106 protein-coding genes and 1 tRNA gene (2 of these 107 cut by a window edge) are annotated in these 112,203 nt (G+C 66.0%); 53 read left to right on the forward strand and 54 right to left on the reverse strand.

The window, feature by feature from the left end; all coding sequences use genetic code 11:
• On the forward strand, positions 1-1,617 hold the 3' portion of the coding sequence (fhuB, locus tag AC1DDA_RS18885) for a Fe(3+)-hydroxamate ABC transporter permease FhuB (protein ID WP_476796912.1). The gene continues 360 nt to the left of window position 1, outside the view; only the last 1,617 of its 1,977 coding nucleotides appear in the window; its start codon lies beyond the left edge, outside the window; the stop codon is at positions 1,615-1,617.
• 42 nt (positions 1,618-1,659) lie between these two features.
• Here the strand turns inward: fhuB and minE are convergent, their stop codons facing one another.
• The 4 genes from minE to AC1DDA_RS18905 form a co-directional block, all read right to left on the reverse strand.
• Positions 1,660-1,923 (reverse strand): cell division topological specificity factor MinE, encoded by a 264-nt coding sequence (gene minE / locus AC1DDA_RS18890; protein ID WP_441511763.1) that lies wholly within the window; start codon positions 1,921-1,923, stop codon positions 1,660-1,662.
• Positions 1,920-2,735 (reverse strand): septum site-determining protein MinD, encoded by an 816-nt coding sequence (minD, locus tag AC1DDA_RS18895; RefSeq protein WP_441511762.1) that lies wholly within the window; start codon positions 2,733-2,735, stop codon positions 1,920-1,922. Before minD ends, minE begins: the two co-directional genes overlap by 4 nt.
• 35 nt (positions 2,736-2,770) lie before the next feature.
• Positions 2,771-3,505: a septum site-determining protein MinC gene (gene minC, locus AC1DDA_RS18900; RefSeq protein WP_476796913.1), complete on the reverse strand. Its 735-nt coding sequence runs from the start codon at positions 3,503-3,505 to the stop codon at positions 2,771-2,773.
• A 202-nt stretch (positions 3,506-3,707) separates the two neighbouring features.
• Positions 3,708-4,904 (reverse strand): MFS transporter, encoded by a 1,197-nt coding sequence (locus AC1DDA_RS18905; protein ID WP_476796914.1) that lies wholly within the window; start codon positions 4,902-4,904, stop codon positions 3,708-3,710.
• 95 nt (positions 4,905-4,999) lie between these two features.
• On the opposite strand from AC1DDA_RS18905, the gene AC1DDA_RS18910 reads away from it, so the two are divergent.
• Entirely contained in the window at positions 5,000-5,758 is a 759-nt protein-coding gene (locus AC1DDA_RS18910; RefSeq protein WP_476796915.1) for an AraC family ligand binding domain-containing protein, read from the forward strand.
• Between the two features lie 225 nt (positions 5,759-5,983).
• Here AC1DDA_RS18910 and AC1DDA_RS18915 read toward each other — a convergent pair whose 3' ends face one another.
• Entirely contained in the window at positions 5,984-12,160 is a 6,177-nt protein-coding gene (locus AC1DDA_RS18915; protein WP_476796916.1) for an ExeM/NucH family extracellular endonuclease, read from the reverse strand.
• A gap of 895 nt (positions 12,161-13,055) precedes the next feature.
• Here AC1DDA_RS18915 and AC1DDA_RS18920 point away from each other — a divergent pair.
• Complete coding sequence (locus tag AC1DDA_RS18920) at positions 13,056-14,300, forward strand: Zn-dependent hydrolase (RefSeq protein WP_476796917.1); 1,245 nt, start codon at positions 13,056-13,058, stop codon at positions 14,298-14,300.
• Here AC1DDA_RS18920 and AC1DDA_RS18925 read toward each other — a convergent pair.
• A complete protein-coding gene (locus AC1DDA_RS18925) occupies positions 14,269-15,255 on the reverse strand; it encodes a LysR family transcriptional regulator (RefSeq protein WP_476796918.1) in 987 nt (328 codons plus the stop codon). The two genes, AC1DDA_RS18920 and AC1DDA_RS18925, sit on opposite strands and share 32 nt — an antisense overlap.
• Positions 15,256-15,296: 41 nt before the next feature.
• Between AC1DDA_RS18925 and AC1DDA_RS18930 the strand changes: the two genes are divergently transcribed.
• Complete coding sequence (locus tag AC1DDA_RS18930) at positions 15,297-15,464, forward strand: hypothetical protein (protein ID WP_476796919.1); 168 nt, start codon at positions 15,297-15,299, stop codon at positions 15,462-15,464.
• Between the two features lie 33 nt (positions 15,465-15,497).
• Here the strand turns inward: AC1DDA_RS18930 and AC1DDA_RS18935 are convergent, their stop codons facing one another.
• Positions 15,498-16,970: a DUF2252 domain-containing protein gene (locus tag AC1DDA_RS18935; RefSeq protein WP_476796920.1), complete on the reverse strand. Its 1,473-nt coding sequence runs from the start codon at positions 16,968-16,970 to the stop codon at positions 15,498-15,500.
• Between the two features lie 315 nt (positions 16,971-17,285).
• On the opposite strand from AC1DDA_RS18935, the gene AC1DDA_RS18940 reads away from it, so the two are divergent.
• Together AC1DDA_RS18940 and mctP are read left to right on the forward strand one after the other, a co-directional pair.
• Positions 17,286-17,492, forward strand: coding sequence for a DUF3311 domain-containing protein (locus AC1DDA_RS18940; RefSeq protein ID WP_476796921.1), 207 nt, complete (start codon positions 17,286-17,288; stop codon positions 17,490-17,492).
• 54 nt (positions 17,493-17,546) lie between these two features.
• The gene (gene mctP, locus AC1DDA_RS18945) at positions 17,547-19,094 is read left to right on the forward strand and encodes a monocarboxylate uptake permease MctP (RefSeq protein ID WP_476796922.1); all 1,548 of its coding nucleotides are present in this window, start codon (positions 17,547-17,549) and stop codon (positions 19,092-19,094) included.
• Positions 19,095-19,142: 48 nt separating this feature from the next.
• On the opposite strand, the gene AC1DDA_RS18950 is transcribed toward mctP, so the two are convergent.
• From AC1DDA_RS18950 to AC1DDA_RS18970, 5 genes are all read right to left on the reverse strand, one after another.
• Positions 19,143-19,943, reverse strand: coding sequence for an anti-sigma factor family protein (locus AC1DDA_RS18950; protein ID WP_476796923.1), 801 nt, complete (start codon positions 19,941-19,943; stop codon positions 19,143-19,145).
• Entirely contained in the window at positions 19,940-20,470 is a 531-nt protein-coding gene (locus tag AC1DDA_RS18955) for a sigma-70 family RNA polymerase sigma factor (RefSeq protein WP_476796924.1), read from the reverse strand. Before AC1DDA_RS18955 ends, AC1DDA_RS18950 begins: the two co-directional genes overlap by 4 nt.
• A gap of 47 nt (positions 20,471-20,517) precedes the next feature.
• Positions 20,518-20,865 (reverse strand): cupredoxin domain-containing protein, encoded by a 348-nt coding sequence (locus AC1DDA_RS18960; RefSeq protein WP_441511752.1) that lies wholly within the window; start codon positions 20,863-20,865, stop codon positions 20,518-20,520.
• A 32-nt stretch (positions 20,866-20,897) separates the two neighbouring features.
• Positions 20,898-21,851, reverse strand: a complete 954-nt coding sequence (locus tag AC1DDA_RS18965; protein ID WP_476796925.1) for a metallophosphoesterase family protein — start codon at positions 21,849-21,851, stop codon at positions 20,898-20,900.
• A gap of 87 nt (positions 21,852-21,938) precedes the next feature.
• Positions 21,939-22,061: a hypothetical protein gene (locus AC1DDA_RS18970; RefSeq protein ID WP_476796926.1), complete on the reverse strand. Its 123-nt coding sequence runs from the start codon at positions 22,059-22,061 to the stop codon at positions 21,939-21,941.
• 146 nt (positions 22,062-22,207) lie between these two features.
• Here AC1DDA_RS18970 and AC1DDA_RS18975 point away from each other — a divergent pair, with 146 nt between their 5' ends.
• Positions 22,208-23,005 carry an SDR family NAD(P)-dependent oxidoreductase gene (locus AC1DDA_RS18975; RefSeq protein WP_476796927.1) on the forward strand — a complete coding sequence of 266 codons (798 nt, stop codon included), beginning with the start codon at positions 22,208-22,210 and terminating at the stop codon, positions 23,003-23,005.
• Positions 23,006-23,086: 81 nt separating this feature from the next.
• Here AC1DDA_RS18975 and AC1DDA_RS18980 read toward each other — a convergent pair whose 3' ends face one another.
• Positions 23,087-24,430, reverse strand: coding sequence for an aminotransferase-like domain-containing protein (locus AC1DDA_RS18980; RefSeq protein ID WP_476796928.1), 1,344 nt, complete (start codon positions 24,428-24,430; stop codon positions 23,087-23,089).
• Positions 24,431-24,608: 178 nt separating this feature from the next.
• Between AC1DDA_RS18980 and AC1DDA_RS18985 the strand changes: the two genes are divergently transcribed.
• The 3 genes from AC1DDA_RS18985 (at position 24,609) to AC1DDA_RS18995 (ending at position 26,278) form a co-directional block, all read left to right on the forward strand.
• A complete protein-coding gene (locus AC1DDA_RS18985; protein ID WP_476796929.1) occupies positions 24,609-24,848 on the forward strand; it encodes a YjiS-like domain-containing protein in 240 nt (79 codons plus the stop codon).
• Between the two features lie 73 nt (positions 24,849-24,921).
• The gene (locus AC1DDA_RS18990) at positions 24,922-25,680 is read left to right on the forward strand and encodes a sulfite exporter TauE/SafE family protein (protein ID WP_476796930.1); all 759 of its coding nucleotides are present in this window, start codon (positions 24,922-24,924) and stop codon (positions 25,678-25,680) included.
• A 148-nt stretch (positions 25,681-25,828) separates the two neighbouring features.
• On the forward strand, positions 25,829-26,278 hold the full coding sequence (locus AC1DDA_RS18995) for a MaoC family dehydratase (RefSeq protein ID WP_476779484.1): 450 nt from the start codon (positions 25,829-25,831) through the stop codon (positions 26,276-26,278).
• 32 nt (positions 26,279-26,310) lie between these two features.
• Here AC1DDA_RS18995 and AC1DDA_RS19000 read toward each other — a convergent pair whose 3' ends face one another.
• From AC1DDA_RS19000 to AC1DDA_RS19020, 5 genes are all read right to left on the reverse strand, one after another.
• Complete coding sequence (locus AC1DDA_RS19000) at positions 26,311-27,915, reverse strand: DHA2 family efflux MFS transporter permease subunit (RefSeq protein ID WP_476797099.1); 1,605 nt, start codon at positions 27,913-27,915, stop codon at positions 26,311-26,313.
• A gap of 58 nt (positions 27,916-27,973) precedes the next feature.
• Positions 27,974-29,179 carry an HlyD family secretion protein gene (locus AC1DDA_RS19005; protein ID WP_476796931.1) on the reverse strand — a complete coding sequence of 402 codons (1,206 nt, stop codon included), beginning with the start codon at positions 29,177-29,179 and terminating at the stop codon, positions 27,974-27,976.
• A gap of 108 nt (positions 29,180-29,287) precedes the next feature.
• Positions 29,288-29,710 (reverse strand): organic hydroperoxide resistance protein, encoded by a 423-nt coding sequence (locus tag AC1DDA_RS19010; RefSeq protein ID WP_441511743.1) that lies wholly within the window; start codon positions 29,708-29,710, stop codon positions 29,288-29,290.
• A 131-nt stretch (positions 29,711-29,841) separates the two neighbouring features.
• Entirely contained in the window at positions 29,842-30,774 is a 933-nt protein-coding gene (locus AC1DDA_RS19015; protein WP_476796932.1) for a LysR family transcriptional regulator, read from the reverse strand.
• Positions 30,775-31,238: 464 nt separating this feature from the next.
• Positions 31,239-31,314: transfer RNA gene (locus AC1DDA_RS19020), tRNA-Ala, on the reverse strand.
• A 119-nt stretch (positions 31,315-31,433) separates the two neighbouring features.
• On the opposite strand from AC1DDA_RS19020, the gene AC1DDA_RS19025 reads away from it, so the two are divergent.
• Both AC1DDA_RS19025 and AC1DDA_RS19030 read left to right on the forward strand, forming a co-directional pair.
• On the forward strand, positions 31,434-31,724 hold the full coding sequence (locus AC1DDA_RS19025; protein WP_441511741.1) for a YggT family protein: 291 nt from the start codon (positions 31,434-31,436) through the stop codon (positions 31,722-31,724).
• A gap of 109 nt (positions 31,725-31,833) precedes the next feature.
• Positions 31,834-33,429, forward strand: coding sequence for a gamma-glutamyltransferase (locus tag AC1DDA_RS19030; protein WP_476796933.1), 1,596 nt, complete (start codon positions 31,834-31,836; stop codon positions 33,427-33,429).
• Between the two features lie 190 nt (positions 33,430-33,619).
• On the opposite strand, the gene AC1DDA_RS19035 is transcribed toward AC1DDA_RS19030, so the two are convergent.
• Positions 33,620-35,200 carry an ABC transporter substrate-binding protein gene (locus AC1DDA_RS19035; protein ID WP_441511739.1) on the reverse strand — a complete coding sequence of 527 codons (1,581 nt, stop codon included), beginning with the start codon at positions 35,198-35,200 and terminating at the stop codon, positions 33,620-33,622.
• Positions 35,201-35,244: 44 nt separating this feature from the next.
• Complete coding sequence (locus tag AC1DDA_RS19040; RefSeq protein WP_476796934.1) at positions 35,245-36,738, reverse strand: amidase; 1,494 nt, start codon at positions 36,736-36,738, stop codon at positions 35,245-35,247.
• A 131-nt stretch (positions 36,739-36,869) separates the two neighbouring features.
• Between AC1DDA_RS19040 and AC1DDA_RS19045 the strand changes: the two genes are divergently transcribed.
• The 4 genes from AC1DDA_RS19045 (at position 36,870) to AC1DDA_RS19060 (ending at position 40,291) form a co-directional block, all read left to right on the forward strand.
• Complete coding sequence (locus AC1DDA_RS19045; RefSeq protein WP_476779491.1) at positions 36,870-37,202, forward strand: DUF167 family protein; 333 nt, start codon at positions 36,870-36,872, stop codon at positions 37,200-37,202.
• A gap of 69 nt (positions 37,203-37,271) precedes the next feature.
• The gene (locus AC1DDA_RS19050) at positions 37,272-37,970 is read left to right on the forward strand and encodes a carbonic anhydrase (RefSeq protein ID WP_441511736.1); all 699 of its coding nucleotides are present in this window, start codon (positions 37,272-37,274) and stop codon (positions 37,968-37,970) included.
• 358 nt (positions 37,971-38,328) lie between these two features.
• The gene (locus AC1DDA_RS19055; protein WP_476796935.1) at positions 38,329-38,775 is read left to right on the forward strand and encodes a tripartite tricarboxylate transporter TctB family protein; all 447 of its coding nucleotides are present in this window, start codon (positions 38,329-38,331) and stop codon (positions 38,773-38,775) included.
• 16 nt (positions 38,776-38,791) lie between these two features.
• Complete coding sequence (locus AC1DDA_RS19060) at positions 38,792-40,291, forward strand: tripartite tricarboxylate transporter permease (RefSeq protein WP_476796936.1); 1,500 nt, start codon at positions 38,792-38,794, stop codon at positions 40,289-40,291.
• A gap of 320 nt (positions 40,292-40,611) precedes the next feature.
• Here the strand turns inward: AC1DDA_RS19060 and AC1DDA_RS19065 are convergent, their stop codons facing one another.
• Positions 40,612-41,490: a Bug family tripartite tricarboxylate transporter substrate binding protein gene (locus tag AC1DDA_RS19065; RefSeq protein WP_476796937.1), complete on the reverse strand. Its 879-nt coding sequence runs from the start codon at positions 41,488-41,490 to the stop codon at positions 40,612-40,614.
• On the opposite strand from AC1DDA_RS19065, the gene AC1DDA_RS19070 reads away from it, so the two are divergent.
• Positions 41,480-42,688: a D-2-hydroxyacid dehydrogenase gene (locus tag AC1DDA_RS19070; RefSeq protein ID WP_476796938.1), complete on the forward strand. Its 1,209-nt coding sequence runs from the start codon at positions 41,480-41,482 to the stop codon at positions 42,686-42,688. The genes AC1DDA_RS19065 and AC1DDA_RS19070 overlap by 11 nt on opposite strands.
• On the opposite strand, the gene AC1DDA_RS19075 is transcribed toward AC1DDA_RS19070, so the two are convergent.
• Entirely contained in the window at positions 42,676-43,188 is a 513-nt protein-coding gene (locus AC1DDA_RS19075) for a MarR family winged helix-turn-helix transcriptional regulator (protein WP_476796939.1), read from the reverse strand. The two genes, AC1DDA_RS19070 and AC1DDA_RS19075, sit on opposite strands and share 13 nt — an antisense overlap.
• A 173-nt stretch (positions 43,189-43,361) precedes the next feature.
• On the opposite strand from AC1DDA_RS19075, the gene AC1DDA_RS19080 reads away from it, so the two are divergent.
• Genes AC1DDA_RS19080 through AC1DDA_RS19095 form a run of 4 tightly spaced genes read left to right on the forward strand, consistent with a single transcriptional unit; the run spans position 43,362 to position 47,443 of the window.
• Positions 43,362-43,862 carry a flavin reductase family protein gene (locus AC1DDA_RS19080; RefSeq protein WP_476779496.1) on the forward strand — a complete coding sequence of 167 codons (501 nt, stop codon included), beginning with the start codon at positions 43,362-43,364 and terminating at the stop codon, positions 43,860-43,862.
• A gap of 10 nt (positions 43,863-43,872) precedes the next feature.
• A complete protein-coding gene (locus tag AC1DDA_RS19085) occupies positions 43,873-45,228 on the forward strand; it encodes an LLM class flavin-dependent oxidoreductase (RefSeq protein ID WP_476796940.1) in 1,356 nt (451 codons plus the stop codon).
• A gap of 46 nt (positions 45,229-45,274) precedes the next feature.
• The gene (locus AC1DDA_RS19090; RefSeq protein WP_476796941.1) at positions 45,275-46,474 is read left to right on the forward strand and encodes a M24 family metallopeptidase; all 1,200 of its coding nucleotides are present in this window, start codon (positions 45,275-45,277) and stop codon (positions 46,472-46,474) included.
• A 27-nt stretch (positions 46,475-46,501) separates the two neighbouring features.
• Positions 46,502-47,443: an amidohydrolase family protein gene (locus AC1DDA_RS19095; RefSeq protein WP_476796942.1), complete on the forward strand. Its 942-nt coding sequence runs from the start codon at positions 46,502-46,504 to the stop codon at positions 47,441-47,443.
• A 64-nt stretch (positions 47,444-47,507) separates the two neighbouring features.
• On the opposite strand, the gene AC1DDA_RS19100 is transcribed toward AC1DDA_RS19095, so the two are convergent.
• From AC1DDA_RS19100 to AC1DDA_RS19120, 5 genes are all read right to left on the reverse strand, one after another.
• On the reverse strand, positions 47,508-48,539 hold the full coding sequence (locus AC1DDA_RS19100; RefSeq protein WP_476796943.1) for an MsnO8 family LLM class oxidoreductase: 1,032 nt from the start codon (positions 48,537-48,539) through the stop codon (positions 47,508-47,510).
• Positions 48,540-48,594: 55 nt separating this feature from the next.
• Positions 48,595-49,551, reverse strand: coding sequence for an ABC transporter substrate-binding protein (locus AC1DDA_RS19105; RefSeq protein ID WP_476796944.1), 957 nt, complete (start codon positions 49,549-49,551; stop codon positions 48,595-48,597).
• A complete protein-coding gene (locus AC1DDA_RS19110; protein ID WP_476796945.1) occupies positions 49,548-50,318 on the reverse strand; it encodes an ABC transporter ATP-binding protein in 771 nt (256 codons plus the stop codon). Before AC1DDA_RS19110 ends, AC1DDA_RS19105 begins: the two co-directional genes overlap by 4 nt.
• Positions 50,311-51,075 carry an ABC transporter permease gene (locus AC1DDA_RS19115; protein WP_476796946.1) on the reverse strand — a complete coding sequence of 255 codons (765 nt, stop codon included), beginning with the start codon at positions 51,073-51,075 and terminating at the stop codon, positions 50,311-50,313. Before AC1DDA_RS19115 ends, AC1DDA_RS19110 begins: the two co-directional genes overlap by 8 nt.
• A 336-nt stretch (positions 51,076-51,411) precedes the next feature.
• A complete protein-coding gene (locus AC1DDA_RS19120; protein ID WP_441511722.1) occupies positions 51,412-52,413 on the reverse strand; it encodes a helix-turn-helix transcriptional regulator in 1,002 nt (333 codons plus the stop codon).
• Between the two features lie 197 nt (positions 52,414-52,610).
• Here AC1DDA_RS19120 and AC1DDA_RS19125 point away from each other — a divergent pair, with 197 nt between their 5' ends.
• The 4 genes from AC1DDA_RS19125 (at position 52,611) to AC1DDA_RS19140 (ending at position 56,229) form a co-directional block, all read left to right on the forward strand.
• Positions 52,611-52,943: a helix-turn-helix domain-containing protein gene (locus tag AC1DDA_RS19125; RefSeq protein ID WP_476796947.1), complete on the forward strand. Its 333-nt coding sequence runs from the start codon at positions 52,611-52,613 to the stop codon at positions 52,941-52,943.
• 229 nt (positions 52,944-53,172) lie between these two features.
• Positions 53,173-54,603, forward strand: coding sequence for a DUF1254 domain-containing protein (locus tag AC1DDA_RS19130; RefSeq protein WP_476796948.1), 1,431 nt, complete (start codon positions 53,173-53,175; stop codon positions 54,601-54,603).
• 60 nt (positions 54,604-54,663) lie between these two features.
• Complete coding sequence (locus AC1DDA_RS19135) at positions 54,664-55,020, forward strand: HdeA/HdeB family chaperone (protein ID WP_476796949.1); 357 nt, start codon at positions 54,664-54,666, stop codon at positions 55,018-55,020.
• Between the two features lie 318 nt (positions 55,021-55,338).
• Positions 55,339-56,229: a hypothetical protein gene (locus tag AC1DDA_RS19140; protein WP_476796950.1), complete on the forward strand. Its 891-nt coding sequence runs from the start codon at positions 55,339-55,341 to the stop codon at positions 56,227-56,229.
• 104 nt (positions 56,230-56,333) lie between these two features.
• On the opposite strand, the gene AC1DDA_RS19145 is transcribed toward AC1DDA_RS19140, so the two are convergent.
• A complete protein-coding gene (locus AC1DDA_RS19145) occupies positions 56,334-57,281 on the reverse strand; it encodes a site-specific tyrosine recombinase XerD (RefSeq protein ID WP_476796951.1) in 948 nt (315 codons plus the stop codon).
• The gene (locus AC1DDA_RS19150) at positions 57,278-57,424 is read right to left on the reverse strand and encodes a histidine kinase (protein ID WP_441511716.1); all 147 of its coding nucleotides are present in this window, start codon (positions 57,422-57,424) and stop codon (positions 57,278-57,280) included. Before AC1DDA_RS19150 ends, AC1DDA_RS19145 begins: the two co-directional genes overlap by 4 nt.
• A 175-nt stretch (positions 57,425-57,599) precedes the next feature.
• On the opposite strand from AC1DDA_RS19150, the gene AC1DDA_RS19155 reads away from it, so the two are divergent.
• Positions 57,600-58,193 carry a shikimate kinase gene (locus AC1DDA_RS19155; RefSeq protein ID WP_476796952.1) on the forward strand — a complete coding sequence of 198 codons (594 nt, stop codon included), beginning with the start codon at positions 57,600-57,602 and terminating at the stop codon, positions 58,191-58,193.
• Positions 58,194-58,198: 5 nt separating this feature from the next.
• Positions 58,199-59,338 carry a 3-dehydroquinate synthase gene (aroB, locus tag AC1DDA_RS19160; RefSeq protein ID WP_476796953.1) on the forward strand — a complete coding sequence of 380 codons (1,140 nt, stop codon included), beginning with the start codon at positions 58,199-58,201 and terminating at the stop codon, positions 59,336-59,338.
• Between the two features lie 6 nt (positions 59,339-59,344).
• Here aroB and AC1DDA_RS19165 read toward each other — a convergent pair whose 3' ends face one another.
• From AC1DDA_RS19165 to AC1DDA_RS19175, 3 genes are all read right to left on the reverse strand, one after another.
• A complete protein-coding gene (locus AC1DDA_RS19165) occupies positions 59,345-59,680 on the reverse strand; it encodes a DUF1330 domain-containing protein (protein WP_476796954.1) in 336 nt (111 codons plus the stop codon).
• 99 nt (positions 59,681-59,779) lie between these two features.
• Entirely contained in the window at positions 59,780-60,889 is a 1,110-nt protein-coding gene (locus tag AC1DDA_RS19170; RefSeq protein WP_476796955.1) for a calcium:cation antiporter, read from the reverse strand.
• Positions 60,890-61,020: 131 nt separating this feature from the next.
• Positions 61,021-62,835 (reverse strand): glucan ABC transporter ATP-binding protein/ permease, encoded by a 1,815-nt coding sequence (locus AC1DDA_RS19175; RefSeq protein WP_476796956.1) that lies wholly within the window; start codon positions 62,833-62,835, stop codon positions 61,021-61,023.
• A 94-nt stretch (positions 62,836-62,929) separates the two neighbouring features.
• Here AC1DDA_RS19175 and AC1DDA_RS19180 point away from each other — a divergent pair, with 94 nt between their 5' ends.
• Entirely contained in the window at positions 62,930-63,145 is a 216-nt protein-coding gene (locus AC1DDA_RS19180) for a hypothetical protein (RefSeq protein ID WP_476796957.1), read from the forward strand.
• Between the two features lie 81 nt (positions 63,146-63,226).
• On the opposite strand, the gene AC1DDA_RS19185 is transcribed toward AC1DDA_RS19180, so the two are convergent.
• The 7 genes from AC1DDA_RS19185 to AC1DDA_RS19215 form a co-directional block, all read right to left on the reverse strand.
• Positions 63,227-63,523 (reverse strand): hypothetical protein, encoded by a 297-nt coding sequence (locus AC1DDA_RS19185; protein ID WP_476796958.1) that lies wholly within the window; start codon positions 63,521-63,523, stop codon positions 63,227-63,229.
• A gap of 7 nt (positions 63,524-63,530) precedes the next feature.
• On the reverse strand, positions 63,531-64,538 hold the full coding sequence (locus AC1DDA_RS19190) for a WD40 repeat domain-containing protein (protein ID WP_476796959.1): 1,008 nt from the start codon (positions 64,536-64,538) through the stop codon (positions 63,531-63,533).
• 14 nt (positions 64,539-64,552) lie between these two features.
• Positions 64,553-65,515: a CobW family GTP-binding protein gene (locus tag AC1DDA_RS19195; protein WP_476796960.1), complete on the reverse strand. Its 963-nt coding sequence runs from the start codon at positions 65,513-65,515 to the stop codon at positions 64,553-64,555.
• 46 nt (positions 65,516-65,561) lie between these two features.
• Positions 65,562-66,521: a metal ABC transporter substrate-binding protein gene (locus tag AC1DDA_RS19200; protein WP_476796961.1), complete on the reverse strand. Its 960-nt coding sequence runs from the start codon at positions 66,519-66,521 to the stop codon at positions 65,562-65,564.
• Positions 66,522-66,557: 36 nt separating this feature from the next.
• On the reverse strand, positions 66,558-67,388 hold the full coding sequence (locus tag AC1DDA_RS19205) for a metal ABC transporter permease (protein ID WP_441511867.1): 831 nt from the start codon (positions 67,386-67,388) through the stop codon (positions 66,558-66,560).
• Positions 67,389-67,574: 186 nt separating this feature from the next.
• Positions 67,575-68,309, reverse strand: a complete 735-nt coding sequence (gene aztA / locus AC1DDA_RS19210) for a zinc ABC transporter ATP-binding protein AztA (RefSeq protein WP_476796962.1) — start codon at positions 68,307-68,309, stop codon at positions 67,575-67,577.
• A 13-nt stretch (positions 68,310-68,322) separates the two neighbouring features.
• A complete protein-coding gene (locus tag AC1DDA_RS19215) occupies positions 68,323-68,469 on the reverse strand; it encodes a hypothetical protein (RefSeq protein WP_441511704.1) in 147 nt (48 codons plus the stop codon).
• 13 nt (positions 68,470-68,482) lie between these two features.
• On the opposite strand from AC1DDA_RS19215, the gene AC1DDA_RS19220 reads away from it, so the two are divergent.
• Positions 68,483-69,349, forward strand: a complete 867-nt coding sequence (locus AC1DDA_RS19220) for a hypothetical protein (protein ID WP_476796963.1) — start codon at positions 68,483-68,485, stop codon at positions 69,347-69,349.
• Here AC1DDA_RS19220 and AC1DDA_RS19225 read toward each other — a convergent pair.
• Positions 69,328-70,962, reverse strand: a complete 1,635-nt coding sequence (locus AC1DDA_RS19225; RefSeq protein ID WP_476796964.1) for an OpgD/OpgG family glucan biosynthesis protein — start codon at positions 70,960-70,962, stop codon at positions 69,328-69,330. The genes AC1DDA_RS19220 and AC1DDA_RS19225 overlap by 22 nt on opposite strands.
• 227 nt (positions 70,963-71,189) lie before the next feature.
• Between AC1DDA_RS19225 and AC1DDA_RS19230 the strand changes: the two genes are divergently transcribed.
• The 3 genes from AC1DDA_RS19230 (at position 71,190) to AC1DDA_RS19240 (ending at position 74,894) form a co-directional block, all read left to right on the forward strand.
• Positions 71,190-72,158, forward strand: coding sequence for a TAXI family TRAP transporter solute-binding subunit (locus AC1DDA_RS19230; RefSeq protein WP_441511701.1), 969 nt, complete (start codon positions 71,190-71,192; stop codon positions 72,156-72,158).
• A 73-nt stretch (positions 72,159-72,231) separates the two neighbouring features.
• A complete protein-coding gene (locus AC1DDA_RS19235) occupies positions 72,232-74,532 on the forward strand; it encodes a TRAP transporter permease (protein ID WP_476796965.1) in 2,301 nt (766 codons plus the stop codon).
• The gene (locus AC1DDA_RS19240; RefSeq protein ID WP_476796966.1) at positions 74,529-74,894 is read left to right on the forward strand and encodes a DUF1850 domain-containing protein; all 366 of its coding nucleotides are present in this window, start codon (positions 74,529-74,531) and stop codon (positions 74,892-74,894) included. Before AC1DDA_RS19235 ends, AC1DDA_RS19240 begins: the two co-directional genes overlap by 4 nt.
• 106 nt (positions 74,895-75,000) lie before the next feature.
• Here AC1DDA_RS19240 and AC1DDA_RS19245 read toward each other — a convergent pair whose 3' ends face one another.
• Entirely contained in the window at positions 75,001-75,240 is a 240-nt protein-coding gene (locus AC1DDA_RS19245; RefSeq protein WP_441469324.1) for a hypothetical protein, read from the reverse strand.
• A 135-nt stretch (positions 75,241-75,375) separates the two neighbouring features.
• Between AC1DDA_RS19245 and AC1DDA_RS19250 the strand changes: the two genes are divergently transcribed.
• Genes AC1DDA_RS19250 through AC1DDA_RS19270 form a run of 5 tightly spaced genes read left to right on the forward strand, consistent with a single transcriptional unit; the run spans position 75,376 to position 79,830 of the window.
• Complete coding sequence (locus tag AC1DDA_RS19250; RefSeq protein WP_476796967.1) at positions 75,376-76,965, forward strand: gamma-glutamyltransferase family protein; 1,590 nt, start codon at positions 75,376-75,378, stop codon at positions 76,963-76,965.
• 3 nt (positions 76,966-76,968) lie between these two features.
• Positions 76,969-78,165, forward strand: a complete 1,197-nt coding sequence (locus AC1DDA_RS19255) for an amidase (protein ID WP_476796968.1) — start codon at positions 76,969-76,971, stop codon at positions 78,163-78,165.
• Positions 78,166-78,177: 12 nt separating this feature from the next.
• Positions 78,178-78,804 (forward strand): nitrile hydratase subunit alpha, encoded by a 627-nt coding sequence (nthA, locus tag AC1DDA_RS19260; RefSeq protein ID WP_441511696.1) that lies wholly within the window; start codon positions 78,178-78,180, stop codon positions 78,802-78,804.
• Complete coding sequence (gene nthB, locus AC1DDA_RS19265; protein WP_476796969.1) at positions 78,801-79,460, forward strand: nitrile hydratase subunit beta; 660 nt, start codon at positions 78,801-78,803, stop codon at positions 79,458-79,460. The genes nthA and nthB overlap by 4 nt, the downstream gene beginning before the upstream one ends.
• Entirely contained in the window at positions 79,447-79,830 is a 384-nt protein-coding gene (locus AC1DDA_RS19270; protein ID WP_441511694.1) for a nitrile hydratase accessory protein, read from the forward strand. The genes nthB and AC1DDA_RS19270 overlap by 14 nt, the downstream gene beginning before the upstream one ends.
• A 107-nt stretch (positions 79,831-79,937) precedes the next feature.
• On the opposite strand, the gene AC1DDA_RS19275 is transcribed toward AC1DDA_RS19270, so the two are convergent.
• Positions 79,938-80,960: a nickel/cobalt transporter gene (locus AC1DDA_RS19275; RefSeq protein ID WP_476796970.1), complete on the reverse strand. Its 1,023-nt coding sequence runs from the start codon at positions 80,958-80,960 to the stop codon at positions 79,938-79,940.
• On the reverse strand, positions 80,951-81,595 hold the full coding sequence (locus tag AC1DDA_RS19280; protein WP_476796971.1) for a DUF1007 family protein: 645 nt from the start codon (positions 81,593-81,595) through the stop codon (positions 80,951-80,953). The genes AC1DDA_RS19275 and AC1DDA_RS19280 overlap by 10 nt, the downstream gene beginning before the upstream one ends.
• Before the next feature lie 315 nt (positions 81,596-81,910).
• On the opposite strand from AC1DDA_RS19280, the gene AC1DDA_RS19285 reads away from it, so the two are divergent.
• From AC1DDA_RS19285 to AC1DDA_RS19330, 10 genes are all read left to right on the forward strand, one after another.
• Positions 81,911-85,468, forward strand: coding sequence for an indolepyruvate ferredoxin oxidoreductase family protein (locus tag AC1DDA_RS19285; RefSeq protein WP_476796972.1), 3,558 nt, complete (start codon positions 81,911-81,913; stop codon positions 85,466-85,468).
• A gap of 170 nt (positions 85,469-85,638) precedes the next feature.
• Positions 85,639-86,313: a Crp/Fnr family transcriptional regulator gene (locus tag AC1DDA_RS19290; RefSeq protein WP_476796973.1), complete on the forward strand. Its 675-nt coding sequence runs from the start codon at positions 85,639-85,641 to the stop codon at positions 86,311-86,313.
• A gap of 365 nt (positions 86,314-86,678) precedes the next feature.
• A complete protein-coding gene (locus AC1DDA_RS19295) occupies positions 86,679-86,984 on the forward strand; it encodes a hypothetical protein (protein ID WP_476796974.1) in 306 nt (101 codons plus the stop codon).
• A 331-nt stretch (positions 86,985-87,315) separates the two neighbouring features.
• Positions 87,316-89,301, forward strand: coding sequence for an AMP-dependent synthetase/ligase (locus AC1DDA_RS19300; protein WP_441511866.1), 1,986 nt, complete (start codon positions 87,316-87,318; stop codon positions 89,299-89,301).
• Between the two features lie 11 nt (positions 89,302-89,312).
• Positions 89,313-90,113, forward strand: a complete 801-nt coding sequence (locus AC1DDA_RS19305; RefSeq protein ID WP_441511865.1) for an ABC transporter ATP-binding protein — start codon at positions 89,313-89,315, stop codon at positions 90,111-90,113.
• 364 nt (positions 90,114-90,477) lie between these two features.
• Positions 90,478-91,392: a branched-chain amino acid ABC transporter permease gene (locus tag AC1DDA_RS19310; RefSeq protein WP_441511864.1), complete on the forward strand. Its 915-nt coding sequence runs from the start codon at positions 90,478-90,480 to the stop codon at positions 91,390-91,392.
• A 13-nt stretch (positions 91,393-91,405) separates the two neighbouring features.
• A complete protein-coding gene (locus AC1DDA_RS19315) occupies positions 91,406-92,485 on the forward strand; it encodes a branched-chain amino acid ABC transporter permease (RefSeq protein WP_476796975.1) in 1,080 nt (359 codons plus the stop codon).
• A gap of 104 nt (positions 92,486-92,589) precedes the next feature.
• Complete coding sequence (locus AC1DDA_RS19320) at positions 92,590-93,921, forward strand: ABC transporter substrate-binding protein (protein ID WP_476779523.1); 1,332 nt, start codon at positions 92,590-92,592, stop codon at positions 93,919-93,921.
• Positions 93,922-93,988: 67 nt separating this feature from the next.
• Positions 93,989-94,834 carry an ABC transporter ATP-binding protein gene (locus tag AC1DDA_RS19325; protein ID WP_476796976.1) on the forward strand — a complete coding sequence of 282 codons (846 nt, stop codon included), beginning with the start codon at positions 93,989-93,991 and terminating at the stop codon, positions 94,832-94,834.
• A gap of 154 nt (positions 94,835-94,988) precedes the next feature.
• A complete protein-coding gene (locus tag AC1DDA_RS19330; RefSeq protein ID WP_476796977.1) occupies positions 94,989-96,221 on the forward strand; it encodes a phenylacetate--CoA ligase family protein in 1,233 nt (410 codons plus the stop codon).
• 115 nt (positions 96,222-96,336) lie between these two features.
• Here the strand turns inward: AC1DDA_RS19330 and ung are convergent, their stop codons facing one another.
• Positions 96,337-97,035: a uracil-DNA glycosylase gene (gene ung, locus AC1DDA_RS19335; protein ID WP_476796978.1), complete on the reverse strand. Its 699-nt coding sequence runs from the start codon at positions 97,033-97,035 to the stop codon at positions 96,337-96,339.
• Positions 97,032-98,552 (reverse strand): bifunctional metallophosphatase/5'-nucleotidase, encoded by a 1,521-nt coding sequence (locus AC1DDA_RS19340; RefSeq protein WP_476796979.1) that lies wholly within the window; start codon positions 98,550-98,552, stop codon positions 97,032-97,034. Before AC1DDA_RS19340 ends, ung begins: the two co-directional genes overlap by 4 nt.
• A 184-nt stretch (positions 98,553-98,736) precedes the next feature.
• Here AC1DDA_RS19340 and hemH point away from each other — a divergent pair, with 184 nt between their 5' ends.
• Positions 98,737-99,801, forward strand: coding sequence for a ferrochelatase (hemH, locus tag AC1DDA_RS19345; RefSeq protein ID WP_441511681.1), 1,065 nt, complete (start codon positions 98,737-98,739; stop codon positions 99,799-99,801).
• 1 nt (position 99,802) lies between these two features.
• Here hemH and AC1DDA_RS19350 read toward each other — a convergent pair whose 3' ends face one another.
• Positions 99,803-100,687 carry an alpha/beta fold hydrolase gene (locus tag AC1DDA_RS19350; RefSeq protein WP_476796980.1) on the reverse strand — a complete coding sequence of 295 codons (885 nt, stop codon included), beginning with the start codon at positions 100,685-100,687 and terminating at the stop codon, positions 99,803-99,805.
• Positions 100,688-100,732: 45 nt separating this feature from the next.
• Here AC1DDA_RS19350 and AC1DDA_RS19355 point away from each other — a divergent pair, with 45 nt between their 5' ends.
• A complete protein-coding gene (locus AC1DDA_RS19355) occupies positions 100,733-101,245 on the forward strand; it encodes a MarR family winged helix-turn-helix transcriptional regulator (protein WP_476796981.1) in 513 nt (170 codons plus the stop codon).
• A gap of 11 nt (positions 101,246-101,256) precedes the next feature.
• Here the strand turns inward: AC1DDA_RS19355 and AC1DDA_RS19360 are convergent, their stop codons facing one another.
• Together AC1DDA_RS19360 and AC1DDA_RS19365 are read right to left on the reverse strand one after the other, a co-directional pair.
• Positions 101,257-101,892, reverse strand: a complete 636-nt coding sequence (locus AC1DDA_RS19360; RefSeq protein WP_476796982.1) for a TIGR00725 family protein — start codon at positions 101,890-101,892, stop codon at positions 101,257-101,259.
• Between the two features lie 4 nt (positions 101,893-101,896).
• Complete coding sequence (locus tag AC1DDA_RS19365) at positions 101,897-102,610, reverse strand: orotate phosphoribosyltransferase (protein WP_441511677.1); 714 nt, start codon at positions 102,608-102,610, stop codon at positions 101,897-101,899.
• Positions 102,611-102,946: 336 nt separating this feature from the next.
• Between AC1DDA_RS19365 and AC1DDA_RS19370 the strand changes: the two genes are divergently transcribed.
• The gene (locus AC1DDA_RS19370; RefSeq protein ID WP_476796983.1) at positions 102,947-104,185 is read left to right on the forward strand and encodes an MFS transporter; all 1,239 of its coding nucleotides are present in this window, start codon (positions 102,947-102,949) and stop codon (positions 104,183-104,185) included.
• A 338-nt stretch (positions 104,186-104,523) separates the two neighbouring features.
• Positions 104,524-105,471, forward strand: coding sequence for an N-carbamoyl-D-amino-acid hydrolase (locus tag AC1DDA_RS19375; protein WP_476796984.1), 948 nt, complete (start codon positions 104,524-104,526; stop codon positions 105,469-105,471).
• Positions 105,472-105,489: 18 nt separating this feature from the next.
• Here AC1DDA_RS19375 and hydA read toward each other — a convergent pair whose 3' ends face one another.
• Positions 105,490-106,932 carry a dihydropyrimidinase gene (hydA, locus tag AC1DDA_RS19380; protein WP_476796985.1) on the reverse strand — a complete coding sequence of 481 codons (1,443 nt, stop codon included), beginning with the start codon at positions 106,930-106,932 and terminating at the stop codon, positions 105,490-105,492.
• A 74-nt stretch (positions 106,933-107,006) separates the two neighbouring features.
• Between hydA and AC1DDA_RS19385 the strand changes: the two genes are divergently transcribed.
• Entirely contained in the window at positions 107,007-107,858 is an 852-nt protein-coding gene (locus AC1DDA_RS19385) for an NHL repeat-containing protein (protein ID WP_476796986.1), read from the forward strand.
• 20 nt (positions 107,859-107,878) lie between these two features.
• Here AC1DDA_RS19385 and AC1DDA_RS19390 read toward each other — a convergent pair whose 3' ends face one another.
• The 5 genes from AC1DDA_RS19390 to AC1DDA_RS19410 form a co-directional block, all read right to left on the reverse strand.
• Complete coding sequence (locus AC1DDA_RS19390) at positions 107,879-108,553, reverse strand: amino acid ABC transporter permease (RefSeq protein WP_476796987.1); 675 nt, start codon at positions 108,551-108,553, stop codon at positions 107,879-107,881.
• Positions 108,553-109,227, reverse strand: a complete 675-nt coding sequence (locus tag AC1DDA_RS19395) for an amino acid ABC transporter permease (protein WP_476796988.1) — start codon at positions 109,225-109,227, stop codon at positions 108,553-108,555. Before AC1DDA_RS19395 ends, AC1DDA_RS19390 begins: the two co-directional genes overlap by 1 nt.
• Positions 109,228-109,236: 9 nt before the next feature.
• Positions 109,237-109,986: an amino acid ABC transporter ATP-binding protein gene (locus AC1DDA_RS19400; protein WP_476796989.1), complete on the reverse strand. Its 750-nt coding sequence runs from the start codon at positions 109,984-109,986 to the stop codon at positions 109,237-109,239.
• 14 nt (positions 109,987-110,000) lie between these two features.
• Positions 110,001-110,876 (reverse strand): substrate-binding periplasmic protein, encoded by an 876-nt coding sequence (locus AC1DDA_RS19405; protein WP_476796990.1) that lies wholly within the window; start codon positions 110,874-110,876, stop codon positions 110,001-110,003.
• Between the two features lie 144 nt (positions 110,877-111,020).
• Entirely contained in the window at positions 111,021-111,947 is a 927-nt protein-coding gene (locus AC1DDA_RS19410) for a LysR family transcriptional regulator (protein ID WP_476779536.1), read from the reverse strand.
• A 178-nt stretch (positions 111,948-112,125) separates the two neighbouring features.
• Here AC1DDA_RS19410 and AC1DDA_RS19415 point away from each other — a divergent pair, with 178 nt between their 5' ends.
• A protein-coding gene (locus AC1DDA_RS19415; protein ID WP_476796991.1) for a DUF917 domain-containing protein crosses the window boundary here: on the forward strand, positions 112,126-112,203 show its 5' end (the start). It continues 1,020 nt past the right edge of the window; only the first 78 of its 1,098 coding nucleotides appear in the window; its start codon is at positions 112,126-112,128; its stop codon lies off the right edge, out of view.

The raw sequence follows: 112,203 nt of genomic DNA on the forward strand, positions 1-112,203 counted from the left end.
ATCGCCGCGGTTGCTCTCGTCCTCGGCCTGAGCTGGCGGCGGCGGCTCGATCCGATGACGGTCGTCCTGTCCGGCATGGTCGTCTCGCTCGTCGCGGCGGCAGCGAGCGCGACCGTCATCCTCGCCAAGGGCGAATATGTGCTGTCGCTGTTCATCTGGGGCGCGGGCTCGCTCAACCAGCAGAGCTGGGACGCAGCCATTGCGCTCGGCCCACATCTGGTGCTGAGCGTCGTCGCCGCCGCACTGCTGCTGCGGCCTTTCGCCCTTTTGGGTCTCGACGAGGACATGGCCCGCAGCCTCGGCCTCGCCCTTCATGCGACACGCTTCGCGATTCTCGGCATCGCCGTCTGGCTGGCGGCAAGCGTCACCGCCGAGGTCGGTGTGATCGGCTTTGTCGGCCTCGCCGCGCCGGCTCTGGCGCGCGAACTCGGCGCCCGCACGCCGCGCCAGATGCTGCTGGCGGCACCAGCGCTCGGGGCCTTGCTGCTCTCGGTCACCGACAGCACGGTGCAATTGCTCGGCTCCGGCTTCAACGATCTCGCGCCGACCGGTGCCGCCACCGCCCTGTTCGGCGGGCCGTTGCTGCTGTGGCTGATGCGCAGGGTCCCACCCACCTTGCCGCCGCAGGCAACCGATCCCGTTTGGCGCCTGGACCGGACCGCACGCTCGCTCCGGGCGCTCGTTCCGCTCGCCGCCATCATGGCACTCGTCGCGGCGCTCGGTCTCGTGCTCGGGCGCGGACCACAAGGATGGGAGTTGGCGACGGGTTCGCTGTTCTGGGATCTGCTGCCGTTCCGCGGTCCACGCCTTGCCGCGGCCGGATCGGCTGGCGTTCTGCTCGGCGCTGCCGGCTGCCTGATGCAACGCCTCACCGCCAACCCTCTCGCCGGCCCCGAGGTGCTGGGTGTCAGCGCCGCTGGCGGCGTCGGATTGCTGCTAGCGCTCGCATTCCTGCCGGCAAGCCCTTTCGCGATGCTGGCAGGCATCGCGGGCGGCTCGCTCGCGGCGCTCCTCGTCATGCTGCTGCTCGCCTCCCGCCCGGGCATCGGGCCGCAGCGCCTGCTGCTTGCCGGCATCGCCATGGGCGCGCTCTGCATGGCGGTGGTTTCGACCGCACTCGCCCAGGGCGATCTGCGCGCATACATGCTGCTGGTCTGGCTTTCAGGCTCGACCAACCGCGCCGGCGAGATCGAGGCCTGGACCGGGCTTATCGCATGCGTTCTGCTGATCGCCCCTGTGATGCTCGCGATGCGCTGGCTCGATCTGCTGCCGCTCGGGGATGCCACCAGCCGCAGCCTCGGCCTCGCCGTGGAGCGCAGCCGCCTCTGCCTCGCAGCGCTGGCAGCGCTGATGACGGCCGTGGCCTCGCTTTTGGTCGGTCCCTTGAGCCTGATCGGGCTCATCGCCCCGCATCTCGCCCGCCTCGCCGGCTTCGCACGCAGCCGCGACCAGCTTCTCGCCTCCGCCCTGATCGGCTGCGGCGTGATGATCGTCGCGGATTGGCTCGCGCGTCTCGTCGCTTTTCCCTATCAGGTGCCCGTCGGGCTGTTCGCCGCGCTGATCGGCTGCCCCTACCTGATCTGGCTGCTGAACCGCGGAGGAAGCCGAAATGGCTGACACCGCCAATCCGCAGGCGAATCGAATGTAAGAAGGCGGCCGTCAGGCCGCCTTCTTACCCGAGTCGAATGGGATTTCGATATCGACGGCCAGCGTCGAGACCTTGGCGCCGCGTTCCATGCGGACGCTGACCTTCTCGTCGTCGACCTGCATGTGCTTCGAGATCGCGCGGAGGATTTCGTCCCGGAGCTTCGTGACGAGATCGGAGTCGCCGACGGCGGCCCGCTCATGGGCGAGCAGGACCTGCAGCCGCTCGCGCGCCGCGGGAGCCGACTGGGAGCGGGAGAAAAGACGAAGCAGGTTCATGCCGCCTTCCTTCCGAAGATCTTGCCGAAGAAGCTGCGCTTCTCGCCGGGAATGGTGATCGGCAGGGTCTCGCCCTTGAGCCGGCGAGCAGCGTCGAAATAGGCGACCGCCGGCGCGCTGCGCTCGTCCGCCAGCGTGACCGGCGAGCCGACATTGGAGGCGCGCAGCACGTCCATGCTCTCGGGGACGATGCCGAGGAGCGGGATCGACAGGATTTCGAGGACGTCGTCCACCTTGAGCATGTCGCCGCGCTCGGCCCGGGCCGGATCGTAGCGGGTGAGAAGGAGGTGCTTCTCCATGCGCTCGCCGCTCTCGGCCTTCAGCGTCTTGGAATCGAGCAGGCCGATGATGCGGTCGGAATCGCGGACCGACGAAACTTCCGGGTTGGTCACGACGATCGCGATGTCGGCATGGCGCATCGCCAGCGTCGCGCCGCGCTCGATCCCGGCCGGGCTGTCGCAGATCACCCAGTCGAACGACGTTTTCAGTGCGCCGATGACCGCCTCGACCCCCTGAGCCGTCAGGTTGTCCTTGTCGCGCGTCTGTGAGGCCGGCAGCAGATAGAGCGACTCCAGCCGCTTGTCGCGGATCAGCGCCTGCGTGAGCTTGGCTTCGCCCTGAATGACGTTGACGATGTCGTAGACGACCCGCCTTTCGGCTCCCATGACGAGATCGAGATTGCGCAGGCCGACGTCGAAATCGACCACCACGACCTTCTCGCCGTTGCGTGCGAGGGCCGCACCCAGTGCGGCCGAGGAGGTCGTCTTGCCGACGCCGCCCTTGCCCGATGTGACCACGATGACCTTGCCCATAGACCTCTCCTGTTTTGTGTGGACGCGCCCTCAGCTCAGGCGAGTGATCCGACCTTGAAACTGTCGCCTTCCAGCCAGAACTGGACGGCCTTCCCGCGCAGCTCCGGCTCCAGGTCCTCGGCCGTCTTGTAGTAGCCGTCGATGGCGACGAGCTCGGCCTCGAGCTTCCGGCAGAAGATGCGTGCCGCCGCATTGCCGATCGTCCCGGCCATGGCCCGGCCGCGCAGCGTGCCATAGACATGGATCGAGCCGCCGGCGATGACCTCCGCGCCGGAGGCGACCGAGCCGACGATCGTCACGTCGCCTTCGGCGAAGATCACCGACTGCCCCGAACGGACGGGCTGGGTGACGACCAGGGACGGCGACGCCTGCGGCACGGCGACGGCCGGCGGGGCCACGCTCTCGGGCACCTGCGGTTTGCCGCCCTCTTCGACCACCGGCGCTTCGATATCCGAGGTCGGGCGGCCATCCGTCATCGCCGGCGGCAGATCCGTTCCGAGCAGCGAGGGACGCGCGCCCTCGATGCCCATGATCCGCACATTGCGGGCGCCGAGCCTGTCGATCAGGTCGCGCAGCTGGGGCCGGTCGATGTCGAGCCCGCTGATATCGAGAACCACGGGCCGGCGCATGAAGAAACCGGTCGAGCGCGAGGCCAGATCATCGAGCCGGACCAGCCAATCCTCGAAGGGAAGCTCGGGTGTCAGGGCCAGCGCGAGGAAGCTGCGGCCCTTGAGACGAATGGGTCGGGATTGGGTTAACACGCCGGTCATCTTGGTAAATTTTCGGTTGCTTGGGTGTATCGAGCGCATGGTTAACAAGCGGTAAACCGGCGCCGCTTATCCACGCGAAGAAGCCGGCCTCGCGCGCCGGCCGGACCGAGCTGTCGGGGTGTGCCGAGCGCCTGCGCCGGGCTTCGCGGCATACGAAAAACCCGGCCAAATCGGCAATGGCAAGCGCGCGGGAGAACGCGGGCTATTCGGCCGGAGCGGTCTTTTCCGACGCGGGGCCTTGAGCGAGGAAATAAAACGCCAGCGAAGCGAGCCAGACGATCAGGCCGAACACTGCAGCTCCGCCCAGGACCAGCCCGAAGCCGCCCCGCGCATACAGAACCGCCAGCATGGGCACCACGAAGCCGCTTACGGTGAAGCCGAGAAAATAGCGCACGCTGAATGCCTTGGCGCGGTGCCGCGCCGGCACGTAGCGGGCGACCATCGCATCGTTCACGACGACCTGCCCGTAGATCGCGGCCATCGTCAGGACGAGGCCGAGCAGCAGCGGAATGCCCTGGGCCGTTGCCGCCAGCGCAAGGCCGAGCGGCTGCAGGAAGGCGAGGCCGACGAACAGGGCCGGCAGCGTATAGCGGTCGACGAGCCGGCCCATCAGCCATTGCGCACCAGCCCCGAAGACGAAGACGAGGGTCGCCAGCGAGCCGGTCAGTGCCAGCGGCAGGTCCAACCCGAGCCGCTCGTCGAGAACCTTCGGCAAGGAGATCGTCGTGATGTTGAAGGTCATGCCACCGGCAATGATCGCGATGGCGAAGACCGTGAGAAGCGCCATGGGACGGCCGACCGGAATGAGCTCCGCCTTGCCCGAGCGGCTCGCATGCGGCGCCCCATCGCCGGGAACGAGCGCGAGGAACGCCGCTCCGAGCACGAGACAGACGAGGCCGGGCAGCACGAAAGCCGTGCGCCAGCCGAGCGTTGCGGCCAGCAGCGCGGTGACGCCGGCCGCCGACGCCGCGCCGAGATTGCCCCAGACGGCGTTGACCCCGAGGTCGCGCCCGAGCTGACGGGCATGATTGACCAGCATGGTCGAACCTACCGGGTGATAGATCGCCGATGCCACGCCGAGAACGAGGAGCCAGCCAGCAAAAGCTGTCGGCCCGTTCGCGCTGGCAACGCCGAGGCAGGACAGCCCATAGCCCAGGAAGAAGACGGCGAGCATGTTGCGCCGGCCGAAGCGGTCCGAGAGCCACCCCATCGGCAGCGAGCACAGGCCGAAGGCGACGAAGGCGCCCGTCGCCAGACCAATGAGTTCGGCATAGCTCAGGCCGGTCTGCGCCGCGATGGCGATCACCGCCGTGGGATAGATCAGCAACACGAAGTGATCGAGCGCATGAGCTGCGTTGACGAAGAGAAGCGTGCGTTGGGACAGGGTTTCGGGGCTCATGGCGATGCTCACGACAAGGATGGCGTTCGTTGTAGCTTGACCCGTGGCGCCACGCGGGCCGTAATTCTGCATAATCGGGCCAACTGGAGAGCACGATGCGCGGCGACAGCGACGCCTATCAGACCGTTCCCCGCGCCATCGGCGTCATGCCGAAGACCTATGAGGCGGGCGCGACCACCGGCTGGCACAGCCATCCGCGCGCCCAGCTTCTCTACGCCACCGCCGGTCTGACCCTGGTGACGGCAGAGGACGGCACCTGGATTCTGCCCGCACAGCATGCGCTCTGGATTCCGCCGCAGCTTTTCCATGAAGTAAGAATGCATGGAAAGGTCTCGATGTGCTCGGCCTATGTCGCGCCTGAGGCTGTGGGCGTCCTGCCGAAGGGTTGCCGCGTTCTGCAGGTGACGTCGTTGCTGGCTTCGTCGCTGGCGGCGCTGGCGGCCGAGCCTCTCCTCTATGACGAGAGCGGGCGCGGCGGCCATCTTGCCGCGCTGATCCTGGATGAAATCGCGCGCGCCCCCGAAACGCGTTTGACCCTGCCCCTGCCGCGCGATCCACGGGTGCGGCGCGTCTGCGAGGCCTTGCTGAAGGACCCCGCCTCGCCCCTCGACCTCGACGGCTGGGCGCAGCACGCCGGGGCAAGCCGGCGCACGCTGACGCGCGGCTTCCGGACCGAGACAGGCATGAGTTTTGGCGATTGGAGGGCACGCTTGCGGGTGGTCCGTGCATTGGCCATGGCGACGGATGGCTGCCCCCCGCATCAGATCGTCCGTGCCGTCGGCTACGCCGATCTGCGGGCGCTCAGGGCAGCGGCCGAACGCATCCTTGGCGGCGCAGGCTTGTCATGGCGGTGAGTGACGAAGACAACCCCGACGCGTCCAAGCTCCGCGGCGTCAGCCTTGTCCCAATGCGCGAGCATCGATGCGCCATGATGCAAGGATCCGACGACGACACGCCAAGCGCCGGGTCCGAGCGATTCGCCGGCAAATGCCCTCGAAGCGGTGCGGTCAAACAGACCTAAATCGACAAAAAGGGGCGCCCTTGTCGGGCGCCCCTTCCTCCATGCTTGCGATGCTCGCTTAGACGAAGCGGAAATCGTCGTGAGCGAGGCTTGCGAGTTGCACGCCCTTGAGGGTCAGGGTGGTGTCGCCATCGATCGAGATGACGGTGTCGGCGCCGATCTGCGCGGCGGCGTCCATGGCGGTATCGAAATCGGCGAAGACCCCGATCGAGAATTCCAGCACGTCGGCGCTGGAGCCGGACGTCCGGAAGTCGGTGATCGTGTCCTTGCCGAAGCCGGCCGCGAAGACGAAGGCGTCGTGCCCGGAGCCGCCGGTCAGGATGTCGTCACCCGCGCCGCCCACGACACGGTCGTCGCCGGAGCCCGCGTCGATCACATCGTTGCCGGCGCCGCCGAGAACGAGGTCGTTGCCGGAGCCTGCATCGATCAGGTCGTTGCCTTCCCCGCCATCGACATTGTCGTTGCCGGAGCCCGCCGTGATCGTATCGTTGCCGATGCCGCCGAAGACCTGATCGTCGCCCGAGCCGCCGTCGAGAAGGTCGTCGCCCGCGCCGCCCCAGAGCTTGTCGTTGCCGGCACCGCCCTTGAGGTTGTCATTGCCGGCACCGCCGTCGAAGGCGTCGTCGCCATTGCCGCCGGTGACATTGTCGTTGCCCGCGCCGAAGAGCAGCTTCTCGATGTTGCTGAAGCTGTCATTGCCGATGCCGGTGCCCGAGACCTTGCCCGCGGCGAAATTGACCGTGACCGGGCCCGTCGCCGCCGAGAGATCGAGCGTATCGAAGCCTTCGCCACCGTCGATGACGTCGTCGCCGAGACCGGCGAGGATGATGTCGTCGCCCGCGCCGCCCTGGAGCACGTCATGGCCAGCGCCGCCGTCGAGGAAGTCGTTGCCGGCGCCGCCCTTCAGCACATCGTCGCCGAAGCCGCCGAGCAGGTGGTTGTCCGCAGCGTCGCCGATCAGGATGTCGTTGCCGGAACCGCCGATGACGATCTCGATCGAGCCGAGCTCGTCCTCGCCGGTCGCATCGCCCGAGGCCATGCCGGCCGCGAGATCGACCACGACGCCGGCAGCGTCGTCGGAGAAGTCGGCCGTGTCGATACCAGCGCCGCCGTCGAGGAGGTCGTCACCCGCCCCGCCGCTCAGCACGTCGTTGCCGACACCGCCGAACAATGCGTCGTCGCCGGCGCCGCCCTTGAGGAGGTCGTCGCCCTCGTCGCCGGACAGCGTATCGTCGCCTTCGCCGCCATCGATGGCGTCATTGCCGCCGCGGCCCGACACCTCGTCGTCCCCGAGACCGGCAAGGATGACCTCGCCCCACGACATGCCGACGAGGACGTCATCGCCGTCGGTGCCGACTGGCAGCTCCGCGGCATCGGCCAGCACCGTGTCCTGGCGGACATTCAGGTTCTGGATGCGCTGGTCGAGCTCCATCGGCGTGTCGGCGACGTCGTAGGCCGTCTCCTTGGTGGCGTGGAATTCCTGCATGTATTCGGCGAAGGCCTGCTGCTCGCCGAGCAGGGTCGAGCCGGCGGGCGTGTTGGCCGCCACGACGGCAGCGGCGGTGAAGTCGAGCGCCTCGTCGACCGGGCCGGAGAGGCCGCCATCCGCCAGCAGATAGCGGAAGTTCTCGCCATTGGCCTTCATCGGGTAGCTGTCGCCGCCATTGGCGAGGAAGCTCAGCGTCACCATCGTGATCTTGGCGGGCGCGCCCGCCTGCAGCACGCCGTCATCGTAAAGGGCGATCGTGGTGCCGTCCTCCGCGATCAGCGCGATGTCGGAGACGCGGCTGCCGGCCGGCAGGTCCGGGTCGTAGGAGAAGGCGATGCCGCCGATCTGCGGGAAGCGCCCCTGGTTGCCGAGGAGCCCGACGCCGTGCTCGAGAATGACCTTGAGGCCCTGGGCAGTGGTGTCGAAGGCCATCAGCTTGTTGTCGAAGCGCAGCGAGTTCTCGATGTCGAGTTGCGAGACGCCGCCCTCGGCCTTGCCGGTCGCGGCATTGGCCGGCGGCGCCAGCTTGTCGACCTGGCCGGTGACCGGATCCGGAGCCGAGAAGGTGCCGATCTGCGAGCGCACGCCGCCGCCGTTCTTGACCGAGACGACGAAGGCCGGGCTCTCCGCGCCGAGCGCATCGCGCAGCGCGTCGGCATTGGCATCGGCTGAGAGGCTGCCGAGATTGGTCTCCTGGTTGCGGATGAGCGCGCGCTCGCCCTCCAGATAGACGTCGGTGTAGCCGTGGACGGTGCCGTCCTTGACGTTGATGACGGACTGGACCGCATCGGTCACATCCCGCACCTTGTCGCCCTTGGTGCCTTCCGCGAAGGCGGTGTTCTCGAGATTGCCGACGGTGGTGCCCCAAGCTTCGGCGACATTCGTATCGGTCGACGCATAGGCGCCGTTGATCGCGGTCTTGCCCGCGAGATTGTCGACGATGATGTTGCCCTGGGCGTCGAAATCGACCACGAGCCGGCCAAGATAGGAGTATTCGCCGTCGGTGTTGACGATCAGCGTCGGCTTGCCGTCGGCACCGGCGGTGACGATCGGATACGGCCCGTCGAATTCAGCGCTGTGGCCCGGGAAGTTCTCGGCCACGTCGTCGGCATCGCCCAGCCGGGTATGGGAGCCAGCCGCCAGGATGATGTCGACGCCGCGCAGCTTGGTCGCGAGCAACTGCTCGTACTCAAGCTGCTGCAGATGCGACTGCACGATGATCTTGTTGATGCCTTCAGCGATCATCTCGTCGATGATCGGCTGCAGCTGGCTCGCCAGCAGGTCCATGTCGTCGACCTCGGCGCCATCGCCGGGGAAGCCCTTTACCTCGGTTCCGGTCGGCGAGGAGATGCGCTCGAGGATCTGGGTGGTCGCGCCGATCAGGCCGATCTTCTCGCCGCCCTTGGTGATGATGGCGGCCGGGGCGATGCGCCCGTTCAGCGTGTCGACGTCCGGCGTCGGCGTCGCGCCGTTGCCGACCGTGTTGGTGTAGCGCGGGTTGAGGTCGGCATCGGCCGAGAAGTCGAGGTTCGACGACAGATACGCGAAGTCGGCGCCCTTCCAGCCGGCGACCGAGCCTGCGGTGATCGCGTCGCGCAGCACCTTCGAGCCGAGGTCGAAGTCATGGTTGCCGATCGTCGAGGCGTCGATGCCGATCGCGTTCATGATGGCGATGTCGGCCGCGGCGATCGGCTGGTTGACGCCGGCGGCGATGGTCGAGCCGGTAGCCGCGTTGATCGCCGCGCGCACGGACGGATCGGTCCCGGCGGCGATGAACGGACCCGGCAGGAAGTTGTCGCCGCCCGAGAGCGTCAGCGTATTGGCGAAATCGTCGTCGAAAGCATCGACCAGAGCGGCGAGGTTCTTGGCGGTCTGGCCGGCGAGAAGGCCGGCTTCACCGTCGGAGAAATGCAGGAGCTGGAGCGTGAAGGCGGTCGTAGACACGGGGTTCTCCGTCAGATCAAGCCCGACGATGATCGGATCGTGATCGGATACGCGGGCGATCACCTCGGAATTGAAGATCGAGGGATCGCGCTCATTGGTGGTGAGATCGGCATTGAAATTGAGCTGGTAGTCGACCGCATCGGCCTCGTCGGCGTTGATGTGCCAGTCGGCGACGCCGGTGACCTGGGCCGTGAGGCTGCCATTGGTCAGGACATGGTCGAGCGAGCCGGTCTGGCCATCGAAGACGTAGCTGTAGCCGTCAGCGCCATGATCGGTGAAGCCGGCGTTCAGCAGCACGTCGATCGGATCTTCTTTCGCATAGGCGTTGAGGTCGCCGAGGACGAGCACGTCCTGGTCGTGCGAGCCGGTCGGATCGGTGCCAAGCCAGTCGACCAGCGCCTTGGCGGCAAGCTCGCGCTGGTTGTTCCAGCCACCGTTGCCGTCCTTGATGTCAGCATCCTCACCGGTGCCGGAGCCGCCCTTCGACTTGAAGTGGTTGACGACCGCGGTGAACTCACCCCCGCTGGCGAGTTCCTCGAACGTCACAGCCACCGCCGCGCGGCTGGTGTTCTCGCCGTTGAAGATGCGGCCGAGCGTGCTCTGGCCCAGAAGCTCGGACGAAACGTCGCTGTCGTCGAGGATCGCGATGTGGGTGTCGATGGAGACGCGCACCGAAGTGACGTCGTAGATGAAGCCGACCGCAATGGCGTCGCCGCCGACGAAGTTCTGGCCCGGACGCACCCAGTCGAACTTGAAGGAGCCGGAGACGCTGTTGAGCTGGTCGACGAGATAGTCGATGGCGTTGCCGCTCGACCCCTCGATAAAGTTGTTCTCCAACTCCATCAGGCCGAGCACGTCGGCATCGAGCGACAGGATCGTGTTGACCAGCTTGGCGGTCTGGCGGTCGAACTCTGCTTGCGTCTCGGCGCCGCGCGGCTCGAAGCCGTTCGTCGTGAGCTGGCCGTTGTCGAGCGTGGTGAAGTAGTTGAGCACGTTGAAGCTCGCGACCTTCAGCGTGCCGCCGACATCCGGATAGCTCGTCGGCCGCGGATTGGCCGAGACCACGTCGTTGATGCCCGGCCCGTTCTGGACCGCGTGCACGCGGAACTGATTGAAGTCGTAGTCGAGCACGCCGGTGAGACCGGTGATGGTGTCGCCGATGCGCGGCGCGGTGGTGGCGTTGTAGTCGCCATCGACCACGGTGTTGTCGAGATTGGGGTTGGAGACGCTGCGGCCGTCGTCGAAGATGACCGAGCGCGAGGCGATGTCGCGCAGATGCGCGTCGTAGCCGGAAACGCTGGCATCGTGATCGACGGTGTAGGAGTTCGGGCGCTCACCCTGGGTCAGGCGGATTTCGCCGAACTGGTCGAGATTGAACTGCTCGGTGATGGTGAGCGTCTCGGTGAAGCGGACAAGCATGCCCTCGTAGCGCTCGAGATCGGCGACATAAGTGCCGTTCGAGGCGGTCTGCACGCCGGCGCTCGGCAGGTCGATCTCGGTCGCCATGCTGTTCACGTCGGCCACCGCTCCGGCCTGGACGATCGCGACGGTGGAGGCGTTGAGCTCGGTATTGCCGAAATTCTCGGCGACCACGCCGGTGACGCTGACCTTGTCGCCGACCTTCACATCGACGCCCAGGCTGGCATAGGACACGAAGATGCCTTCGGAGGTCAGGGCGTTTCCGTCGGAGTCGCCAGCCTCCTCCTGCAGCCAGAAGCCGCCGAGATTGCGGGCGCCGTCGGCGTCGCTGTTCTGGAAGTCGCCGACGACGATGGCTTCGACCGTGACGGTCTTGCCCACCATCGTGCTTCCGAGGCCGGTGCCTTGCACGGCGCTGATCAGGGTGATCGGGGTGCCGTCGTTGTTGACGATCGTCGCGCTGGCCGATTGGGAGGAGGTGCCCAGCGTCGCGGTGACCGAGAAGCTCTCGTCGGGCTCCGCCACGGCGTCGTCGATCGTCGCTACGCTGAAGCTTGCAGTGGTCTGGCCGGCAAGGACCGTGACCGCGGCGGGAACGCTGCCGATGTCGCCGGTCGCGCCCGACACTGCGAGGTTGACGACGGTGTCCGTGGCCGCGGCCTGGCTCAGCGTGACCGTGAAGAGGAAGCTCTGACCCTCAGGCTTGGAGGCTGCGTCGACCGTGACCGAGGAGACCGAGACCGCGCCGCCGCCGGCCACGGTGAAGGACTGCGCCGAGAACGGCACGTCCGGGGCGGTGCCATCGTTGCTCTGGTCGCCGGTAGCGTCCTGGCTGACCCAGTTCGAGGCCGTGTTGATCGCCGCGCGATAGGAATCGAAGGAGGCGCCGCCGCTGCGCGCGCCGTTGAAGGCGGCGATGTCGGTGTCGTCATCGAGCGTGCTCAGGTCGAGCGCATCCGCGCCCGCGGTCAGGCCGGTATTGGTCAGCACGCCGTTGGCGCTGTTGAAACCGCCATTGGCGATAGCCGTGATGAAGTTCGGCGCCGAGGCCGAGCCCTGATAGGCGTAGATCGTCTCGTCGGCCGCGCCGATGCCACGGTTGGTGCCGCGTCCGGCCACGGATGCGACCGCGGTGCCGGTGCTCGCCGAGATCGTCCCCGCGCCGATATTGTCGATGCGCACGATCGTGCCGGCTGCGACGCCCGCGGAGGTCCAGCTGAACGCTCCCTCATTGGTGTCGGCGAACGCCGAGCCGTTCCACTCGTTATCCTCGAAGATGATGGTCTCGCCGGCCGGAATTTCCGTGAGCGCCACGAAAGCGATGTTGTCATTGCCGTCGGCATTGAAACCGACGAACGCAATCGAACCTTTACTGAGCGCCATGGCTGAAATCCCTGTTCCCGATCCGGGGTTTGACGTGGAGGCGAAGGGCGGCGTCGGGCACAATCCGCCCCGCCGCGCTCGGCATTGATCGTTACGGATTGCCCGTGCTCCCGCAGGAGCCCGGGCGATTGCGGGCGATGTTCAGACGAAGTCGATCGAACCGGAGCACGTCACGGGCAGATCCTTTTTAGCCAGCACATCGAAACCCCGGCCGCCGCCAACCGGGTGGCCGGCCCGCATAAGGCGAGCCGGATGCGGGCTTTTGACCCGTCCAAGATGACGGTTGTTTAACGCTTCATTAACGAAACAAATTAATTCGAGAATTGAATCGAAATTCAATGCGCCATGTCGACGTCATTTCAAGAAATGAACGATTTTTTGGGGGTTTGCTCCCGGAAAATTGCGTCGGGAAAGGACGTAAAATTTGTTCGCAGCCACAGATATAGCGAAGCGCGTGCGACAACAGAGAAATATTACTTATCTAAACTTAAATTCACGCGGAAGACACCAAGGTCAAACGCCATAGTCCCGGCAACGCCGCAATGCCGGTCATCCGGTATCGATGCCAAGCTATGACAGGCTCGCGGCCCACACGAATCCATTCTGGCAACGGGGGGCATGGGCATTTTCGATGGGTCAGGCTCCGATGGCTTCACCGGCCTCCAACGCGAAGCTACGGCAACGGAGCTGCCAAAAACCAGCTTCGAATGATCCCGCAAGCGGGCGCTTAGGTCATCTCGGTCGGCACCCAATGGCAAGCATAGGCAATATCTATTTGCCCGCCCTGCCCGCATCGCTGAATCCTTGTGCTGTTGCCGACGGCCGCCAGATCCGGATGCCGCGGCGCTTCGTCCCGTTATTCGCCTCCGCCGTCGCGGCGGGCGAGGAGATCGCCATGCCCGGCACTGACAAGCTTCGCATCGATATCGAGCGCTTCTGGAGCACGATCGAACGCTCCGCCGAGATCGGCCCCGGCCGCCCGGGCGGCCTGTCGCGCCTCGCCCTCGGCGATGCGGACAAGCAGATGCGCGACCAGTTCGTCGCCTGGTGCCGCGAGGCGGGTCTCGCGGTTCGCGTCGATGGCATGGGCAATATTTTTGCGCGCCGCGCCGGAACCGACGACACCCTCCCGCCCGTCGTGATGGGCAGCCATCTCGACACGCAGATCAATGGTGGCCGCTTCGACGGCATCGCCGGTGTTCTCGGCGGCCTGGAAGTCTGCCGGGCGCTGGATGCGCTCGGCCACCGCACGCGCCGGCCGATAGAGATCGTCAACTGGACGAATGAGGAAGGCGCCCGCTTCTCGCCGCCGATGGTCGGCTCCGGCTGCTTCGTCGGCGCCTACGCATTGGACTGGGCGCAGGGGCGCCGCGACGATGACGGCAAGTCGATCGGCGAAGAGTTGGAGCGGATCGGCTATCGCGGCGAGATGGAGGCCCAGCCGCACGCCTTCGATGCCTATTTCGAGTTCCATATCGAGCAAGGCTACTATCTCGACCGCGACGGCATGCAGGTCGGCGTCGTGACCGGCGGCTTCCCGAGCACCGGCATGCTGGTGGAATTCAAGGGCGAGACCGCCCATACCGGCCCCTGGCCAATGGAACGGCGGCGCAATGCGCTTCTCGCCGGCGCACGCCTTCTGGTCGAGACGGACGAGATCGGCTGGGCCTATGCCGGCGGTGGCGGCAAGGCCACTGCGGCAAGGCTCGTGGCTTGGCCGAACAAGCCGGGCATCCTCTCCGACTGGGCGCAGGCCGTCTGCGACGTCCGCCATCCCGATCCGGAAACCTCCGACGTCATGGCAGAGCGCGTCCGCCGCGCCGTCGGCGAATCCGCCGCCCGCGCCGGCTGCACTGCCGAAATCCTCGATATCTGGAAATGGGGCGGCAGGATCTTCGCACAGGAGCTGATCGACAGCGTCCGCGAGACCTCTATGGCGCTGGGCTACCGCACGCAGGACATCCTCAGCCAGGCCGGGCATGACGCCTATTTCGTCGCGCGCCACGCTCCGACGACGATGATCTTCGCGCCCTGCAAGGGCGGCATCACCCACAACAATGCCGAACTCTGCACACGCGAGGACCTCGAACCCGGCCTCAACGTGCTGCTCAATGCTGTGGTAGCGCGGGCGGATCGCTGAAACCGACCTCGGCCGTCTCCGCCAGCTCCTCGCCCGTCGCGACGAGCTGCTGTTCGAACAGGCGCAGGAACGCCTCTTCGGCGGCACTGAGCTGCATCGCGGAGTTGGAAACGAAATAGAGATCGGCGCCCAGCAGATCCTCGGTTCGCGCGAGGTTCCAGAGGGTGCGGTTCGCCAGAGCCTCCTCCACCGAGGCCAGCGGCAGAATGCCGATGCCCATGCCGGCGGCGATCATACGGGTGACCTCCTCGAGATTGGGGCTTGAGCCGACGACGCGGCTCCCGAGGCCGGCCCCCTCCCGCACGGAGACCATAGGCTCCAGCGCTCCGTCCTGCCCGCAGGCGAGCGCGACGAAGGGCTCATCGCGCAATTCCGCCAGCGTTACGTCGGAAAGCCCGAACAGCGGGTGGCCCTGGCCGCAGAGGATGCCGAATTCCTCGCGCAGCAGCGGGCGGCAATCGAGTCCGGCCAGCGGCTTGGCAAGCAGGCAGAAGCCGAAGGGGCTGAGTTTTTGCGACACGGCGCGAATGATGTCCTGGCTGTTGGCCACGTCGATGCGCAGGCTGACGCCGGGGTGCTTGCGGTTGAGCTGCGTCAGTGTCCGGTCGAGCGGCGGCAGCACGACATGGGTCACGACCAGCAGCCGCACCAGGCCGGTCAAATCGTCATGGTCTTCGGAAAGCCGGTCGCCGATGCGCGCGACGCTGCGGTAGATGTCGACGCATTCCTTGTAGAGCAGCTCGCCACGCTTGGTCAGCACGAAGCGCCGGCTGTCGCGCTGGATGAGCTGGCCGCCGAGCGTCTCCTCCAGCCTCTGCAGGGCGGCGGAGACCGTCGGCTGGCGGACGAGCAGCCGGTCGGCGGCGCGCGTGATGCTCCGTTCCTCGACGATCACGAGGAAGCTGTGCAGCAGATTCCAGTTCAGATGATGCAGTTTTGGCTTCTTGCCGCTCAAGCGCCTGTCTCCCTGGTCGCTCTCGGCATAGTGCAACTCTCTTGCCGCGGCGAGCTATTGGACCGCGTTTCGCCAGCTCCGCAGAAGGGCGCGAGAACATCCTGTTCGATCCCTGGCTGATCGCGCTTCCCGGTGCCGGGCCGTGCCTGCTCATCCTCGCCGTCAACCTGCTCGGGAACGGCGCCCGCGATGCGCTCGGCAGCGAATGATCGCCCGCGCCCGGAGCGAGGCCGCTCCTTCGGTCAGTGCCTGCCGGATGTCCGCGTCTCCGCATGGCGAGTTGCGTGTCCGGCGCGACCGACACCGGAGGCCTTCGGTCCAGCTTTGACCGCAGGTTTCTCCATCGGCTTGCCGGAGCCCTTGGCGGCAACGAGTGCCGCATGGTCCCGCGCGGTCTGCGTGGCATAGGCCATGGCGAAGGAGGTCACTGCCTCGTCGAATATCTCGGACCCGCCCATGTAACCTGCGATGGCTGCCGCATCGCCGGAGCGGACATGCGCGCGGGCCAGCGTCCGGCCGCACAATTCGGCATAGGCGGTCAGCGCTTGGCCCTCGACCATTTCGGCGATCGATCCCAGCCGGCGGTTCTTGAGCTGCCGGACATAGAACTGGCGCCCGCTGGCAGTGTCGTCCGCCCACCCCAGGAACACGTCGCTCGCCGCCTGCAGCATGCGCTGGCCCTCCACCACGCGCTGCCCCTGATGGGGCTGCGCCGGGCTCCGTCCCTTCGTCAGCCGGGTAAGCACGGATGCCTGGGCCTCCTTGACCTGCAGGAACATCGGCTCGTCATCCGCTGTCATGAACAATCCGACCACGCAGAACGTGCCGACGCTGCCGACGCCGACGACCTTGAAGGCGAGATCCCGCAGACCGTAGCGCGCAACCAGCACGCGGCGCTCCCGCGGCAAGGTCTCGCGGTAATGATGGAAGACCTTGTGGGCCTGCAGCGTTCGCGTGCCGTCGCGGTCCTCGGGGAGATGGTAGATCAGGGGCGGCCGATCCTCGATGCGCCAGGAGCCGTCCGCCGGTGCTACCAGATGGGGGAAGTTGTCGTCCTGCTGCGGGTTGCTCCGCGCTTTGGTGAGGAGGCTTTGCACACGCCGGCGTAGCGCCGGATCGTCGATCCGCTCCAATTCCTGTCCGATTTCCGTGCGCGCCTGCCAGGCCTCGATCGGAGCGAGCTTGGCGAGCCGGCGCAGCCGGCGGCGGTAGGCCTCGACTGTCGCGGCGACGGTGAGACGGGCAGCCTTCTTGGAAAAACCGGCGTCGAGCCCCGCTACGGCGACACTGGCGGCCAGGCGCTTGAGGTCGACGGAGAAATCGACGCCCGGCAGCGTTTCGTCGAAATCGTTGATGTCGAAAAGGATATTCTCCTCCGGGGTCGCGAAGACGCCGAAGTTCATGAGATGGCAGTCGCCACAAGCCTGCACGTCCAGACCGACCGATGGGAGATCCGCAAGATCCGCCGCCATCACGGCCGCCGCACCGCGCAGAAAGGCGAATGAATTCTGCATCATCCGCTCATAGCGGATAGGCAGAAGCTCCGGAATGCGGCTGCCATCGGTCTCCGCGAGAATCGAGACCGCCTCGCCGCCGTCGCGAAGCGACCATTGCGCATGGCTCTCGCGCGGAACCTTGCCGCGCAGGGCCTTGCCGGCGGCGTAGCGCTCGGCACGGGACAGGAGGAGCGGCTTCGTCGATTGATTTCGTGCCATCGGTGACCTCGATCGTAACGGTCCGGCCAGCATGGCGTCCGCGTCAGCGGGCTCAGCCTTGCCGGCGATACCCCCGCGCCCCGGCATTCCGCGCATTCTGATATCCAGCGGAGATAGGTGCGGCGCCTCGCTCCGCTTCGTCAAATGACGCAACCGTGATTGCGAAATACTCGTTGCTCGCAAAATGGCCGATTCCGATTCTCACAAGTATCGAACCGGTGAGCAGTGCGTATTCGGAAATCCATTGCCAGAGACTGCTCAGGAGGCGCATAATTCGGGTTCTGACCCGAAGGCATGATGTCGGGAGGGCTCGGAATGAACGGCACCGAGGAAAGACGGACCGGGTGGAGCTGGTGGTACCTGCTCTTCATCGTGCAGTTCATCGCGGTCCTCTGGCCGCCCTTCTACAACCGGATCGAACCAACCTGGGCCGGCATTCCGTTCTTCTATTGGTACCAGATGCTCTGGGTGCTGATCGGGGCCGTCCTCACAGCCATCGTCTACTTCGCGACCAAGGATTGACTCGCCTGACCAGACGTTGCGCCTGACCACGACGAGTTCCGACAGGAGCGTGTCATGCAGGACGTGAACTGGACCGCCACCGCGGTCTTCGTGGCATTGTTCGGCTTCATCACGTGGCTGGGCTTCGCGGCCGCCAACTGGCGCAAGGGAGATCTCGACCAACTCCACGAATGGGGCCTCGGCGGCCGCAGATTCGGAACCTGGATCACCTGGTTCCTGGTCGGCGGCGACCTCTACACCGCCTACACCTTCATCGCCGTACCGGCGCTGGCTTTCGGCGCCGGAGCGGTGGCCTTCTTCGCCGTGCCCTATACGATCGTGATCTACCCGATCCTGTTCCTCGTTTTTCCGAGGCTCTGGCGCGTCTGCCACAAGCACGGCTACATCACCGCCGCCGACTTCGTCCGCGGCCGCTTCGGCAATCGCTGGCTGGCACTGGCCGTGACCATTACGGGCATCGTCGCGACCATGCCCTATATCGCGCTGCAACTCGTCGGCATACAGGTGGTGATCGGCGCGCTCGGCATTTCCGGTACCGGCTTTGCGGCGGACCTGCCGCTGATCATCGCCTTCCTGGTCCTGGCGGCCTTCACCTATTCGAGCGGCCTGCGCGCTCCGGCCTCGATCGCGATCGTCAAGGACATCCTGATCTATGTCACCGCCTTCACCGCGATCATCGTCATCCCGACGCAGCTAGGCGGCTTCGCCAAGATCTTTTCCGCCGTGCCGGAGGCGAAGATCCTGCTCGAAACGCCCGGCCCCGGCACCACCGGCGCCTACGGCAATTACGCGACGCTCGCATTGGGATCGGCTCTCGCGCTGTTCCTCTACCCGCATTCCATGACCGCCATTCTCAGCGCCAGCAGTGGCAAGGCGGTGCGGCGCAACGCGGCCATGCTGCCGGCCTATTCCTTCCTGCTGGGTCTCCTGGCGCTGTTCGGCTTCTTCGCGATCGCCGCCGGCGTCCGCGCCATGCCCGAATACGCGGCGGGGTTCGCCGAGTTCGGCAATAATTTCGCGGTGCCGGCCCTGTTCCTGCACAGCTTCCCGCCCTGGTTCGTCGGCGTCGCCTTCGCAGCCATCGGCATCGGGGCCCTGGTTCCGGCAGCGATCATGTCGATCGCGGCTGCCAACCTCTATACCCGCAACATCCATCGGGAATTCATCAACCGGAACCCGACCGACCGGCAGGAAGCGCAAATGGCGAAATGGGTCTCGCTCATCGTCAAGCTGGGCGCGCTGATCTTCATTCTGTTCGTGCCGACCCAATACGCCATCCAGTTGCAGCTGCTCGGCGGCATCTGGATCATCCAGACGCTGCCGGCGGTGATGCTCGGCGTCTACACACGCTGGTTCGACGACTGGGCCCTCCTGATCGGCTGGATCGCCGGGATCGCCACGGGAACGCTCATGGCCTTCGCGGCCAATCTGACGCCGACTTTTCCGCTCAGCTTCGGCGGCTATGTCTTCCCGGGCTATACCGCCGTCTACACGCTGGCGCTCAACCTCATCACCGCAGTCGTGCTGACCCTGGTCATCCGGGCGTTGAAGGCTCATTCGGCGCCGCCCGACGAGACGATCGCGGCCGACTACTTCGCCTGACGATCGCGAAGCCGGACCGGAGCCCTTCGCGGGGTGACGACGCCGGCATCAGCCCGCCGCGGCCGCGATCCGGAAACGGCTGACGAAATCCTCGAGCGTGGCGCGGTCCGTGTCCGAGATCGCCCAATAGGAAAAAGCGCCGTCGGTCCAGCGGAGCAATGAAAAGCCGCCGGCGGAACGCTCGACCGCGACCGGCGCGGATACGGTTCCGCTTTCCTGCGGCGCGGCCACGAGTGTAATCAGATGCTCCCGGTGCCTGTAGACGAGAGCCGGCACCGTTCTGTTCCCGATCACTTCGACGCGGCCCCCGAGGAGCGAAAACCCTTCCTTCGCAAGATCCGGCGCGGCCGGCGACAAACCGATCCGGCCATCGAGCCATGGCTTGACCGTGTGCCGGTCCGACGAGGCGACGTCCACCGGGCTTGCGGCGAGCAGGCTGCGGCGATGGCTGCTGGCGACCGCCTCCGCAAACCTGTCAGGCGCGCGGCGTGTGATCGTCCATTGGGTCAGCCCGCTTGCCAGAACCGCTGTGACGAGCACCGACGCCGCCATCGCGCGCCAGCCGAACGAGCCGGACCGGGGAGCTGCCGGCCGTGCCGCCAGCGCGGCGCCAGCGCCAAGCGCAGCGATGCGGGCCCGGAATTCCTCGCGGACCTCGGGCCGAGGCAGGCTGCGAATGGCGGCCTGCGCCGCGGCGATGCGGGCGTGCTCCGCCGCGAGAGCCGGATCTTCTGCCAGGCGCCGCTCCACGGCCAGGGCCGTGGCTGCATCGAGTTCGCCATCAACCAGAGCGTGAAGCAGCAGCCGAAGATCCGCAGGTTCCAGCGGCAATTCCATGGCTCCCTTCATCGGTTGCTCCCCAGTTCCGAGATCAGCAGCCGACGCGCGCGCGACAGGCGGGACATCACCGTGCCCAGAGGCACATGGAGCATCGCCGCAATCTCTCGATAGCTGAGGTCGTTGATGTCCCGCAGCACGACTACCTCGCGAAAGGGATGCGGCAGCAGCGTGACCGCCGCCTCCAGCGCCGCAGCGTCCGCCTTGGCGATCAAGGTCGCTTCCGGCGTATCGGCCCCTGTATCGGCGCAGGCCCCAAGGGCATCGAGATCGGCCAGATCGCCGACGGCGACGATGCGGCGCGGGTGGTTTCGCGCAAGCCAGGCATAGGACTCGTTGCGCACGATCGTCAGCAGCCAGGCTCGCGCATTGCCGCCCGCATAGCTTGCGAGCCCTTTATGCGCCTTCAGGCAGGCCTCCTGCACCACATCCTCGGCATCATCGACATTGCCGGTCAGCCAGCGGGCGAGCGCCAAGGCGTCGGCGAGATGGGGCAGCACCACCTCGCCAAAGCGTTCCGCCGAGGCTTTGTCACTCAACACCGCGGCATCGTCCGGTTCTCCGGGTACGGCTCGCCCGAGCACTCCTAGGGTGTGACGGTGATGCTACCCTGCATATGCGGGTGAAGCGCACAGAAATAGGGATATTCGCCCGATTTCGTGAAAGTGAAGGCGTAGGAATCGCCTGTGTCGAGCGCCTTGGAACGAAACGAACCATCGTTCGCGACGACGAGATGGGGAATGTCGTCGTCGTTCTCGAAGGTCACGACCGTTCCGACCTTCACCGAGAGGGCCTTGGGCGCGAAGGTGAAGTTCTCGATCTTGACCTGTGAGGCCTCCGCGCCCCGGAGCGGGGTCTGCGCCATGGCGATGACGCCGAGGCCGACAAGCGCGAAGCAGGCGAGCTGTCGAGGAGCAAGGCCTGTGCGGATCATGGCAGTCGTCCTTTTGTGATGCGCCACGGGGCTCAGCTTCCGGCGAGCGTGCTGTCGATGATCGCGAGTTGCTCCTTGCCCCGCTTCACCGCGACATTGGTGATGCCGAGGAGATTGCGCAGCTGGCCGGGAGGCACAGTCATCGGCCCGGGCGATGGCGCGGTTCCGGGCGCCGGCTGCGGGAAGGCGGTCGAGAGGGCGGTGTGGAAGGTAACGTTGCCCTCCACCTTCTGCATGATCTGGTGGATATGGCCGTTGAGCACGGTCACCGAGCCGAAGCGCTTGAGCAGGGCGAGCGCCTGCGCCGCATCGTCGGTGCCCCAGCCCCATTCCGGATAAACCGCCCAGAGCGGAATATGCGCGAAGACGACGACGGGCGTGGAGGCGCTGACGGCCTTCAGGTCGTCTGCCAGCCAGGCCAGTTGCTCAGCGCCGAGATTGCCGAGTCCTCCGGCCTTGAGGTTCACAACATTGACCAGGCCGACGAAATGCACGCCATTCTGGTCGAAGGAATACCAGCCGGCGCCCTTGGTGCCCTTGCCATAGCGGTCGAGATAGGCGCGGCCGGTCCCCTCGTCGATGACGTCATGCTCGCCGGGCACATAGTGCATGTCGAACCCCGAGCCGCCGATGATCTGCGCGGCGGTGTCGAACTGCGAAGCCGTGGACAGATGAGTGATGTCCCCGGTGTGGATCATGAAGGACGGCTTCTCGGGCAGTGCCCGCACCTTGCCGATCGCCTCCTTCAATGTGTCGACGGCATGCGGGTTGGCGGCCTTGTCGAAGCCGATATGGCTGTCCGAGATTTGCAGGAACGTGAAACCTGTGGACGCGCCTTCGGCCGCCTCGGCTTCGCCGAGCAGGCCGAGCGACACGGGCACGCCGCCCGAAACCGTCCAAAGGATCCCGGTGCCCGCCCAGATCATGCATTCGAGGGCATGACGGCGGTCAGTCGGTTCGCCATTGCTGTCGTGGTCATGGGTCATGTCGGCCTCCTGCGATGCCGCCGATGGCGGATGCTGAGAAGACCGGACGAGAAGCCCGTTTATTCCCGTGCGCCCCGCGCCGGACGTTCACAGGGGCGTGATGGCATGCAGCCCGAGCGAACCGGCCGCCATCGCGCCACCACAGAAAAACCAATCATGCAGGAAATTGAAGCCCGCCCGCTCCATCGGGCAGGTCAGGCGCAATCGCACCGATCGCTCTGCCTCAACCCCCTCGTTTTGAGAGGCAGGTTTTCAATCTGGATCGCTGCCGCACGACATCCGCCAACCCTAATCTCCTCCGTCACCAGATGGCGCGAGAGCATGACGCCTCGTGGATCAACGCGGGAGATATGAGAATGTCAGATACCATGGGAACAGCGGTGGTGACCGGCGCATCGAGCGGCATCGGGGCGGTCTACGCCGATCGGCTCGCCGAGCGCGGGTACGATCTCGTTCTGGTCGCGCGCAGCGCCGACAGGCTCGCCGATGTCGCCAAGCGGATCGGCGCCAGGACCGGCCGCAAGGTGGATGTCCTGCCCGCCGATCTGGCGGACGCTTCGGACCTCGCCCGCGTCGAGGCCTTCCTTCGCGAAACCCCCGACGTCACTCTCCTCGTCAACAATGCAGGTCTCGGCGGGGCGTTGACGCTGCTTGAATCCGACATCGACCAGATGACGTCGCTGATCGCGCTCAACGTCACCGCCCTCACCCGCCTGACCTATGCCGTGGTCCCGCAATTCGTCGCGCGCGGCGCGGGGGCGATCATCAACATCGCCTCGATCGTCGCCATCAACCCGGAGGTCCTGAACGGCGTCTATGGTGGCAGCAAGGCCTTCGTCCTCGCCTTCAGCCAGAATCTGCGGCACGAACTCGCGGGGACCGGCGTCACCGTTCAGGTCGTGCTGCCGGGCGCCACCGCCACCGATTTCTGGGCGATCGCCGGGCGGCCGGTCGAGCATTTGCCGAGCGCGATCGTGATGCGCAGCGAAGACCTCGTCGATGCGGCGCTCGTCGGGCTCGATCGCGGCGAATTCGCCAGCATCCCCTCCCTTCAGGACGGCCGTCTCTTCGATGCCTATGAAACCGCCCGGCAGGCGATGCTCGGCAAGCTGTCGACGGCCGAACCTGCGCCTCGTTACCGGGCTGCGGCCTGACGCTTCTGCCCGCGACGAAGGGCCTCGATGTCATCGAGGCCCTTGCCTGCTGGCGAGGTGAGAGCAACGGCGAGGCTGGCCTCATTCCGTTGCGTAGAAGTCGTCCTCCCTCGCGTTCAGCATCGCCGCGAGGGTCCGCAGACCGCTATCGAGCTGATCCATCGCCGGTGCCGCCAGCGCCAGCCTGACGGCATTCGGCGCGTGGCCGGGCGTGACCGCGAAAGTGGTCGAGGGGGTCAGCGCGATGTCGCGCCGGGCTGCGGCGACGACGAAACTCTGCGAGCGCCAGTGTGGCGGCAGGGTCAGCCACAGATGGTAACATTTCTCGTTGGCTTGGATCGTGAAGTCCGAGAGACGATCAGCCGCCAGTTTTTGACGCGCCCGCGCATCGCTGCGCTTCAGCCTGACGAGCTCGGCGGCCGTGCCATCGGACATCATCCGCTGCGTGGCCGCAAATGCGAAGCCCGATGCCGTCCAGCCGCCCGAGCGCACGGCGGCGATCACGCTCTCACGCAGACGTGGCGGCGGCACGACGAAGCCCAGCGTCAGGCCCGGCGCGACCTTCTTCGACAGGCTATCGAGGACGATGCAGGATTCCGGCGCGAGCGCCGCGAGCGGCGGCTCGTCGTCGAGGAAGCCGTAGACATGGTCCTCGATGACCGTGAGGCCGAGCTTTTCGACGACACGCAGGAGGTCGGCGCGACGCAATGCGCTCATCGTCATGCCCAGCGGGTTCTGGACCGCGGGCTGGATGTAGATGGCCGAGAGATGGGCCTCGCGATGTGCCTTCTCCACGGCATCGGGCCGGACGCCGCCATCGTCCATGGCCAGCGGCACCAGCGAAATGCCGAGCCGGGCGGCGGCGCCCTTGATGAACGGGTAGGTCAGCGCCTCCACGCCGCAGCGTCCGCCCGTCGGCACGGTCGCGGCGAGCGCGGCGGCAATGGCCTGGCGCCCATTGCCGGTGAAGACGAATTCTTCGGCGGATGGGGCCCAGCCGGCCTGCGAGAGATAGCTCGCTGCGATTCTGCGAGCCGACGGGCTTCCGATGCTGGTGCCCTGCTTCAGGGCGGCATCGAGAGCCGCCGGCTGGTCGAGGCCGGTCAGGCTTTTCGCGATGAGCGCGGTCTGGTCGGAAAGCAGGGGATAGTTGAATTCGAGATCGATCCGGATGCCGCGCGGCTCGCCCGGCGCAGTCGCGCCGCGCCTGGCCTCGCCCGAGATGAACGTCCCTCTGCCGACTTCGCCGACCACGAGCCCGCGGCGCAGCAGCTCGCCATAGACCCGGCTCGCCGTCGAGACCGCGATGTTGCGGTCATAGGCGAAGCTGCGCTGCGGCGGCAGGCGATCGCCCGGCCTGAGCCGCCCTTCCGCGATTTCCGCGGCGATCGTGTCGGCAAGCTTCACATAATCCAGTCTCGACATTATTGCACCGAGAGCAATGTTTCGATTGCTCCGATTATATCATCGGATCATTCTCTCCGCATCAGCAGATTGCACCGGGAAGCGGCGTTGATCTCGCCGATCGATGTGCGGGCGGCCTGACCCGGGCGCCTGGGCGCGCGGCGCCGCTTTGCCCGGAGCAATGAGCAGGAGATTGGACATGGCTATGCTCCTTTCCGTGGTCGCCCGGCCTGAAGCGGCCGACGGCCCCGGCCGCGCCTTCCGGCTGTTCGAGGTCTGCCGCCGCGGCATCGCACGCTATTTCGCCCGTCGCGAGGCCCTCGCGCGGCTTCGCGAGTTCAGCGATTCCGAGCTGCTCGACATCGGCCTCACGCGCGGCCAGATCGAGCCTGCGATCCACGGCCTCGACATCTCCATTCCCGATTGGCCGCGGAGGTGACGATGCCCATCCTCATGTCCCGGAATGCGTGCGTCGGCGCTCGCCGGCGCGCGACCGATGCGGAGGCTGCGACATGGAACTGACGCTCGCCACCATCCTGGTCGCCTTTGCCGGCGTTTTCCTGATCAGCTTCATGAGAGGCGCTTTCGGTGGCGGCTTCGCCATCGTCGGCATTCCGCTCCTGTCGACGGTGATGGATCCGGTCACCGCAGGCGGCCTGCTCGCGCCCCTGTTCATCGCGATGGACCTTTACGCGTTGCGGTACTGGAAGCCCTCGACCTGGTCGAGGCCGGATCTCAGACTGCTCCTGCCGGGGCTCGTGACTGGCGTCGGATTCGGCTATCTGCTGTTCCGCGCCCTCGATCATCGGGCCATCGCGATCATGATGGCCGTGATCACGCTGGTCTTCGTCGGGCTTTGGCTCCTGCGGGGCGGAGAAGTCACGCACCAGCCTCGCTCCACGCCCAAGGCGATCGCCGCCGGCCTTACCTCCGGTGTCACCACGATGGTGGCGCATTCGGGCGGTCCGCCTCTGGCGATGTATCTGCTGCCTCTCGGCCTGACCAAGGAGATCTATGCGGGCACGACGAGTTTGTTCTTCACTGTCGGGAACGCCACCAAGCTGGTGCCGTGGCTGCTGCTGGTGCAGCCGGCGGCCGGCACCTGGATGCTGACGGCGATCTGCCTGTTCGCCATCCCCGCGGGCGTGTGGTCGGGCTGGCGGCTGCATGGCGCATTGGATCAGCGCCAGGTCTATCGCGCCTGTTATGCTCTGCTGGTCGTGACGGCCTTGAAGCTCTTGTGGGACGGCGTCTCCGGCTACCTCGCCTGAGCGGGCGCCTCATCCATTTTCCGGCGCGGCGCCCCGCAAGGTGCGTCGCGCTGGTGATTGCCCATATGCTGACGCACGCTGCCTGCCGGGTGCGGGGCCGGCAGCGCTGCGGCCTTTGGACGGGCGACATGGCAAGGGAGGGCGCGACGTGAAGCAGTTCTATCTCGACGATCTCGAGCCCGGGCAGACCTTCGTCAGCGCTTCCCATGCGCTCGACGAAGAGCAGATCAAGGCCTTCGCTAGGGCGTTCGATCCCCAGCCCTTCCATCTCGACGGGCAGGCTGCCGAGAAGACGCTGTTCGGCGGCCTCGCGGCCAGCGGCTGGCACACCGCCGCGATCACCATGCGGCTGAATGTCGAGTCGGGCCTGCCGCTCGCCAATGGCATCATCGGCGCGGGCGGGGAGATCCAATGGCCGGCTCCGACGCGGCCGGGCGACATCCTCCATGTCGAAAGCGAGGTGAAAAACGTCGTCCCCTCCCGTTCGCGCCCCGATCGCGGCATCGCCACCATCGTCAGCAGGACGCTCAACCAGCGCGGCGAGGTTCTGCAGATCCTCACCGCCCGACTGGTTGTGTATCGCAGGCCGGCGGGCTGAACAGCCGATTTTGCCGGCCCGCCGCAAGGCGGTCAATGCGCGCCACCGCCTCCGCCGCCGAGGTCGACCTTCCGTGTGAAAAGCAGCGCGACGGCCGCCAGCGCGAGCACCACGCCGATCACCGCGAAGGTGTCGCTGAAGCCGAGGATGAGCGCCTGGCGGTGCACGCTCGCGCCGATCGCGGCAATCGCCTTCTGTTTCGCGATGGCGATATCGCTCAGGCCATGCGCCACGAAATACTGCGTCAGATGGTCGATCCTGTCGCGCACCTCCTCGCGATAGAGCGTGACGGATTGGCCGATGATGTTGGAGTGAAACTGCTCGCGCTTGCTGAGCACGGTTCCCAGCGTCGCCGTGCCGACCGCGCCGCCGAGATTGCGCAGCATGTTCGAGAGGCCTGACGCCGCGGCCGCCTCGCCGGGCGCGATGCCCGCGGTGGTGATGAGCGTGATCGGCGTCAGCACCAGCGCTTGGCCGATGGCGCGCACGATGTTGGGCACGAAAAACTGATCGCCGGCACTGTCGAACGACAGCGTGACGTTCATGAAGCAGCTCGCAGCGAAGATGCTGATGCCGACGAAGCCGACCTGGCGCGCGCCGAACCGCTTCATCAGGAGCGGGACGAGCGGGATGATGAGCAGTTGCGGCAGGCCGGTCCAGGCCAGCACGAGGCCGATCTGCTGGGCATTGTAGCGCTGCACCTGGCCGAGATACTGCGGCAGGATGTAGACGGTGCCGAAGAGCGCGACGCCGACCAGCACATTGACCAAAACGCCGATGCCGAAATTGCGCTGCTTCAGGAGGCGAAGCTGCACCAGGGGCTTCGCGACGGTCAGTTCGATGACGATGAAGGCGGTCAGGAAGATCGCCGCGATGACCGCTAGCTGGACGATGAAGGGGGACTGGAACCAATCGTCCTTGTTGCCTTCCTCAAGCACGGTCTGCAGCGCCGAGAGACCGATCGCCATGGTAACGATGCCCGCCCAATCGCCGTCGCGGAGCAAAGCGAGCTGCATCGGCTTCTTCTCCAGCGTGAAGAAGAGCGCGACGGCCATGGCGATGCTGGGCGGCGCATTGACGAAGAATATCGACTGCCAGCCATAGTTCTCGGTCAGGTAGCCGCCGATGGTCGGGCCGATCGCGGGCGCGAAGGTGACCGACAGCGCGAAGAGCGCGAGCCCGAAAGGCTGCTGCGGCTTGGGCAGCTTGGTCAGCACCATGGTGAAGGCCATCGGGATCAGCACGCCGCCCGCAAAACCCTGCAGGCCGCGCAGCACGATCATCGTGCCGAGATCATGGGCGAAGGCGCAGGCTGCCGAAAAGATCGGGAACAGGATGGCGTTGGCCAGGATGTAGCGGCGGAACGAAAAGACGCGGCTCAGGTAGTCGGTGAGCGGGATCACCACGATCTCGCCGATGAGATAGGAGGTCGAGATCCAGGCGCCGTTATCGACGCCGGTACCGATGCCCCCTTCGATGTCGAGAAGCGAGGCATTGGTGATCTGGATGTTGAGGATCGCCATGAAGGCGCCGATCATGCCGGCGCCCACCGCGATCCAGGCGGCGGAGCTGGCCTTCTCGGGCGAGGCTGCCGCCGTAGCGGTTTCGCGAGGGGCGGGTGAAATCGTCGGTGTCATGGTGGACATCATTCCCTCCTGCCGTGTCCCGGCTGGGAAGACGGGCGTCTGAACGCACTCACTCGATGCTCATTGAAGCCGTAGCCGCCTTGGTCGCCGCGGACCTCGTGTCGATCGTCGGATAGACAGACATGCCCGTTCGCAGCACGACGGGCAGCGCTCCTGCGTGGTCGAGCACGATCTTCACGGGGATGCGCTGCACCACCTTCGTGAAGTTGCCGGTGGCATTGTCTGGCGGCAGCAGCGCAAATTCCTGGCCGCTGGCGGGCGAGAGGCTGTCGACATGGCCCTGGAAGACCCGGCCGGGGAAAGTGTCGATTGCGATCGTCACCTTCTGTCCAGCCTCGACCCCGGCGAGTTGCGTCTCCTTGTAATTGGCCACGATATAGGCGGCCTCCGTCGGCACGACGGCCATGAGCTGCGTCCCTGCCTGGACATATTGGCCGGCGCGCAAGGTGCGGTTGCCGACGACGCCGTCGACCGGCGCGACGAGGCCCGTGTAGGACAGGTTCAGCTCCGCCTGATCCTGCGCGGCCCTGGCGCTGTCGAGTGCCGCCTGCGCCTGGGCGAGCTCGGCCTTGATCACGTCGAGCTGCGTGGTCGCGCTGGCGAGGGCTGCCATGTCGCGCGTCACCGCCGCGCGGGCCACGCCGATGCGCGAAGTCGCGAGCTGCGTGTTCTGGATGCTGCCGTAGCCGGCCTTCGCCAGTTGGGCGTAGCGCTGGTCGTCCTGCTCGGCGAAGGTCTGGGTGGCCTTGTCGGCTTCCAGCGTCGCCTTCGCGGCGTCGATTGCGGAGAACTGGGCGGTGAGCGCGGCGTGCTTGTTGGCGATGTTGGCTTGTGCCGCCTCGACCTGCGCGCTGGCCTGAGCCAGGCTGACCTTGAAGTCGCGGTCGTCGATGCGGGCGAGGAGCTGCCCAGCCCGCACCGCCTCGTTGTCGCGTACCAGCACGGCCGCGACATAGCCGGAGATCTTCGGTGCGATCGTCGTGCTGTCGGCCTTCACATAGGCATCGTCCGTGGAGACCTCGAAACGCCCCGTCGTCCAGTAGCGCCAGCCGAAATCGGCCGTGCCCGCCAGGGCGGCGAGCGCGACGCCCGCGAACAGCAGCGGCCGCAGCCGGCGCTTGCGGGCCGGCTGCGGTGTCTCGTCCGGTGCGGTGTGCGCCAGGGGAATCGGCTCCTGCGGCATCTTCATGCCGGGCGCGGCATCGCCCGCGGGAAGCAGCCTCTCGATTGCGAAAACCGTCTGGTGCTGGCTCATGGCCCGGCCCTTTCAGATTGGCGAATGCGGAAAATCGGGTCGCGGCCCTCTTCCGCCCCTGACGTGTCGGAGGCGGAATTCGTCAGGGGCCGCGAACCCCGGCTTGGCCTAAGCAGCGACCGCGAGTGCGACGCTCGCGTCGATTCCGTTGCGCGTCATCTTCGAATAGGGGCAGGTCGCATGGGCGCGGTCGACGAGCTGCTGCGCGACGTCCTCGGCAAGGCCGGGGATGGTGACGTTCAGCCGGGCAGCCAGAAAGTAGCCCTCTGCGTCGTCGAGCGAGAGCTTCACCTCGGCATCGACAGCGGTCTCGGGCGGAAGCCTGACGCCCAGCTCCCTGGCTGCATGCCCAAGCGCGCCTTCGAAGCAGGCGGACCAGCCGGCCGCGAAGAGCTGCTCGGGATTGGTGCCGGGCCGGTTGGAGCCGGGCACCGACAGCTTGACGTCGAGCTGGCCGTCCGAGCTCTTGGCCCAACCCTCGCGGCCTCCGACGGTGTGGACATGGGCGGCGAAGAGAGTCTTGGCAGACATGTTCAAGTCTCCTGTTCCGGTATTCGGGGTGCCCGATACCTAGTGGAGACCTCGGTTCGCCTGCAGACGGTCAAATCGATAGGCAGGCTCTCAGGGGCCGATATGCGCCGGCCGATGCCGATGGAAGGCTACTATTCCCGCGCCGGGTCCTCCGCCGTGCCGCATGCGGCGAGATCCTTCAAGGCACGTCTCAGCCGCGGCGCCATCCAGTCGATGAACACGCGCACTTTGAGCGGCAGCAGCCCTTGGCGGGCATAGATGAGATGGACCGGGAAAGACTGGCTCTCATAAGTCTCGAGCAGGGCTACCAGGGCGCCCGACTGCACCTGCCTGGCGACCTGATATTGCGGGGCGCGGATGATGCCGACCCCACGCAGGGCGGCCGTGACGGTCGCCGCCGCGGTGTTCGCGCGCATCCGGATGTTCGGCTTGCCTTCAAGCCTCTGGCCGTCTTGCTGGTAGATCCAGCCCGGCTCGACGATCTGCCCGAAAACGACGCCGTCATGACCATCGAGTTCCTCCGGGCTTGACGGGTGGCCCTTGCGCGCCAGATAGGCCGGGCTGGCGCAGGTCACGAAGCCGAACGCGCCGACCTTCACCGCATGAAGTGAACTATCGGCGAGTTCGCCGAGCCGGATGCCAATGTCGACATGCTCGTCGACGAGGCTCACGACACGATCGACGGACAGCACGTTCAGCGCGATCTCGGGGTGCTCGCACAGGAAGTCATAGGCGAGCGGCAGCACATGATCGTGCCCGAATGCGATCGGCACCGTGATCGTCAGGACGCCTCGGGGCTTGTCATATTCACCCGAGGCACGCAGTTCCGCATCCTCGATCTGCGCCATGATCTGGCGCGCCGCATCGACATAGTCGCGGCCTGCGTCGGTGAGCTGGATGTTGCGGCTTGTCCGGACGAGAAGGCGCGTGCCGAGATGGCGCTCGAGCTCTGCGACTTTGCGGCTGACGCTCGGCAACGGCGCGTTCAGCTTGCGGCTGCCCGCCGACAAGCTGCCGGCGTCGACCACCGCGAGCAGGATCTGCATGGCATCGAAGCGGTCCACGAGATACGCCCCTGTTCTCTGACGCCGCCGCGACGGCGCATTCGCATCAATTCGGCCTCGTCCCATTGCATGGCCGACCTCAGTCTAACGTCTGGTCGCCGCGGCGGCCATGGCGGCCACCGGCTGAGGAGAAGCTGAGGGAGGCTTTGTCGCCGACGAGCGCCGCGGTGCAGCCCTCCGCATTGAACATCCAAGATAGATGCGCGCGAAACCCGGAAACGCTGCATCATCGGCGTTGGACCGAAATCCTGAACGGCCAGCTTGGCCTCGCTGAAGGCAAGCAGGCGATGACGCAGTCCCTGGCCAGTGGCTGCGGGCTGCGGCTGCCGGCGAATGGGCGATCCCCGGGGGGCTCTGGGGCTCATGGCGATTTTTTGGCACGCCCAGGGCATCGCCAGGAGCAAGACGAACCCGTGACCTCAACTAAGCCGTTGAATCTGCCAAGTTGTTTTTAAGGGTGGCCTTGGTGGAGCTGAGGGGATTCGAACCCCTGACCTCTGCAGTGCGATTGCAGCGCTCTCCCATCTGAGCTACAGCCCCAAGGCGCTGGCCTTCTAGGCCGTGCGCCGCGTGGATGTCAATCACTTCCGCCATCTGATTTGGCGCGAGCAGGGGATATTCCGCGAACCCTCTCCAGTCAGGCTAAAAAGGGAAGATCGATGCGCGCCGTTCTAGACGTGGTTCTGCTCGCTCTGCAGATCTATGTGTGGCTTCTGATCGCCTCGGCGGTGCTGAGCTGGCTGATCGCCTTCAATGTCATCAACACGCGCAACCAGTTCGTCTCCACCGTCTGGGATTCGCTCTATCGCGTCACCGAACCGGCCCTGCGCCCGATCCGCAACATGCTGCCCAATCTCGGCGGCATCGATATCTCGCCGATCATTCTGCTGCTGATCATCTACTTCATCCAGAGCGTCATCGTCCGCTACATCTACCCCAACGTGTTCTGACGGCGTCCGTCCTGCATGCGGCGCGGCTCTCCGGCCGCGACGACGCATTCGACGTTGCCGCGAGCCCTATGCAGTATGGCGGCCTCTGCAATCGCCCGAGGTCGCCAGCATGGCCGCAGCCGCCCGCCCCTATCGCAGCCAGAACTGGCTTCTGACCAAGCCTGCCGCCCGCGGCAAGCACGGTATCGTCGTCTCGCAGAGCCGCGAGGCCGCCGAAGCGGGAACCGCGATCCTGGAGCAAGGCGGCAACGCCGCCGACGCCGCAATCGCGGCCTGCTTCGCGCTGGCCGCGGTCGAGCCCTGGAACAGCGGGCTCGGCGGCATCGGCTTCGCTGTCGTGCTGAAGGCAGGCGAGAGCCGGGCGCAGGTCGTCGATTTCGGGCCGGTCGCGCCGCGCCGCGCCGATCCTGCCGATTACCCGCTTACAGGCGAGATGAAGAAGGACCTCTTCACCTGGCCAGAGGTCGTCGGCGACCGCAACATCCACGGGCCCCTCTCCTTCGTCACGCCCTCCTCCGTCGCGGGCTATGCGAAGCTCAAGGAGGCCTTCGGCTCAAAGCTGCCGCTCGCGGACATCCTCGCACCGGCCATCGCGCTCGCTAGGCGCGGCCTGCCGGCCGATTGGTACACCACGCTGAAGATCGCCTCCTCGGCTTCGGTACTGCGGCTCTATGAGGAAAGCGCGCGGATCTATCTGCCCGGCGGACTGCCGCCCGTGCCGCCCTACCAGGGCACGCCCGGTTTCATGACCCTGGGCCGGCTGCCCGGCACGCTCGAGCGGCTGGCCGAGGCCGGCCTCGACGACTTCTACCGTGGCGACGTCGCCCGCCATCTCGCGGCCGATATCGCAGCGGCTGGCGGCGTAGTGGACGAACAGGATCTCGCCGGCTGCGTCGCACAGCTGCGTCCCGCGCCGACGATCGACTGGCGCGGCAGCCACCTCGTCCACACCGCCGGCGGCCTCACCGCCGCTCCGACGCTGGAGCGCGTCATCGCGGGCATGACCGATGCGCCGATCGACGGCGAAGGTCCCACGGCCAGTTGGTTCGCCCAGCTTTCGCGCGTCATGCGGCAGGCCTATCGCGAACGCCTCGACGGCCTCGGCGCCGCGACCGCCGCGAAGGAGCCGGGCGACACCTGTACCACCCACCTCACCGTGGCCGATGGCGAAGGCAATCTCGTCACCGTCACCACCACCCTGCTTTCCTCGATGGGCAGCCGCGTCGTGCTGCCCTCGACCGGCGTGCTGATGAACAACGGCATGATGTGGTTCGACCCGCGCCCCGGCAGCGCCAACGCGATCGCGCCCGGCGCCCGCCCGCTCTGCAACATGTGCCCGGTCGTGGTGACGCCGCGGGATGGCGGCTGGCCGCGCCTGGCGGCCGGCTCCTCGGGCGGGCGGCGCATCCTCGCCAGCGTCTACCAGACCCTGGCCTGGCAGCTCGATTTCGGCATGGGGACCGAGGAAACGGCGCATCAGCCGCGCATCGACGTCTCCGGCCCGGATTCCGCCACTGCCGATCTGCGGCTGCCGGCCGAGGCGCTGGCCGCTCTGGAACAGGCTGGCCCGACGACGCTGGCCGAACACGCTGTCATGCCGATCAACTTCGCCTGCCCGAACTTCATCCGTGTCGACCGCGACGGCGCCGAAGGATCGAGCGACGCCGCCTCGCCGTGGTCTGCCGCAGTCGCTGCCCGGCACTGATCGGGAGATTAAGGGGCGGGATTGCTCCCGCTCCCTGCAATCAACCCCGTGGAGATAGCTTGGCGACGCGCTGCGGGGAGTCGAATGGCGGTGTTTTCGAGAACCGGAGCGGAGCGTACATCAGTACGTGAGCACCGGAAGCGCAGAAAACGCCGTCAGTCGACCGCCGCAGTAGCGTTGACGTGCGGTCTCAGACCCGCTTCAGCCCCCAGGGATAGGGCGCCGAGCCCGGCAGCATGCCGGTCAGGTTCTTGCGATAGGCCGTGCGGATCACGAACTGGCCGAGCGGAATGGTCGCGCATTCCTCCAGCGCCAGCCGGCCGAGTTCGGCAGCTACCTTTTTCTGGGCGGCTTCGTCGGGCGCGTAGAGCCATTGCTCGGCCAAGCCCTCGGCCTTGTCGCTCGTCCACCAGCCGAACCAGCCCTTCTCGCCCTGGCCGCGCACGAGGTTGGACAGCGCCGGATTGCCCCAACCGACGGCCGAGCCGGTGGTGTGGAAGATGCTCCACCCGCCCTTCTCGACAGGCTCGCGGCTGTTGCGGCGCTGGATCACCGTGCCCCAGTCGCTCGCCGCCATCTCGACATTCATCCCGAGCTGCTTAAGCAGCTCGTAGGTCACTTCTCCGAGCGGGCCGATATCGGGGAAGTCGGTCGGGTTGATGATGACGACCTTCTCGCCCTTGTAGCCGGATTCCTTGAGGGCGGCTTTGGCCTTCTCGATGCTGCCCGGCATCAGGTCTTCCTGCTCGCCGGTATAGTAGGGCGTGCCGCGCCACCAGAGATTGCGGCAGACCTGCCACATCGAGGTGTCGTCGCCTTGGGCGGCGCGCATGTAATCCTCCTGCTTCACCGCCATGCGGACGGCGGCGCGCACCTTCGGATTGTTGAAGGGGGGCTGGAGATGGTTGAGCCGGATGATGGCGCCGCGGCCGGCCTTGTCGATGACCTCGCGCTTGATGTCGGGACTCTGGGCCAGCATCGGCTGCAGGTCGGCGAGCGGGCGCTCCCACCAGTCGACTTCGCCGGTGGTCAGGGCCGCCGCTGCCGTCGCCGGGTCGGGCAGGATGTGCCATTCGATCCGCTTGAAGTTCGCGACCTTGCCGCCGGCATTGCGGCTCGGCGGTTCGCTGCGCGGCTTGTAACCGTCGAACTTCTCATAGACCGCGCGGCTGCCGGTGACGAATTCGCCGGCGACGAACTTGTAGGGGCCGGAGCCGGTCATCTCCGTCACCTGCTTGGTCGCGTCGGTCTGCGCCAGACGTTCCGGCATGATGAAGGGCGGGTTGTCCGCTTTAGAGAGCAGGTCGAGCATCATCGGGAAGGGCCGGGTCAGCTTGATCTCGATGGTGCGCTCGTCCGGTGCGTTCCAGACTTCGACCACCTTGGCGAGCAACTGCCCGTAGGGATCGCGCTGGCACCAGCGCTTCATGCTCTGGATGCAGTCGGCCGGCTTCACCGGCGCGCCGTCATGGAACGCGAGGCCCTCGCGCAGGCGGATGCGCCAGGTCTTGCCGTCGGCCGAGACCTCATGCCCCTCGGCCATCTGCGGCTGCGGCTTCAGGTCCTCATCGCCGCCATAGAGCGTGTCGAAGACGTAGTAACCGTGGTTGTTGGTCACGGTCGCCGTCGTCCAAATCGGGTCGAGCGCTGTCAGGTTCGCCTGAGGCACGAACTTGAGAACCGCGGCGCTCTGCGCGGCAGCAGTGCGTATCAGGCTCGGGCCGGCAATGGCGAGAGCCGCCGTTCCGGTGAGAAAATCGCGACGTTTCATTGTGTTCTCCCCTTTTTTGATTGGTGATGTCTGCGCGGTCCTGCTCAGGCAAACCCCATGAAATTCGGGCTCTCGCTGATCGGCCGCGCCTTGGCGAGCCTGGCCAGATCCGGGACCGGCCGCGCCGTCAGCGCGTCGCCGGCAAGTGCCGCTTCCAGGGCAGCAGCCACCGCTAGAACCTTGGCATCGCCGCCGCGCGGGCCGACGATCTGGAGGCCGAAGGGCATGCCGTTGCGATCGAGCCCGACCGGCAGCGAGATCGCGGGATGGCCGACATTGGTGACGGCATAGGCGAGCGCGAGCCAATGGAAATAGGTCCGCGTCGGCTTGCCGTCGATCTCGGCCGGGAAGAGCTCCGTCCAGGGCCGCGGGCTCAGCGTCACCGCTGGCGAGAGGATGACGTCGTAGCGCTCGAAGAAGCGTTGCCAATGATGATAGATCACCGTCTGCTGCTTCATCGCCCTGGTCACGTCGAGGGCGGAATAGCCCAGCCCCTCCTCGACATTGGCGCGGACATTCGGCCCGACCATCTCGGGCGTGTCGCGCACCTTGTCGAGATGGCTGGCGAGGAAGTTGACCGCCCGCAGGATCTCGAAGACCTCGTCGGAGCCGTCGCAGTCCGGCGTCGCCTCCTCAGCCGCGTGGAAGAGATGGCTGAAGGCGCCGGTCTTCTCCGCGAAGCTCTCGCGGATCAGGCGCTCGGTCGGCGCGAAGCCGAAATCCGGCGTCAGCGCGACCTTTAGCGAGGCGAGATCGATGGCGTCGGGCCGGGCAAAATCCTCGGGGCTCCGCACCGTCTTGCCACGGATCGTCGTCGCCAGCGGGTCGGCGCCGTTGTCGGAGACCATCGTCGAGAGCAGCAGGCACAGATCCGGCACGTTGCGTGCCATCGGCCCGAGCACGGGCAGCGGGTTCCAGCCGAGGGGCCGCTTCTCGCTCGGCACCAGCCCCGGCGTCGGTCGGAACCCGACGATGCCGTTGAAGGCCGCCGGATTGCGCAGCGATCCGCCCGTGTCGGAGCCGGTCGCGATCGGGACCATGCCGGTCGCCAGTGCCACGCCCGAGCCGCCGGAGGATCCGGCTGCGCTCTTCGAGGGATCGAATGGATTTCCGGTCGCGCCATAGACGGCGTTGCGCGTATTGGCACCGGCGCCCCATTCTGGCGTGTTGGTCTTGCCGGCGATGATCGCGCCGGCCTTGCGCACCGAGGCGACGATCAGCTGGTCCTCCTTCGGCACGAAATCCCGATAGAGCGGGCTGCCATAGGTGGTGCGCAGGCCGGCGACGTTCTCCAGATCCTTGATGCCGACCGGCAGGCCGTGCAGCGCGCCAAGCTTGCCGCCGCGCGCCGTCGCCTCGTCCGCGGCGGCCGCCGCCTTGCGCGCCGCCTCGTCGTCACGCGCCACCATCGCATTCACGGCCGGATCGACCGCATCCATGCGACGGATGCAGCTTTCGAGCAGTTCGCGGGCGGACAGTTTCTTGGCGCCGATGAGGGCGCGCGCGTCGACGGCGCTGAGATCGCAGGGTTCGGTCAAGGCTCGGTCTCCGTTGCGCACGGGCCCTCGGAAGCGCTATGCCGCACGGGCCGGCGCCTCAGACTAGGCGACGACAGGCATATGTCCATGTGGCGGCGGCGCATGGCCGCCCCTTCCGGAAGAGAGGGCTGATGAGCGAGCCGACCGCCCGGCCTTGGCGCGAAACGGGGAAGGGCCTCGCCCTCGACGTCAGACTGACGCCGCGCGGCGGGCGCGATGCGCTTGATGGCGTCGAGGCGCTCGCGGACGGCCGCCTCGTCCTGAAGGCCCGCGTCCGCGCCGCCCCGACGGATGGCGAAGCGAATGCCGCTCTGATCCGGCTGCTGGCTGGCGAGCTGCGGCTGCCCCGATCACAGCTTTCCATCGCGAGCGGGGCCACGGCACGGGTGAAAACCGTGGCTCTGCAAGGCGATGCCGCCGCCTTGGCCGCGGCGCTGGCCGCATGCCTCGACAGGGTCACCTAAGCGGGTTCGCCGATCCCGCGCCGCAACATCGACTTGACGAAAGCCGCGGTTTCCTGTTCCAGAGGGGCCATGGACAAGCCTGCAGAGCCATTCCCGCAGCGCCTGACGGAAGGCTACCGTGCCTTCCTCGACGACCGTTTCCTCCGCGAAAAGGACCGATACGAAGAGCTCGGCGAGCACGGCCAGACGCCGAAGATCATGCTGATCGGCTGCTGCGACTCGCGCGTTTCGCCGGAAGTCATCTTCGATGCGCGTCCGGGCGAGATGTTCGTCGCCCGCAATATCGCCAATCTCGTGCCGCCATTCCAGCCGGACGACCAGCTGCACGGCACCTCGGCGGCACTCGAATATGCCGTGCAGGCCCTCAAGGTCCGGCACATCGTCGTGCTCGGCCACGGCCGCTGTGGTGGTATCCGCGCCTTCGCCGACGACAGCCAGCAGGCTCTCTCGCCGGGCGACTTCATCGGGAAATGGATCACCCTGATCGGCCCGGCCGCCGAACGCACTGGCGGGCGCGGCCGCAACGAGAACTTCGACGACTATCTCCAGCGGCTGGAGCTCGCCTCGATCCAGCAATCGCTCGCCAATCTCCGCACTTTCCCTTGCGTCCAGATCCTGGAGAGCAAGGGCAGGCTGCACCTGCACGGCGCCTATTTCGCCGTCGCAACCGGCGTGCTGATGATCCTCGACCCGGGCACCGGCCAGTTCATCCCGGCCGTCGGCGAGATGCCCAAGCGCGTCCAGCAGATCCGTTGCTCTGAGGCATGATTCCCTGCGTCAGGCTCGGGCATGATCCGAGCATGGTGGCAATCGGCTTCCCTCCTTCTGAGGTGGCGTCCGCGCGTCGCTCCTGACGCAACTGCGCTCCCGCACTCTCCTCTCGAATCTCACCGAGGCTGAACCAGTCTCGAGAAGTTGAGTCGGGTCCGAGGCGCCGCGTCTGCGGATGAGCGGCCGCGCCGCCGATGCGCCGCCGGATACGCGCCGCCCGTGACCGAGCCCTCGTCTTGCCAGGCTGCATATAAAGGTAGTATACCAACAATCGGTAGGCTTCCATATCCGGCTGCCACCCAAACAAACCGGACCGATAACGGCCCGAAAAGAGAAAAATGTTGGGGGGACAACTATGGCGAAGCGGTCTGCGGACCTCTGGTCCGGCCTTTTGCTGATTGCGGTCGGCCTGTTCGGCTCGGTCTGGGCCTATATCCACTACCCGATAGGAAGCGCGGTCCGGATGGGACCGGCCTATTTTCCGGTTATCCTCGGCGCCTTGCTGGCATCGCTCGGCCTGATCATCGCCCTCAACGCGCTGGCAGCCGGTGGGCCGCAGATTGGCCGCTTCCACTGGCGGCCGCTGCTCCTCATTCTCGCGGCCATCGCGGGCTTCGGTTACCTCGTCGGCCCATGCGGGCTGCTCGTCGCGATCGTCGTCCTTGTTTTGATCGGCGCCGCGGCCGGCCACGAATTCCGTTGGAAGGAAGTCGCATCCCTCGCCGCGGCGATGGCAATCTTCTCGGCGCTCATCTTCGTGAAAGTGCTGAGCCTGCCCTTCCCTGTCTGGCCATCATTCTGAGCGGGTTGAAGACGCCATGGATATCGTCGGCAATCTTTGGTTGGGTTTCTCTGTCGCGGCATCGCCGCTCAACTTGCTGTTTGCGCTGATCGGCGCCTTGCTCGGCACATTGATTGGCGTCCTTCCCGGGGTCGGTCCGCTCGCCACCATCGCGATGCTGTTGCCGATCACCTTCAATCTCGATCCGACGGGCGCCCTTATCATGCTCGCCGGCATCTATTACGGCGCGCAATATGGCGGCTCCACCACGGCGATCCTCGTCAATCTGCCGGGCGAAGCGACATCGGTCGTGACCTGTCTCGACGGCTATCAAATGGCCCGCCGGGGGCGCGCCGGCCCTGCGCTCGCCATCGCCGCGCTCGGCTCCTTCTTCGCCGGCTGCGTCGCCACGCTCGTCATTGCCTTCGCGGCGCGCCCCCTCGCGGAACTGGCGCTGGCCTTTGGGCCTGCGGAATATTTCTCGCTGGTCGTGCTCGGCCTGGTGACTTCGGTGGTGCTCGCCAATGGCTCGTTGCTCAAAGCCGTGGCGATGACTCTGCTCGGCCTCATGCTCGGCCTCGTCGGCACGGATGTCACGACCGGCACGTTGCGCTTCACGTTCGGCATACCGGAATTGTCGGATGGCATCGGCTTCGTGATCGTGGCCATGGGCATTTTCGGCGTCGCCGAGATCATTCTGAACCTCGAGCAAAGGGAGGAGCGAGAGATCTTCGTCAACAAGGTCAGCCATCTCTATCCGACCAAGGACGATCTGAGGCGCTCCTGGAAGCCGGTTCTCCGCGGAACGGCGCTCGGCTCCGCGCTCGGGATCCTGCCCGGCGGCGGCGCGCTGCTCGCGTCCTTTGCCGCCTACACGCTCGAAAAGAAGATCTCGAAACATCCCGAGCAATTCGGCAAGGGCGCCATCGAGGGCGTCGCGGCGCCGGAATCGGCCAACAATGCGGGCGCGCAGACCTCATTCATTCCAATGCTCACACTCGGCATTCCCGGCAATGCGGTGATGGCGATGATGATCGGTGCGATGATGATCCAGGGCATCGCGCCAGGCCCGCAGGTGATGACGCAGAAGCCGGAGCTCTTCTGGGGCCTCATCGCTTCGATGTGGATCGGAAACCTGATGCTGGTCGTCCTCAACCTGCCGCTCATCGGCATGTGGATCAGACTTCTGAGCGTTCCCTACCGCCTGCTGTTCCCGGCGATCCTGGTGTTCATCGGTATCGGGGTGTTCAGCTTGTCGAACAGCGCATTCGATTGCCTGTTGCTGGCGCTCTTCGGTCTGCTGGGCTACGCCTGCGTCAAGCTGGCGTTCGAACCGGCGCCGCTCATCCTCGGCTTCATTCTCGGACCGATCATGGAGGAATATCTGCGGCGCGCGATGCTGCTCTCGCGCGGCGACCCGATGACGTTCCTCTATAGCCCGCTGAGCGCATTCTTCCTGGCGATGTCGATCTTGCTCATGGTGCTGGTGGTGCTGCCGGCGATCAAAAGCAAGCGCGAGGAAACCTTCGTTGAATGACATCCCTGAATGCTGCGCACAGCCGAGCATGGCCGCGGCGCGCAGCATTCGGACATGTCCCTCGGGCATTTGCCTGCACTGATCCCGCAGGCGGCGAGTCCCGATTGGCGAGCCACGGCCGGCTCCAGGAACTGATCGCACTCGGCCCAAATCCGGCTCGTCCTCGATCGTTAGCCCCGCCGTAACCAGACCCCATGCGCAATTCCATTCCGCCGGCCACATCGGAACGGAAGCGACGATTGCGATGAACAGACCGCCGCACCAGAGATCCCGTCGACCTCGGATGCGACGGCCATCGGCTTTCGCCAGCCGATTGCAGTTCACTGCGCCTTGATGTTGGCCGCCTTGATCAATGATTGCCACTGCGCGAAGTCGGCGCGCATGATCCTGCCCATCTCGTCCGCGCTAGTCGGTGCCGGATCGAGCCCGGCGGCGGCGAACCGCCCGCGCACATCGGGAGCCTGCAGCGCCTTGGTGATCTCGCCGTTGAGTTTCGCGACCAGATCCGGCGGCGTGGCCGCCGCCGCCAGGACGCCGATCCAGGAATTGACGCTGAACCCCGGCACGCCCGCTTCCGACACGGTCGGAATATCAGGCATGGAGGGCGAGCGTTTCGGGTCTGTCATTGCGAGCGCGCGCACCATCCCGGAGCGAACGAGCGGCAGCACCGCGCCGGTATCCACGATGCCGACCATCACCTCGCCCGACGCGACCGCGACCGAAGCGGGCGAGCCGCCCTTATAGGGGATCGCGAGCATATCGAGCCCGGCCTCGCGCTTGAGCAGTTCGCCCGCAAGATGCGGCAGGCTTCCCGGTCCCGGAATGCTGTAGGTGACGTAGCCCGGCCGCTCCTTCGCATATGCGATGAGATCCTTGACCGAATTGACCGTCATCTTCGCATTCACGGCCAGCACCAGCGGACTGATCGCCGCCATGGAGATCGGCGTCAGATCCTTCAGCGGATCGTAGCGCAGTTGCTCGAAATGCGGATTGACGGTTAGCGCGCCGGTAGAAATCACGGCAAAGGTGTAGCCGTCCGCCGGCATACGGATCATCGCTTCGATGCCGATCGCGCCGTTGGCTCCCGGACGATTGTCGACGATCACCGGCTGGCCGAGATTTTCTTGCAGCTTCTGACCGAGGGTGCGGGCGATCAGATCCGAGCTGCCGCCAGGCGCATAGGGCACGATGATGTGCAACGGCTTGCTGGGGAAAGATTGGCCAAACCCCGTTGTGGCCGCACCCGCCATGAGCCCGGCGCCAAGCCATCGAGAAACCGCCCGTCGTGTAAGCATTCATCCCTCCCGTTTCATTTATCCAGACGCTGCTGGCCGGTTCGTTGGCCCAGGCATGACCGGGCTTTTTGATTGTATGCCGATCATTGGCATGCCATCAATATCGAAAGCTCGCGTCGCAGCTGGGGAACCCATGAAAGTCATCGTTTGGACGTCGCAGGCCGCGTCCGATCTTGCGCGAGGTCTGCAAGCGCTCGGCGCCGAAGTCGCGCGGGTCGATGACCAGGCCGGCTTCGCCGCCGCGCTGCCGGGCGCCCGAGCGCTCGTCACGATGAGCCAGCTGCGCGACGCGCAGACGGCGCGGGCGCTGCATGATCTGGGGGTGGATATTCGCTGGGTTCAGCTTCTGCTCTCGGGCTACGACGCGGCGCGCGTGCACGGAATTCCCGCCGCCGCCCGGCTGACGACCGTCGGCGATGCCTATGCCAGCGCGGTTGCGGAACATGCGATGGCGCTCATGCTCGGCCTCGCGCGTCGGCTCGATCTGTCGTTCGCTCGCCAAGCCGCCTGCGCCTGGGCGCCGGACTACGCCGACCGCATGCAGGCGCTCGACGGCGCGGTCCTCACCGTCGTCGGGCTCGGAGCAATCGGACGGGAGGTCGCGCGCCGGGCGCGCGCCTTTGGCATGCGCATCATCGGCGTCAAGCGCCAGGCGACGCCCGACCCGCTAGCCGACGAGGTCTATGGCACTAACGAACTCGACGGCGCACTCGCCCGCGCCGACATCATCGTCCTCGCCGCGCCCCTCACCTCCGAAACGCGGCACATGATCAGCGCGAGACAATTGGCGATCTGCAAACCGACGGCGCTGCTGGTGAATGTCGGGCGCGGCGCGCTCGTCGACTCTGCGGCGCTGCGCTACGCGTTGCACAACAACGAACTTGCCGGTGCCGGGCTCGATGTCACCCATCCCGAGCCGCCGGCGGAAGACGACCCGCTTTGGGACTGCCCGAATTTGATCCTGACACCGCATATGGGCGGGCGCGGACATGCGCCGTCGCTGGCGCGGGCGGTCGAGCTGGTGATCGAGAACGCCGGCCGCTTCATCGCCGCCAGGCCGCTGCTGAACGAGATCGACGATCCGGCGATCTATGGTCCGTGAACCCGTCTGCCGGCCGGCTGCTCCGGCGTTTCCGCGGCAAGCGCGGCAATGGACGCAGGCGGCTCGAAGCCGACGAGCCGGCGCATGATGTGGAAGAACTGGCGCCGCTCTTCATCCGACAGCGGCGCCAGGATATCCGTCTGGGATCGCCGCACAGCGTCCTGAAGCGCCAGCACAAGCCGCTTTCCGGGCGTCGACAGGCTCAGCACGCGCGCTCGCGCATCGACGCGCGAGCGATCGCGGCGCACCAGATTGCGCCGCTCCAACCCGACGAGAATGCGCCCGACTGTGACGCGATCGAGCGCGATGAGATCCGCCAGCGTCGCCTGGTCGATTTTCGGATGCAGGTAAAGCACCGTCAGAACCAGATGCTGCGGCGCCGTCACCTTGTAGGCCGCCAGCTTGGCCTCGATGTCGGCGACAGTAATCTGATGCGCGCGCCGGATGAGAAAGCCAGGCTTGTCCCTCAGATCGGCAATATTCGCAATCTCATCAAGCATGGCCCGCGCTTTGCGAAATCGGTGAACACCGCATCAATATGCCTTTCAGCTCCCGCCGACAACGATGTCCGGCTCGATCCCATCCGCCGAGAAGCGGCTTGACAGTTAGGTAGCATACTCATCATATTAGTGAGCATGCTACCTATTGTCTCATACCGCGGAGACTTGTGACGATGGACGCCGCCGCTTTCAGATGCGCGATGCGCAATGTCGCTGGCACGGTTGCGGTCATCGCCGTAGGCAAGGAAAAGGGTCAACGGACCGGATTGACCGCGACGTCGATCTGTTCGCTATCCGACGATCCGCCCGCCCTGCTCGTCTGCGTCAATCGAAACGCCAGCGCTCACTCCCGCATTCGCGCCGATCGTTGCTTCAGCGTGAACGTGCTGGCGGAAGATCAGCAGATGCTGGCCAACCGCTTCGCCGGCCGCGAACAGATCGCCGGCGAAGCGCGCTTTGCAAGCGACCAATGGACCACGCTCCAAACCGGAGCGCCCGTTCTGCTCGATGCGATCGCGGTGTTCGATTGCGAGCTCTCAAGCGAATACCAGACGCCGACCCACTCGATTTTCGTGGGGCTCGTCCGCGACGCCCGCGGGCAGATCGCCGAGGCGCCGCTGGTCTATCTGCGCGGAGCCTATGCCGCGGTCCGGCCATCCCCGACATGCCGTTGAAAGGAGCCGCGTGATGCGATCTCGCGACACGATGACGCTCGGCCTGTTCTTCAACCACACCGGACATCACGTCGCGTCCTGGCGCCATCCCGACGCGCAAGCCGATGCGGGCGTCAACATTCGCCACTATCTCGACATGGCGAGAACGGCCGAGCAGTCGAAATTCGACTTCCTGTTCTTCGCGGATCAGGTAGCCGTGCGCGAGGCGCATCCGGACGCGCTCAGCCGGTCGGCGCAGTATACCGCGCATTTCGAGCCTCTGACGCTCTTGTCGGCGCTGTCGGTTGTGACCGACCGGATCGGACTCGTGGCGACAGCCTCGACGAGCTACAACGAGCCCTATCATCTGGCGCGCAAATTCGCGTCGCTCGACCATCTCAGCGGCGGCCGCGCCGGCTGGAACGTGGTTACCTCAACCGCGCATGCCGAGGCCCGAAATTTCGGGCGCGACCAGCATTATGGCCACGCCGAGCGTTATGACCGGGCGCATGAATTCCTCGATGTCGTCCGCGGGCTCTGGGACAGCTGGGATGATGACGCCTTCCTGCGCGACAAGCAGAGCGGCGCTTATTTCGATCCGGCAAAGCTGCATGCGCTCGACCACAAGGGCAAGCACTTCAGCGTTCGCGGGCCGCTGAATGTTCCGCGACCGATTCAAGGCCATCCGGTCATCGTCCAGGCCGGTTCCTCCGAAGATGGCCGTGAGTTCGCCGCCGCGACGGCCGAGATCGTCTTTACGGCCGAAATGGACCTCCCCAGCGCGCAGCAATATTACCGCGATGTGAAAGGCCGCATGGCGCGCTACGGCCGCCGCCCCGAACATCTGCACGTGCTCACGGGCATCAACCCGATCGTCGGCCGAACGGAGGCCGAAGCGAACGAGAAGCACGCGCACATGCAGTCGCTCATCCATCCGGTCGTCGGACGCGAAATCCTGTCGACCATGCTCGGCGGCGCGGATCTTTCATCCTGTTCGCTCGATGGTCCGCTGCCTGATCTGCCGCCGACGGACGCCAGCAAGAGCGGCCTCTATCAGAATATCGTCAAGCTGGCGCAGCGCGAAAAGCTGACGATCCGCCAGCTCTATCTCAGACTTGCGGGAGCGCGCGGAAAGCTGACGATCAAGGGATCGGTCGAGCAGGTCGTCGACAAGATGGAAGAGTGGTTCCGGCAAGGCGGCAGCGACGGATTCATTGTCCAACCCTCGTATTTGCCCGGCAGCCTCGACGAATTCGCCACGCTGGCTCTGCCGGAGTTGCAGCGGCGTGGCCTGTTCCACCGCGATTATGACGGCGAAACCTTGCGCGACGGGCTGGGCCTGCCGCGCCCTGAAAGCCGCTACGCACTGACGCCTCGCACCCCTTGATCGTCGTCTTCACCCACCCGCGGCCACTATCGGGGATCGCGCGCCCATGAGCATGATCGACAGATTCTCCGACCCAACCCCGCGCGCCGAAATGGAGCGCCGCTGGAGGGCCGTTCGCGAGGGCATGCGTGCGCGAAAGCTCGACGCCCTGATCGTGCAAGGCGCCAACAACCTCGCCGCCGGCGGCGGCTATTTTCGCTGGTTCACCGGCCTTGGCGCGTTGCCGAACCCGGCGCAGACGCTGATCGTACCGGCCGACGGCCTCATGACTCTCGTCTCCCATGGAGCCGCCGGGCGCGTCGTCGATCTCGATGATCGCGATGAGACGTTGCCCGGCGTCGGCCGCCGGGTGTTCACCGCGAATTTTCCCATGGTTCGATATACCGGCCAACAGGACGCGGAAGCAGTCGCCGCCGAGATTGCGCACTCTGGCTTTCAAGCGGTCGGGCTTGTCGGCGCGAACGCCATGTATCACGGCTTCGCGTCCGGGCTTCAGAGACGCGCCGGCAATATCAGCTGGTCCGACGCCAGCGACCTTGTCGACGATGCGCGCGCCGTCAAAAGCGAGGTCGAGATCGATTTCATTCGCCGCGCGGCGGCGATGCAGGACGATATCTTCGCGCGCATAGGTGCTTTCATCCAGCCCGGCATGCGCGATTTCGAAGTGATGGCCTGCGCCTATTATCTCGGCCAGACGATGGGCAGCCAGACCGGCTATTTTCTCGGCTCCTCGGCCGCTGCGGGCGCACCGACTCCAATGCTCATCCGCCCGTTCCATGGCCGCACACTGCGCGAGGGCGACACGTTGCTGCTGCAGGCGGAGAATAGCGGGCCAGGCGGATATTTCGTCCACATCGCGCGGCATTTCACGCTCGGCAAGGCGCCGGCCGAGTTGGCCGACGGCTTCGCCCGCATGGCCGAGGCGCAGGATTTCACCGTGTCGCTTCTCTCGGACGGCGCACGCTGCGACGAAATCCTCGCAGCCTACAACGACTATATGGTCCGTCGCGGCTTTCCGCCGGAGCGCCGCGTCCATTGCCATGGCCAGGGTTGCGACGCCGTGGAACGACCGCTGGCGCATGCCGAGGAGACGATGGCGATCGCGCCCGGCATGAATATCGGCATCCATCCGAGCCTCTCGACCGACCGGCTGTTCGTGACCGTCTGCGACAATTTCCTGACCCGGTCCGACGGCATCGCCGAGCGGCTGCACAAGACGCCTCGCGCGATCGTCGAATTGAACTGAGGCTCCCGGGCTATCGAGGATCGAAGCATGTCGTCCGACATTGTCGCCGTTGAAGAGCATTTTTGGACGCCGAGACTGCGCGATCTGCGGCGCGGCCATGACGTGATGAGCAGCGCCGCACTCGACGCGGCGCTCACCGATCTTGGCGCCGGCCGCATCGCCGCGATGGACGCCGCCGGCATCGGCGTGCAGATTTTATCCGAAGTGGAGCCTGGAGCGCAGAATTTCGAGGCTGTGGACTCCGTCCGGCTTGCGCGGTTGTCGAACGATCTTCTGGCCGCAGCGGTGGAGCGCCACCCCGACCGCTTCTGCGGCCTTGCCATGTTGCCGACCCCGGATCCGAAGGAGGCGGCCAGGGAGCTTGAACGACGCGTTTCCGCAAACGGTTTCCGCGGCGCCATGATCCATGGGCTGACCCGCGGCGAGTTCATCGACGCGCGCAAATATTGGGGCATTTTCGAGCGCGCGGAAGGATTGGGCGTTCCGATCTATATCCATCCGGCGACGCCCGCCGCTCCGGTGATAGATGCCTATTACAAGGATTATCCGGTCCTGATCCGCGGCGCGCTCGGCTTCACGGTCGAGGCGGCGACGATAGCGATGCGGCTGGTGCTCAGCGGCGCGCTGGACGCATTCCCGAAACTGCAGATCGTGCTTGGCCATCTCGGCGAGGGCCTGCCCTTCATGATGGAGCGTTGCGACGCGATCATCGCCCGGCATGTCACGATGAAGCGGCGGTTCCGCGAGTATTTTCGCGGCCATTTCCATCTGTCGACGAGCGGCAATTTCTCCCACCCCGCCCTCGCCTGCGCTCTGGCGGAAATCGGCCCCGAGCGCGTGCTGTTCGCCGTCGATTATCCGTTCTGGTCGAACACCGAGGCACGCGCTTTCATCGATTCCGCTGCGATCAGCGACCTGGATCGCGACAGGATCATGTCGGCGAATGCGCGGGCCCTGTTCGCGCTCTGATCCAACGCGCGCAGCGTCGGATAGAGCATCGACGGCGCGATTTCGGGCAAGCCGTCAGGCGAACCTATGGCCGGACGGCGCCGCGACGAGATTGCCCGACAGCAGCGGCAAGAAGTTCGTAGTTGCGCAAGCGGAGCCCGGGATCGTCCAGAAAATCCTGGATCATGAACTCGTCGATTCCGGTCCGCTCCGCCATGCGCGACAGCGTTGCCATCACGCGCTCCGGCGTGCCGATGACATAGGCGGGCCACTCGGCGGTCTCTGCGGGGATCATCCCGCCCATGATGGCGATCGCTTCGTCGAGATCGGGCAGATGCGGCACCATGACCCGTTCCGGCGACCGCCGAAGCTTGAACACCGCGCGCACCGGCATGGCAAGCCGCTCCGCCTCCTCCTGTGTCTCGCCGACGATAACGCGCACGGCGATGAAGGCCTGCGGGGTGTCGATGCCGGCGGCGTAACGGGAGGGCGTAAAATTCCTCGCATAGGCGGCCGCCGCATGCGGAGCCTGTTCGGGCTTATGAAAGGCGCTGCAGGCGAGGCCGAGGCCCAGGGCCGCAGCCCTCTCGGCGCTTTCCTCGCTGACAGCGAGGATCCACGGCAATGGTCCGGGAGGCTCGTCCGGCATGATCCGGATGCCGCGGAAGGGCGAAGCGTCGGGCAGATCATTGCCGAGCCAGCCGATCAGTTCCTCGACATGCGCTGCATGGTCGTCCGGAAGCGAAGCATCCCGCAGTCGCTGCAGGGCGTGGTCGGCCATCGGGCCTGCCGTGGCGCGGCCGATTCCGACATCGATGCGGCCGGGAAACAGAGCGCTCAAGGTGCGCATCGCCTCGGCGACCTTGTAGGGGCTGTAATGGTTCAGAAGCACGCCGCCGACCCCGATCCTGATCCGCGAGGTCGCGCCGGCCAGCGCCGCGGCGAAGACCTCCGGTGCGGGGTTGGCCTCGAAGGCGACGTCGTGATGCTCGACGACCCAATAGCGGGTGAAGCCGAGCTGCTCGGCTGCCCGCGCCATGGCGATCGCTGTCCGCAGAGCATCGCCGGAAGTGCCGCCTTTCGGCAGTACGATGGGATCGAGAATCGAAAGGCGCATGATTCCGGTACCGGGCATAGGCGGCGCCGGCCGAGCCGACCGGCGCCGCGCTCGATTAGTTCAGGGTGAAGGCGGAAGGTGCGACAAGGCTCGCCTTGATGTCGATCGCCTTGGCCTTGGGCAGCATGCCCGCCTGGATCATGAAGTCCTGATCTTCGGACAGATTGGCGATGTCGGCCTCGGTCATCGCGGGCGTGAAATCGTAGAGAGGCATCTGCGCGCGTGCGTCCTCGATGGAGATCTTCTGCTCCTTCGCCGCGATCGCCAGCGCCTCCTCCGGGTTCTTGGCCATGAAGTCGAGAGCCTTGCGATGGGCCTCGAAATAGGCGGCGAGCAGATCGGGATGTTGTTCGACAAAGCCCGTGCGGGCCCCGATGACCGTCGTCGGCTTGATCAGTCCTTCGCCACTGGTCAGCGCCTTGCCGCCGGCCTTCTCGACCAGGGTGACGTTGGCGCCGGCAAGCGTCGCGACGTCGACCTGGCCCGCGAGCAGGGCCGCCCGCGCTGCCGGCAGGTCCATGTTGATGTATTCGACGTCGTTCAGCGTCAGCTTCTGCGAGGCGAGCGCCGCAACCAGCAGCTGGTTCAGCACCGTGCCCTTCGGCCCGGCGATCTTCTTGCCCTTGAGATCGGCGATCTTCGCTGGGCCATCCGCACGGGTCATCAGGAAATAGGCCTTGGGCGAGCGGGCATAGGCCGCCACGACCTTGAGGTCGACACCATTGGCGCGCGCGAGGATCGTCGAGGTGCCGCCGAGCACGCTGGCGATATCGATTTCGCCGGCAGCGAGGGCCTGCGTCTGCTGGGCGCCCGAGGTGATCTCGGGATTCTCCACCTTGATGCCGAACTTGGCGAAGGCCTCGTCGAGATAGCCCTTCTCGCGCATCACGATGGACGGCACGTTGAAGGGCGCGGTCACATAGGTGACGCGGACCGTCTTCGGTTTGTCCGCGGCCACCGCGGGGCCGATCAGCAATGCGAGCGCAAGGCCCAGGGCAGCGAGACGTTTCATCGGGAGGGCTCCTTGTCGAGGGCGGGATGCATTGCGGATGCGGAGTTCCGCCCTGGTGCGGTGAGATTGGCGAGGATGCGCCGGCGGTGATCATTCACGGCGGTCGCCGTCGGATCGCGCGGGAACGGCAGATCGATCGGTTCATGGCCGACGACACGGCCCCGCTCGAGCTCGAGCACATGCTGACCGAGCAGGACGGCTTCCTCGACATCATGGGTGACGAAGACGATGGTCGGCCGCTTCGTCTGCCAGATCGCGATCAACTCGTTCTGCATAGCGCGGCGGGTGAAGGCGTCGAGCGCCGCGAAGGGCTCGTCGAGCAGCAGCAGATCCGGTTCCGTCACCAGGGCTCTGGCGATCGCGACGCGTTGCGCCATGCCGCCCGATAGCTGGCTGGGCATGGCGTCGGCGAAGGCGGATAGCCCGACGGTTTCGAGAGCGGCGCGGCTGCGTTCCTCGGCCACCGAGGCGGGCAAGCGTCGGCGCAGGCCGAAGGCGACATTGCTGAGCGCGTCGAGCCAGGGCATCAACCGTGCCTCCTGAAAGACGACACCCGTTCGCACCGGGCCGGCCTGGCGCATCAGCTCACCGCTGGTCGGCAGCTCGAGGCCGGCGAGAAGGCGCAGCAAGGTGGTCTTCCCGCAGCCGCTGCGGCCGACCACGGTCGTGATCGAGCCCCGCGGGAAGGCCAGATCGACGTCGGCGAGGGCGACGACCTCCGTCTCGCCCAACCGATAGGTCTTGCCGAGATGGCGCGCCTCAAGCACGCGCCATCTCCAGATCGCCGGACAGCCAGCTTGCCTTGCGGCTGATGAGGTATCGAAGCAGGTGATCGCTGATGAGACCGAGCACTCCGATCACCAGGATGCCGGCCAGGACGATGTCGGTGCGCGCGAGGTTCTCCGCGTCGACGATCATGTAGCCGAGGCCGGCGGAGGAGGCGATGAGCTCGGCGCCGACCAAGGCCCGCCAGCTATAGCCGAGGCCGATGCGCAGGCCGACCACGATCGACGGCAAGGCCGAGGGGAGGACGATCCGCAGCATGATCTCGGCGCGGCTGAAACCGTAGACCGTTCCGACATCGATGAGCTTGCGGTCGACGGCGGCGATGCCGCCGCGCACACCCAGGAAGATCGGGAAGAAGCAGGACAGAACGATGATCCCGATCTTCTGCGTCTCGCCGATGCCGAGCCACAGGATCAGCAGCGGCATCATTGCCAGCGGCGGGATCTGGCGAAGGAACTCCAGCAGCGGCTCGACCATGCGGCGTAGCGCGCCGCTGAGGCTGAACAGCAGCGCGACGGGAACGGCCAGGCCGATCGCGACCAGATAACCCGCGCCGACACGCTTCAGACTGACCAGCATATGCTTGGCGAGGACACCCGAGCCGGCCAGTTCGATCAGCGTTTCCAGCACGGTCCGCGGCGACGGCAGCAGGAAGGGCGTAACCCAGCCGGAGGTGCTCGCCACGTGCCACGCGGCCAGCGTCGCGACAAAAACCGCCAGCGTTGAAAGTCGTGGCATTCAAGGTGACCAAAAATCGAAAGCGCTTGCCGTGTAATCCTCTGCGCAGGAATAGCAAGCGAAAGTCCCTTGAATGGAATTATTCTAAACCAAAAATACCAAACCAAATTAAGAGACGGTCGAAATCAGAAACGCGAATTCGTATCCCCCCAAGTATAGAACGCATTCTTCGATATATACATTGAAATATGACGCTAAGCATCGATGCAGGGAGTATCCGCGTTCGCGCCCACACATCGTCAGGGATCGACGATCGCTCGACGCAATGCGACGCGACCCGACACCGGCAAAGCGTCGCAGACATCCAAGGCCAAGCGGCGGACGGAGACGGCGAGGCTATCGCGATCTCGCTTCATCGCGAAAACGACGCGGGGTCGTACCTGACATGCGGCGGAATGCGCGGGTGAAGTGCGCCGGGTCGGCGTAGCCTGCGGCAAACGCCACGTCGATCACTTTGACGTCCGTCGTCAGCAGAAGCTTGGCCGCTTTTTCAAACCGGGCGGCCTCGAGCAGTTCCGAGTAGGTGAGGCCGGCGACCGAGAGCCGGCGCTGCAGGCTCCGGACGCTGGTCCCCGCCATCTCGGCGATCTCCGCGACACTCGGAACCCCTTCGTCCAGATAGGAGGGCAACATCAACCTGAGTGCGCCGATGATTTCCCCCCCGGCCGGCCCGACATCCTCGTCGAGAAAATCAAGCGGCACCTCGCTCACACGGCCGGGAAATCCCATGAAGGAGAGCGGCACTTCGATCCACGAAGCAAATTGTCCGGAAAGAAACCGCGTATTGGGCCATCGGGCTTGGGTTTCTGCGCTCGGACGGTAGCGAGCTTCGAATGCTATTGTTGCGGGCTTCCATTCGGGCCCAGCGAATTGTTGTACGATATGAATCGAAAAAATATTCTGAAGCCACTGCGAATGTTCGAGGTGAGGGATGCCTGATGTGCCGATCAGCTTGCTGCATACCTTGATATGATCATCGGCCCGTTCGAGCCACATATTGAGAACGTTGTCCTCCAGCGTCGCCCATTTGCAGACTTGCTGCAGAGCGGTGAACAGCGTCGGTGAACATCCGATGACCGCACGGAACTTCGCGCTGAGGTGGCAAAACTGAAGTCGCTTCGCTGCCTGGAATCCGAAATCCACGATACCTTGCGATCTCTGTGCTTCTTCGGCGAATTCAACCGCGCGCAGCAGAGGCATGAAATCGTCTGCCTTCTCCTCGAGCGAAGTGGGAAGCCGGGATTTTTCCAGCAATGATGCAGTAGGAGCGCCAATCTCATCGCAGATGTCGGCGAAAGGGATGACGAATTGGCAGCGTGCTAAAGGAATATTTCTCATAACGATCGCCTCCCCCAAGGCTACCCGACGGAACTACTTCTCGTATCAATGCCAGGCCATGATCTACCTGTTACGAAGCGAAATCTCTCGCCATCCCGATTTTGGCGGGCGATGGCCAGACGAGTGATCTAATCGATCGTTAATTGGCACGCTGAGTGGACGGAGACACGAAGGTTCCGGCCCTTCGTGACAAGGTAATGAAGCTCGGACATATCCCCTCCGAACACGCAGTGCGAGAAGCTGTCGCGGCGTCATTGCAGAGTGGCGCATCCCTTCGACATATTGCAAGTCGACTCGGAGTTAGCGCCCGCTCACTTCAACGGCACCTGGCAGCGCAGGCAACGAGTCATAGCGAAATCGTCGCCGAAGTCCGGGTTGCCACCGCCTGCCGCCTGCTGACTGAAACCAACGAGACGATTTCGCGGATTGCTCTGCTCCTCGGCTATACCGGCCCGACCAGCTTTTCCCGCAGCTTCAGGCGCCTGATGAAAACCCAGCCTGCACGTTACAGGCGGCAGCAACGCAAATGACGGCGCTTCAGCCCAAACGCCGGCATTGAGCACTTTCGCGCACACGCGCTTTTGGCGCGAAATGGCAAGATTCCGTGCGAGCGGGGACGCCAAATGCCCAAGCTTAAATCGCCGTCGCCGAAGCGCAATATCGCGCTCAACGGCGCGGTTCCGCGAGGAGTGCCCGGAGGCGCGCTGCTGCAAGTGCTCGCCGGCTCGCTTCGGCCTGGCGCAAGGTGGAAGGTGCACAATGAAGATCACTCGGCGAACTGCAGCCTTCGGCGGCATAGGCGCGCTGACAAGCGCGACGATGGGGCACTCGGCACTCGCCGAGCAAGGGGCCTTCCTCGGCATCGGCGAAGGCCTGGAGGATTTTTGGCTGGCGACCGACGCCTACATCTTCGGTTATCCGCTGGTCACCATGGAGATGACCCGGCGGATCATCACCAATGTTGCCGAACCCGTGGGAACGCGGGGCCCGATGGGACATATCATCAAGCTGCGCAGCTATCCCGACGCGTCCTTCCGTGACGTCACTGCGCCCAACGCGGATACGCTTTACACCACCTCGTTCTTCGATGTCGGAAAGGAACCCTGGGTCCTCAGCGTTCCCGACATGAAGGGACGATACTTCCTGCTGCCGATGCTCGACGGCTGGACGACGGTCTTCCAGGTCCCGGGCAAGCGCACGACCGGCACCGGTGCGCAGACCTATGCGATCACCGGCCCCGGCTGGAAAGGCACTTTGCCGGACGGCGTGAAGGAATATAAATCCCTGACGAACATCGTCTGGCTGCTCGGGCGGATCTACTGCACCGGCACGCCCGAGGACTACGCGGCAGTCCACAAGCTGCAAGACGAGTTCAAGCTCGTTCCGCTCAGCGCCTACGGCAAGCCTTATACGCCGCAGCCCGGGAAGGTCGATCCGTCGATCGACATGAAGACCCCGGTGCGAGATCAGGTCAACCGCATGGATGCGGTGTCCTACTTCAAACTGCTCAGCGAGTTGATGAAGAGCAATCCGCCATCGGACGCCGATGCTCCCGAGCTGGCGCGGTTTGCGCGCATCGGCATCGTCCCGGGGCAGGATTTCGACGAGAGCAAATTCAAGGTCGACCTGGCGAAGCGCATCCCGGAAGTCGCCTTCGACAGGATCATGCTGCAATTCAAGATCAACAGGGCGATCAAGAACGAGAACGGCTTTGCCTTTACGACAAAGACCGGCATCTACGGCACCGACTACCTGATGCGGGCGCTTGTAACCGCCATCGGTCTCGGCGCCAATCGCCCCCAGGATGCAGTCTATCCAACCTCGCAACACGATGCCGCGGGCCGCAAATACAACGGGGCCAACAAATACGTCATGCGCTTCCCGAAAGGACATTTGCCGCCCGTGGAGGGGTTCTGGTCGCTGACCATGTATGACGACAAGTATTTCTTCGTGAACAACCCGCTCAACCGGTACTCGATCAGCCCCCGCGAGAACCTGCAATCCAATCCGGACGGCTCCACCGATCTGTATATCCAGCACGAATCGCCCGGCAAGGATAAGGAGTCGAACTGGCTCCCCGCGCCGGCCAGCGACTTCATCCTGATGCTTCGCATGTATTGGCCGAGCGAAACCGATCCGTCGATCATCAATGGAACCTGGACGATCCCTGCCGTCACGAAACAGATTTGAAAAGGTTACTGCAAAATTTCCTTAAGATAATTTCCGGCACAATTCTGTAAGGTGATTAAAATGAACGGAAAACTACTATCTGCATCGCTCTTGGCGATCGTGCTTGCCTCCCCCGCGGTCGCACAGACCATGCTGAGCTCGTATGCAGACGAGAATGGTTACATCGACGTGCAGAAATTGACCTGCGCGCAGCTGGCCGGTACGTTTCAAGAAGACGCCGACATGCTGACGACCTGGTACAGCGGGTGGTACAATGGCCTTGCGCGAAAGCACATGCTCAACGTCAAGCGCGGAAAAGAGGCGGAGCACGAGGTCATTCAATACTGCAAGGCCAATCCGAACAAGCGCGTGATCGAGGCCATCGCCGTCGTGTTCAAGGATATGCGCGTCGAGCGCGGCATCGAGATGAAGCCTTAATTCGAAGGCGCTGCCCTTCCGCTGACTATCCGGGCCGGATTACCGGCCCGGCCCATGGTCCGAACTCAAAAAAGGGGCGATCACAATGACATCACTTCGATTGATTGGTTCGGTCGTCTTGGCGAGCGCCATTCTCACCGGCTGTCAAACGTCGCAATCGCGGCAAGAGCAACTCGCCACGATCTGCGCAGACCCTGCCAACAGGCAACCCCAGACGGCCTATTTTTCGGAATGCCAGACCCTTTACCCGTCCTCGAATCGGGCTCTACAAAGGAACTACCGACTCGGCGCACCCACGGGCGATTAAGGGCAACTGCATTGACTCTCAGCGCCAGACATTGCGGGCTTTCCATCCTTGTCGCCCTGACCCTCGGCAGCGCGAGGGCCGAGGCTGCTGATTTGCCGCCCCCGAACCCGCCTGTGCCGCCTGCCATGACATCGGCATGGACGTTCCGCTTCACCCCCTATGGTTGGCTCACATCCCTCAACGGAAATCAGACCGTAAAGGGGAGAACCGCCAAGGTCTCGGCAAGCTTCATCGACATCGTCGATGCCACCGCGGGAAATGGCGGCACGCTCGTCGGCCTGATGGGGGATTTGGAGGCCCGCAACGGCCCCCTGGCATTCTACGGCAATTTCGTCTGGACAAAACTCGGCATAGACCGCAGCAACGTCAGGTCGCGCGGTGTGGTGCCGGGGGTGACCGGCACGGTCGGGACCTCAGGCGATATGAGCGTCTCAATGGCAACGCTCGAGGTCGGCTCCGCATACGAGGTCGCACGCTTCGGTTCTGTGGGGTTTGATGTCCTGGGTGGCGCACGCTACTGGTATCAGCGCGCCGAGCTGTCGTTTGACCGCGCGACGACAACCGACATCGGCGATCTCAGTTTTGCGCGCAACCTGGCCATTGCCCGTTCCGGTTCGGTGGACTGGCTAGACGGCTTTGTCGGCGCCCGGATGCGGGTCGCCGTGGCTCCCGGGCAGGAATTGCTTCTGCGCGGCGATATCGGCGGGGGCGGCAGCAAGTTCTCTTGGCAGGCCATCGCAGCCTATAGTTTCGATTTCGCCGAGAAGAACGGCGTCACCTATTCCGGCATCATCGGCTACCGCGCGCTCTACGTCGACTACGAGCAGGGAGAGGGGCGTCGACGCTACGCGTTCGATATGCTCCAGCATGGACCGGTCGTGGGGCTCAGCCTGCGGTTCTAGGCACAAGAGAGCCGTTCGGATGCGAGAGCCAGTGAGCCGCGCGGCCTGATGGGTGATGCGATTTGGCCTGTCGATGCGGGCAATCTCGGCCGGCCGCGTCGACCTCACTCCTTGCCGGTTTCGCGATCTCCATCCGCCAGGGGATGGAGATCGCGCACCATGCTCTTCAGCCTCTCGTCGAGGACATGTGTGTAGATCTGCGTCGTCGCGATATCGGCGTGGCCGAGCAGTTCCTGCACAACCCTCAAATCGGCGCCGTTCTGTAGCAGATGGCTGGCGAAGGCGTGGCGCAGCACGTGCGGGCTCAGAGCCGGAGCTGAAAGCCCTGCCGCTCCGCCCAGCGTCTTGAGATCGCGCGCGAAGACCTGCCGCGTCAGGTGCCCGCTCTCGCCATCGGACGGAAAGAGCCAGCGCCCATCGGCCAGCCCCGCCTCCGTCAAGGCCGTCAGCCAGTCCCGCGCGGCCTGGCGCGCCGCCTCGTTCAGCGGCACCAGCCTTTCTTTGTCGCCCTTGCCGCGCACGATCAGGAAGCGTTCACGCGTCGTCGCCGCCGAGCGTGGCAGTGCGATCAGCTCGGAGACGCGCAGGCCCGTGGCATAGAGCATCTCGACGAGGCAGCGCATCCGCAAGGCCTTCAGTCGCGCGGCAGGTGTCAGCCCTTCCTGCAGACAGGCGATCCGCGCGGCTTCGAGCAGCCGGTCGACATCGCCGACGGAAACGACCTTCGGCAACGGCCTCCCCTGCCTCGGCCCGGATATCGCTGCGGTCGGGTCGGTCCCCGCGAGACCTTCGGTGTAGAGGAAGCGGTGGAACTGCCTGACGGCGGACAGCCTGCGTGCCGCGGACGAGGCCTTGAGCCCGCGCTCCGAAAGATCCACCAGCCAGCCGCGAATATCCTCGGGGGTCGCCTCCCCCGGCGCCTTGCCGCCGAGGAATTCGAGATAATCCTCGATATCGCGCTCATAGGCCGCGAGCGTGTTGCGCGCCGCGCCGCGCTCGGCCGCCAGCATATCGAGGAAGGCATTCAGCCGCTGGCGCGACAGGCGGCTCATTTCGGTTGCAGTTTCGCCGGCGGTACGATCTCGACCATCTCGCGCTGCACCGGCTGGACGAAAGTCACAAGCGCAATCATGCCCCCGAAGATCAGACCGGCGATGATCGCGACGAAGGCGAGGAAACGGAATAACGTCGGCACGTCGGGCTGACTTTCGCAATCGCGCGATCTTGGGCCGAGTTACTATCCGCGATGCCGTCCATATCGCGCAAGGGCTGGCACGCCACAGCTGCGCGCAAAGCGCGGCCAAAAAGCCATGACGAAGGCATGACGCGGCCGGCAGCCGCGTGCTACAGGCCCTTCCAAGGAAATTAGATTGATGACCGCCGCTGCCACCATCGCCGCCCCGGACATGGCCGATCTCCGCACCGCCCTCGGCGGGCGCGCCATCGTGCTCGTCGGCATGATGGGCTCCGGCAAGAGCTCGGTCGGGCGCCGGCTGGCCTCGCGGCTCGGCATGCCCTTCATCGACGCCGATGTGGAAATCGAGACGGCGGCCCGCATGACGATCCCCGAGATCTTCGAGCAGCGCGGCGAGGCCGAGTTCCGCCAGGGCGAACGGCGCGTGATCAGCCGGATCCTCGAGACGCAGTCGCCCGTCGTGCTGGCGACCGGTGGCGGCGCGTTCATGAACCCTGAGACGCGCGAGCGGATCAAGCAGTTCGGCATCTCGGTCTGGCTCAAGGCCGAGCCGGACGTGCTGATGCGCCGCGTCCGCAAACGCTCGAACCGCCCGCTGCTCCAGACTGCCGATCCGGAGGCGACGCTGCGCCGGATGCTGGCCGAGCGCGAGCCCGTCTATGCCCTCGCCGACCTGACCATCCTGTCGAGCGACGAGCCTCACGAAATCGTGGTCGGCGACACCATTGCCGCATTGAACGGCTATCTGCGCTTGACGGCCGGAGAATAAACGTCATGAACGCCACCCTGACCGAGAAGGCCGGCGCGCGCATCGTCGTCCCCGTCGCGCTCGAAGGCCGCGCCTACGACATCCATATCGGCCGCCACCAGCTCTGCGAGGCGGCGGCGCTGATCGCTGCCTTCGCGCCCGGCGCCAAGGCCGCCCTCGTTACCGATACGAGCGTCGCCGGCCTGCACGGTGTCGCCTTCGAGACCTGCCTGCGTCAGGAGGGCATCACTGCGACCCGCATCACCATCCCCCCGGGCGAGGGCTCGAAGTCCTATGCCCAGTTCATCGCGCTCTGCGACGCGCTGCTGGCGGCGAAGGTCGAGCGCAACGACCTCGTCATCGCCTTCGGCGGCGGCGTTGTCGGTGACCTCACCGGCTTTGCCGCAGCCGTGCTCCGGCGTGGCGTGCGTTTCGTGCAGGTGCCGACCACCTTGCTGGCTCAGGTCGATTCCTCCGTCGGCGGCAAGACCGGCATCAACTCGCCATATGGCAAGAATCTGATCGGCGCCTTCCATCAGCCCGCTCTGGTCATCGCCGATACCGCCCTGCTGGACACGCTGAGCGAGCGCGAATTCAAGGCCGGCTATGCCGAGGTGGTGAAGTACGGGCTGATCGACGATCCCGCTTTCTTCGACTGGTGCGAAGCCAACTGGAACCGCGTCATCGCTGGCGGCCCGGAGCGCGACCATGCCGTCGCCGTCTCCTGCCGCGCCAAGGCGGCGATCGTCGCCCGCGACGAGCGCGAGGAGGGCGACCGCGCCCTGCTCAATCTCGGCCACACCTTCGCCCATGCGCTGGAGCGGCTGACAAACTACGACTCCAGCCGGCTCGTCCATGGCGAGGCTGTCGCCATCGGCCTGGCGCTCGCCTTCCGCTTCTCGCAGCGCCTCGGGCTCTGCTCCGGCCAGGACGCCGTGCGGGTCGCGCGCCATCTCGACCATGTCGGCCTGCCCAGCCGTCTGCAGCAGGTGCCGGGCGGGGCGGGCAGCGCCGATCAGATCGTCGAGGCCATGGCGCAGGACAAGAAGGTCAAGCGCGGAGTCCTGACCTTCATCCTCGCCCGCGGCATCGGCAAGAGCTTCATAGCGCCGGGCGTCGCGACCGATGAGGTCCGCAGCTTCATCGAGGCCGAACTGGCGGCCTGACCGGGGTCAGGCCAGCCCGGCCTTGGCGAGGAAATCTGTTGCGCGATAGCCGGGCGCCGCGCCCTTCACGAGCATCGTCGCGCCGCGCGAATTCTCCGTCCTGAGCGGCAGGATCTCGCGATAGGCTGGTGAAGCGTACCAGGCGCGCGCTCGCTCCATATCCGGAAAGGCGATGATCACGAGATCGCCCGGCCATGGCCCCTCGACGATCTCGGGCGTCGCGCCATGAAGCAGGAACTGGCCTTCATAGGGCACAAGCGTCGCGTCGATGCGCTTGATGTAGTCGATGATCTCCGGCCCGAGGCGGACATCCTGCAAATGAGCGATGGCATAGGCGGTCATGATCGTCTCCCTGGCAGCCGTCTAAGGGCCGGCCGTTGCAAGAGACCATGACGCGCTGCGCGGCGCGGGTCGATTACCTGCGGGGTTATCGCACGCCGGTCAGGGGCTGAACACCAGCACGAGGAAGACGAAGAACACGGCGAGATGCACCGCCCCTTCCAGCATGGTGGTGCGGGTGCCGGTGAAGGTCAGTGTCGAGAGCAGCAGCGTCATGGCGGCGATCACCATGTTCGTCGCCGACAGGCCGAGCACGACCGGCTGGCCGGTGAAGACACCGATCAGCAGCACCGCGGGCACGGTCATGCCGAGCGTCGAGGCCGCCGCGCCCAGGCACAGATTGACCGCGCGCTGGAGCTGATTGGCTGTGATCGCCCGCAGTGCCGCGATGCATTCCGGCGTGAACACCACCATCGCGATCAGGATGCCGCCGAGCGCTGCCGGGGCGCCGAGCTGGGCGATGCCGAAATCGAGCACCTTCGCCAGGCTTTTCGACAGGATGACGATCGGCAGGATGTTGGCGAGCAGCAGGCCGACGCGCGGCAGCAATTCACCTACGGAAGACGGCGAAGCCGCCCCTTCTTCCGCTGCGGCCGATGCCGACGCCGGCTTGCCGTCCTCCTCGGGTTCCCGGAAGAACATGCTGTGCCGGCCCGTCTGGAGCGCAAGGAAGGCTCCGTAGAGGGCAACCGTGAAGATCGAAAAGGCGATCGCCTGGAACGAGGTCAGCGTCCCGTCCGGCGTCGAGGTCGTGAAATTCGGCAGGAAGAGCGGGATCACGGTCAACGGGATGATCACGGCCAGATAGGACGTGGCGCCCTTGAGATTGTAGCGCTGCTGGAAATGCCTGAGTCCACCGATGAGCAGCCCGACGCCGACCACGCCGTTGAGCACGATCATCAGCACCGCGAACATCGTGTCGCGGCCGAGCGTCGGCGCGCCTTGCGCGCCCAGCATGACGGCGCCGACCAGCGCCACCTCGATGATGACGATCGATAGGGTCAGAAGCAGCGTGCCATAGGGCTCGCCGAGCCTTTCGGCCAGTTCCTCGGCCTCATGCACCACGCCGAAGGACGACCAGACGATGATTCCGAGCAGCCAGAGAAAGAGAAGCAGCGACGGCAGCGGCCCGCCAAGCTGACCGAGCAAAGTGTCGCCGAACAGCAGGAAGGCGGCAACCGAAGCCCAGGCACAGGCAAGGCGAAGGATCATCATCGTCGTCGTCACACGGAAGTTCTGTTGCGGGAAGGGCGCGACCTAATAAGCGGGAAAGGCGACATCGGCGCAACGGCTGATGTCGCATGCGCTCCTTCGCGAAGGGCCTTCCAAGAGCCGGCGGCGTATCAGCCGGCGGTGATTTTTTGCGCCAGCGGACTGACGTCGCTTTCGGTGAGCGGCGCGGGATTGTCGCTGACGAGATACTGCGCCCGCGCCAGCGCCGCGAAGCGCCCGCCCTTGGCGACGAGCTCGTCGAAGGTGCCCATCTCCTCGACCTGCCCCTGCTCGAAGACAAGGATACGGTCGGCATTGCGGATCGTGGCGAGCCGATGAGCGATGACGAAGGTGGTGCGCCCCTTCATCACCTCTTCCAGCGCCTTCTGCAGTTTCACCTCGGTCGCGGCGTCGAGCGCCGAGGTGGCTTCGTCGAGGATCAGGATCGGCGGGTTCTTGAGGAGCGCGCGGGCGATCGAGATTCGCTGCCGCTCGCCGCCGGAGAGCGTGCGCCCGCGCTCGCCGACGAGAGTGTCGAGGCCGTCGGGCTGGCGCGCCATCACCTCGCTCGCCTGGGCCCGGTCGAGCGCCTGCATCAGCTCGGCATCGGTGGCCTCCGGCCTGCCGACCAGCAGGTTCTCGCGGATCGATCGCGCGAACAGCATCGGCTCCTGGAAGACGACGCCGATATTGCGTCGCAGCGAGAGCAGCGAGATGTCGCGTATGTCCAGGCCGTCGACCGTGATCCGCCCCGACTGCGGATCGAAGGCACGGTGCAGCAGCCCGAGCGTGGTCGATTTGCCCGAGCCGGTCGAGCCAACGACCGCGATCGTCTCGCCCGGCCGCACCGAGAAGGAGACGTCGCGCACCGCGGTGCGCTTGCCGTCATAGGAAAAGGAGACGTCCTCGAAGGCCACGGCGCCGCTGAGCCGGCCGGGGTCCGGAGCGTTCGGCGGGTCGCGCACGGTCGGCAAAGTGTCGAGCACCTCGAAGAAATCGCGCATCTTCGGCGCCTGCATGAAGATGAAGTTCACGAAGGCGACGATCTGTTCGAGGCGCCCGACCAGCATCGTCGCGAACCCCATGAAGGTGACGATCTCACCGACGGTGGTCTGGCCGTGCATCAGGAGCCAGGTGCCGACGATGAAGATCGCCAGCACCGTCAGCGTGGCCGAGGCCCGCGTCGCGACGTTCGCCACCGCCCACCAGGACAGCACCGGCAGCTGCGCATTGAGGAGGTTCGTGATGGTCGAGCGCAGGCCGCGCACCTCGGCCTCGATGCGTGTGAAACTCTGGATCACCGGCACATTGCCGAGCGCATCCGAGGCCCGTTCGGCCAGGCTGGAATGATACGCTTCGACATTGCGCTGGAGTCGGTCGGTCCGGCGCAGCACGAAGGCCGTCAACGCCCCGAACAGGATGACGAGCGCGATCAGCAGCAGGCCGAGCTGCCAGTTCTTCCAGACGGTGAAGGGCAGCAGCACGAACAGCGCGACGATCGAGGCGCAATGCTCGCGGAAGAAGGAGAGCCAGAGCGCCCACATCGCGCTCGCGCCGTCGAGCATCACCTTGAGCACGCGGCCGGAATGGGTCTGCGTGTGATAGGCGAGCGGCAAAGTCAGCGCATGTTCGAAATACTGGGCCATCACGGCGAGCCGGCGGCGATGGGCCAGCCTGTCGGCATGGAGCGCGACGAAGACGCCGAGCCCGATATTGGTCAGGCCGAAGCCGACCCAGGCGAGGATCAGATAGTCGATGCTGTCCCAGCTCAGCTTGCCGCCGGACGCCTGGATCGTGGTCAGCCGGTCGATCAGCGTGCCGAAGAGCATCGGCTCCGCGAAGGCGACCGCGGCCAGCAGCACATTGGCCAATGCCAGGACGAGGCCCAGCCGCCTTTCGGGGCCGAGCTCGCCGAGGACACGGGCATAGAGCGAAAGAAGCGACATCGCTCCGAGCTTTAGCCGAATGGGCGCGGCGGGCAAGCGGTCAACCTTAACGCTTCCTTCAAGAGCTGATCATTATCGTTAATCCAGGTCTCGGATGCCGAACAAGATCGCCATCTCCGGCCACAGCGTGACGCCGCGTCCGGGCACCGCGCCGGAAGGCGATCTCTGGGGTCTCTCGATCACCCGCGCCAATGCGGTCCGCGAAACCCTCGCCAATGCCGGAGTGCCGAACAGCGCTTCTTCTAACCGCCGCGTCGGCATCGTGCTCCGCGCCGAGGCGCCGGCCCTGCCGGATGGCCTCAAGCCCTGAGCGTGGAAGGCGAGGCCATCAACCTCGGGCTTGACCCGAGAATCTCATGACGAAACGGCACTGGTTCCCGAGTTGCTGGGGTCACGCCCGAGAATCTCGGAACACCTCGACCAACGCCTCCGCCGTCACTTCCCCCATCGCCATCGCCAGCTTGTAGGCACGGGTCTTCTTGCCGGGCTCCATCACCAGGATCACCGTTTCGGTGCCCGGACAGGCGGGATCGGCACAGAGAATCTCGTTGACGGCAATCGCCGTGGTCTCGGATAGGCCGAGCAGTTCCGTGACCTGCGCCTTCAATCGCTCGGCCGCAGCCTTCGCTTGGGCTTTCGCGTCGCCGCCCTTGCGGGCCTCGCTCTTGCCGAAAAGCCCGAAGCGCATGCGGTTCTCAGCTCGGCAGAACGAGCACGCCGGCGGCACCGTCCTCGGCGCCGAAGGCGAGCCGCTTGCCGGCCTTGTCCCAGGCGAAAGCGCTGATGCCGCTGTCGCGCTCCGCCGGCCGCGCCAGCAATTCGGAACCGTCGGTCAGTCGGACCAGCAGGATGCAACCATCGTCATAGCCGATCGCCAGCACCAGAGCGCCGGGATGGAAAGCGACGCGGGTGACGCGGGCGCGGCGCACGCCGCATTCGCGCGGCGCCTTGCCCTGCGGCCCATCGCCCTGGAACGGCCAGACGATCGCGCCGTCCGCCCCGCTGGAGGCGAGCCAGAGCCCGTCATGCGACCATGACAGCGAGCGGGGCTTGGCCGGATAGCCGGTCATCCTCATATGGCCGGGCTTGTCGCCGAGCTTCCAGCCATGCAGCGCATTCTCCTGCATGGAGCTGACGACGAAACGCCCATCCGGCGACCATGCGAGGTCGAGATGCGAGCCCTTCCATTCAAGGAACTCGGGTTTCGCCTCGGTGTTGGGATACCAGAGCGAGACGCCGTTCATCTGGGCGATGGCCAGGCGGTAGCCCTTCGGCGCAAAGACCAAGCCCTGCGGCGTGCTCGCCGCTTCCAGCGTGCGGATGCGGCCCTTCTCGTCGCGGGCATGCACGGTCTTGCCGGTGTTCCAGGCGAGATTGCCCGAGGCCGTAAGCGTGATCGCGTCGATCCAGCGGCGCTTGGGGTCTTTCGCCAGCTCCTCCGGCTCGCCCTCGATCCGGGTCGCGACGACGCGCCCGTCATCGCCGCCCGAGATCAGCCTTTCGCCATCGCCGGTCGCGCAGAGGATGCCCCCCGCATGAGCCTCGACCATGTCGGTCGCGCCGTCGCGCCAACGCAGCACGCGCCCGTCGGCAAGCGCGAGCGCGAGCCCCTGTTTCAGCCAGCGGGCGGCGACGACATGCGCCTCCGCATCAATCGGAGTGACATGCTCGCGCAGCGAGACGGGTTGGGTCATCGTCGTCATGACGCGGCTTTAACTCAGGCCGCGCAGGCTTCAAACCCCCTGCGCAATTCGTTCTCGTTGAGACCGCGTCCGATGAAGACGAGGCGGCTCTCGCGCTTCTCGCCATCCTTCCAGTCACGCTGCAGATCGCCGTCCAGGATCATGTGCACGCCCTGGAAGACGAAGCGGCGCGGCTCGTTCTTGAAGGCGAGGATGCCCTTTGAGCGCAGGATGTTCGGTCCCTGGATCTGGGTGAGGTCGTTGATCCACGGCATGAACTTCTCGGGATCGACCTCGCCCGGAATGGTCAGCGAGATCGAGCGGACATCCTCGGCATGATGGTGATGGTGGCCGGCCTCGAGGAAGTCCGGCTCGATGTCGAGAATGCGGTCGAGGTCGAAGGCGTTGCGGTCGAGCAAAGCAGCGATATCGACATTGGCGCGCTCGGCCTTGTGCAGCTTGGCGTAGGGGTTGATGGCGCGGATCGCCGCCTCGACCTCCGCGAGCTCCTCCGGCGTCACCAGATCGGTCTTGTTGAGGATGATGACGTCGGCGAAGGCGATCTGGTTCTTCGCTTCCGGCGCGTCCTTCAGCCGGTCCTTCAGCCACTTCGCATCGGTCACGGTGACGACGGCGTCGAGACGGGTGGCGTCGCCGACATCCTGGTCGACGAAGAAGGTCTGGGCGACCGGCGCGGGATCGGCGAGACCGGTGGTCTCGACGATGATCGCGTCGAACTTGCCCTTGCGCTTCATCAGCCCGTCGAGGATGCGGATCAGGTCGCCGCGCACGGTGCAGCAGATGCAACCGTTGTTCATCTCGAAGATTTCCTCGTCGGCACCGACGATGAGGTCGCCATCGATGCCGGCCTCGCCGAACTCGTTGACGATGACGGCGAATTTMTTGCCGTGATCCTCGGTCAGGATGCGGTTGAGGAGCGTGGTCTTGCCGGCACCCAGATAGCCGGTGAGCACCGTGACGGGGATTTTTTCGGACATGGTCTGACCTGAATGGCTGTGGGACGCTGGGGACGGCACCGCCCGGTCAGGCCGGGCCGGCGGCGAGCGCCTTCTCGATCTCGCTTATATTGTGCTTCATCATGTCGATGTAAGTCCCCGCCGGGCCGGAGGCGTCGGAAAGCGCGTCGGAGTAGAGCGTGCCGCCGATCTTCGCGCCGCTCTCCCGGGCGATCTGCTCGATCAGGCGGGGATTGCTGATGTTCTCCAGGAACACCGCCGGCACCTTCTGCGCCTTCACCTGGCGGATGATGCTGGCGACATCCTTGGCCGAGGCCTCGGATTCGGTCGAGACGCCCTGGGGGGCGATGAAGGCGATGCCATAGGCCTTGATGAAGTAGCCGAAGGCGTCGTGGGTGGTGATCGCCCGGCGCCGATCGGCCGGGATGCGCGCGACCGCCGCCTTCACCTCACCCTCGACCACGTCGAGCCTAGCGAGATAGGCCGTGGCATTGGCGTCATAGCTCGCCTTCCCCGCGGGATCGGCGGCGCCGAGCGCATCGCGGATATTGGCGATATAGACGCGGGCATTGGCGATGCTCTGCCAGGCATGCGGATCGTCATGGCCGTGGTCGTGCCCGCCTTTGCCGGATCCTCGGGCCTCGTGCCCTTCCTCGGCCGCCTCGATCGGCTTGATGCCCTTTGTAGCGGTGACGAGCGGGGCCTTCGTGCCGGACGACTTGATCAGCCGCGGCAGCCAGCCTTCGAGATGCAGGCCGTTGATGAAGACGAGTTTCGCCGCCGCGATGGCCTTCGCATCCGCCGGAGTCGGCGAATAGACATGCGCGTCGCCATTCGGCCCGACGAGCCCGGTCACGCTGACCCGCTCACCGCCGACCTGCTTCACGAAATCGGCCAGCACCGAGAAGCTCGCCACCACCGGCAGCTTCGTGCCCTGCGCGTTCTCCTGCGCGAAAGCGGCCGCGGGCAGCGTGGCGAGGGCGAGCCCCGCGAACAGATAGGCGGCAAGGCTGCGACGGCTGGGCATGAAAGTCTCCGCTCGAAATGAAACGATATAACGTTTCTAGCGTTCGAGATGTGGCCGGATCAAGGCGCGGCGCGCAAGACCCCCCTGCGATCCCAGCAGGAGCGAGAGCAGATAGAGCACGCCGGCGGCCAGGATGATCGCCGGCCCGGCCGGCAGGCTCGAACCCGCCGCATAGGACACCACCAGCCCGGCATAGCCCGCGACGATGCCGAATCCGGTCGCCAGCAGCAGCAGCCGGGTGATGTCGGCCGTCCAGAAGCGGGCGGCCGCGGCCGGCAGCATCATCATGCCGACAGCGAGCAGCGTGCCGAGCGCATTGAAGCCGGCGACGAGGTTGAGCACGACGAGGGCGAGGAAGGTCAGGTGCACGAAGCCGCCGGAGCGACTGACCGAGCGCAGGAAGCCGGGATCGACGCATTCGAGCACCAGCGGCCGGTAAAGCGCCGCCAGCGCCGTGAGCGAAACGGTCGCGACACCGGCGAGCAGGATCAGCACGCCGTCGTCGAGCGCGAGCACATTGCCGAACAGCACATGCAGCAGGTCGATCGCCGAGCCGCGCAGGGAGACGATGGTGACGCCGAGCGCCAGCGAGATCAGGTAGAAGGCGGCGAGCGAGGCGTCCTCCTTCAGCACTGTCGCGCGCGCCACGGCGCCAGCGGCGAGCGCCACCGCAAAGCCGGCCGCGAGCCCGCCGATCGTCATCGCCGGTAGCGAGAAGCCGGCGACGAGGTAGCCCAGCGCCGCTCCGGGCAGGATCGCATGGGCCATGGCATCGCCGGTCAGGCTCATGCGCCGGAGCATCAGGAAGACGCCGATCGGCGCGCCGGAGACCGACAGCGCCGTCACGCCGACGAGCGCGCGGCGCATGAAGTCGAACTCGGCGAAGGGGCCGATGAGGAGATCGTAGAGCACGGGCGCGCCTGTTCCATCTGTTTCCTCAGCCCTCGACCGGAGGAGCCGCGAAGCGGCGTCTCGAAGGATGTTTCAGCGTGCACCGGAGCATCGTTCGAGACGCAGCCCGAAGGCTGTTCCTCAGGATGAGGGCTTGATCATTTACGCCGCGTCGCGCTGGCAGGGCGCGGCGTGGCTGTCGAAGGCCTCGACCATGCGCCGCGCCTTCAGCAGGTTCTCTGGCGTCAGCACCGCGCCGGTCTCGCCCCAGGCGACGACCTCGCGCGCCAGCAGCAGCGTCCGCGGAAAGGCTTGCCGCACCGTTTCGATATCGTGCAGCACGGCGACGACCGTGCGGCTCTCGCCGTGCCAGCGCTGCACCAGTTCGAGCAGATCGGCAGTGGTACGCGCATCGATGGCGGTGAACGGCTCGTCAAGCAGGATGATTTCGGCGTCCTGCAGCAGAAGCCGCGCGAACAGCGCCCGCTGCATCTGCCCGCCGGACAGCGTGCCGATCGGCCGGCGCTCGAAGCCGGTCAGGCCCACAGCCGCGATGGCATGCTCGACCCTGTGCGCAGCACCTGCCCCGATGCGGCCGAAGATGCCCGCCCGGTTCCACAGCCCCATGGCGACGAGGTCGTAGACATGGATCGGGAAGGAGCGGTCGAGATCGGCCGATTGCGGGAGATAGGCGAGCCTCTTGCCTTTGGCGAGCGCGACGCCGCCGGACAGCGGCGCGAGTGCGCCTGCGATGCCCTTGAGCAAGGTGGATTTGCCGGCCCCGTTCGGCCCGACGATGGCGGTCAGGCTCCCGGCCTCGATCTCGCCGGAGAGGTGATGCACCGCCGGATTGCGGTCATAGCCCAGCGTCAGGTCGTTCAGGCGAATGGCGGACATCAACGCTACTCGATCAAAGGATCACGGCCAGCGTCGCCAGCCACAGCAAGGCGACGACGAACCCGGCAAGCCCCAGCCGCGCCGGCGCGGACATCCGCAGCAGCGAAAAACCGGGCCCGATCGCCACGGCATGGGAGTGATCATGGTTCTGCGACGGCATGCGCACTGGTATAATGTTACATTACGCGCAAAGCAATGGCAGCCGGCATGGCCTCCACGAAATCACGGCAAAGGCGCTTGCACTGGGCAAAATTTTGTACTTTATTTGTTCTCATCGGGCCGGGGGGCTTATCATGACGTTGCCAGTGCTTTTGGTCGCGGGCGCGACCTTGCGTGATCTCTTGCGCTTTCCGCTGCGCCATCCCTCGATGGTTCTGATTGCAACCATATGTGCGATCCCGATCAACTATCGGCTCGTGCTGGTGGATTTGGCCGGGCAGGACGCGCCATCGCTCCAGAATTTCGGGGCGTCGTGGCTGCTGAGCGTTCTGTCGGCGATCCTATGGCTGCCCCTTTGCCTCCTCGCAATACGGGAGGTCGTCTCCGGGAGGGCTGTGGATTTCCGGATCGGCGCGCCTTCAGTCGCGAGCCTGCGATATGGCGCTTATAATATCGTGGCGCTCTCGATCATGTTGGTGATTTCAAGCAGCGTCCCGGCATCTCCCGTCATCATGGTTGCGAAGTTGGTTTTCGCGATAGTGTTGAGTTGGCTGCTACTGAGGACGACGCTGGCGTTCAGCGCCCTCGCGCTCGGAAGGCAGGATCTCGGCCTCGCTCAATCCATCGCGAGAACGGACGGCCTGACATGGCGGCTCCTGGCGGTCGTCGTCTTGCCGGGGGCCGCGACAATGGCGGGCATAGTCGGGATCATGATCGCCATGACAGGCGGCATGGATGTCGCCGATGGCGACGCCTACATTTATCCGCTCACCTTCGCGGGCGTGGCGAGCCAGGGGGTCGTTGTCGGCATCGCGATCGCCGGGGCGCATGTCTATCGCCTGCTGGATGGTACCGTTCCTCAGAACGGGAGATACTGGTAGAGCCAAGTCTCGGTCAGCACCGTCTCGCCGGCCTTGAGATAGCAGCGCAACTCGACCGGCTCGCTCCCCCCCACGGCAAGATCGAACTGGGCGCGCCAGTGGCCGGGGACATCGTCAGGCATCGCCTCGGCGAAGATGTAGGAGAAGCTGCCGCGCGAGGCCGAAAGCACCACCTCCGGCTTCACCCCGAAGGGGATCGTCTCCAGCGCCGAGCCGAGGAACTCGACCATGAACTTGCGCACGCCCTTGGGGCGCGCTGTTCCGGGCTGGCCGCCATTTCCCAGCCGTGTCGCGACAACCCGGCCGAGCGTCGTCGGAAAAGGTTCGTCGGCGAGCCAGTGCAGCGTGTAGCGGTAGTTGTACGAACTGCCTGCTCTGGCCGAGGCCTCCGGCACCCACATCGCGACAATGTTGTCGTGGATTTCGTCATCGGTCGGGATCTCGATCAGCTGGACGGAGCCCCTGCCCCACTCGCCTTCCGTCTCGACCCAGAGGCTCGGGCGGCGCTCGTAGAACACGCCGTCGAGATAGTGCTCGGCTTCGCGATCACGCTGCATCAGCCCGAAGCCGCGCGGATTGTTGTCGACGAAGGCCGAGGCGATGGTGCGCGGCGGATTGTTGAGCGGCCGCCAGGCGCGCTCGCCCGGGCCCGTCCACAGCGCAAGCCCGTCGGAATCATGGACCTCCGGGCGCCAGTCGATCGCCGTCGGCTTCAACGTCTCGGAATACCAGAACATCGAGGTCAGCGGTGCGATGCCGAGCCGCTCGACATCCTTGCGCAGATGGATCGAGGTTTCGATCTCCATGGTGACGCCCTTGCCGCGATGCATGCGGAAGCGATAGGCGCCCGCCACGCTCGGCCCCGAGAGCAGCGCATAGACCGTGACATATTCGGCGCCGTCCTTCGGCGTCTCCAGCCAGATATGGGTAAAGTCGGGGAATTCCTCCGACCGGCCGGCGACCGCCGGGTCGATGGCGAGGCCACGCGCCGAGAGGCCGTACTGATAGAGCTCGCCGATGGCACGGAAATAGGACGCGCCGAGGAAGGCGACCCAGTCGTTTTTCTTCCAATCGAGTGTCTCGCCCTTGGGGCCGGGTTGGCCACTGCGGCTCTCCTGGAAGCGGAAGCCGGCGAAACCGGCCCCGGTCGGCAGCCCGCGCGCCGGCGAGTCGGCCGGCATTTCGAAATAGCTCTCGTCGTAGATGATCTCGCGCGCTCGGCCAGCCTCGACGACATGCATCCGCACCGGCTTCTGGAAATAGCGGCCGAGATGGAAGAAGGTCACCGGCCAGGGCGACGGTCCGTTCGCCCACAGCGCCATCTCCGGCTTGAACCTGATCTTGCCGTGCGCGTCGTAATCGATCCGCTGCAGCACGTCCGGCCGCGGGCTCGGCGGCGGCTGATAAGCCTGCGCGGCCATCTGCTTCGCCCGCACCTTCAACACCTCGAAGGTGAAATCCTCGGCCTCTCCAAGTTTGAGCCCTTGCTGAGCCAGCGCCTCTGGCGTGAACCCCAACGCCGCCAGCATCGCCGTGGCACCCGCACCTGCGAGAAGAGTCCGTCTGTCGAGGCGAAGCCCCTGGCTGCTACCCTGCTCGGCACGGTCGTACATGTCGTTCCTGTCAGCTCGTTGCTCGGATGCCCCGGCCGCCGTCCCCAGGAGTGCGGGCGCCAGTGCAACCCCAGAGATAGGCAGCCGATCATGGCGAAACCAGTCCGTGGGCTTGGGCTAAAGACGGAACGCGGCAGATCCGGTTGAGCTTTCCCTTTCGTCGGCACCGTGCTCTAAAAACGCGATCAATCGGCCGGATGAGCCGAAGCGACGTTCAGGGAGATGTCATGAAAGCACTGTTCCGCAACAATCGTCTGGCCGGCTTCGCCGCCGCCGTCCTCATAGCCGCGGCGCCCGCGGCCGCTCGCGCCGAGGAATTCGTCAACATCCTGACCGGCGGCACCTCCGGCGTCTATTATCCAATGGGCGTCGCGCTCTCGAAAATCTACGGCGAGAAAGTCCCCGGCACCCGGCCGACCGTTCAAGCGACGAAGGCCTCGGTCGAGAATCTCGTGCTGTTGCAGCAGGGCAAGGGCGAGATAGCCTTCACCCTCGGCGATTCGCTCGATGCCGCCTGGAAGGGCGAGGAAGAAGCCGGCTTCAAGGCACCGCTGAAGAAGCTGCGCGGCGTTACCGCGATCTATCCGAACTACGTCCAGATCGTCGCCTCGAAGGATAGCGGCATCAAGACGCTGGCCGACCTCAAGGGCAAGCGCCTCTCGGTCGGCGCGCCGAAGTCCGGCACCGAGCTCAATGCCCGCGCCATCCTCGCCGCCGCCGGCATCACCTACAAGGATCTCGGCAAGATCGAGTACCTGCCCTTCGCCGAGTCGGTCGAGCTGATGAAGAACCGCCAGCTCGACGCCACCCTGCAATCGGCCGGGCTCGGCGTCGCTTCGCTGCGCGACCTCGCGACCTCCGTCGAGATCACAGTCGTGGAGGTGCCGGCCGCGACGGTCGACAAGGCGGGTTCTCCCTTCATCAAGGCGACCATCCCGGCCAATACCTATACCGGCCAGAGCGCGCCGGTTCAGACCGCGGCGGTCGTCAACTACCTTGTGACGCATGAGGGCGTGAAGGAAGACCTCGTCTACCAGATGACCAAGGCGATGTACGAGAATCTGGGCGACCTCGCCGCCGCTCATGCGGCCGGCAAGGCGATCAAGCTGGAAACCGCGCTGGAAGGCATGCCGATCCCGCTGCATCCGGGCGCCGCGAGGTACTTCAAGGAAAAGGGCCTGAAGGTCGGCTCCTGAGCCGCCTGAAAAGCCGTAGTCGCGGGCGGGGCCTCGGGGCCTCGCCCTTTTGTCTGGCGGGTGGACCCAGCGCATGAGCGAAGACAAGCATAAGCCCCTGGTCGTGCCGGATACCGGCGGCGTCCCTGTCGAGACGCAGCAGCCGATCGTCGATCCCGAGCACGGCTTGCCACCCGGCTTCGGCCCGGGCTGGCCCGGCCGCCTGCTGTTTTGGATCGCGGTAGCGTTCTCGCTCTTCCAGATCGCAACCGCCTTCAACGTCCCGCTCGATCATCGCTTTGCCGGCGTCGACATCATTGATCTGCTGCGCGCCACCATCGTTCTCTGGCTCGTCGCGATCCTGGCCCAGGCCGCACGCGGCAGGGCTTGGGCGGAGATGCTGCTGGCCTGGATTCCGATGGCGGTCGTCGTCGAACTGCTCGCGCGGTTCGGCGGTTCGGTGCCCAATCAGATCCTGCGCACCCTCCATGTCGGGATGCTCTGCCTGGTGGCTGGCGGCCTGCTTGCCCAGCACAAGAGCCATTCGCGCATGAGCGCAGCGATTGGCTGGGCGCTGGCCATCGCCGGCTTCGGCATCGGCCTCTATCACTGGTTCTTCTACGAGGATCTGGTCGCCCGCGCCGGCGAGGTCACGCAGGCCGATCTCGTTGTAGGCATCGCCGCGATCGCCGTCCTCTTCCTGATCTGCTGGCGTTTCATGGGCCCGGCCCTCCCGATCGTCGCCGGCCTGTTCCTCGCCTATTGCCTGCTCGGCAACTACCTGCCCTCGCCGCTGAACCACCGCGGCTACTCGCTGGAGCAGGTGATCGAGCATATGTCGTTCGGCACCGAGGGCATCTACGCGACGCCGACCGGCGTCTCGGCGACCTTCATCTTCCTGTTCATCCTGTTCGGATCGTTCCTGGAGCGGGCGGGCATGATCCAGCTCTTCACCGACGTCGCGATGGGCCTGTTCGGCAGCGCCCGCGGCGGCCCGGCCAAGGTCGCGGTCTTCTCTTCGGCGCTGATGGGCACGATTTCGGGGTCCGGCGTCGCCAACGTCGTCTCGACCGGCCAGTTCACGATTCCCCTGATGAAGCGCTTCGGCTATCGCGCCGCCTTCGCCGGCGGCGTCGAGGCGACGGCCTCGATGGGCGGCCAGATCATGCCGCCCGTGATGGGCGCCGTCGCCTTCATCATGGCCGAGACCATCGACGTGCCCTATGCCGCCGTGGTCCAGGCCGCCATCGTCCCCGCCATCCTCTACTACGCCGCGGCCTTCCTCGCCGTGCATCTCGAAGCCGGCAAGCGGGGGCTCATCGGCATGCCCCGCTCGGCCTTGCCGAGCGCAGGCAAGGCCCTGACCGAGAAATGGTATCTGATCCTGCCGCTCGCAGTGCTCGTCTACCTGCTCTTCGCAGGCTACACGCCGCTCTTCTCGGGTTCGGTCGGCCTTGCGCTCACCGTCGTCCTCATCCTCGGCGGCTCGTTTGCGCTGGGCATCGGGCCGGTCGCCGTGCGCGTGCTGTTCTGGGTCGGGCTTGGCCTGCTCTGCGGGCTGTTCTTCTGGTACGGCATCCTCGTCATCGTCGCGATGGTCGTCGGTCTCATCCTTGCGAACCTCTTCAGCAAGGGCGGCGCGGAGACGGTCGCAGCCTGCCGCGAGGCGCTGGCCGATGGCGCGCGTCAGGCGATCCCCGTCGGCGTCGCCTGCGCGATCGTCGGCATCGTCATCGGCACGATGACCCTCACCGGTGTGGGCACGATCTTCGGCAATGCGGTGGTCGCTGTCGGACGGGATTCGCTGTTCCTCGCGCTGATCCTGACGATGGTCGTCAGCTTGATCCTCGGCATGGGCATCCCGACGATTCCGAACTACATCATCACCTCCTCGCTCGCCGCGCCGATCCTGCTCAAGCTCGGCGTGCCGCTGATCGTCAGCCACATGTTCGTCTTCTATTTCGGGATCATGGCGGATCTGACGCCGCCGGTCGCGCTAGCCGCCTTCGCGGCGGCACCGATCGCCAAGGAGTCCGGCTTCAAGATCGGCTTCCAGGCTATCAAGATCGCAATGGCCGGCTTCGTGATCCCGTTCATGGCCGTCTACGACCCCGCCCTGATGTTGCAGCCGGTGCAGGGCCTGAGCGGCTTCGCCTATACGGGCGCGGCTACCTACATCATCGGCAAGGCGCTGCTCGCCATCTTCCTATGGGGCGCGGCCACGATCGGCTTCATGAAACGCGATCTGGTGCTGTGGGAGCGGCTGCTGTCCGCCGCGGCCGCCTTATCCCTCGTTCTGGCCCTGCCGGTCACCGACGAGGTCGGCTTTGCGCTCGCGGCATTGATGATCGGCCAGCATCTATGGCGCGCACGCGGCGCACCTGCCATCGCATGAGCCTGTGCCTCGCGGCCGGCGCGCTCGTCGTCGTGCTCGGCCGCGACGAGATCACACTGGGCTGGCGCCATTCGGTGCAGAAGACGCTGTGGGAGGAGGTCTGGCGGGAAACGCCCGCCGGGCTCGAAATCATCGAGGCCCGCATCGAAGGCTCGGGGGCCGGCATGGACCCGCCCGACGGCGCGAAGCTGATCGACGGCTTCTGGCGCTGGCGCCCGGCTCTGCCGCCACAGAAGGAGGTGGTGATGCGCCGTTCGGGCGCGACCGCCGACTGGCGCCTCTGCAGCGCCGGTCGGTGCCGTTCCATGGGAGACTACATGCCGGCCGAGGCCGACCCGGTCACGCTGAAGATTTGTGAGTGAACGGCACCGTTATTCTCGGGCGCAGCAGAGCGAAGACCCGAGAACATCAGGACGGGAAGGCTCTGGTTTCCGAGATGCTCGGGCCAATCCCGAGCATGACGCCGTCTCAGTCGACCTCGGTCAGGTGCTCGATCTTGAGCATCCGCCGCATCAGGTTGAGCAGACCGTAGGCCGCGAAGACCGAGAAGATCGCCATCATGATGTATTCGAAGATGGCGCCGAGATCGAACAGGCCAGCCAGCGCCCAGCCGGCCGCCAGCGCCACGCCGAAGAGCTCGACGGCGATCAGGATCCCGAACGAGGAGACCATGATCAGGTTGCGCCAGTTCATATGCCGTCCGGCCATGCTGTCCTTCCTTCACGCGCAGGCCGCCTCACGCCGCCATGCGCCCTAGGCACCTAGCGGAGCTTGCCGCCCCATGCAACAAATTCGCGCCCGCCACCCCCAGATGGGCATGATTCCGGAGCTTGAAAAGCCCTGATGCTGGATACGCCTGTCTTCGCCTCCGCCGCCGTGGCAGCGCCTCACCGCCTCGCCTCCGAAGCGGGGCGGGCCATTCTCGCCGAGGGCGGCAACGCCATCGAGGCCATGGTCGCCATGGCCGCGACGATCGCGGTAGTCTACCCGCATATGAACGCGATCGGCGGCGACGGCTTCTGGCTGGTTCATGAGCCGGGCGGCCGCCTGCACGGTATCGAGGCCTGCGGCCCGGCCGGCTCTCTCGCCACGATCGAACGCTACCGCGGCAAGGGCTACGACGCCATTCCCTCGCGCGGGCCGGAAGCGGCGCTCACCGTTGCGGGCGCCGTCGGCGGCTGGCAGCTTGCGCTCGATCTCTCGCGCTCGCTCGGCGGGCGCCTTCCGCTCCGCGAATTGCTGGCCGACGCTGTCAGCCATTGCCGCGAGGGCTACGCGGTTTCGGAGTCCGAGCTCGGCAACAAGCCCAACGAGCTGGAAGCCCTGAAGGCCGCGCCTGGCTTCGTTTCCAATTTCTGGGGAGACGGCGCCCCTCCCAAGCCCGGCGCCCGCCGCAGGCCGGAAGCGCTCGGCGCCGCCCTGCAACAGCTCGCCGATGCCGGGCTCGACGATTTCTATCGCGGCGATGTCGGCCGCGAGATCGCCGCCGACCTCGAACGCATCGGCGCGCCCGTCACCCGCGCCGATCTCGAACGCTATCGCGCGCGGAGCGTCGCGCCTCTGACGCTGAAGCTGCCCGGCCTCACCGTTTCGAACCTGCCGCCACCGACGCAGGGGCTGGCCTCGCTGATGATCCTCGGCATCTTCGAGCGGCTCGGCGCCACCAAGCTCGACAGCTTCGAGCATCATCACGGTCTGATCGAGGCGACGAAACGCGCCTTCGCCATCCGCGACCGCTACGTCACCGACCCGGCCGAGCTCGATCATCCGCCCGCCGACTTCCTGACCGATGCCGCGCTCATGCGCGAGACGGCAGCCGTCGACAGGAAGCGGGCGGCGAAGCTGCCGCTGCGCAATGGCGACGGCGACACGATCTGGATGGGCGCCATCGACGGTAAGGGCCTCGCCGTCTCCTATATCCAGTCGATCTACTGGGAATACGGCTCCGGCTGCGTGCTGCCGATGACCGGCATCCACTGGCAGAACCGCGGCGTCTCGTTCTCGCTCGACAGGAATGCCGCCAACCCGCTGAGGCCCGGCCGCAAGCCCTTCCACACGCTGAACCCGGCCTTCGCCCGCTTCGACGACGGGCGCATCCTGCCCTATGGCTCGATGGGCGGCGACGGCCAGCCCCAGTTCCAGGCGCAGATCCTGACCCGCTACCGCGCCGGCCAGAACCTCGCCACGGCGGTCGATGCGCCGCGCTGGCTCTTCGGCAAGACCTGGGGCGCCGGCTCGACCAGTCTCAAATTCGAGAGCCGCTTCGATTCCTCGTTGCTGGAACGGCTCGATGCCGCCGGCCATCCCGTCGAGGAGAGCGGCCTGGCCTATTCCGAGGGCTTCGGCCATGCCGGCATGCTGGTGAAGCACGCCAAGGGCCATGTCGAGGCAGTGCACGACCCGCGTTCGGACGGCGATGCAAGGGGGATCTGACGCATGACCTTTGACGATCCGTTTCGCTGCTTCGTTCCCTATCCCGATGCGCCGGTGAAGCATGCCGTCGCAGGGCCCCTTGCCGGGCTGACGCTCGCGGTGAAGGACCTCTTCGACGTCAAGGGCTATCCGACGGGGGCGGGTTCGCCGCTGGTGCTGGCGCAGTCCGGCATCAAGACGAAGACGGCGCCGATCGTGAAGGACCTGCTTCAGGCCGGCGCGCGCTTCGTCGGCAAGACCCATACCGACGAACTCGCCTTCTCTCTCAACGGCCAGAACGCGCATTTCGGCTCGCCGATCAATCCGGCAGCGCCGGAGCGGATCACCGGCGGCTCCTCCTGCGGCTCCATGGCGGCGGTGGCCGGGCGCCTCGTCGATATCGCCCTGGGCTCAGACACCGGCGGGTCGGTTCGGGCGCCCGCGAGCTATGGCGGCCTCTTCGGCATCCGCCCGACCTATGGCCGGCTTTCGCTGAAGCGGGTTTGGCCGCTGGCGGAGAGCCTCGACACGCCCGGCTGGTTGGCCCGCGACGGCGAGGTCTTCGCCCGTGTCTCCAACACGCTGTTCGATCTGGATCGGACCGAGCTGCCGGAAACCCCGCGCCTCATCATCGCCGACGACATGTTCGCCCAGGCCATCCCCGAGGCCGAGACGATCTTGCGCAATGTCGTGCAGCGCACGATTCCCGAGCTTGGCCAGCCCGAAGGCGTCAAGCTCGTCCGTGATCTCGACGCGCTCTACTGGGCCTTCCGCTGGATCCAGGGCCGCGAAGCCTGGTTGTCGGACGGCGCCATGATCGAGCGCTTCGCCCCGCCGCTGGGGCCGGGCGTGAAGGAGCGCTTCATCTTCTCGAAAGCGGTGACCGACGCCGAATATGCGCGTGGCGAAGCGACCCGCAAAACCTTCCGCGCCAGGCTTACGCGCCTTCTCGCCCGGGACGGCGTGCTGATCCTGCCGACCATGCCCGACATCGCCCCGTTGATCGCGGCGAAAGAGGCGGAGCTGGAGGATTTCCGCAACCGTGCACTGCGGCTGCTCTGCCTCTCCGGCCTGTCGGGCTTCCCGCAGGTCACGATTCCGGTGGCGCAGCGCGAGGGCGCGCCGCTCGGCCTGTCCCTGATCGGCCCGAAAGGTTCCGATCGCTCGCTCGTCGCCTTCGCGGTACGCTACGAACGCGCCGCACGCATCCGGATCGCCTGAGAGGATTTCGCCATGGGCGGACATCACCACCACGATCACGACCACCACGACAACCACTTCACCGCCATCGAAGCGCGGGTGAAGGCGCTGGAAACGCTGATGGTCGAGAAGGGCTATGTCGACCCGGCCGCGCTCGACGCCATCATCGACACCTACGAAACCAAGATCGGCCCTCGCGACGGCGCCCGCATCGTCGCCAAGGCCTGGACCGACCCGGCCTTCGCCGAGCGCCTGAAGGCGGACGGCACGGCGGCAGCGGCCGAACTCGGCTATGGCGGGCGCGGCGGCGAGCATATCGTCGCCTGCTTCAACACGCCCGAGCAGCACAACCTCATCGTCTGCACGCTCTGCTCCTGCTATCCGTGGCCAGTGCTGGGGCTGCCGCCAGTCTGGTACAAATCCCCGCCCTACCGCGCCAAGGCCGTGATCGACCCGCGCGGCACGATCGCCGATTTCGGCGTGACGCTGCCAGAGGGCCAGCGCATCCGCGTCTGGGATTCGACGGCCGAGACCCGCTTCATCGTCATCCCCATGCGCCCCGCCGGAACCGAGGGCTGGAGCGAGGAAAAGCTCGCCGGCATCGTCACGCGCGATTCGATGATCGGCACCGGTCTGCCGAAGGTGGAGGACGCCGCATGAACAGCGCCCATGATCTCGGCGGCCAGATGGCCTTCGGCCCGGTCGTTCCCGAGCCGAACGAGCCGGTCTTCCATGGCGACTGGGAAAAGCGCGTGCTCGCCATCAATGTCGCGGCCGGCGCGATGGGCGCCTGGACAATCGACGAGATCCGCCACGCCCGCGAAAGCCTGCCACCCGCACAATATCTTTCCTCGACCTATTACGAGATCTGGCTCGCCGCGCTCGACAAGGTGCTGGTCAAGCACCGCTTCGTGAGCGCCGACGAGCTCGCCAGCGGCAAGCCGGCACCCGAACGCCGCGAGCCCAAGCGCGTGCTCAAGGGCGAGGAGGTCGCCGGCGTCCTGCGCCGCGGCTTCCCCTATGAGCGCGAGGCCGCAGCGCCGGCGCGCTTCGCCGTGGGCGACAAGGTCCGCACCATCGTGATGCATCCGCAGCACCATACCCGCCTGCCGCGCTATGCCCGCGGCAAGGAAGGCGCGATCGAACGCATCGTCGGCTGCCACGTCTTCCCCGATACCGGCTCGCAGGGCCTGCCCGAGACGGCGCAGTGGCTCTACACAGTAGTGTTCACCGGTCCGGAGCTCTGGGGCCGCGACGCCGACCCGACCTCCACCGTCAGCATCGAGGCCTGGGAGAGCTATCTTGAGCCGGCCTGAGACCGATCTGGCGGCGGCTCTCGCCGCCGCCACCCCGATCCCCCGCGATGCCGAAGGCCCGGTCTTCGCCGAACCCTGGCAGGCCCAAGCCTTTGCCCTCGTCGTGGCCCTCCAGAACAGGGGCGTCTTCACGGCGGATGAATGGGCGCAGGCGCTCGGCGCGGAAATCCGCGAAGCGCTGGCGGCCGGCGGTTGCCGCGACGGCTCGGATTATTACGAGCGCTGGTGCGAGGCGCTGGAGCATTTATTGATCGAGAAGGGCCTGACCTCCCATGACGGCGTCGACGCGCTCGCCGCCGCCTGGGCCCGCGCCGCCGAGGCGACGCCGCACGGAAAGCCGATCCTGCTGGAGAATGACCCGCTGCGTTAGTTCGCCGTCATGCTCGGGCTTGACCCGAGTATCTCGGAAACCAGTGTCCTCTGGTCACAAGATTCTCGGGTCTGCGCTTCGCTCCGCCCGAGAATGACGCTAACCCCTCAGCTCCCCATCCCGCCGAGCCAGAGCCCGGTGAAAAGCGCCGTGCCCAGCACGGCGACGAAGGCGGCGGCGAGAAGTTCGAGCCCAGCAAGCAGCCGGGCCGAACGCAGGCTGCCGCCGCCAGCGAATTTCAGTGCCGCGAATTTGAAGAAGACCGCGCAGGCCGCGAGTGCTCCGGTCGTGATTGCGGTGCCCAGCGCCATGGCGAAACTCGCTGCCGCGCCGGCCCAGAACAGTCCCTGCGAGGCTGCGAAGACGAGGATGATCAGCGCCCCCGCGCAGGGGCGCAAGCCCGCCGCCAGCACGACGCCGGCCATGTCCCGCCAGCCGCTGAGCCGCGACACCTGATCGGCATCCGGCATATGGACATGGTCGCAAGCCGCCGGATCATGTGCCGCGCCTGCCTCAAGTGCGATCAAGGCTCCAGACTTGCGCCAGAGCATCAAGAGCCCGACCAGCGCCACCAGGAGGAAGCTACCTTGCTCGATCACGGTGGTCGCGGCATTCATCTGCGTCGCAGTGACCCGCAGCAGCAGCGTCGCCACCGTCACGATCGCGATGGCGACCAGTGCCTGCAGGATCGCGGCGGCAAAGCTCAGGCCCAGGCCCCGCTTCAGGCTGCGGTTGTCGGCGACGATGTAACCGGAGATCACCGCCTTGCCATGTCCCGGCCCGGCCGCATGGAAGACGCCATATCCGAAGGAAAGCCCAAGCAGCCCCCAGAGCGCGCCCGGCGCAGTCGCGATCGCCTTCAGCGCCGCCGTCAGCTCGCGGTAGAAGCTCGATTGCCAGGCGATCAGCAATGCGCCGAATCCGGTCGTGGACGGCAGCGCTTCACGCGGCAGAGCCGTGCCGAACGGGTTGCGCGGTGGTGGCGGGGGCGGCGGGCTTACGCTCGCGATCAGCATGGCGAGCAGCGTAACCACCCCCGCGACGAGGAGCAGCGCCAGCGCGCATGCCAGAAGCCGCCGCGAGAGCGCCGCACCCGCGGGGCGCGCGGTATCCGCCGGCGTCAGGGACATGCGACCAGCGCCCGTGTCGTGACTTCGAGCCCGCCGACATCCGGTGTCGCGGTGATGTCGGCCTCGGCGAGGCGCTTCTGCGTGGCATCGTCGAGCTTGGGCGGGCGGTTGACCCGCACGACGCAACCTTGCGGCGCGCCCTTGGTGACGACCGCATCCGGCGCATCGACGATGTCGAAGGCGACGAAGTAAGTGGGGTCGCCGATCTCGATACCGAAGGAGCGCGCCTTCGCCGGAGTCTTCAGCGGCAAGGTGAAGACCAGCGTCAGCACCTTGTTGTCGAAGGACATGACCTGCTCGCCCGGCGTGCCGAATTCCTGCTTGCGGCCATTGAGCTTGGCTGCGGTGAAGAACTCGACATCGGGCAGCGATTCGACATTGATCTTGGCGAGGTCTGCGAGCTCGTCCGAGCTCAGCTTGCCGTCGCCATTCTTGTCGAGCCCCTGGGTGATGTAGGCGGAGTAAGCCTCGTCGAAGCTCCAGTGATGCCGGATCGCTTGGACCGAGCCATCGGGCGCGAAGACGATTTCGGCCTTCGCATTGACGAAGACATGCGGATGCGCAGCCGCCTCGCCCGCCACGAGGGCGGCCAGCAGGAACCCGGACAGGGCTGTCAGACGGGCTCGGCACGTCACAGGCGAAAACCTCCACAGTCCCGGCACGCTGGGTGGATCATGGTTAAGCGATCGTCAACAGCCGTGACGGGCGTGCGACAACCGCAACAGCCATCCCCGCCAAACAGGGCCAAATCGCGGCGCTTCCCCAGGGACGTGCAGCGGCTGCTCCCACAAGCCCATTGGACCCCGCCGCGAAAACTGGAATGATACCAGATCAATTGACCGCCTCCGGTCGATATGTCAGCATCACTGACATATTTGCCGCAAAGACGGCGAAGCATGAGGCCGGGACTACCGGCCCGTCGGCGGGAACGACGATCCGGGAGGCCGAGCATGGCCGAGATACCGCGTAAATCCGGCACCGAGGCGGCAGCGCTGCGCCAGATCGGACTGCGCAGCGTCGCGCTCGACGACAAATACGATCTCGACAAGCGTGAGGTCTTCCTCACCGGCACGCAGGCGGTCGCCCGCATGCTGCTGATGCAGCGCGAGCGCGACCGGCAGGCCGGGCTCGACACGGCCGGCTTCGTCTCCGGCTATCGCGGCTCCCCGCTCGGCGGGCTCGACCAGCAATTGATGCGCGCGGCGAAACCCCTCAACGCGGCAAATATCGTCTTCCAGCCCGGCCTGAACGAAGACCTCGCCGCCACCGCGATCTGGGGCACGCAACAGGCCGGCCTGAGCGGCGAAGGCAAGCATGATGGCGTCTTCGCGCTCTGGTACGGTAAGGGGCCGGGCGTCGACCGCTCTGGCGACGTCTTCCGCCACGGCAACATGGCCGGCACCGACCCCAAGGGCGGCGTCATCTGCCTCATGGGCGACGACCACACGGCAGAGTCCTCTACCAACGCCCACCAGACCGAATTCGTCCTGGTCGACCGGATGATGCCGATCCTCAACCCGGCCGGGGTGCAGGAGATCATCGATTACGGCCTGCACGGCATCGCGCTCTCGCGCTTCGCCTCGGTCTGGGTCGGCATCAAATGCGTGAAGGACAACATCGAATCGACCGCCTCGATCGACGGCGCCCTCGATCGCGTCGAGATTGTCACGCCAACTGACTATGTTCCGCCGCCCGGCGGCCTCGCCATCCGCCGTGAGCTCGATTTCGTCGAGCAGGAGCGCCGGATGCATCTCTACAAGCGCGATGCGATGCTGGCCTATCTGCGCGCCAACAAGCTGAACCGCATCGTCACCCATGGCGGGAAGAAACCACGCATCGGCATCGCCACCGTCGGCAAGTCCTATCTCGACGTGCAGCAGGCGCTGGCCGATCTCGGCATCGACGAGGTCCGCGCCAATGATCTCGGCATCCGCCTGTTCAAGCTCGCCTGCCCCTGGCCGATCGACCCGGCCGAGCTGAAATCCTTCGCCAAGGGCCTCGACCTGATCATGGTGGTCGAGGAGAAGCGCTCGCTGATCGAGGTGCAGGTCCGCGAGGAGCTTTACGGCGCCAAGCACCAGCCGATGGTGATCGGCAAGAAGGACGAAAACGGCGAATGGCTCTTCCCGGTCCATGGCGCGCTCGACCCCAACGATATCGCGATCGCACTGGGCGGGCGTCTGCTCCAATATCGCGACGATCCCGCCCTGCGCGTGCGGCTGGAAGAGATCGCCAAGGCGCAAGGCCGCCTCTCCGAGGCGCAGGAGATCGCGAAGCGCACGCCCTATTTCTGTTCGGGCTGCCCGCATAATTCCTCGACCGTGGTGCCCGAGGGCTCGCGCGCCTATGCCGGGATCGGCTGCCACTACATGGTGCAGTGGATGGACCGCGACACGGCGGGCTTCACCCAGATGGGCGGCGAAGGCGCGAACTGGGTTGGCGAAGCGCCGTTCTCGAAGCGTGGCCATGTCTTCCAGAATCTCGGAGACGGCACCTACACTCATTCCGGTTCGCTCGCGATCCGCTGGGCGGTCGCGAGCGGCGTCACCCTCACCTACAAGCTGCTCTATAACGACGCCGTCGCCATGACCGGCGGACAGCAGGCGGAAGGCCATCTCTCGCCCGACCAGATGGCGCGGCAGGTCGCGGCCGAGGGCGTCGCCCGCATCGCCGTCGTCAGCGACGACCCCGGCAAATATCCGCCGGGCACGCAATGGCCGGCCGGCACGACGCTCCACCACCGCGACGAACTCGACGCCGTCCAGCGCGAACTCGCCACGGTCTCCGGCGTCTCGCTGCTGCTCTACGACCAGACTTGCGCCACCGAGAAGCGCCGCCGTCGCAAGCGGGGCGCCTACCCGGATCCGGACAAGCGCGTGATCGTCAACGAGCTGGTCTGCGAGGGCTGCGGCGATTGCGGCGTGCAGTCGAACTGCGTCTCGGTGCAGCCGCTCGAAACCGAATTCGGCCGCAAGCGTCAGATCGACCAGTCCAACTGCAACAAGGACTTTTCCTGCGTGAAGGGCTTTTGCCCGTCCTTCGTCACGGTCCATGGCGCCAAGCCGAAAAAGGCCGATCCGCTCAGGCTCGACGCCTCGGCGCTCGGCGAGTCCGAACTGCCCGAGCCTGTCGTACCGGCGCTCGACCGCAGCTTCGCGGTGATCGTGACCGGCGTCGGCGGCACCGGCGTCGTCACCATCGGCGCGATCCTGGGCATGGCCGCTCATCTCGAAGGCAAGGGCTGCGGCATGATCGACATGGCCGGCCTCGCCCAGAAGGGCGGCGCCGTCTTCAGCCACGTCAAGCTCGCGCCGCATCCGGACGACATCCATGCCATCCGCGTCGCCGCCGGTCAGGCCGACCTCGTCCTCGGCTGCGACCTCACCGTCACCGGCTCGAAGAAGGTGCTCGGCGCGATCCGCCCCGAGCGCGGCACGGTCATCGTCAACACCGCCGAGAGCCTGCCCGGCGATTTCACCCGAAACGCCGATTTCTCTTTGCCGACCGAGCGGCTGAAGCGCGCGATCCTGTCGGCTGCCGGCCGCGACCAGACGCATTTCCTCGACGCCACCGCCGCTGCGGTGGCCTTCCTCGGCAATGCCATCGCCGCCAACATGTTCATGCTCGGCCATGCCTGGCAGCTCGGCGCCGTCCCGCTCTCCCGCGAAGCGCTGCTCCGGGCGATCGAACTCAACGGCGAAGCCGTCGCCATGAACCGGCAGGCCTTCGAACTCGGCCGCCGCGCCGCGCATGATCCGCAGGCGCTGGCCGGGCTCCTCTCGCAGAGCAAGGCGGCGACACCGGCCCGCCAGCTTTCGCAGACGCTCGACGAGATCATCGAGCGCCGCGTCGCCTTCCTTACCGCCTATCAGAATGCGGCTTATGCGGCGCGCTACCGCCATCTCGTCGCCCGCGTGCAGACGCGGGAAGCGGCGGTCACACCCGGCCAGACCGCGCTGAGCGAAGCCGTTGCCCGCAACCTCTTCAAGCTGATGGCCTTTAAGGACGAGTACGAAGTCGCGCGGCTCTACAGCGACGGCGCCTTCCGCAAGCAGGTCGCCGCGACCTTTGAAGCAGGAGGAAATCACGGCAAGCCGCTGCGCTATGAGTTCCATCTCGCGCCACCTTTGCTGGCGAGGCGCGACCCCAACACGGGCCTGCCACGCAAGATGAGCTTCGGCCCGTGGATGATGGGGGCCTTTTCCGTACTGGCGAAGTTCAGGCGCCTGCGCGGTACGGCCTTCGACCTCTTTGGCTATACGGAAGAACGTCGCACCGAGCGCCGGCTTGTTGCGGATTACGAGGCGCTGTTGAACGAGCTGCTGCCCAAGCTCGCACCCGAGAACCACGCGCTTGGCGTGGCGTTGGCCGCAATCCCGGAGAAAATCCGCGGCTTCGGACACGTGAAGGAACGGCATCTCAAGGCGGCGAAGGCGGAAGAGGCGACGCTGCTGGCACAGTTGCGCGAGGGCGGCTCCGCCCCTGCCTTGCCGCAGGCCGCAGAATAAGCTGGCACGAGTCCCGCTTCGTCATGCTCGGGCTTGACCCGAGCATCTCGTGATAGGAAGGCTCAGGAGCCTCTTCCTGAAGGAGATTCTCGGGTCTACGCTTCGCTTCGCCCGAGAATGACGCCACGCCGCCCGAAGCCTATCTCTCGCCAACCCGGATCACCGCCACCTTGATCAGCCCCGAGGAACTGCGTGCCATCGCCTCATGGTCCCATGACCTGTCGGACGACGAGTTCGACGAGGCGCGGCGCGGCATCTCCTTCAAGAGCTATGGCAAGGGCGCCTCGATCTGCCATGTCGGGGACCGGCTGGAATCCTGGACCGGCGTGGCCGAAGGGCTGGTCAAGATGGCGACCACCTCCAAATCCGGCAAATCCGCCACGCTTGCCGGCCTGCGCGCCGGTGCCTGGTTCGGCGAGGGTACTGTGATCAAGGCCGAACCGCGCCGCTACGAATTGGTGGCGCTGCGTGAGTCCCGGATCGCTTTGATGCGCCGGTCGACCTTTCTCTGGCTGTTCGAGCATTCGGCAGCCTTCAACCGCTTCCTCGTCCACCAGTTCAACGAGCGCCTCGCCCAGTTCATCTCGCTCGCCGAGACGGAGCGCACGCTCGATTCCACGGGGCGACTCGCCCGCAACCTCGCCTGGCTGTTCAACCCGATCCTCTATCCCGATCTCGGCCGCACGCTGGCGGTCTCGCAGGAGGAGCTCGGCATGCTCGCCGGCATCTCGCGCCAGATGGCCAATCAGGGCCTGGCCAAGCTCGCCGATCTCGGCCTGATCGAATTGGGCCATGGCAGCATTACCATCCGCGACCTCGACAAGCTCGCCCGCTACGAAGGTTGAGGGTTCTCGAAAGGGCACCAAATCGCATCTCGCGCGTTGCCTTTCCCGAACAGCCCTGTGCTGAGAAAGGAAGTTTCGAGATGTTTGGCTTCTTCGATCTGTTCATGAAGCGGGTCAACGACCAGGCGGCCGAATACGCCGCCGCTCAATCGGACATCGCCCGGCGAGTCTGGGGCGATTGGGCCGACCCCTTCCAAATCCTCCAGCCGGTCAAAGTGAGTGTCGATCGCCGTGCAAGCCCGGGGACGCCGCGCCGCGTCCAAGCCGGAAGGCGAGGGCCTTTCTGAACGGCAGCCGACCTGCCCGTTCAGGCTTCATTGGGTCCGTTCCAGGTCCAATGAGGCACATCGACTGAAGGAGAGACCATGCGTAGAATTTTGATGGCCGCCGGCCTCGCTCTGGCTGCGATCGCGGCCACGCCGGCCAGCGCCGCACCGCACGCCATTCCACAGGCCGAGGCGTTGAACCGGCTGCCCGCCGAATATACCCGCCACACCCGCGAACACCGCGAATGGGAAATCCAGCGGAACATGGAGCGGCAGCACAGGCGCGACTCTTACCGCCACGGGCGCGGCTATGATCGCGGCCACCACTACGGCCGGCGCTATGGCGGCCCACCGCCGCATGCTCCGGCCCACGGCTACCGCCGGAACCACTATCACCGCTACTGACCGCTTCGCCACGATCTCGATCGGCCCGCAGCTCACCCGAGTTGCGGGCCGTTTTTTTGCGTAAGACTTTCGTCCCAGGCACAGGATCACGTCGCCACGCCGTGCGGCAACAGCCCAAAATCCATAGCGGCAAAAAGGAAATCCGAGCGAAAACCGGCGCAGTGCGCCAATGATCAAACCTCGGCGGGACAATATTCACAAAAAGGCGAATTGTCTGTCAAGCGCCTCCTTGCGAAGATCGTGCCCGGCTGCAACTTTGCATGACAACGAGACCGGGAACCGGCTCACAGGAAGTCGCCACGACGCATGGCGGCTCGTCAGGGAGAACGCAATCGTGGCAAGCGGCACCGCCGGCCAGGCGGATACCTTTCCGAAATTGCTGTTGCGCAACGCGAAAGAGCGCGCCTCGCGCGTCGCCTTCCGCCACAAGGACCTCGGCATCTGGCAGTCCTGGAACTGGGCGGAGGTGGCTGCCCATGTCCGCAACTTCGCCAAGGGGCTGCAGGATCTCGGGCTGAAACGCGGCGAGAAGGTCGCGATCATCGGCTACAACAGGCCGAAGCTGTACTGGTCGATGTGCGCCGCGCAGTGGATTGGCGCGATCCCGGTGCCGGTCTATGCCGACGGCGTCGCCGAGGAGATGGCCTATGTCCTCGACCATGCCGAGGCGGTCTTCGCCGTGGTGCAGGACCAGGAGCAGGTCGACAAGCTGCTCTCGATCGCCGATCGCCTGCCGCATCTCAGGCACATGCTCTATGACGAGCCGCGGGGTTTGCGCGACTACGACCACAGCAAGCTCCACGCCATCGAGACGGTGATCGCGGCCGGCGCCAAGGCGCTGCAGGATCCCCAAGTCGAGGCCGCGCTCGCCCGCGAGATGGAGCAAGGCAAGGGCGCCGACCTCGGCATCATCCTCTACACCTCCGGCACCACCGGGCGGCCCAAGGGCGTGATGCTGAGCCACTACAACGTCATCGTCGCCGCCGAGATCGGCTGCGGCTTCGACGGGCTCAACGAGAGCGACGAGGTCATCGCCTATCTGCCGATCGCCTGGGTCGGCGACCACGTCTTCTCCTATGCGCAGGCGATGCTGGCCGGCTTCTGCGTCAACTGCCCGGAAGGCCCGGAAACCGTCATCGACGACCGCCGCGAGGTCGGCACCACCTACGCCTTCGCCCCGCCGCGCGTCTTCGAGAACATGCTGACCATCACCATGGTGCGCATGGAGGATGCCGGCGCGCTGAAGCGCCGGATGTTCCACTACTTCCTCGACGTCGCGAAGCGCTATGGCGAGAAGATTCTGAACGGGGAGAGCGTGCCATTGAAGGGCCGCCTGCTCTACCGGCTCGGCGACATGCTGGTCTACGGCCCGCTGCGCAACCGCTTCGGCCTGACCAATATCAAGGTCGGCTATACCGCCGGCGAGGCGATCGGCCCCGAGCTCTTCCGGTTCTACCGCTCGATCGGCGTCAACCTGAAGCAGCTCTACGGCCAGACCGAGGCCGGCGTCTACATCACCATGCAACCCAATGGCGAGATCAAAGCCGATACGGTCGGCAAGCCCGCGCCGCTGGTCGAGATCCGCATCGATGACAATGGCGAGGTGCTCTACCGCTCGCCCTCTATCTTCGGCGGCTACTACAAGGACCCCGACAAGACCGCCGAGACGATGACCGCCGACGGTTATGTCCGCTCCGGCGATGCCGGCTTCTTCGACGAGGGCGGACACCTGAAGATCATCGACCGCGCCAAGGACGTCGGCAAGCTCAACAGCGGCGACCTCTTCCCGCCGAAATACATCGAGAACAAGCTGAAGTTCTATCCGAACATCAAGGAGGTCGTGGCCTTCGGGCAGGGCCGCGACTACGCCACCGTCGCGCTCAACATCGACCTCACGGCCGTCGGCAACTGGGCCGAGCGCAACAACGTGGTCTATGCGTCCTATCAGGAGCTCGCCGGCCACGACCTCGTCTACGACATGATCTCCAAGCACGTCGACGAGGTGAACCGCTCACTCGCCAGCGAGCCGATGATGGGCGGCGCCCAGATCAAGCGCTTCCTCATTCTGCACAAGGAGCTCGACGCCGATGACGGCGAATTGACCCGCACCCAGAAGGTCCGGCGCGGCTTCATCGCCGAGCGCTACGCGCCGCTGGTCACCGCGCTCTACGACGGCTCGGACGCCGCCGACATCTCCACGGAAGTGACCTTCGAGGACGGCCGCAAGGGCGTGATCTCGGCCCGCGTCAAGGTGCGCGACGCCAAGATCTATCCGGTGGCCGTGCAGGAGGCGCCGGCAGCGGCGAAGGCGGCATGAACGCGGAGCCGATGAACGTGACGGGCACCCCCATCCGCGACAAGGGCGAAGTCCTGCTCTCGGTCGAGAACATCTCGCTGCGCTTCGGCGGCGTGAAGGCGATCACCGATGTCTCCTTTGACATCCGCAAGGGCGAGATCCGCGCCATCATCGGCCCCAACGGCGCCGGCAAGACCTCGATGCTCAACTGCATCAACGGCTTCTACCAGCCGCAGGAGGGCCAGATCGTCTTCAAGGGCGAGCGCCGCGCCAAGATGCGCCCGCATCGCGCCGCCGCGGGCGGCATCGCCCGCACCTTCCAGAACGTCGCGCTGTTCAAGGGCATGTCGACGCTCGACAACATCATGACCGGCCGCACCCTCAAGATGAAGAAGGGCTTCTTCTGGCAGGCGCTGCGCCACGGCCCGGCGATGCAGGAGGAGATCGCGCATCGCCGTGTCGTCGAGGACATCATCGACTTCCTGCAGATCGAGCACATCCGCAAATTGCCGGTCGGCAAGCTGCCCTACGGCCTGCAGAAGCGCGTCGAGCTCGGCCGTGCGCTCGCCATGGAGCCTGAGTTGCTGCTGCTCGACGAGCCGATGGCCGGCATGAACCTCGAGGAGAAGGAGGACATGTGCCGCTTCATCCTCGACGTGAACAACCAGTTCGGCACGACCATCGCCCTGATCGAGCACGATATGGGCGTGGTCATGGACCTTTCCGACCGGGTCGTCGTCCTCGAATACGGCCGCAAGATCGCCGACGGCACGCCCGACGAGGTCAAGGCGAACCAGAAGGTCATCGACGCCTATCTGGGAGTGGCGCACTGATGGCTGTGATCCTGCAACGTTTCGACGAAAACGCGCGGGGAACCCCTCTCCCGGATGGGAGAGGGGCAGGGGTGAGGGCCTGCCGCCTATCCAGCAAGCGCAGCGGCACCGCTACGGCCTTCAACTTCGAGGGCGGGCCCTCATCCCTGCCCTTCTCCCAGACGGGAGAAGGGTTCCCCGCGCCCTTCAATCAGAGGTTTCGGCCATGAGCGACATCGCCACCCGCGCGGCGCCGAACCTGCTCGCCAGCCCGCTGGTCAAGTTCGGGCTCATCCTCGCCGCCATCGTCGCCGCGCTCGCTATCGGTGTCCGGCTCGATTCCACCAACACGCTCTACGCGATCTTCGTCGACCCGTTCCAGCAGATGGTCCAGGCGCCCGACCTGCTGGTGCAGACGATCTGGGAGGGGCTCGTCTCGGGCGTGCTCTATGCCCTGATCGCACTCGGCTTCGTGCTGATCTTCAAGGCCTCGGGCGTGTTCAACTTCGCCCAGGGCATCATGGTGGTGTTCGCGGCGCTGACGCTGGTCGGCCTCTACGAGAAGGGCGTGCCGGCCTTCCTCGCCGTCATCATCACGCTCGGCGTCATGTTCGCGCTTGCCGTCACCATCGAGCGCGTGGTGCTGCGTCCGCTGGTCAACCAGCCTGACATCATCCTGTTCATGGCGACATTCGGCATCACCTATTTCCTCATCGGCTTTGGCGAAGCACTCTTCGGCGGCAATCCCAAGCAGATGATCGCCGAGCAGCTCTACCTGCCCAAGGGCGCCATTGACCTGCAGATTCTCGGCGGGCTGGTCTCGCTGCAGAAGATCGACATCGCCGCGGCGGTCATCGCCTCGCTGATGATCGCGCTGCTCGCCGCCTTCTTCCAGTACACCCGCATCGGAAGAGCCCTGCGGGCGGTGGCCGACAGCCACAAGGCGGCGCTTTCGGTCGGCATTTCGCTCAACCAGATCTGGGTGATCGTCTGGTTCACCGCCGGCATCGTCGCGCTGATCACCGGCATCATGTGGGGCGCGCGCTCGGACGTCTCCTTTGCGCTCGAGATCGTCGCGCTGAAGGCCCTGCCGGTGCTGATCCTCGGCGGCTTCACCTCGATCCCCGGCGCCATCGTCGGCGGCCTGATCATCGGCATCGGCGAGAAGCTCGGCGAGTTCTACTGGGGCCCGCTGGTCGGCGGCGGCATCGAGAGCTGGCTCGCCTATTTCATCGCGCTGGGCTTCCTGCTGTTCAGGCCGCAGGGCCTGTTCGGCGACAAGATCATCGAACGCATCTGAGGAGCCGGACAACATGTTCTACCGTGAGGCCGGCCAGTACAAATCCAGCTACGCCGCCGACATGGCCGTCTTCCCGCTCCGGGAAGATCGGATCGGCATCGCCGTCATCCTGGCGATCGCTCTCGTCGCGATCCCCTTCCTCGGCAGCGACTTCTTCATCGCCTCGGTGATGATCCCCTTCCTCGTCCTCTCCCTTGCGGCGATCGGGCTCAACATCCTCACCGGCTATACCGGGCTGATCTCGCTCGGCACCGCCGCCTTCATGGGTGTCGGCGCCTATGCCTGCTACAAGCTGACCACCTTCTTCCCGAACGTGAACATCATCGTCCTGATCCTGCTGTCAGGGCTGTTCTCGGCCGGCATCGGCGTGCTCTTCGGCCTGCCCTCGTTGCGCATCAAGGGCTTCTATTTGGCCGTGGCCACGCTCGCCGCGCAGTTCTTCCTGCAATGGGCTTTCGTCCGTGTTCCCTGGCTGTTCAACTACAATGCCTCGGGTGCGATCGAGGTGCCGCAGCGCACCCTCTTCGGCCTGCCGCTCACCGGCGCGGCCGCCACGCCCGAGACGCGCTATTTCGTCTGCCTCGGCCTCGTCGTCGTGCTGACCTGGTTCGCCTCGAACATCGTTCATGGCAAGCTGGGACGCTCCTGGATGGCCGTGCGCGACATGGACATCGCCGCCGAGCTCATGGGCATCAAGCTGCTCAACGCCAAGCTGATGGCCTTCGCGGTCTCCTCATATTTCTGCGGCGTCGCCGGGGCGATGATGATCTTCCTCTGGTACGGCGGCGGCGAAGCGGCGGACGTCTTCTCGATCCGCCTCTCGTTCAACATCCTGTTCATGGTCATCATCGGCGGCCTTGGCTCGCTGATCGGCTCCTTCTTCGGCGCGGCCTTCTTGTCGATCCTGCCGACCGCGCTGAAGTTCGGCCTGCCGGCGCTCGGCGTCCCGATCGGCGGTGCGGCAGCCGAGCACGTCACCTTCATGCTCGTCGGCGCGCTGATCATAATCTTCCTGATCGTCGAGCCGCACGGCCTCGCCCGGCTCTGGCAGATCGGCAAGCAGAAATTGCGGACGTGGCCTTTCCCCTACTGAGGCTCGGGGACGGACCCAAGAAACGACCGGCGACGCTGAAGCGCCGGCGCTTAAAGACCGATCCGGCATCAGTCTGGTCGGGAGGAAACGAACGGAGGAAGTCCATGAAGACCAGCATTCTGATGAAGGGGGCGGCTCTGGGCGCCCTACTCTCCGCTGCCGGGGCAATCGTTCCGGCCGCGGCGCAGGACAGCGTCTACTTCGCCAACAACGCCTATCGCACCGGCCCGTTCTCCGGATCGGGCATCCCGATCGGCGACGGCATGCGCGACTACATCACGATGATCAACGAGCGTGACGGCGGCGTGAACGGCGTCAAGGTCATCTACGAGGAGTGCGAGACCGGCTACGACACCAAGAAGTCGATCGAGTGCTACGAGCAGGCGAAAGCGAAGAACACCATCGTCTATTCGCCCTGGTCGACCGGCGCGACGCTGGCCGCGATCCCGCGCGCCCATGTCGACAAGATCCCGATCCTGTCGATGGCCTATGGCCTGTCCGCCTCGGCCGATGGCACGAACTTCCCCTGGGTCTTCATTCCGCCCTTCACCTATTGGGACGGCGCCTCCGTCATGGTGAAGCACATGGCGGCCGAGCTCGGCGGCCTCGACAAGCTCAAGGGCAAGAAGCTCGGCCTGATCCATCTCGATGCGCCCTTCGGCAAGGAGCCGATTCCGGTGCTCGAGAACCTCGCCAAGAAATACGGCTTCGAGGTCAAGCTCTATCCGGTGGCGGCAGCCGACATGCAGAACCAGGGCTCGCTCTGGCTCTCGATCCGCCGTGACCGGCCGGACTTCCTCTACAACCAGGGCTGGGGCGCGATGAACCCCACCGCGGTCAAGGAAGCGGCCAAGAACAACTTCCCGATGAACAAGATGGTCGGCGTCTGGTGGGCCGGCGGCGACGACGACGCGCGTGCCGGCGGCGAGCAGGCCAAGGGCTACAAGTCGCTGAGCTGGACGCTGAGCGGCACCGAAGCACCCGCGATGCAGGACATCCTCAAACTCGTGGTCGACAAGGGCAAGAGCACGACGCCGAAGGAGAAGGTCGGCGAGGCCCTCTACAACCGCGGCGTCTACAACGCGATGCTCGTGGTCGAGGGCATCCGCAACGCGCAGAAGCTCACCGGCAAGAAGGTGATCGACGCGCAGGACATGCGCCGCGGTCTCGAATCCCTGAACCTCACCGACGCCCGCCTGAAGGAGATCGGTCTCGGCGGCTTCGTCACGCCGACCACCATCTCCTGCACCGACCACTCCGGCCACAGCAAGATGTTCGTCTCGCAGTGGGACGGCACCAAGTGGGTCAAGGGCGGCGACTGGGTCGAGCCGATGAAGGACGAGGTCCGTCCGCTGATCGAGACCAACGCCAAGGACTATGTCGAGAAGGCCGGCAACTGGCCGAAGCGCTCCGAGTCCTGCGAAAAGTCGTCCTGATCTGACGACGGCCGGCGGCGGGCTCCCGCCGCCGGCACCCCTTTTTGCCGATTGCCGGGAGAGGCCGATGTCGACCGCCACCCTCGAGAAACCAGCCGCAGCGACCGCGAGCGACACGATCCTGTCGCTCAACAATATCGAGGTCATCTACGACCATGTCGTGCTGGTGCTGAAGGGCGTCTCGCTCACCGTTCCGCGCGCCGGCATCGTCGCGATCCTCGGCGCGAACGGCGCCGGCAAAACCACGACGCTGAAGGCGATCTCGAACCTGCTGAAAGCCGAGCGCGGCGAGGTCACCAAGGGCTCGATCGTCTTCGACGGCGAGCGCGTCGACAAGCTCTCCCCCAACGAGCTCGTCAAACGGGGCTGTATCCAGGTGATGGAAGGCCGGCACTGCTTTGGCCATCTCTCGATCGAGGAGAACCTGCTGACCGGCGCCTTCACCCGCCGCGACGGCAACGCCGCGATCAAGCGCGACCTCGAGAAGATCTACACGCTGTTCCCACGCCTCAAGCAGCGCCGGACCTCGCAGGCTGGCTACACCTCCGGCGGTGAGCAGCAGATGTGCGCCATCGGCCGGGCGATGATGTCGAACCCGAAGATGATCCTGCTCGACGAGCCCTCGATGGGGCTCGCCCCCCAGATCGTCGAGGAGATTTTCGAGATCGTACGCCGGCTCAACGCCGATGAAGGAGTTTCCTTCCTCGTCGCCGAGCAGAACACCAACATGGCGCTGCGCTACGCCACCTATGGCTACATCATGGAGACCGGCCGCGTCGTCATGGACGGTGAAGCCCGGATGCTGCGCGAGAATGAGGATGTGAAGGAGTTCTACCTGGGCGTCGCCGAGGGCAACAAGAAGTCCTTCCGCGAGGTGAAGAGCTACAAGCGCCGCAAGCGCTGGCTGTCGTGAAAGCTTATCCCGCAAGCCCTCATCCTGAGGAGCCGCGGAGCGGCGTCTCGAAGGATGCTCCAGGAAGCTCCGGAACCATCGGGAGCGTCCTTCAAGACGCCGCTTCGCTTGCTCCTCAGGATGAGGGCTTTTCCCTTATGAACGAGACATCGCCATGACCGAGCATTACGACGCGCTCGAAACCCGCTCGCCCGGGGAGCGCGAGGCCGATCTCTTCGCGCGGCTGCCGAAGCTGATCGCCGCCGCCATCGAAGCCCCCGCCTATGCCGAGCGGCTGCACGGCATCGACCCCGCCTCCGTAACGAGCCGCTCGGCACTGGTGCGCCTGCCGGTTTTGCGCAAGGCCGACTTGCCGGCGCTCCAGAAGCAGGCGCTGCCCTTCGGCGGCTTCGTTCCGGCCCCGACAGGCTCCTTCGGCCGTCTCTTCACCTCGCCCGGCCCCATCTTCGAGCCGGAGGGGACCGACCGCGACGCCTGGAACGCCGCGCGCGGCCTCCACGCCGCCGGCTTCCGGCCGGGCGATATCGTCCTGAATACGCTGAGCTATCACCTGACGCCCGGCGGCTTCATCATGGACTCGGCCGCTCGCGCCATCGGCTGCGCCGTGATCCCGGCGGGACCCGGCAATACCGAGCAGCAGATGGAGGTGATCTCCGCCTATCGGCCGAGCGCCTATCTGGGTACGCCGGACTTCCTCAAGATCCTGATCGAGGCGGCGGATGCGCGCGGCGTCGACATCTCCTCGATCAAGCGCGCCGTCGTCTCCGGTGCAGCCTTCCCGCCCTCGCTGCAGGCATTGGTGAAAGCGCGGGGCATCGACGCCTATCAGCTCTATGCCACCGCCGATGTCGGCGTCATCGCCTATGAGACATCGGCCCGCGAGGGCATGGTGCTGAACGAGAACCTGATCGTCGAGATCGTCCGCCCCGGCACGGGCGATCCCGTCCCCGAGGGCGAGGTCGGCGAGGTCGTCATCACCAATCTCGACCCGCATCACCCGCAGATCAGGCTCGCCGTCGGCGATCTCACAGCCGTCCTGCCGGGGCTCAGTTCCTGCGGGCGCAGCAACACCCGTATCAGGGGCTGGATGGGCCGCGCCGACCAGACCGCCAAGATCAAGGGCATGTTCGTGCGCCCGGAGCAGGTCGCCGAAATCGCCAAGCGTCATGCCGAGATCGCCAAGCTCAGGCTCGTCGTCGGCCGGGCCAACGAAACCGATACCATGACCCTCAAGGCCGAGATCTACGCCGAGCCGGCCGGTTTCGTCGACGCGGTCTCTTCAACCTTGCAGCAGGTGACGAAGCTGAAGGGTGCAGTCGAAATCCTGCCGCTCGGCGCGCTGCCCAATGACGGCAAAGTCATCGCTGACGAACGGCCGGTGGGGTGAACTCCCCCGTCATTCTCGGGCGAAGCAAAGCTTCGACCCGAGAATCTCTTACAGGATAAGGCGCCCCTCCGTCCTGAGATGCTCGGGTCAAGCCCGAGCATGACGCTGAAGTCCCTTACCAATCGATCGGCCTCTCTCCCTGCCCCTCCAGCCACTCATTCGTCCGGCTGAATGGCTTGGAGCCGAAGAAGCCGCGCCGCGCCGACAGCGGCGAAGGGTGAGCGCTGGCAATGACGAGATGCCGGCTCTCATCGATCAACGGCCGCTTCAACTGCGCCGGCGCGCCCCAGAGCAGGAAGACGGCATGGGGCCGCTCCCGCGAGACGGCCGCGATCACCGCATCCGTGATCTTCGCCCAGCCGAGCGAAAGGTGCGAGCCGGCCTTGCTGGCCCCTTCCCGTACCGTCAGCGCCGTGTTGAGCAGCAGCACGCCCTGCTTGGCCCAGCGCGTCAGATCGCCATCCGCAGGCGCGGGCTCGCCCAGATCCTCGGCCCGCTCCTTGTAGATATTGACCAGCGAGCGCGGCAGCGGCGGCGGGCCGACATAGGAGAAGGCGAGCCCGTTGGCATGGCCCGGCGTCGGATAGGGGTCCTGCCCGAGAATGACGGCGCGGACCGCGTCGAGCGGCGTCAGCGCCAGCGCGGCGAAGACCCGCTCGGGCGCCGGCGCGACGACATGCCCGGTCGCCCGTTCGGCATCGACGGCCGCGCAGGCGCGCGTCGCATCGCCGCCACCAGCGAAGACCGGCAGGTCACGCCAGCCCCTCGACGCTCCGCTCGCCAGGAAGGTCGCGAGCGCCTCGGTGCAGCTCACTTCAGGACGGCCCGGCCCTCGACCTTGGCATCGACGGTGCCGAGCCGGCGCACATAGACCATCACCTCATTGGCCATCAGCTTGCCGTCGGTGAGACCGAGCAGCGTCCGGCCGCGACCGAGCGCCGTGTAGCCGTCGCCGCCCTCCAGCATGAAGTTGTTCGAAGCGACCGTATATTTGGCCGCGGGATCGATCGGCTTGCCGTCGACCGTGACCGTGGTGACGCGCGAGCCCTGCGGCTGCTTCAGGTCGGCCTCGAATGTGAGGCCGGACACCACGGGGAAGCGTCCGGCACCCTGCGGGGCGTCGCGCAAGCCGTTCTCGATCGCATCCTTTACGTCCCTGCCGGTGATCTCGACCATCACCGTGGCATTGCCGAAGGGCAGTTCGCTCAGCACGTCGCGGCGGGTCAGCTTCTGCCCGGCGGCATATTGCTTATTGGCCCGGATGCCGCCGGCGTTGGTGATGGCGAGCTGGGCGCCGGTCGCGGCGCGGATCGCGTCGGCGATCAGGTTGCCGATCGCGGTCTCCTGCGTGCGGATGACGCCGGTGCGGGAATCCAGCGGGACGGCCAGCGTGGCGATGTCGACGTCGAGCTCCTTCGACAGCTCGCCCTCATAGCCCTTCACGATGGCGGCGACGTCAGGATCAGGCGTCGCCGAGCGGGAATCGTTGACGCGGAAGGTCGGCGTCCACGACACCTGCCGCGCCGCGCCTTCGCCCTTGACGCTGACGGCGATGTCAATGGCAGTGACGTAATTGCCCTCCTCATTCGACTCGACCATCACCACCTTGCCGTCATAGGCGATCGCGAGGTCGTGGTCGTGGCCGGTCAGCACGATGTCGACGACGCGCGAGCGAACGATCTCGTAATCCATCGCCCGGTCGGCATGGACGACGGCGACGAGGATATCGGCGCCTTGCCCCTTCAGCGCTTTGGCCTCGCGGCGCAGCGCCTCCATCGTCGAGGAAAATTTCAGGTCGCCGGGGTTGGAGAGCTGCGGCGTCGGATCGAAGGTCGTGCCGATCACGCCGACCTTGATGCCGCCGAGCTCGAAGATCTGCGAATCCTTGTGGTGCGGCAGCACATTGCCGCCGGCATCGCGCAGATTGGCGGCGAAGGTCGGATAGGTCTGGGCCGCCGTCAGCTTGAGATAGTTCTCCTTGCCGAAGTCGAATTCATGGTTGCCGGGCACGAAGACGTCGATGCCCATCTTGTTCTGCATCGCGACGATATGCGCGCCCTGGTCGAAGCCCGACATCAGCGAGGGCGAGTAGCAATCGCCGGCATGGCAGAAAAGCACCGGCACGCCCTTGGCCCGCTCGGCCTTGGCGATGCCGGAGGCGCGCGCGAAGCCGCCGCGCCCCTTGTCGTCGCTCATCTTGTAGATGTCGTTGACGAGCAGCAGCGTGAAGCTCGGCGCCGGTTGCTGCGCCATCGCCACGGGCGCGGTCGCGGCGAGCGTCGCTGGCGCCGCCAGGACGCCGAGAGCCTTGCGGCGGGTGAGCTTTGTCATGGCGGGCGCCCCTCAGGTCTTAAGAACGGCTCCAGACTAGCAAGAGTTCAGCCGCAGTGACCAGAGGGCAGACCGGCCCGAACAGCGGTTGTCGGTAGTGTCGCACCTTGCTCTTCGACAGGCATCCAGGCTGGACGAAAGCGCGAACTCGTCTAAATCACGAGGCTAAGGAGAGCATGCGCTCATGACTGCTGACATTGCCGCGGCGCCCGGCCGCGAGGCCGCTTCCCTGCCGCCCGACCATCCCAAGGTGCGCTACGGCCGCATCGGCGTGCTGCTGATGAATCTCGGCACGCCCGAAGGCACCGGCTACTGGCCGATGCGCGCCTATCTCAAGGAGTTTCTGTCGGACCGGCGTGTCATCGAGGAGCCGCGCTGGAAATGGTGGCCGATCCTCAACCTGATCATCCTGTCGACGCGCCCGGGCCGCAAGGGCAAGGATTACGCCTCGATCTGGAACAACGAGCGCAACGAAGGCCCGCTCAAGACCATCACCCGCTCGCAGACCGAGCAGCTCGCTGAGCGCCTGAAGCCGCTGGCCGGCGACCGCGTCGTCTTCGACTGGGCGATGCGCTACGGCTTTCCCGACGTGAAGAGCCGGCTGAAGGCTCTGCTCGACCAGGGCTGCGACCGCATCCTGCTGGTGCCGCTCTATCCGCAATACGCCGCGCCGACCTCGGCCACGGCCTGCGACCAGGCTTTTCGCGCGCTGATGCAGATGCGCTGGCAGCCCTCGGTGCGCGTCTCGCCGCCCTACCATGACGACCCCGTCTATATCGGCGCGCTCGCCCGCTCGATGCGCGCCTCGCTCGCCAAGCTCGATTTCGAGCCGGAGGTCATCCTCTGCTCCTTCCACGGCATGCCGAAGGAATACCTGCTGAAGGGCGACCCCTACTACTGCCAGTGCGTCAAGACCTGGCGTCTGCTGCGCGCCGAGCTAGGTCTCTCCGAGGAACAATTCCCGCTGACCTTCCAGTCGCGCTTCGGCCCGGACGAATGGCTGCAGCCCTATACCGACGAGACGGTGAAGGCGCTGGCCCAGGCCGGGAAGAAATCGATGGCGATCGTCGCGCCCGGTTTCTCGGCCGACTGCCTGGAGACGCTCGAAGAACTCGACGGCGAGAACCGCGAGATCTTCCTGCACAATGGTGGCGAGAAATTCGCCTATCTCCCCTGCCTCAACGACTCCCGCGAGGGTGTCGACGTCATCGCCGAGGTCGTCCAGCGCGAACTGATGGGTTGGCTCTGAGCTAGCCCTCGCCGACCACGAAGCGCGCCACGCTCTCGGCCACCGGCCGCGCCTTCAGGATGCGGCGATGGCCGAGGCCTTCCGTCGCTTCCAGCCTGACGAACGGGCCGGCCCGCTCCAATGCCTCAGCATGAAGGAAGCCGAGTTCGCGATCCTGCCGGTCGTGGATCACCAGGGTCGGCAGCCCGATCGCCTCCAGTTGCAGCGCCCCCTCGAAAACCTCGACCGGATTGCCGGCGACGACATGGATGCGCCGCTCCAGCGCCGCCTGCCCGCGCTTGCCGAGACCGATCGCGGCGCCGAATTGCCGGGTGATCTCGGTGATCGAGGACGGCGCGGCGATCAGCACGAGCCGCCCGGTGCTGACCGCGGGCTGCCCCCTCACGGAGCCTGCCAATGCCGCAAGCGCGATCGCCCCGCCGAAGGAATGCGTCACGATTGCATGCAGCGGCCCGAACACCCGTGCCACGGCCGCAAGGCTCGCGACACCGAGCGGGATGTTGAGCTCGCGCCCGGTCGAGGCGCCATGGCCGGGCAGGTCGAAGGCGACGACCCGGAAGCCCGCCGCCAGCAGCGGTTCGACGAAAGCGGTCATCGAGGCCGCCTCTCCCGTCCAGCCATGGACCAGCAGCACCGTGCCCGCCGGCACGACCGCCTCGGGCTCGAAGACATAGGCCTGAACGCTCCCGCAGGGGAACGGAATCGCGCGTCGGCTCGCTTGCCCGAGCCTCGTCGCGGTGGCTTGTTCGCCCGATTTTCTGTTTCGCTTCGACGGCTTCGCCGGGGTACAGAACAAGCGGAAAGCCAGCCGGCCGGTCGCGGAAGGAGCCACGAAGCTCGCGGCCCGGACCAGCGGGCGCATGTAACGGAGGGCGGAAGCGGTCATGGCACGGACCCTGTCTTGTTCAGCGCTGAACGAATATGTTCAGCCATGAACAAAAAGCAAGCGCTTTCTGATTTGCCGGAGTCGCAGATCCTGCCCTGGGATCTCCCGCGCTTCCGCAACTGGGTCTCCGTCGCCCGTGCTCACAGCTTGTGGGAGAAGGTTTTCACCGAGGCGCTTGCGCCGCTCGACATCCAGCTCGCGCATTACGACGTGCTCGCCAACATCTTCCACGCGCCCGGCCTCTCGCAGCAGGCGCTGGCCGAGAAGCTTCTCGTCGGGCGCAGCGCGATGAGCATGCTGCTGCCGGTACTGGAGCGGCGCGGGTTGATCGAGCGGCGCAATGACGACGCCGACAAGCGCCTGCGCCGACTTTGGCTGACACCCGAAGGCGAAGCGCTGACCCGCAAGGCGATGGCGATCCACGTCGCCGAGATCGAGGCGATGATGACCGTACTCAGCGACGAGGAGTGCGATGCCGCCGGCGAGGCGATGCGCCGCGTCGCCAAGGCGCTCGAAGCCCGCAGCGGCGCCGCAGCGGGCCGGCCCGACAGGCCGTGAACGGACGGCGTTCAGACTGCCAGGATCACCCGCGCGACAGCGTCTAGCGTCGCCTCTGCATCGGAGCAGGCGAGCGCCCCGTCGACGGTCGGCGCGCCTTCCAGCAGGAAGACCGGCCGCTTGAACTGCAGGGCGAAGGCGATCTCCGATAGCGTTCCGTAACCGCCCCCGATCGCAACCAGACAACACGCCGCCCGGGCGATCAGCGCATTGCGGGCCACGCCGATGCCGGTGGCAAGCGGGACCGTGACGTAGGGATTGGCCGCCTCCGGCTCGTCATCGGGCAAAAGGCCAATCGAGAGGCCGCCGGCCTGCGCGACGCCACGGCAGACCTCCTCCATCACACCTGAGCGGCCGCCGCACAGCACGGTGACGCCGTGCTCGGCGAGAAGCCGACCCAAGGTTTCGGCGGCAACCGCCTGAGAAGCGGTCGGCGTGCGCGTCCCGATCACGGCGACGGGCGTGCGCAGAGCCATCCCGCTCTCACGCTGAAGCCAGCGCAAGGCACTGGCGGCCGACACCGGCTCGCCCAGTGCAGCCAGCGGGGCTTCGCACCACCGCCGCGCCGCCGGATCGAACACCCGGCCGCCCCCGTCCTGCAGCTGTCCGTTCTCGACATCCAGACGCAGCTGCGGGTCCTGAAGCATCGGCTCAGGCCGGCTTCTTTTCTTCGCCGAAGGCGGAGATCCCGCCATGCTTGGACGACCAGCTCGCCGGGTCGTTGAGGAAGCTCTCGACCTCGGCAAGGATCTTCGGCTCGAAATGGCCGCTGTCCTTCGCGACGGCCAGCACATCCCACCAGGTGGTGAGGTAGTGCAGGTTCACGCCGATCTCCGCCATCAGCTCGCGGCTCTTCGGGAAGATGTCGTAGTAGAACAGCACGAAGCAATGCTGCACATCGGCGCCCGCATTGCGCAGCGCTTCGGCGAAATTGACCTTGCTGCGCCCGTCCGTAGCGAGATCCTCGACCAGCAGCGTGCGCGCGCCCTCGACGACCGAGCCCTCGATCTGGGCATTGCGGCCGAAGCCCTTCGGCTTCTTGCGGACATACTGCATCGGCAGCGCCAGGCGGTCGGAGATCCAGGCAGCGAAGGGGATGCCCGCGGTTTCGCCCCCGGCGATGGTGTCGAGCGACTCGTAGCCGATGTCGCGCACGATCGTGGTGGCGGCGAAATCGATCAGCGTCGAGCGCAGACGGGGGTAGGAGATGATCTTGCGGCAGTCGATATAGACCGGGCTCGCCCAGCCGGAAGTGAAGAAGAAGGGCTTGTCGCTGTAGAAGTGCACAGCCTTGATCTCGAGCAGCATCTTGGCCGCTTCGCGCGCGATCACGGCCCGGTCGGTGGGGGTGAACAGATTGGGCATGGCGCGGTTTCCTTGGGCTGAGCGACGCCGCTCGCCGGGGACGGCAAGGGCGCAGGGGCTGGTCGAATTGGCAAACGGCCCCTTCTGATCGCCCCCGCCCGGCAGGTCAATCCCCGCCCCGCGATTTCCACCATGGCGCCAGGGCCAGCGCCGCGCTGTCGATAAAGCCACACACGCGAATGTTTCCCGGCACATCCACAGGCTGATTCGGGGCGAATTATTGCGCCGGCTCGGGCAGCGTGACATGTCGAGCCGACATCACGCATGTGAGCGCGCCTCGATCTGGCTTGCAGCTCAGCATCCTTTCGGCCGGGCGAAAACGAGGGGCCTTGAACCATGAGCGATCGGACAGCATCGGCCGCCGCGCTGTCGGCACCGACGACGGTGGACGACAAGGCGCGCAAGGCGTTGTGGGGCGCCGCCATTGGCTATGCGATGGATGGCTTCGACCTCTTGATCCTCGGCTTCATGCTCAGGGCGATCTCGGCCGACCTGCAATTGAGCCAAGCCCAGGCCGCCTCTCTGGTGACGGCGACGCTCGTCGGCGCCGTCCTTGGCGGCATCGGTTTCGGCATGCTCTCGGACCGGATCGGCCGCGTCCGTGTCCTGACCTGGACCATCGTCCTCTTCGCCGTCTTCACCGGCTTGTGCGCCTTCGCCCAGGGCTATTGGGATCTGTTGATCTACCGCACCATCGCCGGCCTCGGGCTCGGCGGCGAATTCGGCATCGGCATGGCGCTCGTCGCCGAAGCCTGGCCGGCCTCGAAGCGGGCGCGCGCCTCCTCCTATGTCGGCCTCGGCTGGCAGGTCGGCGTCCTCGCGGCCGCCCTCGTCACCCCGCTGCTGCTGCCCACCATCGGCTGGCGCGGCATGTTCGCCATCGGCGTCCTGCCGGCGATCGCGGCCTATTTCATCCGGCATTCGCTGCACGAGCCCGACGTCTTCGTCGCCCGCTCGAAGGACCGTCCGAAGGAATCCGCGCTGCGCCTGCTGGTCAAGGACTGGGAGACCACCAAGCTCAGCATCGGCATGGTGATCCTCTGCTCGGTCCAGAACTTCGGCTATTACGGCGTGATGATCTGGCTGCCGAACTATCTCGCGACGCGGTTCGGCTTCGCCCTCACCCAATCGGCGCTGTGGACGGCGGTGACCATCGCCGGCATGGCGCTCGGCATCTTCGCCTTCGGCCATATCGCCGACCGGGTCGGCCGGCGCCCGGCCTTCTTCGGCTACATGCTGGGCGCTGCGGTGATGGTCATCGTCTATTCCCGGCTGACCGACCCGATGCAGCTCCTCGTCGCCGGTGCGGTGATGGGCTTCTTCGTTAACGGCATGCTCGGCGGCTACGGCGCGCTGATGAGCGAGCTCTTCCCGACGGCGGCCCGCGCCACCGCCCAGAACGTGCTGTTCAACATCGGTCGCGGCGTCGGCGGCTTCGGCCCCGTCATCGTGGGCGCGATCGCGGCAGCCTATGGCTTCCAGACCGCCATCGCGCTGCTCGCGACCCTCTACGTCCTCGATATCCTCGCCATGTGGCTCCTCATCCCCGAGAGACGCGGCGAAGAGCTGCTGTAGGCCTTACCGCCGCAACACGACACAGCCTGCGAGCTGCTGGCGCGGCCTCCGCGCCAGCACCTTCACGGCCGATCGGCGCCCAGGGCGAGCCGGCATCGCGCCAAGATACCGAGCTCCGCCTTCTCGCGCTGCTGGACCGTGGCGTGGAGCATAACGCGCGATTATGGCTGATCGCGAACAAAGCATATGAAGAATGGAAGCCAACGATCTAAGGCTTTGACACGGCCCAGCAACCCCGAAGGGGCGGGCTCGTGGAAAGCATGCTCGGACGCAGCACGCTGATCTCGAAAGAGGTCGTGATCGGGCGGCCCCGAAGCACCATCTGATCAGGAAGAACCGTGTCACGCATCGTCACAGTCGCCGCCGCCCAGCTGGGCCCGATCCAGCGGGCCGAGAGCCGCAAGCAGGTCGTCGACCGCATGATCGCGCTCATGGAGACGGCAAGGGCCCAGGGCGCGACCTTCATCGTCTACCCCGAGCTGGCGCTGACCACCTTCTTCCCGCGCTGGTATCATGAGGATCGCGCCGAGGCCGACCACTGGTTCGAGCGCAGCATGCCCGGCCCGGAGACGCAGCCGCTCTTCGACAAGGCGAAAGCGCTCGGCATGGCCATGAGCTTCGGTTATGCCGAGCTCACCCCCGACGGGCGCCATTTCAACAGCTCGATCCTCGTCGACCGCGCTGGCCGGATCGTGGGCAAATACCGGAAGATCCATCTTCCCGGCCATGCCGAGTTCGACACGGAGCGGGCACACCAGCATCTCGAGAAGCGCTATTTCGAGCCCGGCGATCTCGGCTTCCCGGTCTGGGAGTTCGAGGGCGGGCTCATGGGCATGGCGATCTGCAACGACCGGCGCTGGCCGGAGACCTATCGCGTCATGGGTCTGCAGGGCGTGGAGATGGTCGTTCTCGGCTACAACACCCCCTCCGCCAACTCGCAATCGCCCCATGAAACGACGGCAGACCGCCTGTTCCATCACCGCCTCTCGGTTCAGGCCGGCGCCTATCAGAATTCGACCTGGGTCGTGGCCGTCGCCAAGGCCGGCAACGAGGATGGCCACCGTCTCTTCGGCGGCACGCTGATCGCGGCGCCGGACGGCAAGATCGTTGGCGAAATCGACCATGAGGAGGACGGCGTGCTTATCCACCCTTGCGACCTCGACGACACCCGTTTCGGCAAGGCGACGATCTTCGACTTCTCTAGGCATCGCCGCGTCGAGCATTACGGCCTGCTCACCGAGCGCACCGGCGTCGGCGCTCCGCTCGGAAAGCCGGAGAGCGCCTGAGCGCTCTCCTTGCTTCCCTCACCGGAACGGATCGAACGGCGTTGGAAAGCGGCCGGTCGGCGCAATCTCGGCATAGGGGCCGCGCGCCAGCAATTGCCCCTGCCCCGGCTCCGCCAACACGCGCTCGCCGTCGAAGATCAGCCGGCCGCGTTGATAGGTGGCGGTCGGATAGCCCTGCACCTCCATTCCTTCGTAAGGCGTGTAGTCGCTGCCATGGTGCTGCATGGCGTTGGTCAGGGTGACGCGCCGATCGGGATCGAACAGCACGACATCGGCGTCCGCCCCGACCGCGAGCACGCCCTTGCGCGGCGCGAGGCCGAAGCGGCGGGCCGGGTTGGTCGCGACGAGATCGACGAAACGACGCAGATCGATCCGCCCCTTGGCGACGCCCTCCGAATAGAGGATGGGCAACCGCGCGGCGAGGCCGGGCACGCCGTTCGGGATCTTGTTGAAGGGCGCGTTCTCGCCATGCTGCTTCTTGCCGCGCGGATCGTCGTAGCGCAGCGGCGAATGGTCGGACGAGACGATGTCGATGACGCCCTCACGCAGGAAGCGCCAGAGCGCCTCCTGATCGGCGGCGGACCGCAGCGCCGGCGAGATCATGAACTTCGCGCCCTCGAAGCCCGGCCGGTCCATGTCGGCCTCGTCGAGCACGAGATATTGCGTGCAGGTCTCGGCCCAGGCCTTCTGCCCCCGCGCCTGCGCCCGCTCGACCTCCTCGCCGGACTGTCGGCCCGAGACGTGGAAGATCTGGATCGGCGTATCCAGCGCCTCGGCCAGCGCGAGAATGCGATGCGTCGCCTCGCGCTCCACCACCATCGGCTTGGCCCAGGCGAGATGGCGCGGCGCGGTCTGCCCGGCCGCCAGCAGCGCCTGCGTCAGCCAGGTAATCAGCTCGTGATGCTCGGCATGCACACAGACAAGCGCGCCGGCGCGCCGGGCCGCTGCGAGCGTCTGCAGGATCTGCGCATCGCCGAGACGGTTGCTGTCATAGGTCATGAAGATCTTGACGGAGCGGTGCCCGGCCGCGACCAGCGCCGGCAGCTCGTTTTCGAGAACCTCCGGCGTCGGATCGTTGACCAGAAGATGGAAGGCGTGGTCGATCCGCGCCTGCTTCGCTTTCTCCGCATAGGCTGCGACCGCACCTGCCAACGAACCGCCGCGGATCTGCGGGGCATGGCACACGACCGTCGTCGTGCCGCCGGCTGCGGCAGAGGCCGTGCCGCTGTCGAAGCCATCAGCGATATCAGCGCCCGAGGAAAAGGGCTGGTCGAGATGGACGTGGGCATCGACACCGCCGGGCAGGACGAGCAGGCCGCGCGCATCGACTTCCTCCTTACCGCGCGGCAGCCCTTCTCCGATCGCGGCGATGACGCCGCCGGCAATGCCGATATCGAAGGACCCGATGTCGGAGGCGGTCACGGCGGTGCCGCCGCGAATGACGAGATCGAAATCGCTCATGGTCTTTCTCCCCATGCGGCCGGGGCCCTGAAACGATGGCCACCCACAGCGCGCGAAACGGCGACGAGGTCAGGATGAAAACGGAATTGCGCGTTGCGCTCGGCGAAATGCTTTACGGCGTCGAGCGTCCCTGGGGCGCCCTGTCCGCGACGCCGGGTCGGATCACCGATCTGGCGGTCGACAAGGACGGGCTCGTGCATGTCCTGCTGCGCCGCGACAGCGCGGTCGATCCTGACGGCCCCTGCGTCGTCACGCTTGCAGCCGACGGCAGCTTCCTGCGCAGCTGGGGCGAGGCGCTCTGCCTCGATGCCCACAAGATCGCGGCGATGCCCGATGGCGGCCTCGCCATCGTCGACCGCGACGCCCATCGCATTCTTTTCTGCGACATCGAGGGACAGGTGCGGCAGCAGATCGGCGAGAGCCATCGGCCGGGCCATCCCTTCAATCATCCCAGCGACATCGCCTTCGCGCCCGACGGCGGCTTCTACGTCGCGGATGGCTATGGCAACGGCCGCATTCATCGCTTCGACGCTGGCGGCGGCCTGATCGCGAGCTGGGGTTCGGTCGGAACCGCACCTGGCGCCTTCCTGACGCCGCACGGCATCTGCGTGCTCAGCGACGGGCGCGTCATTGTCGCCGATCGCGAGAACAGCCGCGTGCAGAGCTTCACCGCAGAAGGCGAGCTTCTGGCGGTGTGGGACGCCTTCCTGCGCCCCCAGGATGTCGTCGCCGATGCGGAGGACCGGATTCATGTCTGCGATTCCATCCCGACGCTGAGCCTGCTCTCGCCGGACGGCGCTCTGCTCGGCCGCTGCCGGCCGGTCCTCAATGGCGCCCATGGGCTCTGGCTAGGGCCCTCTGGCGACATTTTCCTCGCCGAGACCAACCCAAACCGCATCACCCGCCTCTACCCCGTCGCGATCTGACGCGACGGGTCACAATCGCCTCACGCAGCCGACATGGCCGTGCGGTTCTGCAGGCGCGAGACCAGCCGCACGAAGGGCCAGAACATCAGGAAGTAGACGATCGCCACCGCGATCAGCGGCGTCGGGTTGTAGAGCAGGCCCTGGGCGAGCTGGGCCGAGCGCAGCAGCTCTTGCAAAGCGACGGCAGACGCGATCGAGGTCTGCTTCACCAGCTCGACCGTATTGCTGATCAGGTCCGGCAGCACGTTGCGCGTGCCCTGCGGCACCACGACATGGATCATGCTCTGGTACCAGCTGAGGCCCGTCGAGCGGGCCGCCTCGCGCTGCCCCTTCGGCACGGATTCGATGCCCGCGCGGAAGATCTCGGCGAAATAGCTCGAACCGTTCAGCGTCAGCGCCAGCACGGCCGCCGTGAACTCGTTGAGCTTCAGGCCCAGGAAGGGCAGGCCGAAGAAGATGAAGATCAGCAGCACCAGCGGCGGGATGGCGCGCATCACATCGACATAGGCGACCAGCACGAAGCGCAGCAGTTTGTTCGGCACGTCCTGCGCCATGGCGATGGCGATGCCGGTCAGCACCGAAAGCGGCACGGCGACCGCGGCCAGCGCCAGCGTCATCCAGAAGCCCTGCAGCAGCAGCGGCCAGACCTGCTTGAGGACGTCGAAATTGAAGAAGGTCGTGACGAGCTCGTCCATCATGACCTCGGATGCGCGTAGACATGTTCCAGCCAGCGCGTGAAGCGCACGAAGGGCAGGAACAGCAGCAGGAACAGCAGCGCGCCGACGGTGAGCGCGGTCGGGTTGGCGACGTTGGACTGGATGCTCGAGGTCACGTTGAGCAGCTCGGGCACGGCCACCACGGAGCCCAGCGTCGTGCCTTTGCTGATCCCGATGGCGCGGTTGGTCAGCGGCGGGATCGACATGCGCACAACCTGCGGCAGGATGATGTAGGCCAGCGTCTGGGTGAAGCCGAGGCCCGTCGAGCGCCCCGCCTCCCACTGCCCCTTAGCCACGGCGTTGATGCCGGCCCAGAAGATCTCCTCGGCGAAGGCCGAGAGCACGATCGCGAGTGCCAGCACGGTCGCGGTGATGGGCTCCAGCACCAGCCCGAAATAGGGCAGCGCAAAATAGGCCAGCACGATCAGCACGAGCTGCGGGATCGAGCGGAAGAAGTCGATGTAGAAGATGATCAGCCAGTTCAGCGGCCGGATGCCGTAGAGGCGCAACACCGCGAGGACGAGGCCGAGCGGGATGCCGATGAGGACCGTCAGGATCGACATCTCGACGGTGATGAGGAAGCCGCGCAGGATGTCGGGCCAATAGGCCGACAACAGCCCGAAATCGAAGAAATAGCGGACGATCTGGTCCATGGGTGCCCGTCAGCCGTGCGAGCGCATCACGAAGTCGCGGATGCGCTGGTGCTGCGGGTTGACGAGGATCTCCTGCGGCGTGCCCTCGGACAGGATCGCGCCATGGTCCATGAAGACAACGCGGTCGGCGACATCGCGCGCGAACTTCATCTCATGCGTCACCACGATCATGGTCATGCCCATCTCCTTGGTGCGGACCATGACGTTGAGCACTTCGCCGACAAGCTCGGGGTCGAGCGCCGAGGTCGGCTCGTCGAAGAGCATGACCTGCGGCTCCAGCGCCATGGCGCGGGCGATGCCGACCCGCTGCTGCTGCCCGCCGGACAACTCGGCCGGATAGGCATCGGCCTTGTGGGCGAGGCCGACGACCTCGAGATGGTGGCGCGCCTTGCGCTCGGCCTCCTCCTTGCCGAGGCCGACGACCTTGCGCAGCGCCAGCATCACGTTCCCCAGCGCTGTCTTGTGCGGGTAGAGATGGATGCCCTGGAAGACCATGCCGATCCGGCGGCGCAGGAGATTGAGGTCCACCTTCGGACCGGTGATCTCCTGCCCACCGACGCGGATCGCGCCCGCCGTCGGTTCCTCCAGCCGGTTGATGCAGCGCAGGCAAGTGCTCTTGCCCGAACCGGAGGAGCCGACGATCACGACGGCCTCGCCCTTGCCGACCTTGAGATCGACACCGCGCAGGACCTCGACATTGCCGAAGCTCTTGCGCAGCCCCTCGATCGAAACGATCGTCTCAGGGAGCGTGGCCGTCATGGCGGGCTGCGACGTCACTTGCACGCGGCCTTGTGCTCTGTCGCGTCATAGCCCTCGAAGCCCGGCGCGCCGGTGCCCGGATAGACCGTCGCAGTCGAGGATGCCGCCTCCGGCTTCACGCCGAACCACTTCTCGTGGATCTTGGCCAGAGTGCCGTCGGTCTTCATGCACTCCAGCGCGACTTCGACCTGGGCGCGGAAAGCGGCGTCCTCCTTGCGGAAGGCGATGCCGAAATTGCGGCCGCCGTCGAGAACGAAGGGCACTTCGGCCATCGGCGTCTGGGTCGCGACATAGCGCGAGACCGGCGCATCGGCGACATTGGCGAAGGCACGGCCGATCATGACGGCCTGCACGGCGTCGGCGTTCTTGTTGTAGCGCTGGATGGTGTAGCCGTATTTGGCCTCGTTATCGGTCAGCCACTTGTCCGAGATCGAGCCGTTATTGACGGAAAGGGCCTTGCCTTTCAGGTCGTCGAGACCGGCGATCTTGCCGCCCTTCTTGACGAGGAAGCCGAGGCCCGTCGGCATATAGGGCTCGCTGAACAGCATCTGCGCCGCGCGCTCGGTCGTGATGTTCGTCGGCGCCGGGATCATCTCGTAGCGCTTGGAGAACAAACCGGCGAAGATCGCCGAGAAGTTCGAATCCGTCACATCGACGCCGGGGCGGCCGAGCTTCTGGGCGATCGCGGCGGACATGTCGTAGGTGAAGCCGGTCGTTTCGCCGCTCGGCGTCTTGAAGCAGAAGGGCGCGAAGCCGAGATCGCAGGCTACTTTCAGCTTCTCGTTCTGCGGATGGTCGGCATCCTCGGCCATGGCCGGCATGGCGATGAGCGCGGCCAACGCCACGCCCCTGACGGCGGCGCGCGCCATCCCGATCGAATTCAGTTTCATGCTTCCCGCTCCCGTTATGCGACGGCCATGCCGTGATCGTTGCGCCCCTGTTCCTGCAACAATCCGGCCACGTCTGGAGCGAAACCTAACAGGGCGAAATCATGCCCTGCCAATTATTTGTTGTCGGGTTTCCATAACATGATGTTAAGCGCCCTCGGCCGGCTCGGCGTCCTTGCCCTTGGGCATAGGCGGCACCAGACCGCGCAAAATGTCGACGAAAGCGTTCGCCGTGCGCGAAAGCGGCTCGAAACGCGGCGTCAGCAGATGCGCGCGCACCCGCGTCTTGGGCGCCAGCGGGCGCGACACCAGCTCCGGCCATGTCCGCCCGCGCAGCACGAACTCGTCGACGACGGCGATGCCGGCGCCCGCCCGCACCATCGCACAGGCGACCGGCGTGAAGCGGACGACGGTGCTGATCCTGAGAGGCGCCGCTTTCAGCGCGAGCGCGCGCCCGACGACGTCGCCATAAGGCGTCTGCGGCCCGAAGCCGATCAGTGGATAGGGCACGAGATCGGCCGGGCGGATGACGCGCAGCCGCGCCAGCGCATGATCGCGCGGCATGATCACCATCAGGCGACCTTCGGTCAGAATTTCCATATCGAGCGTCGGCTCATCGATCGGCAGGATCGAGACGCCGAGATCGGCCCGACCGCTGACGATCTTGGCGACGATTTCCAGCAACGTCAGCACCTCGAACTCGACGCGCAGATCCGGGAAACGCTCGCGCAGGCGGGCGATGGCATCGGGCACAAGCGCTTGGCCGACGCTCGGGCTCGCGACGATCCGCACCGAGCCGGTGCCGCGCTCGCGCAGTTCGTCGGCCAACTCGTTGACCCGGACCACGCCCTGATGGACCTGGTCGACCTCCTGGAACAGCCGGCGCGCTTCCGGCGTCGGTTGCACGCGCCCTCGCACGCGCTCGAACAGGCGCAGCGCCAGCCGGTCCTCGGTATAGGCCAGCAGGCGGCTGATTGCCGGCTGGGAGACCGAGAGCAGCCGGGCGGCGCCGCTGATCGAGCCGGTGATCATGATGGCCCGGAAAACTTCGATCTGCCGGAGATTGAGGCGCATGAGGATAACATCCGTTTATGGTCGGCCGCATAATAAGCATGATTCATTTCGCGCATAGCGCTCTAAGTTCGATCTCGTGCCGGCAACGACCGGTTCGCGACAGAGCATTGCGCGAAAGAGTGGGAACCGGTTTTTCGCTTAAGCAATGCTCTCGACTTGTGCGGGACGAGGCCGGCCGATGAAGCGCTTTCTGACGATCAGGGATGTCGAGGCCGCGGTAGCCGGCGGGTCGGTCTTCGCGGCGGGCGGAGGCGGC

It is taken from the genome of Allobosea sp. 10N428 (assembly GCF_056394545.1).

Excerpts from the sequence above, each read along its gene's own strand:
- AC1DDA_RS19305 (WP_441511865.1), top strand. The coding sequence starts at position 89,313 with ATGAACGTGACGGGCACCCCCATCCGCGACAAGGGCGAAGTCCTGCTC.
- AC1DDA_RS18990 (WP_476796930.1), top strand. The coding sequence starts at position 24,922 with ATGGAACTGACGCTCGCCACCATCCTGGTCGCCTTTGCCGGCGTTTTC.
- AC1DDA_RS19230 (WP_441511701.1), top strand. The coding sequence starts at position 71,190 with ATGAAAGCACTGTTCCGCAACAATCGTCTGGCCGGCTTCGCCGCCGCC.
- AC1DDA_RS19250 (WP_476796967.1), top strand. The coding sequence starts at position 75,376 with ATGCTGGATACGCCTGTCTTCGCCTCCGCCGCCGTGGCAGCGCCTCAC.
- AC1DDA_RS19105 (WP_476796944.1), bottom strand. The coding sequence starts at position 49,551 with ATGAAACGTCTCGCTGCCCTGGGCCTTGCGCTCGCATTGCTGATCGGC.
- AC1DDA_RS19240 (WP_476796966.1), top strand. The coding sequence starts at position 74,529 with ATGAGCCTGTGCCTCGCGGCCGGCGCGCTCGTCGTCGTGCTCGGCCGC.
- AC1DDA_RS19355 (WP_476796981.1), top strand. The coding sequence starts at position 100,733 with ATGAACAAAAAGCAAGCGCTTTCTGATTTGCCGGAGTCGCAGATCCTG.
- AC1DDA_RS19365 (WP_441511677.1), bottom strand. The coding sequence starts at position 102,610 with ATGCCCAATCTGTTCACCCCCACCGACCGGGCCGTGATCGCGCGCGAA.
- AC1DDA_RS18960 (WP_441511752.1), bottom strand. The coding sequence starts at position 20,865 with ATGATCCGCACAGGCCTTGCTCCTCGACAGCTCGCCTGCTTCGCGCTT.
- AC1DDA_RS19080 (WP_476779496.1), top strand. The coding sequence starts at position 43,362 with ATGGACGCCGCCGCTTTCAGATGCGCGATGCGCAATGTCGCTGGCACG.
- AC1DDA_RS19190 (WP_476796959.1), bottom strand. The coding sequence starts at position 64,538 with ATGACGACGATGACCCAACCCGTCTCGCTGCGCGAGCATGTCACTCCG.
- AC1DDA_RS19180 (WP_476796957.1), top strand. The coding sequence starts at position 62,930 with ATGCCGAACAAGATCGCCATCTCCGGCCACAGCGTGACGCCGCGTCCG.
- hemH (WP_441511681.1), top strand. The coding sequence starts at position 98,737 with ATGACTGCTGACATTGCCGCGGCGCCCGGCCGCGAGGCCGCTTCCCTG.
- AC1DDA_RS19295 (WP_476796974.1), top strand. The coding sequence starts at position 86,679 with ATGCGTAGAATTTTGATGGCCGCCGGCCTCGCTCTGGCTGCGATCGCG.
- AC1DDA_RS19035 (WP_441511739.1), bottom strand. The coding sequence starts at position 35,200 with ATGAAACGTCGCGATTTTCTCACCGGAACGGCGGCTCTCGCCATTGCC.
- AC1DDA_RS18915 (WP_476796916.1), bottom strand. The coding sequence starts at position 12,160 with ATGGCGCTCAGTAAAGGTTCGATTGCGTTCGTCGGTTTCAATGCCGAC.
- AC1DDA_RS19405 (WP_476796990.1), bottom strand. The coding sequence starts at position 110,876 with ATGAAACTGAATTCGATCGGGATGGCGCGCGCCGCCGTCAGGGGCGTG.
- AC1DDA_RS18910 (WP_476796915.1), top strand. The coding sequence starts at position 5,000 with ATGCGCGGCGACAGCGACGCCTATCAGACCGTTCCCCGCGCCATCGGC.
- AC1DDA_RS19320 (WP_476779523.1), top strand. The coding sequence starts at position 92,590 with ATGAAGACCAGCATTCTGATGAAGGGGGCGGCTCTGGGCGCCCTACTC.
- nthA (WP_441511696.1), top strand. The coding sequence starts at position 78,178 with ATGGGCGGACATCACCACCACGATCACGACCACCACGACAACCACTTC.
- AC1DDA_RS19285 (WP_476796972.1), top strand. The coding sequence starts at position 81,911 with ATGGCCGAGATACCGCGTAAATCCGGCACCGAGGCGGCAGCGCTGCGC.
- AC1DDA_RS19215 (WP_441511704.1), bottom strand. The coding sequence starts at position 68,469 with ATGCCGTCGCAGAACCATGATCACTCCCATGCCGTGGCGATCGGGCCC.
- AC1DDA_RS19120 (WP_441511722.1), bottom strand. The coding sequence starts at position 52,413 with ATGAGAAATATTCCTTTAGCACGCTGCCAATTCGTCATCCCTTTCGCC.
- AC1DDA_RS19390 (WP_476796987.1), bottom strand. The coding sequence starts at position 108,553 with ATGGACGAGCTCGTCACGACCTTCTTCAATTTCGACGTCCTCAAGCAG.
- AC1DDA_RS19030 (WP_476796933.1), top strand. The coding sequence starts at position 31,834 with ATGGCCGCAGCCGCCCGCCCCTATCGCAGCCAGAACTGGCTTCTGACC.
- AC1DDA_RS19325 (WP_476796976.1), top strand. The coding sequence starts at position 93,989 with ATGTCGACCGCCACCCTCGAGAAACCAGCCGCAGCGACCGCGAGCGAC.
- AC1DDA_RS19115 (WP_476796946.1), bottom strand. The coding sequence starts at position 51,075 with ATGCCACGACTTTCAACGCTGGCGGTTTTTGTCGCGACGCTGGCCGCG.
- AC1DDA_RS19185 (WP_476796958.1), bottom strand. The coding sequence starts at position 63,523 with ATGCGCTTCGGGCTTTTCGGCAAGAGCGAGGCCCGCAAGGGCGGCGAC.
- hydA (WP_476796985.1), bottom strand. The coding sequence starts at position 106,932 with ATGAGCGATTTCGATCTCGTCATTCGCGGCGGCACCGCCGTGACCGCC.
- AC1DDA_RS19055 (WP_476796935.1), top strand. The coding sequence starts at position 38,329 with ATGGCGAAGCGGTCTGCGGACCTCTGGTCCGGCCTTTTGCTGATTGCG.
- AC1DDA_RS18950 (WP_476796923.1), bottom strand. The coding sequence starts at position 19,943 with ATGAAGGGAGCCATGGAATTGCCGCTGGAACCTGCGGATCTTCGGCTG.
- AC1DDA_RS19315 (WP_476796975.1), top strand. The coding sequence starts at position 91,406 with ATGTTCTACCGTGAGGCCGGCCAGTACAAATCCAGCTACGCCGCCGAC.
- AC1DDA_RS18975 (WP_476796927.1), top strand. The coding sequence starts at position 22,208 with ATGTCAGATACCATGGGAACAGCGGTGGTGACCGGCGCATCGAGCGGC.
- aroB (WP_476796953.1), top strand. The coding sequence starts at position 58,199 with ATGAACGCCACCCTGACCGAGAAGGCCGGCGCGCGCATCGTCGTCCCC.
- AC1DDA_RS19070 (WP_476796938.1), top strand. The coding sequence starts at position 41,480 with ATGATGTGCAACGGCTTGCTGGGGAAAGATTGGCCAAACCCCGTTGTG.
- AC1DDA_RS19165 (WP_476796954.1), bottom strand. The coding sequence starts at position 59,680 with ATGACCGCCTATGCCATCGCTCATTTGCAGGATGTCCGCCTCGGGCCG.
- AC1DDA_RS19000 (WP_476797099.1), bottom strand. The coding sequence starts at position 27,915 with ATGACACCGACGATTTCACCCGCCCCTCGCGAAACCGCTACGGCGGCA.
- AC1DDA_RS19135 (WP_476796949.1), top strand. The coding sequence starts at position 54,664 with ATGAACGGAAAACTACTATCTGCATCGCTCTTGGCGATCGTGCTTGCC.
- AC1DDA_RS19235 (WP_476796965.1), top strand. The coding sequence starts at position 72,232 with ATGAGCGAAGACAAGCATAAGCCCCTGGTCGTGCCGGATACCGGCGGC.
- aztA (WP_476796962.1), bottom strand. The coding sequence starts at position 68,309 with ATGTCCGCCATTCGCCTGAACGACCTGACGCTGGGCTATGACCGCAAT.
- AC1DDA_RS19145 (WP_476796951.1), bottom strand. The coding sequence starts at position 57,281 with ATGAGCCGCCTGTCGCGCCAGCGGCTGAATGCCTTCCTCGATATGCTG.
- AC1DDA_RS19075 (WP_476796939.1), bottom strand. The coding sequence starts at position 43,188 with ATGCTTGATGAGATTGCGAATATTGCCGATCTGAGGGACAAGCCTGGC.
- AC1DDA_RS19130 (WP_476796948.1), top strand. The coding sequence starts at position 53,173 with ATGAAGATCACTCGGCGAACTGCAGCCTTCGGCGGCATAGGCGCGCTG.
- AC1DDA_RS18920 (WP_476796917.1), top strand. The coding sequence starts at position 13,056 with ATGCCCGGCACTGACAAGCTTCGCATCGATATCGAGCGCTTCTGGAGC.
- AC1DDA_RS19200 (WP_476796961.1), bottom strand. The coding sequence starts at position 66,521 with ATGCCCAGCCGTCGCAGCCTTGCCGCCTATCTGTTCGCGGGGCTCGCC.
- AC1DDA_RS19310 (WP_441511864.1), top strand. The coding sequence starts at position 90,478 with ATGGTCCAGGCGCCCGACCTGCTGGTGCAGACGATCTGGGAGGGGCTC.
- AC1DDA_RS19370 (WP_476796983.1), top strand. The coding sequence starts at position 102,947 with ATGAGCGATCGGACAGCATCGGCCGCCGCGCTGTCGGCACCGACGACG.
- AC1DDA_RS18935 (WP_476796920.1), bottom strand. The coding sequence starts at position 16,970 with ATGGCACGAAATCAATCGACGAAGCCGCTCCTCCTGTCCCGTGCCGAG.
- AC1DDA_RS19125 (WP_476796947.1), top strand. The coding sequence starts at position 52,611 with ATGAAGCTCGGACATATCCCCTCCGAACACGCAGTGCGAGAAGCTGTC.
- AC1DDA_RS19025 (WP_441511741.1), top strand. The coding sequence starts at position 31,434 with ATGCGCGCCGTTCTAGACGTGGTTCTGCTCGCTCTGCAGATCTATGTG.
- AC1DDA_RS19205 (WP_441511867.1), bottom strand. The coding sequence starts at position 67,388 with ATGCGCCGCGCGCTCGTCGGCGTGACGGCGCTGTCGGTCTCCGGCGCG.
- AC1DDA_RS19255 (WP_476796968.1), top strand. The coding sequence starts at position 76,969 with ATGACCTTTGACGATCCGTTTCGCTGCTTCGTTCCCTATCCCGATGCG.
- AC1DDA_RS19045 (WP_476779491.1), top strand. The coding sequence starts at position 36,870 with ATGAGCGAGCCGACCGCCCGGCCTTGGCGCGAAACGGGGAAGGGCCTC.
- AC1DDA_RS18985 (WP_476796929.1), top strand. The coding sequence starts at position 24,609 with ATGGCTATGCTCCTTTCCGTGGTCGCCCGGCCTGAAGCGGCCGACGGC.
- AC1DDA_RS19400 (WP_476796989.1), bottom strand. The coding sequence starts at position 109,986 with ATGACGGCCACGCTCCCTGAGACGATCGTTTCGATCGAGGGGCTGCGC.
- AC1DDA_RS19395 (WP_476796988.1), bottom strand. The coding sequence starts at position 109,227 with ATGGACCAGATCGTCCGCTATTTCTTCGATTTCGGGCTGTTGTCGGCC.
- AC1DDA_RS19245 (WP_441469324.1), bottom strand. The coding sequence starts at position 75,240 with ATGGCCGGACGGCATATGAACTGGCGCAACCTGATCATGGTCTCCTCG.
- nthB (WP_476796969.1), top strand. The coding sequence starts at position 78,801 with ATGAACAGCGCCCATGATCTCGGCGGCCAGATGGCCTTCGGCCCGGTC.
- minD (WP_441511762.1), bottom strand. The coding sequence starts at position 2,735 with ATGGGCAAGGTCATCGTGGTCACATCGGGCAAGGGCGGCGTCGGCAAG.
- AC1DDA_RS19060 (WP_476796936.1), top strand. The coding sequence starts at position 38,792 with ATGGATATCGTCGGCAATCTTTGGTTGGGTTTCTCTGTCGCGGCATCG.
- AC1DDA_RS19340 (WP_476796979.1), bottom strand. The coding sequence starts at position 98,552 with ATGACAAAGCTCACCCGCCGCAAGGCTCTCGGCGTCCTGGCGGCGCCA.
- AC1DDA_RS19385 (WP_476796986.1), top strand. The coding sequence starts at position 107,007 with ATGAAAACGGAATTGCGCGTTGCGCTCGGCGAAATGCTTTACGGCGTC.
- AC1DDA_RS19100 (WP_476796943.1), bottom strand. The coding sequence starts at position 48,539 with ATGCGCCTTTCGATTCTCGATCCCATCGTACTGCCGAAAGGCGGCACT.
- AC1DDA_RS19275 (WP_476796970.1), bottom strand. The coding sequence starts at position 80,960 with ATGTCCCTGACGCCGGCGGATACCGCGCGCCCCGCGGGTGCGGCGCTC.
- AC1DDA_RS18905 (WP_476796914.1), bottom strand. The coding sequence starts at position 4,904 with ATGAGCCCCGAAACCCTGTCCCAACGCACGCTTCTCTTCGTCAACGCA.
- AC1DDA_RS19225 (WP_476796964.1), bottom strand. The coding sequence starts at position 70,962 with ATGTACGACCGTGCCGAGCAGGGTAGCAGCCAGGGGCTTCGCCTCGAC.
- AC1DDA_RS19095 (WP_476796942.1), top strand. The coding sequence starts at position 46,502 with ATGTCGTCCGACATTGTCGCCGTTGAAGAGCATTTTTGGACGCCGAGA.
- AC1DDA_RS19090 (WP_476796941.1), top strand. The coding sequence starts at position 45,275 with ATGAGCATGATCGACAGATTCTCCGACCCAACCCCGCGCGCCGAAATG.
- minC (WP_476796913.1), bottom strand. The coding sequence starts at position 3,505 with ATGACCGGCGTGTTAACCCAATCCCGACCCATTCGTCTCAAGGGCCGC.
- minE (WP_441511763.1), bottom strand. The coding sequence starts at position 1,923 with ATGAACCTGCTTCGTCTTTTCTCCCGCTCCCAGTCGGCTCCCGCGGCG.
- AC1DDA_RS19350 (WP_476796980.1), bottom strand. The coding sequence starts at position 100,687 with ATGACCGCTTCCGCCCTCCGTTACATGCGCCCGCTGGTCCGGGCCGCG.
- AC1DDA_RS18965 (WP_476796925.1), bottom strand. The coding sequence starts at position 21,851 with ATGACCCATGACCACGACAGCAATGGCGAACCGACTGACCGCCGTCAT.
- AC1DDA_RS19410 (WP_476779536.1), bottom strand. The coding sequence starts at position 111,947 with ATGCGCCTCAATCTCCGGCAGATCGAAGTTTTCCGGGCCATCATGATC.
- AC1DDA_RS19050 (WP_441511736.1), top strand. The coding sequence starts at position 37,272 with ATGGACAAGCCTGCAGAGCCATTCCCGCAGCGCCTGACGGAAGGCTAC.
- AC1DDA_RS19010 (WP_441511743.1), bottom strand. The coding sequence starts at position 29,710 with ATGTCTGCCAAGACTCTCTTCGCCGCCCATGTCCACACCGTCGGAGGC.
- mctP (WP_476796922.1), top strand. The coding sequence starts at position 17,547 with ATGCAGGACGTGAACTGGACCGCCACCGCGGTCTTCGTGGCATTGTTC.
- AC1DDA_RS18940 (WP_476796921.1), top strand. The coding sequence starts at position 17,286 with ATGAACGGCACCGAGGAAAGACGGACCGGGTGGAGCTGGTGGTACCTG.
- AC1DDA_RS19330 (WP_476796977.1), top strand. The coding sequence starts at position 94,989 with ATGACCGAGCATTACGACGCGCTCGAAACCCGCTCGCCCGGGGAGCGC.
- AC1DDA_RS18980 (WP_476796928.1), bottom strand. The coding sequence starts at position 24,430 with ATGTCGAGACTGGATTATGTGAAGCTTGCCGACACGATCGCCGCGGAA.
- AC1DDA_RS19005 (WP_476796931.1), bottom strand. The coding sequence starts at position 29,179 with ATGAGCCAGCACCAGACGGTTTTCGCAATCGAGAGGCTGCTTCCCGCG.
- AC1DDA_RS19360 (WP_476796982.1), bottom strand. The coding sequence starts at position 101,892 with ATGCTTCAGGACCCGCAGCTGCGTCTGGATGTCGAGAACGGACAGCTG.
- AC1DDA_RS19175 (WP_476796956.1), bottom strand. The coding sequence starts at position 62,835 with ATGTCGCTTCTTTCGCTCTATGCCCGTGTCCTCGGCGAGCTCGGCCCC.
- AC1DDA_RS19220 (WP_476796963.1), top strand. The coding sequence starts at position 68,483 with ATGTTACATTACGCGCAAAGCAATGGCAGCCGGCATGGCCTCCACGAA.
- AC1DDA_RS19170 (WP_476796955.1), bottom strand. The coding sequence starts at position 60,889 with ATGATCCTTCGCCTTGCCTGTGCCTGGGCTTCGGTTGCCGCCTTCCTG.